The organism is Phenylobacterium sp., from assembly GCF_046291545.1.
Classification (GTDB): Bacteria; Pseudomonadota; Alphaproteobacteria; order Caulobacterales; family Caulobacteraceae; genus Phenylobacterium.
The window spans coordinates 1-112,951 of sequence record NZ_JBKBSM010000006.1 but is presented as its reverse complement, the minus strand read 5'-3'; the positions used below and the strand labels follow the sequence as shown (position 1 = coordinate 112,951).

Sequence of the window (112,951 nt, the reverse complement as noted above, 5' to 3'; positions counted from 1 at the left end):
GAGGGGGTCGGTCCGGCCCAGGGCGAAGACGACGGGGAAATAGGTCACGCAGCCGAGCGGCACGATGAAGATCAGGAAGCGGGCGAGCCAACGCCAGTAGACGTCCAGCGGATACTGCGAGGCTTCGACCCCGCCGTAGGTGACGACGTTCACCGCCTCCAGGTTGTCGATCGTCCAGAAGGTGAGGGTCGCCTGCAGGATCAGGATGGCGCTGAACAGGGCCACGCCCCCGGCGACGGCGCCCGCCAGGCTCAGGCCCTGCGCCAGGGTCCAGTCGCCGTGGGCCAGCGGCAGGGCGATGACCAGGACGATCAGGGCCTGGGCCAGGCGCCCGATCCTGGTGAGGCGCAGCTCGAAGCCCAGCACCTGGAGCGCCGCCGTGCGCGGACGCAGGAGCAGGCGGTCGAAGTCGCCGGTCTTGACGAACTGCGGCCCGAAGACGTCGAAGCCGCGGTTGATCGCGTCGGCCACGCCGAACGACAGGTTGGCGGTGGCGAAGAACACGGCGACCTCGGCGAACCGCCAGCCGCTGAGGCCGCCGAACCGGTCGAACAGGGCCCAGATCGCCGCGATCGAGATCAGGGTGTTGAGGAACTGGGTCGCGGCGAGCAGCAGGAAGGCTCCCGGATAGAGCATCTGCATCCGCACGGAGGCGCGCGCGTAGCGGAGATAGAGGCGCAATCCGTTCATCCGCCCTGCACCTCCAGGCGCTGCATCGCCCGGGCGAGCAGGCGGCGTCCGACCAGCGCCAGCACCACCGTCCAGAAGACCTGCAGGCCGACGCCGGCGGCGGCCATCAGGCCGGTCAGGTCGCCGACGTAGATGCGGAAGGGAATGTCCATCACCCCGGCCAGGGGCTGGACGAATAGGAAGGCGTGCAGGACGTCCGGCAGCAGCGGCAGGGGGATCTCGCTGCCGGACAGCAGGATGACGAACGGCGCGACCATGGTGTTCGCCCCGCGATCGGTCATGGTGGTGACGATCAGCACGTTGATCAGCATGACGACCGTCGCCGCCAAGGCCACGACCAGCACCAGAGAGACCAGGAATGCGAGGCCCGCGCCAAGGCCCGCGGGCGGCGAAAGGCCCCACGCGCCGAGCCCCGCGAGCGGCAGGGCGACGCCGGCGAAGGCGACCATCAGGGCCGCCCGCGGCAAGGCTCGCGAAACCAACGTCGACGCCGAGCGGGCGTACCACCACCAGTAGGTGTCGACCGGGCGCAGGCGTTCCAGGGCGACCTCGCCGGTGCGGACCGCCGCGGCCACGGCCGGATCGCCGTTCCAGGGCTGCAGGGCCAAGAGCCCCTGGGCGAGCCAGACGTAGCTGACGAGCTGCGCCAGGCCGATCGGGGCGTCGGCCGCGCGACCTGTCGCGAAGAAGGCCGACAGGACCGCGATCTTCAGCCCGCCCCACCAGCACTGGGTGACGAACCCGGCCACGGCCGCGGTCCGGTACTGGAGCGTCAGCTGGAACTGGGTGGCGAACAGCGACAGGTACGGCCCCACGGCTTAAGCCTCCTGCGCGTCGTGCAGGTCGTAGAAGCGGGCGATCACCTCCTCGATCAGCGGCTCTTCCACGTGGATGTCGGCGACGGCGTGGGCGGCGGAGATCCGGGCGATCAGCGCCGCGGCGGGGGTGCGCTGCGGATCGAAGGCGAGTTCGAGCCGGTCGTCCTCGCAGGCGCGGACCTCGGTCCCCTCGAAGTCGAGGCGCGGCGCCGGCCCGCCGAAGCGTACGTGGAGCCGGCGTTCCGACAGGATCTGCGCGCGCATGGCCCCGATGCTGGTGTCGGCCAGGATCCGGCCGTGGCCGATGACGACGACCCGCTCGGCCAGGGCCTGGATGTCGTGCATGTCGTGGGTGGTGAGGAGCACGGTCACGCCCTCCTCGCGGTTCAGCGTCCGGACGATGTCGCGGACGGCCAGCTTGGTGGTGGCGTCCAGCCCGATGGTCGGCTCGTCAAGGAACAGGATGCGCGGCCGGTGGAGCAGGGCGGCGGCGATCTCGCAGCGCATGCGCTGGCCAAGGGAGAGCTGGCGGACGGGCTGGTCGAGCAACCGCTCCAGCCGCATCAGCCCGACCATCCGGTCCAGGGTCCGGCGGTAGTCGGCGGGATCGAGACGGTAGATCGCGGCCAGGAGATCGAAGCCTTCGACCACGGGCAGGTCCCACCAGAGCTGGGAGCGCTGGCCGAACACCACGCCGATGTGCGCCACGTGGCGGATGCGGTCGCGCCAGGGCGTGAGCCCTTCGATCTCGCAGCGCCCGGAGGTCGGCGTCAGTATGCCGGAGAGTATCTTGATGGTGGTCGACTTGCCGGCCCCGTTGGGGCCGATGAATCCCAGCAGCTCCCCGGCCTGGAGGGCGAAGGAGACGCCCCGCAGCGCCTCGATCTCGCGATGGCGGCGGACGAAGAGGCCACGCGCGGCGCCGATGAGGCCGGGATCGCGTTCGGCCACCCGATAGGTCTTCGACAGCCCCTCGGCGATGATCTGCGCCATGTCGTCCCCCGCCAGCCCCGCCACGGCGGGATGGGCGCTATAGGCGCGTCCTGTGACCGCCTGGCGAACCGCCGGGCCGTTTGGCTGCGCCCATGGGAGGGAGTTGTCCAGTCCCGGGCGCAAGGCGCGCGGTCAGGGTTCCGCCGTCAGGTCGATGCGCCAGAGCAGACCCGCGCCGCCGCCATAGATCGCCGGCTTGTCGAAGCGCCCGACCAGGACGCCGCCGTTCTTGACGATCACGCGCTGGGAGGCGGGGTTTTCGGGATCGGTGGTCAGGTCGACGAACGTCAGGCCCAGCTTGCAGGCGTCGGCGAGAATGGCGGCGAGGGCGGCGGTGGCGTAGCCGCGGCCCTGTTTCCACGGCGGCACAGCGTAGCCGATGTGGCCCAGCACGTGAGGCGGCAGGAGGCCGCCGCCGCGCGGCCAGCGAAATCCGATGGAGCCGGCGAACTCGCCGTCCCAGACCCACCGGCGATAGCCGGGCAGGCGCTCCATCACCGCGCCGTCGGGCGCCGTGCGCGGCGGGCCCAGGGCTTCGGGGTCGTCGAGCTGCGCCAGGAAGGCGACGGGATCGGCGGCGATGGCGGCCAGTTCCTCGCGCGCGGCGGTCGCGCCGCGCACGTTGTCCGGAGACCAGCCCCGCTCCAGGGCCGCGGCGTAGCTAGCCAGATGCTCCGGGCCCGGCTTGACGATGCGTACGTCCATGCCTCACGCCGCCCGGGCCGCGCCCCACTCGCTCCAGCCGGCGAAGCGCGGCGTGCCCGGCAGGTACATGGTTTCCACCGTCTCGATGGTGAAGCCGGAGGCGGCGATGGCCGAGGCGACTGGCCGCGTCAGGTGGCAGCCGCCGGCCAGGCGCTTCCACAGGGGCTCGATGCGCCTCTGCCACCTGGCGACGCCGGCGTCCGGCGCCAGGCCGTGCTCGCAGAAGAGAAACCGCCCGCCGGGCTTCAGCACCCGCCGCGCCTCGGCCAGAGCCTGGGCCGGCGTATGCACCGAGCACAGGGTGAAGGTGCAGACGATGCAGTCGAAGCTCCTGTCCTCGAACGGCAGGGCCTCGGCCGTGCCGTCCTCGACCTTCACCGACAGGCGCGGGTCATGCGGCGCCGCCTCGGCGAGCGCGCGCAGTTCGGCGGCCGGATCGACGCCCGACACGCTCGTGACCTTGTCGGCGTCGTAGTAGGCCAGGTTCAGCCCCATGCCGATGCCGAGCTCCAGGACGCGGCCCTCGGCGCGCGGCACGACTTTGGCGCGCTGCTTCATCATCGGCGGCGAGGAGCAGGCGCAGGTCAGCAGTTTCGGCAGGATGCGGCGTTCGTAGAATGACGCCATGTGGCCCTCCCCAGGCGCGTGTTTGCGCAGGGAGGATCGCCGATGTGCGGCCCGGCGCCTAGGCCGCCGCTGCGGCGCCGCCGGACAAGGCCTCCTGCAGGGCGCGCAGCAGGGTCTCGGGCTTCATCGGCTTTTCGACCACGCCGTTCATGCCCGCGGCGATGTAGCCCGCCGCGTCCTCGGGGTCGGCGTTCGCGGTCAGGGCGATGATCGGGACGGCGCCGACGCGGCCCGGCAGGGCGCGAATGGCGCGGGAGGCGGCCACCCCGTCCATGCGGGGCATCTTGATGTCCATCAGGATCAGGTCGAACTGGCCGGTCCGCGCGGCTTCCACCGCCTCGACCCCGTCGGTCACCGACTCTGAGGTGCAGTCGAACATCTCGCAAAGGGTCTCGGCGACCATCCGGTTGGTGGCGTTGTCGTCGACGATCAGGATGTGCGCGGCGCGGGCGCCTGCGGCGGTCTCGGCCGGCTCGGCCTCGGCCTGAGGCGTGGCGCGGGGGACGACCAGCTCGAACACGACCGTCTCGCCAGCCCCGCGATTGCGCTCGATGCGCAGGTCGCCGCCGAGGGCGCCCAGGATGCGGTAGGCCAGGGCGATGCCGATCGCCGTCTCCAGGCCGTAGCGGGTCTCGATCTCGAGGATGTCGGGCGTGCCGTCGCCGGCCACGTCGCCCGGACCGCGGATGCGGCCTTCCAGGTGCAGGGTCTCGCCGCGGTCGGTGGTGCGAAGGGTGGCTTCCACCGCCCCGTTGCGCGCGCCGCCGAGGGCCTGGGCGATGAAGCCGTCGAAGATGCGGCCAAGGCGCTCGGCGTCGACCACGCCCATCGCCTCGGGGTCGCCGTCGTAGGCCACGAGCAGGGTGACGCCGCCGGCCATGCGCTGCTGCCAGCGGGCCTGGACCTCGTCCATGACGTCATGCAGCCGTTGCGGGGCGGGCGAGAGGGCCAGGCCCTCGGTGGCCGCCGACCGCAGGGTGACGCTGTCGGCCAAGAGGCGGTTGACGCTGGCGGCGGCCTCGCTGACCCCGGCCACGCAGGCGGCCGCGTCGGCGCTCAGGCGCTCACGCGAGAGCCGTTGGACGAGCGCGAGCACGCCGTCCATCTGCTGACGGATTTCGTCCGTTACGCGATCGAAAAAGAAATCGGACAGGGACATCTAGGTTCGCAAAAGCTGCGGCTCGACGTCCAGAATGCCGGCAAGCGCTTAGAGAGACGTTAAAGGCGCTCGCCTGGGGTGGATTGTCGCAGGAGATACAACGAAAACGAGCGGCAGGTCTCCCTGCCGCTCGCACGTGTATCGATCGGTCCGAACAGATCAGAACCGATACTGCAGTTCCAGACCGAAGGTCCGCGGGTAGATCAGGCCCCGCGTGACCGTCGAGCCGCTCTGCAGCAGGTAGGTCGCAGAGCCCACGGTCAGGCCGGCGTTCGGGCTGTTGAACTCGGCCGTCGGCGCGCCCGAGCCCGTGCTGGTGAAGCCTTCCTCGTCGAAGGCGTTCTTCACGTAGGCGATGACCGAGTAGCGGTCGTCCGCATCCCGCCACAGGGCGCGGAAGTCGGCCGTGGAGTAGGACGGCACGCGGAAGGCCGGGTTCTCGAAGGGCTGGTAGTAGGTCTCGTCGGTCCAGAACCAGCTCGTCGACAGGGTCAGCGAGCCGGGCGTGAAGTCGAAGGTGTAGTTGGCGTTGAACGCCACCTTGTTCTCCGGCGACTGGACCAGCTGGGCGCCTTCCAGATCCTGGAAGCGGATCAGGACGCCGCCGGACGTCACGCTGCCGCCGGCCGGCTTGGCCGAGGGAAGCACGGCGCTCGGGTCGGCCGGGTCGTAGTAGCAGCAGCCGTTGGTGATCTCGGTGTTGAGATAGCCGTAGCTCAGCAGGAACTGCAGGTTCCGCATGGGCTGCCACATGGCCTCGAGCTCGAGGCCCCAGGCGCGCGCGTCGACGTTGATGAAGTTGCTGGCTGCGGCGGTGCCCGCCTCGTTCAGCTGCGACAGGTTGAGCTGCAGACCGTCGTAGTCGTTGAGGAACAGCGAGCCGTTCAGGATGAGCTGGCGGCCGATGGTCTTCTTCATGCCGATTTCGAAGGCGTCGACCAGCTCCTCGTCGCCGCGCGGGTCAGGCGACAGGCTGCCCAGCAGGAAGCCGCCGGACTTGTAGCCGCGGCTGTACTTCGCATAGGCCAGGGTGTCGTCGTCCGGCGTCCAGTCAAGGTTGACGACGCCGGTGACGGCGTCCCAGCTGTCGGAGACGTTGCGGAAGTTCTGCACGCCCGCGGTCGCGCGATCCATGTCGGTCGACACGTCCCAGGCGAAGGCCGCGCCGAGCGCCGGGCCGAACGGGCCGGCCGGCGAGTAGAGCACCAGGCGCTGGCTCTCGAAGCCGGACTTCTCGTCGTAGGAGTAGCGCAGGCCGCCGGTCAGCGCCCAACTGTCGTTGAATTTGTAGGTCGCCTGACCGAAGACGGCCCAAGCGTCCGATTCCAGCGACGCGTACTGGTCGACGAAGTTGCGCGACGGATTGGCGGCCGCCGGCGAGCAGTAGGTCGGCGCGCCCACGAAGTAGCAGGGGGCGGCCATCTGGGCCTGCTGCGGATTACCGAGCTGGATCCGCTGGGTGTAGTTCTCGTGGTACTGGTACAGGCCCAGGATCCACTTCAGCGGACCATCGCCGTTCGAGGTCAGGTTGATCTCGTTGGAGTGGTACTTCTTGGTCTCGTAGAAGTCGGTCGTGTAGTCGACGTAGACGCCCGGGACGCCGTTCACCGTGATCGGGTCGGTGCGGCTGGTGTTGTCGTAGTCGCCGCCGGTTTGATAATCGTACTGCTGATAGCCGCCGATGTACTTCAGGTCGGCCCAGCCCAGATCCCAGGTCACCTGAGCGGTGAGGAGGTGGTTGCCCCGCAGGTGGCCGTAGCCGTTGCGGTTGGTGTTCTGGGTGTAGGGATCGGTGACGCCGGGGTTGGCCACGGTGTAGCCGAGGGTCGGGCTGGTCACCAGGCTCATGGTGCCGATCGGGGCGATGGCGCGGGTCGTCTCATAGGGCGACACGAGGTTGGCGAGGCGATCGCCCACGCCCATGCTGTCGTCCCAGTTGGAGCGGCTGTAGCGGACCCAGGCGCCGACGTTGTCGCCCAGCTCGGCTTCGGCCTGGGCCTCGAAGTAGGTGCGCTTGAAGCTGGCGCCCTCGTTGGCCGTGCCGATGTTCTCGATGAAGCCTTCGCGCTGCCATTCCTGGCTGCCGCCCAGCTTGAAGCGCAGGTTCTCGGCCACCGGGATCGACACCACGCCTTCGGCGCGGGTGTAGTCGTAGTTGCCGACCGCGCCGCGGACTTCACCCTCGAAGACGTCGGACGGACGCTTGGAGATGGTGTTGACGGCGCCGCCCATGGAGTTGCGGCCGTAGAGCGTGCCCTGCGGGCCGCGCAGGATCTCGGTGCGCTCGACGAACAGCGGCGACTTGAAGAGTTCCGACGAACTCGCCGAATAGAAGCCGTCGGTGTAGGTCGCCACGCCCGGATCGTTGCCGATCAGGTAGGTGTTGCGCCCGGCGCCGCGAAGGCTGATCCGGTCCGTGCCCGAGTAGTTCATCCCAGGCGTGAAATTCACGAAGTCCTGGATGCCGGTGACGCCCATCACGTCGCGCTGATTCGACGTGTAGGCCGAAACCGCGACCGGCACGTCCTGCAGCGCCTGTTCGCGCTTTTCGGCGGTGATGACCAGTTCCTCGATCTGGAAGGCCTCTTCGGCCTGATCCTGAGCGAAAACGGGGGTTGCGAGAGATGCGAGAGCCGCCGCCGAAGCGCTGACGACGAGCGCGCTCCGCAGGCGAAGACGATGAAACGACATGGTGCCTCCCAAGGCGGCGTGCGCGCGCAAAGGCGCGGACGGGCCCCTGTTTGACTAGCTGTGATGATCCCGCCCGCACGGGGGAGCGGCGGACGAGCGCGGCACGCTCTGTCCGGGGGTGTTGCTAGTCAACTAACAGAGCGGCTCAGCATGTTGCCGCACGTGTCGGTTTTGAAGCGCTTGTGGCTGAAATACCGCGCTTTCAAATCGGCCGCACAAAACTGATCGCCGATATTCGAGGCTTGTTAATCCAGGGATCGCGGCAGATCGCGGGTCTGTCAGCCAGCATACCGGACACAAAAAAGCGCGGGCGGCGAGTCGCCTCGCCGCCCGCGCGCCCGAGCTGGAGCCCAGGCTGTGTCCTAGAAGCGCTTGGTCAGGGAGATGCCGATCTCGCGCGGATCCAGGCTGAAGACGTTGGTGAACAGGCCCGAGGAGTCGTCGGTCACATAGATGTCGGTGATCGGCGTGTCGTCGAACAGGTTCTTCACATAGACCTGCACGTTCAGGCCGAGGCTCTCGTTGTCCAGGGTGAGGGTGGCGTTGACGTTCTCCCAGGACTCCAGGTGGTCGGCGACGGTGTTGTAGATGCGGGCGTAGGTCTCGCCCTGGCGGTAGTAGTCGCCGCGCAGGGTGATGCTCCAGTTGGGCAGGTTCCAGACGTACTGGGCGCCGAGCGACAGGGTCCATTCCGGAGAGTTCGGCAGGCGCTTGCCTTCCAGGCTCACCGGTATGCCCTGGCCGACGAGCACCGTGCGGGCGGGCAGGCCGCCGCCGGCCGCGGCCTGGACCGGGGCGGTGTTCATGCCCGGATAGGCCGAATAGTCGTAGAGCCCGGCGCCGGACACTCCCAGTCCGCCGTTGCACACGCTGCGCAGGGCGAAGGGGGTGGCGAGCATGGCCGCGGTGAAGCCGGCGGCGTTGACCACGCAGTTGCCGCCGCCGGTGTCCTTGACCACCACCAGGTTGGGGTCGCCCTGGGTGCGGTAGAGGGTGTCGATCGAGGAACCCGACTGGATCTCGGTTTGGAGGTAGCCGACGTTGGCGTTGAGCCGGAGGTTGTCGATGGGCTCCCAGAGGGATTCCAGCTCCAGGCCCCAGATCTTGGCGTCGACGTTCTCGTTGGTCGAAGCCTTGTTGAGGATCTTGGAGATCTGATAGCCCTGGTAGTCGTAGTAGAAGCCGGTGGCGTTCAGGATCATCGAACCGCCGGCCAGTGTGTTCTTCGTGCCGATCTCGAAGGCGTCGACGTACTCCGGATCGAACGACGAGGAGCCGGCGCAGGTGACGGCCGTGGCGTCGCAGGGGGTGTTGAAGCCGCCGCCCTTGTAGCCGCGCGAGTAGGACGCATAGACCAGCGTCTGGTCGGTGAACGACAGCTCCGGCGACCAGTCGATCGCCAGGCGTCCCGTGGTCGCCTGGGTGGTCTTGGTCTGGATGGTCGGGTTGGGGAAGCCGCGCCCGCCGTTCACGGTGCTCATCAGCAGGATCGGGTAGTAGTTGGCCCGAAGCTTGTCCTCGGTCACGCGCAGGCCGGCCGTCAGCTTCAGGGCGTCGCTGGCCTGCCAGTAGACCTCGCCGAACACCGCGCGTGAGCGCAGCCGGCTCTCGGAGTGGGAGATGTAGTAGTTGTGGCCGGTCCCGTCCGGGTCAGGATTGGGATCGATGTAGACCGGGCCGCCCAACACCCCGCCTCCCAGGGCCGCGTTGACCTGGGCGAACGCCGTCAGGCCGTTGCTCAGGACGAAGTAGTCGGCGCCGTTGTTGCGGTTCGAGATGTAGATGCCGCCGACGCTGAAGTTGAACGGCCCGGCGAAATTGGACTGCAGGCGCAGCTCCTCGGTGTGCTCCTCGCTGTCCGCCGCGCCGCGGTCGTAGGTGCGGAAGAGGTTGGAGCCGCCCACCTGCGGGTCCTGCACCACTCCACCCGGGAACAAGGCGCCGTAGATCGCCGCATACGTCGGGCCGAGCGCGGCGAAGGCGTTGACCGGATTGGGCGTGGCGTTGAAGGCGCGCGTGGGGATGATCCGGTTGTAGTCCTCGATCGAATAGCCCTCGCTGACGTTGCGCGTGGTCAGGGAGGTGACGGTGAAGTTCTCGCCGAGGTCGGCGGCGACGGCGAGCTGGATGAAGTCCTGCTGCCCCTGGTAGACCGGGTCCACCGAGGACTCGATGTCGTGCAGGTTCCTGTTCTGCACCTTGCCGAGGTTGATGTTGCCGGGGTCGGTCAGGCTGCCGGTCAGGCCGACAAGGCCGGCGAAGATGCCCCCCAGGGTGGCGGCGCTGTTCACCGCGCCATAGGCGGCGTCCTGGTAGAGCGAGCCGCCCAGACAGCCCTGGCTGAGATAGCCCTGGTTGACCGCCGCCACCGGCAGGCCGTTCAGGGTGGCGCGGCCGGGATCGGTGATGCAGAGCTGCTTGCCGACCCGCGAGCGGTTGTCCTTCTCGTTGAAGTGCTCCCACATCAGGTCGGCCCGAAGGGACTCGATGGGGCGCCAGGAGACGGTGGTCCGCACCGAACTGAGGTCGCGGTTGTCGATGTCGTTGCCGGTGTAGATGTTGTCGCCGAAGCCGTCGCGCTGCAGGTAGAAGCCGGCCACGCGGACCGCCAGCGTCTCGCCCAGCGGCACGTTGAGGAAGCCCTTGGCGCGGACGGTGCTGTAGGTCCCGTACTCGCCGGTGATCGAGGCCTCGAGGATGTCGGTGGGCTTGGCGGTAATGACGTTGATCACCCCGCCCGAGGCGTTGCGGCCGTAGAGCGTGCCCTGCGGCCCGCGCAGCACCTCGACCCGCTCCACGTCGTAGAATTCGGCGTCGGCCAGGCGGTTGGCGCTGATCGGGCTGTTGTTGACGTGGAAGCTGACGCCCGCGGTGCCGCCGGCGCCGACGACCTTGGAGCCGATGCCGCGGATCTGGAAGTTGTAGCCGCCGAAGTTGCCGCGGGAGAAATTGACGTTCGGCACCGAGAGCACGAGGTTGCCGCCTGCGTCGAGCCGCTGGGCCTTCAGCGATTCCGCCGAGAAGGCCGAGACCGCGACCGGCACGTCCTGAAGCGCTTCCTCGCGCCGCTGGGCCGTGACGACGAGTTCCTCGATGACGTTGGAGCCGGACTGGGCGAAGGCCGGAGCCGACAGGCCGGAAATGGCGGTGGCGGACGCGCACGCGAGCAGCGTGCTCCGCAGACGCGGAGTATGGAACATCTGAAATCCTCCCTCGGCGGCGCGGGCTCTGTTCTTGCGGCCCGGTCCGCACGTCGCCGCTGTTGTCTGCGGCAGGGCGATCGCGGCGTCTCACCTCTGCATCGGCCATGCTCACGACCGAGGGTAGAGAATGTCAACCGCTGATTCGAAATTCCGGTTTGCTCAACCGATTGTTGACGCGCGCCTGACCCCCCGCCAGCGCGCAAAAAAAGGGCGGCGGATGGCCCGCCGCCCTTGGTCTCGAAAGTTGGGTTCCCGGCTTACCAGGACTTGGTGATCGCGATCCCGTAGGTGCGCGGTTCGGTGAAGAAGGCGTTGCGGAACATGCCCGAGGAGTCGTCGGTCAGGTAGAAGTCGGTGATCGCCTCCTCGTCGGTGGCGTTCTTGACATAGGCGTCGACCGACCAGCCCAGCTCGCGGTTGCTCACCGTGAGGGTCAGGTTGACGTTCTTCCAGCTGTCGATCCGGTCCGCTTCGCTGTTGTAGATGCGGGCGAAGGTTTCGGACTGGGTGTAGTAGTCGCCCCGCAGGACGGCGTCCCAGCCGTTGCCGAACTCGAAAGTGTACTGGGCCCCGAGGGACACCGTCCACTTCGGCGCGTTCGGCAGTTCGCGGCCGGCCAGGTTCACCGGCACGCCGTCGGACACCAGGGCGCCGAAGGCGTTGGTCCCGGTGGCGATGGCGCCCGTGCCCAGGATGTTCGTGCCTGCGCCCGCCTGGGAGACGGCGGTGCAGATGCCGAGCAGGGCGAACGGGTTGTTGGTGGCGTTGGAGACCGTCAGCGCGGTCTGGGCGCCGGTGAGGGTGGTCACGCAGTTGGAGGCCGCGCTCGACTTCGCCAGCACCAGGTTGGGATTGCTCTGGGTCCGGTTGAAGGTGTCGATCGACTGGCCCGAGGAGATCTCGGTGTCCAGGAAACCGATGGCGGCGTTCAGGCGCAGAGGCTCGAGCGGGGACCAGATCGACTCGATTTCGAAGCCCTTGATCTCGGCGTCGATGTTCTCGTTCGTCGAGGCCCGGTTGACGATCTTCGAGACCTGATAGCCCTCGTAGTCGTACATGAAGCCGGTCAGGTTGAGGATCATCGCTCCGCCCAGGAGCGTGTTCTTCATCCCGATCTCGTAGGCGTTGACGAACTCCGGATCGAAGGTGGGCGGGCCGCAGATGATGCCCTCGCCCGCCGTGCAGGGGGTGTTGACGCCGCCCGCCTTGTAGCCCCGAGAAGCGAAGGCGTAGAGCAGGGTGTCGTCGGTGAAGCCCAGGTCCGGCTTCCAGTCGAAGCCGAAGCGGCCGGTCATCTCCTTGAAGCGCACCGCCTGCTTGACCACCGGCAGGAGTCCACGGCCGGGGACGGTCAGACCCACGGGATAGGTGTCGATCTTCTTGTCGTCGTCCGTGTAGCGCAGACCCAGCGTCCACTTGAAGCTGTCGGTCATGTCCCAGTACAGCTCGCCGAACACCGCCCTGGACTTCAGGTGATAGGGGGCGTGGGAGTCGTAGTAGGCGCGGCCGCTGCGGTCAGGCTCCTGGTTGGGGTCGATATAGACGCAAGGGGCCGTGCCGTCGCAGTTGGCGTTGCCGGTCTGCAGGAAGTTGTTCACCTGGTACCAGGCGGTGCCGGTGTTGAACATCACGTAGTAGTCGCCGTCGGCCTTGTAATCGAGCCAGATGGCGCCGACGTTGAAGTTCCACGGACCGTCGAAGGCCGACTGCAGGCGGAACTCCTGGGTGAACTGCTCGGAGGTGCCCGAAGAGATGTCGCTGGTGGTGAAGCGGTTGAAGTTTCCGTTCTGCGGGTCGCTGACCACGCCGCCCGGGAACAGCAGCGGGTAGATGGCGGCCGCATAGGCGGGGCCCACCGCGGCCAGGGCGTTCACCGGGTTCGGCGCGGTGTTGAACGGCACCGACGGCGTGTAGCGGTTGTAGTCCTGGCGGGTGTAGAGCTCGTAGTCGGTCCACGAGGTCAGAGACGTGAACTTCAGGCTGTCGGTGAAGTCGAGGTCGACGTTCAACATGTAGATGTCGGTCTTCGACTCGTAGATCGGATCGAAGGTCGACTCGATGTTGCGGACGTCGGGGTCCTGCATCTTTCCGGCGTAGGCGTCGCCCGTCTGGAAGCCGCCCAGGGCGCCGAACAGCCCGCCAAGGGTCGCCCGCGAGTCCACAGTGCCCAGGACATCGGAGGCGTAGAGCGAGGTCGCGCGGCAGCCCTGGGTGAAGAAGCCCTGCTGAATCGTGGCGACGGGGCCGACGGCCGAGAACGGCACGCCGCCCACGTTGGCCGGACCGGTGTCCTTGGAGCAGTACTGCTTGCCGATACGCGAGCGGTTGTCCTCTTCGTTGAACTTGTCCCACATCAGGGTGATGTTCAGCCGGTCGTTGGGCCGCACGCCCAGGGTGGCGCGCAGGCCCCACAGGTCGCGGTCGTCCGCGTCGTTGCCGGTGAAGAGGTTGGTGCCGAAGCCGCCGCGCTGGAGCATCGAGCCGGCCAGGCGGAAGGCGATGGCGTCGTTGATCGGCACGTTGACCATGCCGCGCAGCTTGCGGGTGTCGTAGTTGCCCACCTCGGCGCGGATGTTCGCCTCGAAGGCGTTCACCGGCTTGTTGGTGATCAGGTTGACCACGCCGCCGGTGGCGTTGCGGCCGTAGAGCGTGCCCTGCGGGCCGCGAAGCACTTCCACCCGCTCGACGTCGTAGAACTCGGTCTCGAACAGGTTGTTGGAGGTGAGCGGGGCGTTGTTCAGGTGGATGCCGGTGCCGGCGTCGCCCGAGCCGGCCACCAGCTTGGAGCCGATGCCGCGGATCTGGAAGTTGTACCCGGTGAAGTTCCCCTTGGAGAAGTTCACGTTCGGGATGGCCAGGACGAGGTTGGGGCCGCCGTCGATCTTGGACTTGTTCAGCGCATCTTCGCTGAAGGCCGACACCGCGATCGGCACGTCCTGGATCGCTTCTTCCTTCTTCTGGGCGGTGACGACCAGTTCCTCGATGACCGTGGCGCCTTGAGCAAAGGCTGGCGCGGCGAAGCCCGTGAGAGCCGCAGCGGAAACGCCCACAGCCAATAGGCTCCGTAGATACGGAGTTCGCGTCATTCTAGGTTCCTCCCCTGACGGCCTTGGCTCTGTAAGCGGCCCGGTCCGTCAGCAACGCCGCACAATGAATACGACCAGGAGCGCGCGGCCCTTCCCCCAGTTGACATGAGGCTCGAACCTCTACGGTAGCGATGTCAACTGGACGTCGTTATGTGAACGTTGTTCATGTAAATTCCCCGCCGGCGATGTGGCGGAAATGTCGTTCTCGTAACGTGAGCTGCGGCGCGGCCTTCGCCGGACGTCGTGGCGGCCGCGTGGCGTAGGCGGCCGGCCTTCCGGTTTGCGGCGCGAGCGCGCATATGGGGCCGATGACACCGCATGCTGACGCCGCCGGCGCGCTCGTCCTGTTCTCGGGCGGGCAGGATTCCACCGTCTGTCTCGCCTGGGCGCTCGAACGCTACGGGCGGGTGGAGACCGTGGGCTTCGACTATGGCCAGCGCCACGCCGTGGAGTTGGAAGCGCGCAAGGCCGTGCGCGCCCGCATCGCCCGCGAATTCCCGGCCTGGGCCGCCCGCCTGGGGCCCGACCACATGCTCGACCTCAAGGGGTTCGGCGCGGTGGCGGAGTCCGCGCTGACGGCCGAGCGGGCGATCGAGATGACCGAGCGGGGCCTGCCGTCCACCTTCGTGCCGGGCCGCAACCTGGTGTTCCTGGTGTACGCCGCGGCCCTGGCCGACCGCCGGGGCCTGGCCGCCCTGGTCGGGGGCATGTGCGAGACCGACTTCTCCGGCTATCCGGACTGCCGGCGCGACACCCTGAACGCCATGGAGCAGGCGCTGAACCTCGGCATGGAGCAGGACTTCCGCGTCGAGACCCCGCTCATGCGCCTGACCAAGTCGCAGACCTGGGCCCTGGCCAAGGGCCTGGGCGGCGAGGCGCTCGTGGACATCGTGCTGGCCGACACCCACACCTGCTACCTGGGCGAGCGCGGGGACATCCATCCCTGGGGCCATGGGTGCGGGACCTGCCCGGCCTGTGAGCTTCGCGCCCGCGGGTGGGACGCCTGGACCGCCGAGGGCCGGCCGGAGCTCGCTCCATGAGCTACGCGGTCAAGGAGATCTTCCTGACCCTGCAGGGAGAGGGCGGGCAGGCGGGCCGTGCGGCGGTGTTCTGCCGCTTCGCGGGCTGCAATCTGTGGTCCGGCCGCGAGGCTGACCGCGCCGGTGCGGCCTGCACCTTCTGCGACACCGATTTCGTCGGGATGGACGGCCCCGGAGGCGGCCGCTTCGCCGACGCAGAGGCCCTGGCGTCGGCGATCGAGGCCGCCTGGGGCGGCGGGGAAGGGGATCGCCTGGTGGTCTGCACCGGCGGCGAGCCGCTGCTGCAACTGGATGAGGCCCTGATTTCCGCGCTGCACGCCCGCGGCTTCAAGATCGCCGTGGAGACCAACGGCACCCTGCCGGCGCCGGCGGGTCTGGACTGGATCTGCGTCAGTCCCAAGGGCCAGGCCGAGGTGGTCCAGCGCCGGGGCCAGGAGCTGAAGCTCGTGTTTCCGCAGGCGGGGATCGACCCGGCGGCCTTCGTGGGCTGGGACTTCGAGCGCTTCTACCTGCAGCCGATGGACGGACCGGATCGCGCGGCGGCCACCGAGGCCGCCATCGCCTACTGCCTGGCCCATCCGCGCTGGCGGCTGAGCGTGCAGACCCACAAGTACCTGGGCATTCCCTGAGCCGTCGCCCCCCTCGGCGGCGTTCAGATCTCCACCTGCGAGCGCGGCGCCTTGGGCTCGGGCAGGTCGGTCGAGCGGCGGCGCGGCCCGTCGTAGTCGGGATCGTTGCGACGGCGGCGATCGGGGCCGAAGTAGTCGTTCGTGCGGATGAACGGCCGGGGGTGGTTGATCACCCGGGTGATCCGGTCGATCACCCCGCGCGCGGTGAGCGGCTTGGTCAGGATCTCGTTGACCCCGGCGTCCCGCGCCTCGGCGACCCGCTTCATGGTCGAGTGGCCGGTGACCATGATGACCGGGATCATCTGGTTGGGGCTGTCCGGCGAATTGCGCAGCAGGCGTACGAAGTCGATGCCGTCCAGCGGCTGCATCGTCAGGTCGGTCATGACGATGTCGACGGCGTGCGAGCGCATCATCTGCAGGCCCTCGGCGCCGTCTGCGGCCTCGAAGATCGCGTTCACCCCGATCGCGCGCAGAATCTCGGCCAGCAGCACCCGCATGTGGTGATTGTCATCGACGATGAGAATCTTGAGCAGGTGATAGTTCACGGCTTGGCGAAGGCGCTTTCACTTGGGTCCCGGCGGGCTCGCGCTTAGGGCGAGTTCGGACTCACCCTCTGCGCAGCCAAGCGCGCCCAATTACGGGGGCGCCGCCGCGGCGGTCAATCGCAAAAGGACAAGGATTGAAGGCGATTATCGCCGAGGTTGCGCCGCGAGCCGGGCGCAACTCATGCGATAAGCGTCCTCAGATTTCGCCCGGAACGAAGGGGCCGCGGCCGGTCTGGGCGCGATGGCGCAGGAAGGCGTCGGCCAGCACGCAGGCGGTCATGGCCTCCACGACAGGAACGGCGCGGATGCCCACGCAGGGGTCGTGGCGGCCCTTGGTGCGCAGCTCCAATTCGGCGCCGGTCTCATCGACGCTGCTGCGCGGGGTGAGGATCGAGGAGGTGGGCTTGAAGGCGACCCGCGCGGTCACCGGCGCGCCGGTGGAGATGCCGCCCAGGACGCCGCCCGCGTGGTTGGACAGGAACAGCGGTCCCTCAGCGCCCATGCGCATCTCGTCGGCGTTCTCCTCGCCGGAGAAGGCGGCCGAGGCGAAGCCGGCGCCGATCTCGACGCCCTTGGCGGCGTTGATCGACATCAGGGCGGCGGCCAGTTCGGCGTCGAGCTTGCCGTAGATCGGCGCGCCCCAGCCGGCGGGGACGCCCAGGGCCTCGACCTCGACGATCGCGCCGGTGGAGGAGCCGGCCTTGCGGGTCTTCTCCAGGTGCTCTTCCCACACCGCCACCGTCTCGGCGTCCGGGCACCAGAACGGATTGTTGCGGGTCTCCTCCCAGTCCCAGCGACCGCGGTCGACGGCGTGCGGTCCGATCTGCACCACCGCGGCGCGGACGCCGACGCCCTCGATCACCTTGCGGGCCACCGCGCCCGCCGCGACGCGTGCGGCGGTCTCCCGGGCCGAGGCTCGGCCGCCGCCGCGGTAGTCGCGCACGCCGTACTTGGCGAAATAGGCGTAGTCGGCATGGCCGGGCCGGAAGGCCCGGGCGATCTCCGAATAGTCGCGGCTGCGCTGGTCGACGTTCTCGATCATCAGCGAGATGGGCGTGCCGGTGGTCACCTGCCCGCCGAACCGGGCGCGGACCGCATCGTCCTCGAAGACGCCGGAGAGGATCCGCACCGTGTCCGGCTCCTGGCGCTGGGTTACGAACTTGCCCTGGCCGGGACGGCGCTTGTCGAGCCAGACCTGGATGTCCGCCTCGGTCAGGCGCAGGCCGGGCGGGCAGCCGTCGACGACGCAGCCCAGGGCGGGCCCGTGGCTTTCCCCCCAGGTGGTCACGCGGAACAGATGGCCGAAGCTGTTGTGCGACATGGCCGGGCTTATCACCCAACTCGGCGCATCTTCCAACACGTCGCGAAGCGCAAGGCTCAGGCGGCGCGCCCCCTGGCGAAGCGGCGCAGGATGTCGCGGGCCATGCTGCGCGTCTCGGCCGGCTCCAGGCGCAGGAACATGTGGCCCTGGCGATGGCGGCCCCGGGCCGGCAGGCCCTGGCCCTGCAGGCGCACCAGCCCCTGGGCGGCGGCCTTGGCGGTGATGATCACCATCCGCCGCCCGTGCGGGGTGTCGACCGTGACCCGGCCCCCGCGCGACAGAATCCTGGCCTCCACGGCGACGGTGATCCACAGGTCGTCGCCGCGTACGAGGGTGACGCCGTCGCCGCGCACCACGACCTCGAAGTCGGTGTCCTCGGCGCGGAAGCGGTCGCCGGCGCGCAGGCCCGGCGGGGTGACGATGCGGATCGCCCGCCCGGTGGGGAGCACATGGTCGATCTCGCCGCCGACCACGGCCTGGTGCGGGGTGATCGCCAGCAGCACGGCGGGGCCGGGGGCCCGGCGCCGGGGCGGAGCGGCGTGCGCGGCCGGCCGGCTCGCCGCCGGGCGATGGGGCGGCGGCTTGGCGGCGGTGTCGGCCCGCTGCAGCACGTGATGAGCCTCGACCACCAGACGGAAGCGCTCGGCGCTGCCGCCCGGGCGGTCGGGATGGGCCGACTTGGCGGCCTGGCGGAAGGCCTGGCGCAGTTCGCCGGCCGAGGCGCCCGGCCGAACCTTCAGGACCTCGCAGGCCATGGCCACCGTCATCAGCGATTGGGTTTCGCTCATCCGCCCAGCCTATCGGCGCCGCCCTCAATGTCACGTTAAGCCCTGCCGCTTGGAGCGCGCCCGCGCTATAGGGCGGCCATGAGCGACAAGACCGGTTCGAAGAGCATCATCCCGCCCTCGCCCAGCGAGGACGAATACGTGCGCCAGGTGACCCAGGCCGAGCCCCCGCCGCTGCTGTCGGAGGAGGATCCCTTCGCCCTGTTCACCGCCTGGCTGGCCGACGCGGGGGAGAAGGAGCTGAACGATCCCAACGCCATGGCCCTGGCCACCGTCGACGAGACCGGGGCGCCGGACGTGCGCATGGTGCTCCTGAAGGAGGCCGGGCCCGAGGGTTTCGTCTTCTTCACCAACCTGGAAAGCGCCAAGGGCCGGCAACTGGCCGCCAATCCCAAGGCCGCCCTTCTGTTCCACTGGAAGTCGCTGCGCCGCCAGGTGCGGGTGCGCGGGACCGTCTCCCCCGTCAGCGCGGCCGAGGCCGACGCTTATTTCGCCACCCGGGCCCGGCCGGCCCAGATCGGGGCCTGGGCCTCGGCCCAGTCGCGCGAACTGCCCGACCGCCTGGCCCTGGAGAAGAAGATCGCCGAGGTCGGCCTGAGGTTCGGGCTGGGCAAGGTGGCGCGGCCGCCGCACTGGTCGGGCTTCAGGCTGGAGCCGACGGCGTTCGAGTTCTGGCGCGACCGCCCGTTCCGCCTGCACGAGCGGCTGGTGTTCGAACGGGCGGCCGGCGGCTGGACCACCAAGCGGCTGTTCCCTTGACGGACCAGGAGGAGGCCGAGGTCGCCGCCTGGCTGGGGGGGCAGGCCGAGCGGTCGATCGAGACGGCCTGCGCGCGGGTGTTCCTGGCCGGCGAGCGGGCGTTCAAGGTCAAGCGGCGGGTGGAGCTCGGCTATCTGGACTATTCGACGCTCGAGCTGCGCCGCTGGGCGCTGGAGCGCGAGCTCGCGTTCAACCGCGCCGCCGCGCCGGACATCTATCGCACCGTGCGCCGGATCACCCGCGGGCCCGACGGGCGGCTGCAACTGGACGGCGCCGGCGAGGTCGTCGAGTTCGTGCTGGAGATGCGGCGCTTCGACGAGCACGCGGTGCTGGCCGCCCAGCCCTGGGCGGTGGACGGGCCCTTGGCCGACGCCCTGGGCCGCGCCGTCGCCGGCTTCCATGCCGCGGCGCCCGTCCGCCCCAAGGGCGGCGGCGGAACCGCCCTGAAGTTCACCATCGATTCCAACGCCAAGCTCCTGCGCGAGCTTGCGCCGCAACTCGGCTCCGAGCGGGTGGAGGCCCTGGTCGCGGGCACCGACGCCGAGTTCGCGCGGCGCCGGGCGCTGCTCGACGCCCGGCAGGCGCAGGGATTCGCCCGCCATTGCCACGGCGACCTCCACCTGGGGAACATCCTCCTGGAGGACGGCCGGCCCATCCTCTTCGACTGCATCGAGTTCAACGACGTGCTGTCGGAGGTCGACGTCCAGTACGACCTGGCCTTCCTCTTGATGGACCTGGACTTCCGCCGCCGGCGCGATGCGGCGGTGCGGGTGCTATCGGCCTACCTCGACGAGGCGCTGCGGGCGTTCGGCGACGCCGTTCTGGGCGGGCTGGCCGCCCTGCCGCTGATGCTGTCGGTGCGCGCCGCCGTGCGGGCCCATGTGAGCGCCCACAGCCGCGACCTGCAGGCCGCCTCGGCCTATCTGGACGCGGCCCTGGGGCATCTGTCGCCGGCGCCCCCGCGGCTGGTGGCGGTCGGCGGACTGTCGGGCTCGGGAAAGACCACCTTCGCGCGCCTGATCGCGCCGGGCTTCGGCGCCGCGCCGGGCGCGGTGGTGCTGCGCACCGACGAGATCCGCAAGCGGCTTGCGGGCGCGGGCCCCACCGAGCGCCTGGAGCGCAGCCTCTACACGCCGGAATTCTACGAGCGCGTCTACGGCGCCCTGTTCGACGAGGCCGCGCGCCTTCTGGCCGCGGGCAGGGCGGTGGTGCTGGACGCCACCTTCCTGGAGCCGGCGCTGCGGGCCCGCGCCGAGACCCTGGCGCGTGACGCCGGCGTCCCGTTCTCCGGGGTCTTGCTGGAAGCCCCGGCCGAGGTGCTCGCCGGCCGGATCGAGGCTCGCGCCGGCGACGCCTCGGACGCCACGGTGGAGGTCCTCATGGGCCAGATCGAGCGGCTGCGGACCAGCGAGGCCCCGAGCGCGGCCTGGCGGCGGGTGGACGCGTCCGGCTCCGTCGAGGACTCCGCCGAAGCCTGGGTGACCGCCCTGGAGGGCTGAGCGCGCCGGACGCGCCGGGCGGTTGGCGCCGCCGCCGGCTGAGGCTATCACCCGGCCCCGCCGCCCGTTCGAGGATCACCGCCATGGCCGACACCCCGCCCGACCGCCTGTCCACCGATCCCGACAGTCCGTTCTATGACGCCGCCGTGCTGGAGCGCGGCGTCGGCGTGCGCTTCAAGGGCGTGGAGAAGAACAACGTCGACGAATACTGCGTCAGCGAGGGCTGGGTGCGCCTGGCCGTCGGCAAGACGGTGGACCGCAAGGGCAAGTCCATGACCGTCAAGCTTCAGGGACAGGTCGAGCCCTACTTCCGCGAGCCCGAAGCCGGCTAGCCGAGAGCCTCGGCCACCTCCTTGCGGATCTCGGCGCCCGCACGGCGCGCGCGCACGGCCTCGGCCAGGCGATCGAGGACCTCCACGCTGGTCGCCCAGTCGATGCAGCCGTCGGTGATCGACTGGCCGTAGACCAGGGGCCGACCGGGCTTGAGGTCCTGGCGGCCGGCGACCAGATGGCTTTCGATCATCACGCCGAAGATCCGCTGGTCGCCCCGCGCCACCTGGGCGGCGATCTCGTCGACCACCGCGGGCTGGTTGGCCGGGTCCTTGCGGCTGTTGGCGTGGCTGGCGTCGATCATGATCCGCTGGGGCAAGCCCGCGCGCGCCAGGGCCGTGGCGGCCGCCTCGACGCTCTGGGCGTCGTGGTTCGGCGCGGCGCCGCCGCGCAGCACCACGTGGCAGTCCTCGTTGCCGGTGGTGGCGGCGATGGCCGTGCGGCCGTCCTTGGTGACCGCCATGAAGTGGTGCGGCTGGGAAGCGGCCTTGATGGCGTCGATGGCGATGGCGACGTTGCCGTCGGTGCCGTTCTTGAAGCCGACGGGACAGGACAGGCCCGAGGCCAGCTCGCGGTGCACCTGGCTTTCGGTGGTGCGCGCGCCGATCGCGCCCCAGCCGACGAGGTCGGCGATGTACTGCGGGGTGATCATGTCGAGGAACTCGCAGCCCGCGGGCAGGCCCATCTCGTTGACGTCCGCCAGCAGGCCGCGGGCCAGGCGCAGGCCGTCGTCGATGGCGAAGCTTCCGTCCAGGTGGGGATCGTTGATCAGGCCCTTCCAGCCGACCGTGGTCCGCGGCTTTTCGAAGTAGACGCGCATGATGATCTCGAGGTCGCCGGCCAGACGGTCGCGCTCGGCCTTCAGGCGGCGGGCGTAGTCGAGGGCGGCGTTGACGTCGTGCACCGAGCAGGGGCCGATGACCACCGCCAGGCGATCGTCCTCGCCGCGCAGGATCCTGTGCACCGCGGTGCGGGCGCGGGAGACCGCAGCGCTGGCGGCTTCGGTCCGGGGGCGTTCGGAGATGACCTGGGCGGGCGTCGATAGCTCGCGCAGTTCGCGGATTCTGAGGTCGTCGGTGGGGGTCGGCATGTGAGCGCTCCATCTGAGGCGCCACGCCGGAGACTAAAAAAGCCGCCAGCGTGACTGGCGGCTGTCGGGTGTCTGTCTAGGACGTCTTGATCACGTCGAACGAACCCCTTCCTCCGCCAGCGGCATCGGATAGCCAAAATACCAAAACGAATACTGGCCGGCGAGGTGGGTCATCCCCGCCTTGATAGCGTAAGCGGCCGGCGCTGTCACCCTGCGGCCTTTGCGCCGTCCGCTCCGATATTGCTCTGGGCGGGGCTCGGACTTTACGCTAGGGGCAAGCGGACAAACGACGCTCTTGGGAGGAGTAGTGGAATGCTGGGCTTGATGCAGGACTGGCCGCTGACGGTCGACAGGATCCTGGACCACGCCAAGGCCTGGCACGGCGATCGCGAAGTCGTCACCCGCTCGGTCGAGGGGCCGATCGTGCGGACCACCTACGCGGCCATCCACGAACGCGCCAAGCGCCTGTCCAACGCCCTGCTGAACCTGGGGATCAAGCCCGGCGACCGGGTGGCGACCCTGGCCTGGAACACCGGCCGCCACATCGAAGCCTGGTACGGCATCATGGGCATCGGGGCGGTGTGCCACACGCTGAACCCGCGGCTGTTCGCCGACCAGCTCTGCTACATCATCAACCACGCCGAAGATCAGATCATCTTCACGGACCTGACCTTCCTTCCCGTGCTGAAGGAAAACCGGGCCAAGATGCCCACGGTCAAGAAGTTCGTGGTCATGACCGACAAGGCCGGCATGGCCGGCGTCGACCTGCCGGACGCGCTCTGCTTCGAGACCCTGATCGAGGAAAGCAGCCCCGACTGCGCCTGGGGCGGCTTCGACGAGAACACCGCCGCCGGCCTCTGCTACACGTCCGGCACGACGGGCAATCCCAAGGGCGTGCTCTATTCGCACCGCTCCAACTTCCTGCACACCCTGGTGACGATGGGCGTGGACGTCATGGGCATCAACGCCCGCGACGTGGTGCTGCCGGTGGTGCCGATGTTCCACGCCAACGCCTGGGGGCTGTCGTTCTCGGCGCCGGCCGTGGGGGCCAAGCTCGTCATGCCGGGACCCAAGCTCGACGGCGCTTCGGTTCATGAACTGCTGGAGACCGAGGGCGTGACCTTCTCGGCGGCGGTGCCGACCGTCTGGCAGATGCTGCTGACCCACCTCCGCGAGACGAAGGGGCGGCTGTCGACCCTGAAGCGGGTGGTGATCGGCGGATCGGCGGTGCCCGAAGCCATCGTCCGCGGGTTCCGCGACGAGTACGGCGTGGCCGTGACCCACGCCTGGGGCATGACCGAGACCTCGCCGCTCGGCACCCTGGCCAATCCGACCGCCAAGATCGCGGCCATGGACGAGGAGGAGCAGCTTCGCTTCACCCTCAAGCAGGGCCGCCCGCCCGTCGGCATCGACCTGAAGCTGACCAACGACGCCGGCGAGCCCCAGCCGCACGACGGCGTCACCTTCGGCAAGCTCAAGGTCAAGGGGCCGTTCGTCGTCGGCGAATACTTCAAGGGCGAGGGCGGCCAGATCCTCGACGAAGAGGGCTACTTCGACACCGGCGACGTGGCCACCATCGACGAGCACGGCTTCATGCAGATCACCGACCGCGCCAAGGACGTGATCAAGTCCGGCGGCGAGTGGATCAGCTCGATCGAGATCGAGAACATCGCCGTGGGCCATCCCAAGGCCGAGCTCTGCGCCGTGATCGGCGCGGCCCATCCCAAGTGGGACGAGCGGCCCGTCCTGCTGGTCAAGCTGAAGGCCGGCGAAAGCGCCACCAAGGAGGAGTTCCTCGCCTTCCTGGAGGGCAAGATCGCCAAGTGGTGGACCCCGGACGACGTGGTGTTCGTCGAGGACATCCCGCTCGGCGCCACCGGCAAGATCGACAAGAAGCTGATCCGCCAGCGCATGGAGGGCTACGTGCTGCCGACCACCGCTCCGGCGCCGGCCAGGGCCATGGCCGCCGCGCGCGCGCCGCGCCTCATCGCCCCGGAACCCGGCGACTTCCCTGGCAAGGGGCCGCAGGCCGGATCGGACGCCGCGCCGGGCGCGTTTCCCGCGCGCCGGCGCTAGGCCGGCCCGTCAGCCGGCCAGGCGGTAGGCGCTGTCCGGGCCGGGCGGGCCGTCGGCGGTGACGACGCCTCGCTGGGTCAGGTCGATCAGGTGCGCCAGCACCGAGCGGGCCGCGGCCGGATGCAGCCGCGGGTCCACCTCGGCGTAGAGCACCGGGACCATGTCGCGGATGCGGGCGAGGCCCTCGCCGACCGCCTTGACCACCTGGGCTTCGCGCTGGCGGCGATGGGCGACATAGGCGTCGATGAAGGGCGCCACCTCGCGCACCGGCGGGCCGTGCGTGGGCCAAAGGGTCCCAAAGCCCCGGGCGCGGATGCGCTCCAGGCTGGCGAAATAGGCCGCCATGTCGCCGTCCGGCGGGGTGATCACCGTGGTCGACCAGCCCATGATGTGGTCGCCGGAGAAGAGCGCGTTCTCCTCCTCCAGCGCATAGCAGATGTGGTTGGAGGTGTGGCCGGGGGTCGGGATCGCCTCGATGGTCCAGCCCGGGCCTTCGATGCGCGCGCCTTCGCACACGCTGATGTCCGGCCGGAAGCCGAGGTCGTGGCCGGCCTCGGTCCTGACGGTGGACTCCGCCGCGGTCTCCACCTTGGCCACCGCGCAGCCGTAGATCGGCGCGCCGGTCCTCTCCTTCAGCGGGCCGGCCAGGGGCGAGTGGTCGGAGTGGTGGTGGGTCACGAGGATATGGCTGACGCGTTCGCCCTCGACGGCGGCGAGGATCGCCTCCAGGTGCTCGGGCTGGTCGGGACCTGGGTCGATCACCGCCACCTCGCCGCGGCCGACGATGAAGGTGGCGGTGCCCAGAAAGGTGAAGGGGCCGGGATTGTTGCAGATCACGCGGCGGATGAGCGGCGAGACCTGGTCGCAGCGGCCGTATTCGAACTGCATCTCGCGGACGTAGGGGATCATGCTTCCTGCCTTCCTCGGCGCCGTCGTTGCGGGGGACCGCTCCGGCCCTTCACCGGAGACGATCATGGCCCTCGACGCGGCGATTTTTGTGTCAAAACGGCTCCAGCGCGTGGCCGTCGCCCTGATCTGTCTCGCGGCGGTCCAACTGGCCGCGGCCCTCGTGTCCCAGCCGCCGGCCCCGGCCGCCGTCCGCGTGTCCCTGCCCTGAGGCGGCCTAGCCCGGCAGCACGCCTGACAGGTCGTAGCCCGCCGCCGCCCCCAGGGAAATGAGCTGGTCGCGCGACTGGGCGCCGGCCATGGCCTCGCCCAGCGACCAGGTGACGATGGAGCGCGTGCCCGAGCGGCAGAACGCGAGGGCCGGCTTTTCGGCGCTCGCCAGGAACTGGCGCTGCTGCTCGACCTGGTCCGGCGTAGGGCCGCCCCGCACCGGAATATGGATATAGGCCAGGCCCGCCGCGCGGGCGGCGGCCTCGATCTCGGCGCTGGACGGCTGGCTCGGGTCCTCGCCATCCGGCCGGTTGTTGACGAGGGTCCTGAAGCCCATGCTGGCGGCCTCGGCGACCTCAGCGGCGGTGATCTGGGGGCTGACGGAAAGCTGGTCCGTCACGCGTCGGAAATCGGTCATCGGATGGCACGGCGCTGCGCCCGGCTCGGGCATGGTTTGACATCATCGGGGCGCGGTGAAAGTTTCGCAACGCCCGGGCGTCGATTGTCGCCCCTCTGCGAGCCATCCATGTTGCGTTTCATAGGCCGCCGGCTGCTGGTGGCCCTGCCCACGCTGTTCCTCGTCATCACGGCGGCCTTCTTCATGATGCGGGCCGCGCCGGGCAGCCCCTTCGACAGCGATCGAAAGCTGTCGCCCGAGATCGAGCGCAACGTCATGGCCAAGTACGGCATGGATCGGCCGCTGGTCGTGCAGTACGGCGCCTATCTGAAGGACGTGGTGCGCGGCGACTTCGGCCCCTCGCTGAAGTACAAGGACAAGTCCGTCCTCGACATCCTGGGCGAGAACTATGGGGTCAGCCTCAGGCTGGGGCTGACGGCGATCCTGATCGCATCGGTGGTGGGCGTGAGCCTGGGGGTGCTGGCCGCGCTGCGGCAGAACGGGTCCACCGACTACGTGGTGATGACGGTCGCCGTCCTCGGGGTCTGCATACCGACCTTCGTCACCGCGCCCCTCCTGGTGCTGACCTTCGGCTCCTGGCTCGGCTGGCTGCCGACGGCGGGGCTGACGGCGGGCGTGCGCTCCTATGTGCTGCCGGTCGTGGTCCTGGCCCTGCCGCAGATCGCCATCATCTCGCGGCTGACGCGCGCCGGCATGATCGAGGTCCTAAGGTCCAACTATGTTCGAACCGCCCGCGCCAAAGGCCTGCCCGAGCACCGCATCGTCGGCCGCCACGCCCTGAGGGCGGCGATCCTGCCGCTGGTCTCCTATCTCGGCCCGGCCTGCGCGGGCCTGATCACCGGCTCGCTGGTGGTGGAGAAGATCTTCAACCTGCCGGGGCTCGGGAAGTTCTTCGTCATCAGCGCCCTGCAGCGGGACTACACGGTGGTGATGGGCATGGTGATCTTCTACGCCGCCCTGATCCTGGTCCTGAACCTGATCGCCGACCTGCTCTATGCGGCGCTCGATCCGCGCGTGAGGCTGGCGTGAGCGGCGCGCGCATGTGGGCGCCCGGGTCGCGCCGGGGGGCCGAGGCGATGGAGCGGGCGGCCCGGGGGCGGAGCCTTTGGGACGACGCCCTCCGCAGGCTCCTGCGCAACCGCGCGGCCGTGGCCGGAATGATCGTGCTCGCCGTGCTCGTGCTGGCCGCGCTCGTCGGGCCGCACCTGACCCCCTACGCCTACGACGAGATCAACAAGAACGACGTGTGGGTCCCGCCGCTGACCGGCGCGCACCTGCTGGGCACAGATTCCCTGGGGCGCGACCTCCTGGCGCGCCTGCTGATGGGCTTGCGCGTGTCGCTGGCGATCGGCCTGGTGGCCACGGCCGTGTCGCTGGTGATCGGCGTGGCCTGGGGCGCGGTGGCCGGCTATGTCGGCGGGCGGCTGGACGAGTTGATGATGCGCATCGTCGACGTCCTCTATTCGCTGCCGTTCATCTTCTTCGTGATCCTGCTGATGGTCACGTTCGGCTCCAACATCGTGCTGATCTTCGTGGCGATCGGCGCGGTGGAATGGCTGACCATGTCGCGGATCGTGCGCGGCCAGACCCTGTCGCTGAAGCACAAGGAGTTCATCGAGGCGGCGCGGGCGGCGGGCCTGGGGCAGGGGGCGATCATCGCCCGCCACATCGTGCCCAACCTGCTGGGCCCGGTGGTGGTCTACGTCACCCTGACGATTCCCGCGGTGATCCTGGCGGAGAGCTTCCTCAGCTTCCTGGGGCTGGGGGTGCAGCCGCCGATGGCCTCGCTGGGCACGCTGATCGCCAACGGCGCCCAGGACATGGAGCTGGCGTGGTGGCTGCTGGTGTTCCCGTCGGCGACGATGGTGGTGACGCTGCTGAGCTTCAACTTCATCGGCGACGGCCTGCGCGACGCCATCGACCCCAAGGACCGGTAGGGCCGCGCGTGTCCGGCCCCCGCCTATTCCACGCGACGCGCCCGCACCGCCCGCTGGCCGCCGAGATTCATCATGTAGCTGCCCATGGCGGCGCGGCGGATCTTCGCCTCCATGCCCGGCGCGGGGTCACGCATCAGGCGCTCGCTGTCGGTCTGGGCCCAGACGGCGCCGTCCTGCAGTTCGACCACCCACTTGCCGTCGCCGCCCATGCGCGCCGACTTCACCACGCCGGTGACACTGTCGATCTTCTCGGGGGCTTCACCGCGGTCGAACAGGGACAGGGAGGGCAGCGTGAAGCCGAAGGCCTGACGCCGCACCTGGTCGGCCTGCTGGCGGTCCACGACGACGATGTCGCCCTTGGCCTCGGCCTGGTCCACCGCGGCCGCCTGGGCGTCGTAGCAGGCCAGGCGCTGGGCGTCGTCGCCCAGCTTGCGGCAGTCGATCAGCCGCTGGAAGATCTCCGCCCGCGTGGCCGCCGGCTGGGCCGCCGCCGGACCGAAGCCGAGACCGGCCGCCACAGCCGCCGCCGCGCCAGCGCGCATCCAAGAACCCGTCATCTTTCGACCTCGTGAGCCCGATGCCCCGCATTGATAAGGCGCTTCGCGTCGCACGCAATCTGTCCGTCGTCGCCCTGGCCGGCCTCGCCCTGGCCGCCTGCGGCCCTCAGGCGGCGGTGCGCGCACCCTGTCCGCAGGGGGAGGTGTGCTTCGAATACGGCAACGGGTCGGAGCCCGTCAGCCTGGACCCGCACAAGAGCACCGGCACCTGGGAGGACCGGATCCTCAGCGAAGTGCAGATGGGGCTCACCCAGGACGACCCGGACGGGCGGCCGATCCCGGGCATGGCCGAGAGCTGGGACGTCAGCGCCGACGGGCTCGTCTGGACCTTCCACCTGCGCCAGGCCGAATGGTCCGACGGGGTCCCGGTCACCGCCGACGACTTCGTCTTCTCCCTGCGCCGCATTCTCGACCCGCAGACGGCGTCGCCCTACGCCTCGTTGCTGTATCTGATCGAGAACGCCCAGGCGGTGAACGAGGGCAAGGCGCCGAAGGAAGCGCTCGGCGTGCGGGCGCTGGGGCCGCGGGAGCTGCAGATCCGCCTCGTCCATCCGGCGCCCTACCTGCCCGAGCTCGCCAAGCACAACACCATGCTGCCCGCGCCGAAGCATGTGGTTGAGAAGTGGGGCGACGCCTGGTCCAGGCCCGAGCATTACGTCGGCAACGGACCGTACATGGTGGAGTCCTGGCGGCTGGGGGACCGGGTGACCGTGGTCAAGAACCCGCGGTTCTACGACGCCGACAAGGTGTGCATCGACCGGGTGAACTTCTATCCGACCAACGACGCCACCAGCGCCGAGCGCCGCGTGCGGCGGGGAGAGCTGGACGCAAACGCCGACATCCAGTCCAACCGGATCGCGTTCCTTCGGAAGGAGATCCCGGGATACGTGCGCACGCACACCTATCTCGGCGTCGCCTACCTGGCCTTCAACAACAGCGTGCCGGCGCTGAAGGACCTGCGGGTGCGCCAGGCGCTGACCATGGCCATCGATCGCGACTTCATCACCGAAAAGCTGCTGCGCGGCGGCCAGCAGCCGGCCTACACCTTCACGCCCCCGGGCGTGGCCAACTACGCGCCGCCCGCGCCGCCGGCCTGGGCGTCATGGCCGCTGGAGCTGCGCCAGGCCGAGGCGCGGCGGCTGCTGGCGCAGGCGGGCTACGGCCCGGACAACCCGCTGAAGATCTCGATCAAGCACCGCAACACGCCCGACCCGATGCTGTTCATGCCGGCCATCCAGGCCGACTGGAAGGCGATCGGCGTGGATGCGGCCCTGGAGCAGAACGAGACGCAGATCGCCTATGCGGCCTACCGGTCCCGCGATTTCCAGGTCGCCGACGCGGCCTGGATCGCCGACTACAACGATCCGATGAGCTTTCTTTACCTGATGCAGTCTTCGACGGGCTCGCAGAACTACGGCGACTACAACAATCCCGCCTACGACGCCCTGCTGCTGAAGGCGGACAACGAGCCGGACGCCCAGGTGCGGGCCGCGTACCTGGCGAAGGCCGAGCGCATCATGCTGGCCGACGCGTCCGTCGCGCCGGTGTTCTTTTACGTCAGCAAGAATCTGGTGCGGCCGAATGTGACCGGCTGGGTCGACAACATCATCGACCGCCACCGGATTCGTTACCTTTGCATGGGCGAGGGGTCGGCCTCGCCACGCCCTTCGGTTGCGCGCGGGGAATAATTGTCCCCGTTTGGCCTTGCGCCCAACAATCTGTGACCAGAATGCGACAGGTCGGCGTCTGCAACGTTGCAGGATGTTAATCGGCGTTGACCCCCGTTCGGTAACGCTCGTAACTCACCCGTAACCGGGTCGCCTAGGCGGCCCGGGCAACATTTGTGGGGAGCGGGTTTCGTTCGCCTTCCGAGGCCGGCGGACCGCTGGAGGATCCTGACCTTGAAAATGAGAAGCATGCGGGAGCGCCTGCTGGCCTCCTCGATGATCTGCGGAGCCGCTGCCGCGGCCGCCGCCGTCGGAGCGCCGGCTTACGCCCAGGAAAGCGAAGTTTCGGAAATCGTCGTCACCGGTTCGCGTATCGTCCGCCAGGACTACGTGGCCAACAGCCCGATCGCGACCGTCTCCGGCGACGCGGTGGTGGCCAACGCCGACGTGACCCTCGACGTCTACCTGAACACGCTGCCGCAAGTGAACCCGGCGGGCAGCTCCACGTCGAACAACCCCGGCAACAACGGCCAGTCGAACATCGACCTGCGCGGCTTCGGCGCCAACCGTAACGTCGTGCTGATCGACGGCCGTCGTCCGATGGTGTCGGCCAATACGCTCACGGTCGACCTGAACACGATCCCGCAAGCCCTGATCGACAGCGTCGAAGTGATCACCGGCGGCGCGGGCGCGGCCTACGGCGCCGACGCCATCGCCGGCGCGGTCAACGTCAAGCTGAAGAGCAACTTCGAAGGCGTCGACCTGCGGGCCAACTACTCGAACTCCACCGAGTACTGGGATTCCAAGGAATACCAGATCTCGGCCGTGATCGGCGGCAACTTCGCCGACGGCAAGGGCAACGCGGTCTTCGCCTTCGACCGCTCGTTCCGTGAATCGCTGATCAAGTCGCAGCGTCCGTTCTCGCAGAACGCCACCTCCACCACCTCGTTCCTGCCGGAAGGCAACCTGTTCTGGTCGTCGGCCAACGCCCCGACCAAGGCGGCCCTGGATTCGGTCTTCGCCGGCTACGGCGTGGCCTCGAACCAGATCGGCCTGGCCTCGGGCACCCTCGGGTTCAACCTGGACGGCTCGCTGTTCTACCGCGGCGTCTTCAACAACCCGCTGGACGTCCAGAACTTCCGCTATCCGATCGACGGCTCGGTCAACCAGAGCCTCTATCCGGACCTGTACAGCTACAACTTCGACTACGTGAACATCCTGGTCCTGCCGATGGACCGGTATTCGTTCATGTTCAAGACGAACTACGAGCTGGACAACGGCATCGAGTTCTTCGCCAACGCCGGCTGGACCGAGTACAACGCCGTCACCGCCCTGGCGCCGACGCCGTTCCCGACCGTCAACACCCGCAACAGCAGCGACGCCGGCACGAGCGACGTCATCAGCTCGCTGGTCACCCCGGGTTCGGGCATCAGCCAGACCCTGGTGGTTCCGGTCACCAACCCCTTCATTCCGGCCGACCTGCTCACCCTGCTGAACTCGCGGACCGGCGACGACCCGCGACTGGTCGGCTCGGGCGCGACCGAAGCGTTCCTGATCCGCCAGCGCACGCTCGACCTCGGCCTGCGTGAATCGCTGTTCGAGAACACCGTCGTCCAGTTCATGGCCGGCGTCCGCGGTCCGATCGGCGACACGGGCCTCACCTTCGAAGCCTCGGTCTCCGAAGGCCGCACCGAAATCGACGAAACCCAGTCGGGCAACCTCGACACCCAGCGCCTGCAGACGCTGATCGAGGCGACCGACGGCGGCGACTCGATCTGCGCCGGCGGCTTCAACATCTTCGGCCGTCAGCCGATCTCCGACGAGTGCCGTCAATACCTCGCGGCCTCGACGACGCTGTCGACCGAGATGAAGCAGCAGATCGCCCAGGCCTACATCACCGGCCCGATCTACGAGATGCCGGCCGGCGACCTGTCGTTCGTGCTGGGCGCCGAGTACCGCAGCTTCGAGTACGACTTCAATCCGGGCTCCGCCTCGGGCCCGATCTCGGGCGCCAACACGCAGAATCCGGATCGCGGCACCAACTCGTTCCGCGACGTGTTCGGCGAACTGCTGATCCCGATCGTCAAGGACCAGCCGTACATCGACGCCCTCGAACTGAACCTCGGCGTCCGCTATTCGGAATCCGAGTTCGCCGACAAGCTGACCGGCGAGTCCGTCGGTCCGCGCGGCTCCTGGGCCTACAAGGGCGAGCTGAACTGGAAGATCAACGATCTGGTCCGCGCCCGCGCGTCCTACCAGCGCTCGGTTCGTGAGCCCAACTTCTCCGAACTGTTCGCCGGCGGCGGCTCGGCGCCCCAGTACTTCGATCCCTGCTCGGCCACCAGCCAAGCCCGCCAGGGCGCCAACGCCGCCCAGGTCGCCGCGCTCTGCGTCGCTCAGGGCGTGTCGGCTTCGGCCATTGGCAACTACGTGCAGACCCCGGGCTCGCAGATCGGCGTCGACCTCGAGGGCAACCTCGGCCTCGAGCCGGAAGTCGGCAAGACCTTCACGGCCGGCGTGGTGTGGCGTTCGCCCTGGGAAAACCAGTGGCTGTCGCGCCTGCAAGGTTCGGTGGACTACTACAATATCAAGATCGAAGACGCGATCCTGACCCCCACCCCGAACCAGATCGTGGCGGCGTGCTTCAACTACTACGGCACCAACCCGACCTACGACATCAACAACGAGAACTGCCAGGGCCCGCTGCGTCTCGGCGCGGACATCCTCTGGGTCTACAATCCCAACGAACCGTCGGGCCTGTTCATCGCCTCCAACGAGGGTGAGCAGCAGTCGAGCGGCGTCGACATCCAGTTCGACTACGGCTTCGACATGGAGTGGTTCGGCCTCGACAGCCGCTGGGGTTCGGTCCGCCTGAACGCCCTGCTGACGCACGTGATCGAGTTCAAGCAAAAGGACCCGATCAACGGCGTTCCGGAGCTCGACTTCGCCGGCACCATCTCCTACTTCGGCGCCGGCCTCGGCACGAGCTTCCCGAGCTGGAAGGCCACGGTGAACGGCGAGTGGTCGCTGTTCGACGACTTCAAGGTCAACGTCCGCGGCCGCTACATCGGCGAGATGGACAACCGCCTGGACATCGAGTTCCCGGGCGAGACCGAGTTCGAAGGCGTGGACGCCGTCTGGTACTGGGACGTCGCCGGCACCTGGGCCGTCAACGACGCGGTCGAGATGCGTCTGGGCGTGAACAACGTCTTCGACAAGGAGCCGGAAACCTACTCGCCGAACGTCCAGTCGGGCACCGATCCGTCGACCTACGACGTGGTTGGCCGTCGGGTGTACGGCGGCCTGAAGCTGCGCTTCTAGTCGCGGCCTGAAGGCTAAAGGCTTGGGGCGGCGGACTTCGGTCCGCCGCCCTTTTGCTGTGTGGACAGAAATAAGCGCCGCCGGGGACCGGCGGCGCTTTTCTCGTCGAGGAACCCTGGGCGGTCAGGCGTATCCGAGCAGCTCGCGCAGGCCGGGGGCCATGTGGTCGACCAGCTTTTTCTGGGTGTCGGGCAGCTCTTCGGGGATCACCTGGCCGCTGGACAGGTGCTCGCGGGCGGTGGCGCTGTGCTGGCGGTCCGAGCCGATGCGCACCCGCTCGCGCCAATCCTGCGGCAGGCGCTCAACGCCGAAGCTGCGCAGGAGATCGGCGAAGAAGGTCTCGGCCTGTGGCGTCTCCAGGGCCTTCAGGTGGGCCACCACGTCCTCGTAACGCACCAGGCGCACGCCCGTGCCCAGCCAGGCGACGGCGTGGAACAGGAACACCTCGCGCAGGGCGGGGCCGCGCCCCGGGATGCCGAAGATCACCAGGTTCAGCATCTGCTCGACGGTGACGGCGCCGTTCTTCAGATGGTTCTGCTGGGGATGGTCGAACTGGTCGGACAGGTTGAAGCGCGCCCGCGCCAGGACGTAGTCGTAGGGGTCGCGCACCAGCACCACCATGTTCGCGTGCTTGAGCGCCATCAGCGACATGTCGGCGAACAGCATGTGGCCCACCGAGAACATCGGGCGCTGGGGCGACAGGGCGGCCCGGTGCTGTTCCAGATTGGGGATCTGCAGGAACTCGCGGTCGTAGTGCTGCTGCGTCGGCACGAACATCCGCACGATGTTGCGCACCAGATGGGTGCCGCACTTGGGCACGCTGTTCAGGAAGGCGGTGTTGCGCAGGGGCGCATGGGAGAAGCGCTGGACCTCAGCGCCCAGGGTGTCGGGTCGGCTGATCACCTTGGCCGTCAGCACATGAACCTCCGCTTGATTGGATCGTCACACTAGCCGGCGCGGCGGGCTTGCGAAACCTTGCCTCAGGCCGGCGCCTGCGGGCGCAGGGGCCGCGTGCGGAACCACTTGGAGATCACCCATTTCTCGCCGCGGGTGGGGGAGGCGCCGGTGTGCAGCGACAGCGGCTCCAACGAGCCGTCGGGCTTGACGCTGTCGAAGACCAGGGCCGAGCCCTTGGGCGGCTTGAAGGCCAGGCCCAGGTGCGGGAACTCTGTCGCTCCGCCCTCGAAGTCCTCGTTCAGGTAGATGAGCACGGTGCGCACGCGCTGCCCCCGGGCCTGAAGCTGGGCCGCGTTGGCCGGCGTCTCGGGGATGTAGTCCACGTGCGGCGCATAGCTCTCGCCGACCCGATAGTGCAGCACTCCCAGGCCCTCGGCGTGAGCGGGCGGCATCCCGGCCACGTCCGCCAGGCGGTTGTTGATCAGCTCCAGGATCACGTCGCTGTCCACCAGGCCAAAGTGCATCACGCGGTTGGCGCGGATGTCCTCTACGCTCTCGCCGCCGGCCTCGTTCACCACCATGCCGCGGCGCAGGGCCGGCTCGGCGAGGGCGCTGACATAGTCGCAGGCCCAGTGCGGCAGCACATCCGGGACCATCCAGACGCCGGGCGCGTCGTTCAGGCGCTGGTGCTCCAGGGGCGCATCCCAGGCCGCGAGGTCCACCGCCGCGCCCAAGGCGTCGAGGTCTACGGAGCCGGTGCGCGCGTCGCGCTCGCCGATCAGCCGCAGCGCCGGGGAGAAGCCGGCCACCGCCGCGCCCGCGAGCGCGGGCAGGGCCATCGGCGCGGCCGGCCCGTCCAGCCCCGCCAGCAGGGCGAGCTGGCAACCGGCCTGCGCGTCGCCTGCCTTGGCGGCCTGGACCAACCAGCGAATCGCGCGCGCCGGGTCCCGGGGCGTGCCGACGCCGCCCGCATCGATAACGCCGGCCAGGCTCAGGCCGAAGAGGTCCCCCGCCCGGGCGGCGGCGATGATGCGCTCCACGCCCTGGCCGATGTTCTGCTCGACGTGAAGTCCGACCAGCTGCCAAAGGCCGATGCGCGCGTGCGCCGCGGGATAGCCGCTCTTGGCCGCCCTGGCCCACCACTGGAGCGCTTCCTGGGGGCGGCCGCTCTGCTCCGCCGCCTGGCCGAGCAGGTCCTGCGAGGCGGGGTCGCCGGCGTTGGCCGCGGCCAACACCTCTTCATAGGTTCTCATGCACGCCTTCTACAGCCGCGCGGCCGGTTTGGAAAACCGGCTGCGCCCTTGCGCCCGGCCCGCGGGCTGGACCACTGTGCGGTCCAGGGGAGGACCGTCGTTTTGATCAGGACACGGAGGCAGGCCGTCACGATTCTCGGTGCGGCGCTGGCGTCGCCGGCCGGCGCGCTCGCCGCCCCGCGCAAGGCCGGCGTGGCGATGGATCTTCAGCCGCCGGCGCCCCAGGACGAAAGCGACACCGCCGCCCTCGCCTCGGCCGCCGACGTCGCCGAACGGATGACCGCCCCGGTGTTCATCAACGGCCAGGGGCCATTCGACTTCGTGGTCGACACCGGCGCGAACCGCACCGTGGTGGCCCGGGAACTGGCCCTCTCCCTCGGCCTGCCGCTGGCGGGCCGGGCGGAAATCCACGGCATCGCCGGGGTTGAGCCCTCGGAAACCGTCAACATCGGCCGCCTCGACATCGGCCGCGTCGCCTCCCGCCGGCTCCGCGCGCCGATGCTGGACCGCGCCAGGCTGGGGGCCGACGGCCTGCTCGGGGTCGACGTCATGCGCAATCGCCGCGTGGCGATGGACTTCGCCGGCAACCGGCTGACCATCGGCAAGCCGGACGCCGAGCCGGTGACCCGGCGCAACGTCTCCGACGGCCGGCTGCGCGACAACGCCGCCGAGGAAGCTGCGGCGGCCAATGTGGTGATCGTGCCGGCGCGCTACCGGTTCGGCCAGCTGATCATCATCGACGCCGACATGGGCGGCTCGCCGGTCACCGCCTTCCTCGATTCCGGTTCGCAGAACACGGTCGGCAACCTGGTGCTGCACCAGCGGCTGAAGGCGACGCCCTTCGCCCTGACGGCGCAGACGACCGTGGTCGAGCTGATCAGCGCCACGGGCCAGCGGGCCCAGGGCGAGCTGTCCAGCGTGCCGCCCCTGCGCATGGGCGGCCTGACCATCGGCAATCTGTCGGCGGTGTTCGCCGACCTGCACATCTTCCGCCTCTGGGAGCTGAGCGACCGCCCGGCGATCCTGATCGGCATCGACGTGATGCGCCACTTCGACGCCGTCGAGCTCGACTTCGCCAACCGCCGGGTGCTGTTCCGCACGCCCTCACGGGCGCTGCGCCGCCTGCCGCCGGGCTGAGGTCTCAGTGCAGGGGCGTGGGCGCCAGCACCTTGGCCCCGCTGGCGCGCATGCGCTCCGCGGCGACTTCGTCGATGATCGACTGAGCCCGCGGGTCGCCCAGGATCCAGGCCGCGGCGGCCAGGGTCCGGGCCGAGGTGGCGCTCACGCCCAGCACCTGTTCCAGGGCCTGGATCGGCGAGGCGTGCGGCGTCATGCGCTTGAGGCGGACGTCCCCGGTCAGGCCGGCCAGGGCCTTGGCCTTGTCCACCGCCTGGTAGAAGCCGCCCAGCTCGTCGACGAGGCCGATCTCCCGCGCCTGCAGCCCCGTCCAGACCCGGCCCTTGGCGATTTCGCGGACCCGGTCGGGCTTGAGGTTTCGCCCTTCGGCGACACGGGTGATGAAGCTATCGTAGATCCGGTCCATCCAGGCGGAGAAGGCCGCCTCCTCGGACTGGTCGAAGGTGCGGCCGATGCCGAAGGCGTCGGCGTAGTCGCCGCCGACGTCGAGCCCGTGCACGTCCACGCCCAGCTTCTCAAGCGCAGGTCCGAACACGAACTTACCGCCGAACACGCCGATGGAGCCGGTCAGGGTGCTGGGCTGGGCGACGATGGCCGAGGCTTCCGACGATATCCAGTAGCCGCCCGAGGCCGCGTAGGTCCCCATGCTGACCACCACCGGCTTCTTGGCCGCCTTGGCGGCGCGCACGGCGGCGAGGATCTGCTCGGAGGCCGTGTCCGAGCCGCCGGGCGAGTTCACCCGCAGGACGATCGCCTTCACGTCGTCGTCCTCGGCCGCGTCATAGATCGCTTCGGACAGGTCGTCCGAATAGATGGTCGGCCCGGTCGAGAAGGGATTCGCCACGCCGTCATGACCGGTGATGATCGGCCCTTCGGCTTCCACCACCGCGATCATCGGGCCTGATCCGGCCGTCGAGCGGTCACGCCGGGACCGCATGTAGTCCTCGAAGGCGAGGAACTGTTCGCCGCCGGCCTTCTTCAGGATCGCCTGCTCGGCCTCCTTCACCTGGCCCACGCGGTCGATCAGACCCTTGGCGCGCGCCTCCTCGGCGGAATAGGGGCCCGCCTCCAGTGTGCGGCGAAGGGCGTGAGGTTCGGTCTTGCGGTCGCTCGCGGCCGAGGCGACGGCGGCGCTGAACACCGAGTTCATCCACGACAGCGTCGCCTCGCGGTGCTGGGGCGTGTAGTCGGTGTAGAGGTAGGGATTGACGGCGTTCTTGTACTCGTAGCGCTGCTGGTAGTCGGCCTTGACGCCGTACTTGTCGAACAGGCGCTTGAAGAACAGGTCCTCGGTCGCCAGGCCGGTCGCCTGGAAGGAGGCCGCCGGCTGCATCCACAGCTCGTCCGCCGCCGCGCCGACCATGTAGGTCGAGGTGACGACCCCGGTTGGGTAGAGGCCCTGGCTATGGGCGTAGACAGGCTTTCCGGACGCGCGGAAGTGCTTGATCGCCAGCCGCAGTTCGTCGGCGGCGGCCGGCTCCATGCCCCCCTCCGGCAGGCGCACGAACAGGCCCTTGACGTGGCTGTCGCGCTCGGCCCGGCGCAGGGTCTCGATCACCCCCATGACCGACAGGCTGCGCCGCCCGAAGGCGCTCAGGGGGTTCTGCGGATCCTGGTCGGTCATCGGGTCGCGCAGGTCCAGGGATAGCACCGACTGCGCCGGCGTGGCGGGGGGGCGCGCGGCGCCGGCGGCCATCACCACCAGCAGGAACGGCACGCCCACCAGGAACAGCACCAGCCCGGCGAACACCCCGGCCATGGTGACGAAGAACTGTTTCATTGAGACTCCCGCCCTCAGCCATCCGGGCAGACCCTATATCGGGCGTCGCGCCCGGCAAATGAAGAGGTTGTGGCGAAGGTGGACCACGCGTCGCGGCGCCTCGGCGTCAGGCGGACCGGCCGCGCGCCTCCAGCGGCCAGATGTCGACCAGGGTGTCGCCCTGGATCACGTGGTAGGCGTCGTGCAGGTTGACCGTAGGATCGCAGTGGGGGGCGGCCAGGGTGACCACTTCGCCGAGTTCCGGCGGCCTTTCTCCGCGGGGCGGCACGATGCAGCCGTGTTCGTCGCCCATGAAGTGATAGGCCGACCCCGCCGGCGCGCCGGCCAGGATCGGGGGCGCGCCGGCCTCGGTGGCGAAGGCCTTGAAGCCGGCGTCCACGGTCACGAGCCGGTCGTGGTTGGCGCTGATCACCCGGGCGTCCAGCATCAGCGAGGTCTCGAACGGGACGCGGCCGTCGCCCGTCAGGTCGCATTCCTCATACTGGCGGTCCATGAAGACGTAGGAGCCGACCTGAAGTTCGGTGAATACGCCGAGCTCGAGGTCGATGGCGTGGGTGCCGGTGCCGCCGCCGCTGACGATCTTCGGCGCGAGGCCGGCCGCTGAGAGCCGGGCGATGACCGACTTCAGATAGTCCGTCCGCTCGATGATCGCCGCGCGCCTTTCGGCGAAGGCCTCGATGTGCTGCTGCGAGCCGCAATAGAACTGCACGCCGCCGAAGGTCAGGCCCGGCGCGGCCTCGATCCGTCGGGCGAGCGCCACCGCCGCCTCGGCGTCGGCGACGCCGGTGCGGTGCAGACCCGGATCGATATCGACGAGCACGGTCATCCGTGCGCCGCTCGCGGCGATTGCGTCCACCGCCGCGGGATGGTCGACGGACGCCATCAGCCCTTCCGAACGCGCGGCCAGGGCCGCCAGCCGGGCCACGGCCGAGGCGCCCACCACCGGAGAGGTGATCAGGAGGCCGCCGATCCCGGCGTCGGCCAGGGCCTCGGCCTCGCCCAGCTTGGCGCAGCAGACGCCCAGCGCCCCCGCCTCGATCTGCCGGCGCGCGATGGCGGCGCACTTGTGGGTCTTGGCGTGGGGGCGCAGCGCCAGTCCCGCCTGGCGCGCGCGATCGGCCATGGCGGCGATGTTGCGCTCCAGCGCGTCCAGGTCGACGAGCAGGGCCGGGGTGTTCAGGTCGCGGCGCGAGCCCTGGCGGCCGATAAGGTGCTGGTGGAGGGTCTGGGCGTAGGTCATGCGGGCCTTTCCTTGGCGCCGGGAAGGTGCGCGAAAACGCCGGCCGGGGGAAGCGGCGCCAAGTCCGCTTCTGCGTCCTCGAGGCTGGGCGCGCGCCCACGGCGAAGTCCGCCGCCGGCGGCTTACGCGTGCAGATGCGGCGCGACGGCGCTGGCCACCGAGCGCGCATGGCTGGCCACGCGCCCCAGTTCCTGGTCGGAGAAGCGCCGCGAACTGCGGAAATGGGTGGACAGCACGCCGATCGGCGCGTCCGACGTCGCCTTGAGCGGCAGCGACAGGACGGCCCGGAATCCGGCGTCCTGGGCCACGTGGCGGTGAGGCTCGAACGCGGGATCGGTTCCCACGTCGTCCACCGCGACCGCTGAGCCGTCCGCCATCGAGCGGCCGCAGACCGAGCCGTCGCCCGGCCGGACCAGGGCGAAATGATGCAGGAACTGCGGCCGGAAGTTCCGCTGGGCCAGGATCACCAGGCCGTCCAGATCCTCGTTCCAGACCTGCAGCAGGCCGAACTGGGCGTCGAGCAGCCGCATGGCCTCGTCGATCGACTGCTCGGCCAGCATCTGCAGAGCCGCGTCCCGGTGCGCCAGGTCCGGCGTGGACGCCTGCTCCAGGTCCTGCAGGTCGGATTCGGCCTCGAGCAGCAGCCGCTGCAGGTGCTCGCGTTCGGCGGTCGAGGGCTCGGCGTCGATCAGGGCGCGAAAGCGCCTGATGTTCTCCTTGAGCATGAAGCGCCACATGGCGGGTCTCCTTACCCCCGGGACCGCCCCCCATGCATACCGTCAGCACACGACCGGCGTCCAGGATCAGCGCAGGATCGGCGCGAGTTTGCGCCAGAGCGCGTCGTCGAACGCCTTGTCCGGGGCCGCCTGGCCGAGGCGCACGACGACGAGGCGCAGGCCGGGGCTGACATAGAGCTTGCGGTCCATCGCGCCGAGCGCGGCGCGCACGTCCGCCGGCGCGGAGGGAATCAGCGGCCCCTCGACCCGTTCGCCCGTGACCCGCATGGCCCAGGGCCCGCCGTTCAGCCACCAGAGCCGCCCATAGGCCGGGTTGGCCGGCGTGGGCGCGAACAGCGCCGCCAGCGCCTCCTCGGACACGACCCGCCGGCCGTTCGGGGCCAGGCCCCTGTCCAGCACCATCCGGCCGAAGACCGCCACGTCGTCCGGCGTGGTGACGAGGCCGGTGGGATTGCCCACATCGCCCAGGGCCGCTGGCCGGAGCCGCCAGTCGGTCTGCGTCATGCCCGCGGGCGCGGTCAGCCACGCGCGGGTCAGGGCCTCCAGGCCGCGCCCGGACGCAGCCTCCAGAACGCGCTTGGTCACGGCGTAGACGGGCGTGTTGTAGACGAAGGCCGCACCCGGCGGGCCAGCGCAGGCGAACCGGACGTCCAGGCCGGACGTCATGGTCAGGACATCGACGATCCGGATCGCCGCCTCCTGGTCGGGCGCCGCGCGGGACCAGCCCGCGCCCAGGTGGCGGCTGACGGGATCCTCGAAGTCGATCAGACCCTTGTCCGCGGCGATCGCCGCCAGGACGGCGACGAAGCTCTTCTGCTGGGAGGCGACGTCTTCCAGGAGGGCGCCGTCGGGGCCGGCGCCATGGACGAAGGCGGCGGCGAACGCCTCGTCCGTCGCCGGCCAGTCGGCCCGGACGAGAACCTCGCCATCCTGGATCACCCGCAGGCCGGTGGTCCCCTGGGCCCGGGCGTAGTCGAGCAGGTCCTGCATCGCTCCGGCGGGCGCCTCCTGGCGGCTGTGCGGCATGGCCGCCTCCTTCACCTCGTCCGCCGCACCCTAGCCTGTTCGGGCGGATGGGCGCGACGCGCGAGAGAAACTGTCGCGTCGGCACGGAAGAATGGTTGGAGCAGCAGGCGCTCTGGTCTGCCGGACTTCGCGGTGGGGGCCGTGATCGCCCGGACCCAAGAAGAAATCCGGACCGCCGACGACTACCTGCGCACCTGGGGGCCCGATCCCCGCATCCTAGTCGACGACGCCCGCCCGAGGGCGGACTAGCCGGCGCCGCACGGAACGGTTGTCGAGTCTGACGCCGCGGGCCCGGACGGCCGCGGCTTGAGGGACAGCTCCACAGCGCACGGGACTGGTCGCCGGAGCCACTATCTGGAAGGGGGAATATCACCCCGCCTTGGCGCGGGGAGGAATGGTCGTGTGTGCAGTCGCTGGGCAAAAGGTCTCCCGGAAAATGGGAGACAAATCAGCCTGAATCGGGCCTCCTCGATACGGTCGAGGGCGTGAGTTTCTAGGGCTGGATGGCGCGCAAGCAATTGAGAATATTATTTTATTTTCCGAGCCGGGCGCGTCCCTTTGAAGTCGCGTCGGCGCGGTTGGTCTCAATTGGCTTCCATCGCATCGTGGCTTCAGCGTGAGTTCCGCGTCGCGACCCGCTCGTTCCTCACGACTGCGAAGGGCCCATCCCGCTCCAAATCGGCTGCAGTCCATTCGTGAGGCAAGGGGACTGAGTGTCGCCGAGCTTGCGCGGCGCGTCGGTGTGACCCCTCAGGAAATTGGCTACCTGGAAACGGGTAAGCGGCAGCTTACAGTCACCTGGCTGAAGCGCCTGGCCGCGGTCCTTGATTGTGCGCCATGGTCCATCGTCACGGACGAGACATCCGACCTGTCAACCGATGAGCAACAGCTGGTCGCTGCCTATCGGCGAATGCCGAAGGAGTTGCAGTCAGAACTACTCCTACGCCTCTCCAGCGATACAGGCTCAGCTTGCTCCGAGCTTGAGCTTAAGCATTAGGTTTACGCCGCGCATTCCTACGAGCTTGCGGCGAACGTAACAATCTGTTTCCTTAAAATCATGAGATCATGATTGAGGAGAGCGGCAATGGCCGCTTCCGGTGGCACAGAAGTTGATGCCTCCAAGCCGGGCGAGACGCGCTTGCGCGCGGCTCAGTACGTGCGCATGTCGACAGACCACCAGCGCTACTCCACCGAGAACCAGGCCGACGCCATTCTGAAGTATGCCGAGACCCACGGCATGGAGATCGTTCGGACCTATTCTGACGAGGGTAAGAGCGGGCTCAATATTGGCGGTCGCGAAGGCCTTCAGCGGCTTCTCGAAGATATTCAGGGTCGGTCCGCCCACTTCGAGGTGCTGCTCGTCTACGACATCAGTCGCTGGGGGCGATTCCAGGACGCGGACGAAAGCGCCTACTACGAATACCTGTGCCGCCGAGCCGGCGTGCGCGTGGTCTATTGCGCCGAGCCGTTTGAGAATGACGGCACGCCGATGGCCACCATTTTCAAGAGCGTGAAGCGGGCGATGGCGGGCGAGTATAGCCGCGAGCTCTCTTCAAAGGTCTTCGCTGGTCAGTGCCGCCTGATCGAACTCGGCTTCCGCCAGGGCGGAGTGGCGGGCTATGGGCTTCGCCGCTTGTTGGTCGATGACAAGGGCCAAGCCAAGGGCATACTCGGCCCGGGCGAGCACAAGAGCCTGCAGACCGACCGGGTCATTCTGGTGCCGGGGCCCGCCGACGAAGTCGCCATCGTCAAACAAGTTTATCAGCGCTTCGTCGTCACGGGCATGACCGAGCGGGCGATCGCAGACCAGCTGAACGTAGAGGGTGTCGCAGCAGACCAGGGTCGCCCGTGGACGCGCGGCGCTGTGCATCAGCTGCTCACCAACGAAAAGTATGTTGGCCATAACGTCTTCAATCGCTCCTCCTTCAAGCTGAAGCAAAAGCGGGTCCGCAATCCGCCCGAGATGTGGGTTCGCGCCGAAGGCGCGTTTGAACCGGTCGTGCCCGAACATCTCTTCCAACAGGCGCGCCAGATCATCCTCGAACGTTCACGGCGGTTCACCGACGAAGAGATGCTGGCCAAGCTGCGCCGGCTCTTTGAGACGAAGGGGCCGCTGTCGGGGCTCATCATCGACGAGGAGGAGGCGATGCCGTCCAGCAGCGCCTACCGCTCTCGATTCGGGAGCCTGCTGCGTGCTTATCAGCTGATCGGCTACCGTCCCCAGCGCGATTACCGCTACCTACGCATCAATGCCCGGTTGCGAGACCTCTATCCAACCGTGGTGGCGCAGGTCGTAGCGGGCGTGCGCGAGGCGGGCGGCACGGTCGCCGGTCCCGGGCCCGATGGTCTCTTGCGGGTCAACGATGAACTCACCCTGTCGATCGTCATCGCCCGTTGCCGTCAGACCCAGGCGGGCAGTTATCGTTGGCGCCTGCACTTCGACACCAGCCTTGCCCCCGACATCACCATCGCGGTGCGGATGGACGCCGCCAATCGCGCCATACTGGATTTCTATTTCTTCCCGCGCATCGATCTCATCTCTGATCGGCTGCGGCTGGCGGAGGAAAATGGCCTGTCGCTCGACGCCTACAGGTTCGACGACCTGAGCGACCTGTTTGCGCTGACGGCCCGAATTCCATTCGCGGAGGTGGCGTGATGGACCAGCCCGACATCATCGTTGAGATGATCCCGATCGATCAGATTGGCGTCCTAAATCCGCGAGCCCGCAACCGGAAGAACCATCGCGAAATCACCGACAACATCGAGGAGATCGGGCTGAAGCGCCCGATTACGGTGGCGCGTCGCAGGCTTCCCGGCGGCCAAGTTCGCTATGACCTCGTGTGTGGTGAGGGCCGGATCGAGGCGTTCCAGGCGCTCGGCCAGAGCCAAGTCCCGGCGATTATCGTCGACATGCCGGAAGAGGACTGCCTTGTCCGAAGCCTCATTGAAAACATCGCCCGGCCCCAACATCGGGGCGTCGATAATCTGCGCGAGGTCGGCGAACTGCGGAAGCGCGGCTACACCGACGCCGAGATCGCCCAGAAGATCGGGACATCGCCCTCATGGGTGAACATGATCATCACGCTCCTGGAGAAGGGCGAGGAGCGTCTGATCGCCGCTGTTGAAAGCGGCATAATCCCGATCACTCTGGCCATGACGATCGCGCGCAGCGATGACGCTGGCATCCAGCAGGCTCTTGCCGACGCCTATGCAGATGGAAAGATCAAAGGGCGGAACGTCGAAATCGTTCGCCGCCTGCTCGACCAGCGACGGCGCAAGAGTGGATTGGCCGAGGCGCGCTTCGGCCGCGCGTCGCATGGGAGACGACCCACTCCCGAGCAACTGGTTGAGGTGTTTCGGCGCGAGGCGGACCGGCAGCGCTTGATCACCAAGAAGGCCGACTTCGTTCAGAGCCGGCTACTGTTCGTCATCCAGGCGTTGAAGGAGCTACGCGCCGACCAGGCCTTCGCCACCCTCCTACGCGCCGAGCAGTTGGACACCATGCCGCGAGCCCTGGACGCCCGTGTCGCGGGCGGCGTGCGATGAGCGACCAGACGAACCTGGCGGGTGTACGGCTCGCGTTCGAGCGGCGTGGTGTCCGTCTGCCGATCGCGTCATTGACACCAATGAAGCGCCTGCGGCCCAGCGTGAAACTCAGTTCGAAGTACCGGCAGATTCTCACTTCGGTGCAGGCCGTCGGCCTGGTCGAGCCGCCTGTGGTCATTGGAGATCCGGCTGATCCAAGCCGCCACCTCCTACTCGACGGCCACTTGCGGATCGAGGCGCTGAAGGACCTCGGCGAAACGGAGGTGACCTGTCTGGTCGCCACCGACGACGACACCTTCACCTACAACAAGCGGATCAGTCGTCTGTCGGCGCCCCAGGAGCACCGAATGGTAGTCCGCGCCATCGAACGTGGCGTAGCGCCGGAGAGATTGGCCGGGGCGCTTGGCATCAATGTGCAGTCCATCCAACGGCGCGCGCAGTTGATGGACGGGATCTGCGAGGAGACAGCCGAGCTTCTCAAGGACACGCCCTGTCCGATGGCCGTGTTCGACGTGCTGCGGAAAATGGCGCCGTTCCGCCAGCTCGAGACCGCCCAGATGATGATCAACCAGGGCAACTTCGGAAAGCCGATCGCCATGGCCATGCTGGCGGCGACGCCAGAGGGTCAGCTTGCCAAGCCGCGGCGCAAGGGCGCCGCGACGAACGCGGTGACGCGCGAGCAGGTCGCGCGGCTGGAGCGCGAACTCGCCAGCCTGCAGGTCCAGATCAAGTCGGTCGAAGAGACCTTCGGTCTCGACAATCTGCATCTCACGGTCGCCAAGGCCTACCTCACCAGATTGCTCGGCAACGCGCGCGTCGTTCGCTGGCTCGCGCAACAGCGCCCGGAATACCTCACCGAGTTCCAGGCGATCGCCGAGCTCACCAGTCTGCCAGCCGAGGTGAGCGCCGCGGCGCCAAACTAGGGGACCGGGACCCTTCAAGCGCCGGGACCGTCGGAGACGCCGTCGTGTGGGGCGGATCGAGGGCGGAGGCGGGGATGGCGGCGAACCCGCGCGGAGCCCGCCAGGCCGGTCGTTATCAGATCGGCCGAGATCAGCGCGCCGGGCGAGTCGTCGCCCGGCGCGTTCAAAGGCGGCATGGTGGGCGGTGGTGCGTGGCGGCGCGGTCGCGGGCTTCCTATGCTGCGGCGTCATGCCAGGCGGAAACGAATCATCCGGCGTTGGGGCCGCGAGCTCACGGGGCGCTTTGCCTCAGTGTGGCGTCTACGCCTTGAAGGCCTTTCTCGACGCCAATGTGGTGCTGGAGGGACGAGATCTGTCCGAACTGCCGTGGATGGAGCTGCACGCCGGCGGTCCGATCCTCGCGCTCATAACGCCGCAGGCGATGGAGGAGATCGATGCAAAGAAGCGCGATGGCCGCCTGGGCAAACACGCCCGCGCGTTCAATCGGCTCATTGCGTCGTCGATCTCATCTGGAGCGCCTGTTGTGCTGCGCGAAGCTGCGCCTCGCGTCGAGCTTTGCCTTGCCGTTTGCGATCGCATCCCTTGGGGCGACTACGATGAGCTGGACCCCGATGACGGGGATGCGCGCATCGTGGCGGAGACCCTGCATGCACGCGGAGTCCCGCACGCTGAAAAGCGGCTTGTGAGTCACGACATCAAGCCGATCGCGTTCGCGGCCGGCCGCGGGCTGATGACGCATCACATATCAGACGACTGGCTTAGGCCGCCTGAACCGGGGCCCGCTGACAAGGAGATTCAACGTCTCAAGCAACAAGTGCGGGAGCTGAGGAGCGCCGAACCGGAAATCTCGATTGAAATCGAGATCGATAGCGAGCGGCCAGTTTGCCTCCACCGCCTGGAGCCGCTTTCGCCGGAAGCGACAGCCGCAGCGATCGCACTGGTCCGCCGCGAGACCAAAGGCCCGTCGCGGCAAAGTCAGTGGGGGTTGGGCGGCGACTATTTCAACCACGACAGTTCGTTCGATGATCGTTTCGACGAGTACTTGAACACAACCATTCCGGAGTTCTTCGCCAACTACGCAGAGAGGCTCCAAGGCGCCTTCAATCAGCGATCGTTCACTGTGCGGGTGATGAACGTCGGCGCCATCAGGGCTGATCATGTGGTGGTGGAGCTTCGGGCCTCCGGCGGCAGGCTGCACGACAAGTTCGTTTTCATTCCCCCAGGCGGGCCACGGGCTCCTCAGCCCCGCAGTCCTCTTGCGGGAATGACGACTATCCGCGACCTGATTTCACCCCATGTCGGTCGCCATGAGTTCGCCTTCTCGGATCCGCCCGCGCGAGATCGACGCATTACAGCCAATTGCGCTGACTTCCGACATGGTCAGACTTGGACCTTCGACGGGGTCATGGCGCTCGAGGTGGACCACGATGGTCCTGCCGAGCTGAGCGTGCGCGTCACGGCTGCCAATCTTCACGGGGAATGTTCGAAGGTAGAGCGCCTTGAGCTTGTCGCGACTCCCGGATCGGTGACTGAGTTCGTCGATGTCAGCGCCTTAAGATTCGTCGCCTCGCCGCTCTTCGACGATGCTCGGCGTGCGCTAGATGAGAAGAAGATCCGTTGGGAAATTGAGGGCTTCGAGGACGAAGAGTGATTTTCACGAGCCTTCTCGAGCGCGCAAACAGTGCCGCGTTTGGCCCTGCCTGAAGGGCGTCCGTGCTTAGGCTGCGGGGATTGAGGTGTATAATCACCGCATAATGTGCGGCGAAAGTGCTTGCATGTGCGGGGAATAAGCGCCATTTTCACCGCAGAAAGTGCGGAGAAAATGGCGACCTACATCCACGAACAGGGCGACTGGCCCCATCTGACTTGGGACCATAAGCAGCTCGAGGCGCAGCTTGCTGCGGTCCGCCTTCGGCAGGGCAAGCTCATTGGCCGGATGGAGACGCTGGGATTTCAGCGTCGAGCCGAGGCGGTCCTGGAAACACTCACCGCAGATGTCCTCAAATCGAGCGAGATTGAGGGGGAGCAACTCGACAAGGGCCAAGTCCGCTCCTCTATCGCGCGGCGCCTGGGGATGGATATCGGCGCGCTCACGCCGGCCGACCGACATGTCGAGGGCGTCGTCGAGATGATGTTGGACGCCACCCAAAATCACGGTGCGCCGCTCACCGACGAGCGCTTATTCGCGTGGCACGCCGCGCTCTTTCCGACGGGCCGGAGCGGGATGAGCCGCATCCTGGTCGGCGCATGGCGCGATGCAGCCTCTGGCCCCATGCAGGTCCTCTCCGGCCCAATCGGGCGTGAGCACGTTCATTTCGAAGCGCCGCCTGCCGAGCGGATGGAGGCCGAGATGTCGGCCTTCCTCGCCTGGTTCAACGGCGATGACACTTTAGATCCGATCCTGAAGGCGGCCCTCGCTCACCTTTGGTTCGTCACCATCCATCCCTTCGCCGATGGGAACGGCCGGATCGCGCGCGCCATCGCCGATCTTGCGCTGGCCCGTTCCGAAGGCAGCGCGCAACGCTTCTACAGCATGTCCGCGCAAATTCGCCTCGAGCGGAACGCCTACTACGCCATCCTGGAGCGCACCCAGAAGGACGGGCTCGACATTACCGCCTGGCTGCAATGGTTCCTGGGGTGTCTCGATCGTGCATTTGACGGCGCCGAGACCACTTTGGCGAATGTCCTTCGTAAGGCGCGCTTCTGGGAGGCCTTGGCGGGGCAGGCGTTCAACGAGCGTCAAAAGCGCATGCTCGACCTGCTCCTTGAAGGATTTGAGGGGAAGCTGACCAGCTCGAAGTGGGCGATCATAACTAAGACCTCACCAGACACGGCGCTTCGGGACATCGACGATCTTTTGCGCCGCAGGATCCTGGTCAAGGATCCGGCCGGTGGGCGCAGCACGAGCTACTCCTTGATCGAGACGCCTGCGGAAGCTCTGCGGGCCGTCGCCGCCTATACTCGCGCGCATGCGGCCATCTCCGCCTGGGATGGGCCGCGTATGCCGACACCGGCGGAGACGGCGGCGCGCCAGCGCCAGATTGAAGACCTCGCTGGTGAGATTGAGGCGTTGGCACAGCGCAGCGAGCAGGCTGCCGTGACCTACCGCGAATTCGAGGCTTGTCTCACGGCGCTCCATCAACAGGGGTTTCATCCCAACCCGCCATTAGTCTCGGCTGTCGCCCACGCTCTAAGCCGGGCGGCCTGAGGGGGCGCGAGTGGCGTTCGCTTCAGCTTGCATAGGCTGGGGCGCTCTCGCCTTCAGACGTAAGGGGCGAGCCGAATCCTAAGGTATGGGAAGGAGCTTCCTATTGCCCCTCGGAGTGGCCGGCGGCTTACCGTGCCGAGCTGTTCTCTGGATTTCCCATCCGCCCTTGTCGTGCAGGTCGAGCTGATCTTCGCAGGGGTGCCGGTACTTATTCGGCAACCCGTAGGAGGCGACCGCCACAGAGTGTTTGGCGCAGGGGCCCGGCGGTGGCGTTGCGCCCTTGCCGCCGTGATGCGGGATCATGACGGCCGTCAGGTTGGACTGAAGATCGGTGGGAATTGCGTGATATCCGGCGTCGCCCGTGAGCAGCACGGCTTGTCCATCATATGCCACGCGCATCGCGTACCCGGAGTTGTTCCGGTCGCTCGCAGGTCCATTGCAGCGCTTCAACTTGAAGCTGCCCAGGTCGAGCGAGCCCGAGATAAAATTCAGGTTGGAGCCGAGTGACTTCTGAAACTTCGCCGTGCGTGGGCCGACCGACTGGTCAGGAGCGTACCATTTCAGCGTCCGGAGGATCGGATGGTCGTAGGCTAGCGCATAGTGATCAAAGTCCCAGTGCGAGAGGATGATGACGCCCTCGCTGCTGGGAGTGTGGGCAAGGTGTCGCGGGAAGGAGCCTCTATTGAAGAAGATCGGGGCGCCGACGTCGAAATAGCCGACGCACAGATCTCGATCCAAGAAGGCAACGCACGCGGCCTGCCCGACATCAATCGCTTCAATCCGGGAAGTCTCGTTGGGGACTAGGGCGATGAATGCGCGAAGGTCAGATGCCTCGGTCCGGGTCGTATTGGGAGAGGTGCATGCCGCGCGAAGGCGCGCGACCGCGTCGGGATCCAACGCATCTCCAGTTGCCACTTCGACAGCGTTAGTGGGGATGGGATCACCAAAGACATCACCTTCAGAGGGGATTAGCCATGCGCGCGGGCTGCCGGGCGACTTCTCGGTGGTGAGGCTCACCCACGAGCCTTCCTCGGGGATGGCCTGATGGACGCCAATAAACTCTCGGAGTCGGTCGGGCGTAGTAAGCAATCTGACCAGGAAGAGGGCGTCGTCCCGCTCGATAGCAAGAGGATCGGCATCAAAGAGGTCGGCGTCGACGGCGTCGAGGTGAAGCGCTAGCCGCGAGCGTGGATTGTCGTCCTCCGCCGGGATCACAGAGTCCACGAACCCATAGAGGCGGCGCGGCAGCCGCCTTTCGGTAGGCCGAGGTGTTTGACGGCGCGCCATGGTCAATCTCGCTCATTCTCAGAGCGCATTTTCCGGGCGCAATCGTAAGTAGTTATTGACGGCGCGTCGGCAGAGTCGCCCACGCAAGACGCCTTTGGGCTATCCGCCGAGGAGGCCCATCTCGATCGCGCGCCGCGTGCGGTCGCGCCTCCTAATAGAACGAGGGATAGACGGTGATCCGCAGCGGCGTTGTCCTTGCCATGGCCCTTTCGGTTCCGCACTTGGCGCATGCTGATCCATGCACGGCGCCGTTGCCGTCCGCCGGGACCGTTTTTTCCGGAGCGGTTCGCTACGTTGGTGATGGAGACAGCCTCTGCGTCGGGCCTTCGGCCGACCCCGGTACATGGATCGAAGTGCGCCTGTCGGACTTCTATGCGCCAGAACTTGCCGCGCCAGGCGGCCGTGAAGCCAAGAAGGCGCTGAGCGATCTCGCGGAGGGCAGGAAGGTTAGCTGCCGGGCGGGTAAACGTTCCTACGATCGGGTTGTGGCGCAGTGTTCGCTATACGGCGCCGACTTGGGCGACCTGCTGCGTCGACGTGGTGTGATCGAGGGTGGGAACGGCTGGCGCTGACGACGATGCGGCCAAAACCTTGACGCTGATTGTCTCGTTCGCAACCGTGGGGTGGGAGCTGGGCCATGGAACACCTCACCAAATCTCGGATCGCCGAGTACGAGCAATGCGAGAAGCGCTTCTGGCTCTCCGTGCATCGGCCCGAATTGGCCGCAGTCGCCAGCGGGGCCTTGTTCGCCGGCGGCAATCAGGTCGGAGGACTGGCGCGCTCGCTTCTCCCGAACGGTGTGGCCGTAACTGAGATCGATGCCGTCGCCGCTGTCGAGCAAACGGCCGAGCTAGTTCAGGCTCACCCGGACCGCCCGATTTTCGAAGCCGCGTTTCGACATGAACGCGTCCTTGTGCGGGCCGATGTGCTGCTGCCTGAGGAGGGCGGCTGGCGCATGATCGAGGTCAAGAGCAGCGGGTCGGTGAAAGCCTACCAACTCGCCGACCTCGCCACTCAGGTCTGGGTGACTCAAGGCGCAGGTTTGCCCCTCGCTGGCGCCGTCATTCGGCACGTGGACACCAGCTTCACCTACCCTGGTGGCGGCGATTACGCGGGCCTGTTCAAGGATGCTGATGTCCACGGCGAGCTTGGCCCCCTGGTCTCAGGACGCGCGGACCTGGTCCGCGAGGCCTGGGGACTCGCGCTGGCTGGCGAGCCGGCGAAGGAGCCGGGTCCGCACTGCTCAGACCCTTTTGAGTGTCCATTCACTGCCTATTGCCTACAGAATGCGCCGACGCAGCCTGACTATCCCGTCACACTCCTGCCCGGCGTCGCCGGCAAGAAGATCGCGGCTCAGCTCTCAGCGGCGGGGTACAACGATCTCCGTGACGTGCCGGTCGGCGCTATCGAGCCGCCCGCCCAAGTCCGCATTCACGAAGCGACGCGCTCTGGCGTGCCCTACCACGACCGCGCCGCGTTCGCCGCTGCGGTCGGCGCATGGTCATTCCCGCGCCACTACCTCGATTTCGAGACGATCGCCCATGTGGTTCCTCCCTGGGCCGGCACCCGGCCTTACCAAGCCGTCCCGTTCCAATTTTCGTGTCACGTAGAAGAGGCCGACGGCGCGCTCACGCATGCCGGCTTCCTCGACTTGTCAGGCGATGATCCGAGCCGCGCCTGCGCCGAGGCTCTGATCGACTGCATCGGCGATGAGGGAGCAATCATCACCTACAATGTCGCCTTTGAACGCGGTTGCATCACCGGTCTAGCTGCCAGGTTTCCGGACCTCAGCGACGCGCTGATGGCCCGTGCTGAGCGTCTCGTCGACGCGCTCCCGCTTGTTCGAGCGCACTACTATCACCGCGACATGAGGGGATCGTACTCCATCAAGGCGGTGCTCCCGGTGGTGGCGCCGCATCTCTCCTACTCGGACCTGGAGGGTGTGCGGGATGGGCAGGGCGCGCAGATCGCATATCTTGAAGCCACCGCGCCGGAAACGACGCTGCAACGCCGAGTCCAGCTGCATGGGCAGCTCAGCAGCTATTGTGGGCTCGATACCCTGGCCATGGTCGAGCTGGTGCGGGCGCTTTCGGCATGAAACGCTTGGATGAGGTGGTGGTCCACCTCCTTCGGCCTCATCCGAGCAGAATATTGAAGAGGATTGGCCTGGCCGTCCAATCACCCTCAGCGAGGCGCGCGGCAGGGTTCTGGATTGCCTGCACCTGCGCGCGATCGGTCAAACAATTTGCCACAAGATAGAGCCAGAATTTATCGCCATGAGTTTGGGCCGCACGAAGTTCGCCGGCGGTGAAGTCGATGCTGGTGAAGGCTGCGGACACGGTTCCTTTCACCTCGACGCGCTGCAGTTCACCGGATGAGTCGACATAGTCGATGTCCCAGCCCGGCCTTTCGCCCTCGGCGGCTCGGTGCACCAAAGTTGCTGGGCCCAGAGTATGACGAATGAAGGCGAGGGCGGCGCGTTCAGCCCAATCGCCAACTTCCTTAGCGCGCTTGGATTTCCGGTAGCCACCATTGGCTCCGCCGCCCACAGTTTTGCCTCTGGGTACGATCAGGTTATCGGCGGCTTGCGGCGTGGCTGGCTGTGGAACGATGGTCGGGGCGCTTGTGCCCGTCGGGCGTCCGGCGGCCGCGACAATCCGTTCAAACACGTCCTGATCGAGGGTGCGGACGCCGTTGCGCCACATGTTTGGGGCGATCTGCTCGTAGAAGACGCCATCCGGCTTGGCGGGGACGGGCGGTGTAAACGGCACATAGTCTTCAATGGTGCAGAACCAGGACGGCCGCGAACTCCCCGTTGTTGCAGGATCTTGCCGGATTTCCCCGATCCGGCCGCGACCAAAGTATTCGGCCTGGCCGCGAGGACCATCCTTCCGGTGAACGCCGCGGTAGTAGACGAATGGTTCGCCCGTCCGGATCTTGTTCTTGTACTGATTGGGGTAGTGATACTGGACGCCCGTGATGTCGTTCCAGGCGTGGTCGGGATTGAGAACAACGTCGTTGGTGGTCAGGACAAGCGGCATCAGGCGTTTCTGTATGAGAATGGCGGACGCCAAATGGGCAACCGTATTCATTACAGTGGCACGTCGATGCGAAGCGGCGCCAGCCTTTGACCTGGCCAGCACGGGTGGCTGACGGTTGCAGGCGTAGACGTCACACGCGCTGTTCGCTTGCCCGCCTGCCCACCGGCTGCCCGATGGGTTCGTTCATGCTATGTCCCGGAAGCGCAACTCGCGCCCTGCTTGATTCGGAATTGAGCGTCGGTGACGGATTTCAGCTTCTACGAGTTTTTCGCCGGCGGCGGCATGGCGAGAGCTGGCCTAGGGCCGGGCTGGACTTGCCTTTTCGCCAACGACTTCGATCCGATGAAGGTTCGCGCCTATGCTGACAATTGGGGCGAGGAGCATCTTGTCTGTGAGGATGTGGCCAAGATCTCCGTGGCCAACCTCCCGGGTCTAGCCGACCTGGTCTGGGCCTCGTTTCCTTGCCAGGACCTCTCGCTCGCCGGGGATTACAAGGGACTTGGTCGTCACGATGCCAACGAAGTCACCCGTTCGGGAACCTTCTGGCCGTTCTGGCGACTGATGCAGGACCTCAAGAGAGAGGGGCGTGCGCCGCCCGTCATCGTGCTTGAGAACGTACTAGGCGTGCTGACCTCAAAAGGGGGCGCCGATTTCGCTGCGATCGCAGAGACCTTAGCGGCCAGTGGATATTGCTTTGGTGCGCTCGTGCTCGACGCCCGGTGGTTTGTCCCCCAGTCGCGGCCGCGGGTGTTCGTGGTTGCGGTGCGCGAGGATATTGAGGTTCCCGCTGAACTCACGCTGCATGAGGCTGGCGACGCCTGGTCACCGGCAATGTTGCGCAACGCGCATTCGAAGCTGACGCCGTCGCTCGCTGCTCGCTGGATCTGGTGGAAACTTGCTGAGCCGACCAACCCGCAGCCGAGGTTCGCTAACCTGCTTGAAGAGGAGCCGCAGGGCGTAGAATGGCACGACCCCAGCCAGACAAAGAAGCTCCTGGAAAGCATGTCTGCGTTGAACCGACGGAAGGTCGAGCTAGCCAAGACGGCGGGGCGCCGGATGGTGGGCACGCTCTACCGCCGGACGCGTCCTGATCAGGATGGCGGTCGCTCCGTAAAGGCTGAGGTCCGCTTCGACGACATTGCCGGATGTCTACGGACGCCCGCTGGCGGCTCCTCCCGCCAGAGCCTTTTGATTGTGGATGGTGAGCAGATCCGCTCGCGACTGCTGTCGCCGCGCGAGGCGGCACGCCTAATGGGGCTGCCTGACAGCTACAGTCTGCCGACGCGCTACAACGACGCATATCATCTGGTTGGTGACGGCGTTGTCGTTCCGGTCGTCCGGCACCTTGCCAATCAATTGCTCGAACCCCTCGTGCTTGCTGTGCGCGGTTCGGACCGGATGGCGGCCGAGTGAGCGCCCCCTCTGCGATCGAAGACGCCAAAGCACTCGATCTGGAGGCAGCACTCGCGCATTTCGCGGAGACCCACGGCATACGCTCCAAGGGCGCGCTCTGCCTTCCGCTGGTTGTCACTGACCACGCCCGCGTCATGGGCCTGCCGCTCGACCCGAACCGCTTGCGCACAGACAAGGAAGGTCAGGTGCTCGGCCTCGGCAAAGGTAAGGTTCAACAGATCCTTGCCCGGCACGGCATCGACCGTGTGCTAGCGGAGGAGGGCGGGCGGACGAGCCGCGGATCGCTTGGCAAGATGAGTGCGTATGTCGCCTTCTTGAACGCCCGATCGGCCGAAGGCGCGTTCGATTTGGATGCGGTGGAGAAGTTCTGGATTGCGCGGGTGCGCGAGTTCTTCGCGGCAAAGCCCTTTGTGCTGCGCATCGATCCTACCCTGAGCCTGCGATCCGCCTTCCGCCATCTCTTCGCCCAGGCGGAGGCGCGACAGAAGGAGATGCAGGGAACAATGGTCGTGGGTACGATCATGCAGCATCTAGTCGGGGCTAAGCTCGAAGGTGTCTTTGGCGCGACCATTGGCCACCACTCTGCCTCGACCAAGGACGAGGGACAGGCCCGGCCTGGCGACTTCAACATCGGTGACCTCGCCATTCACGTCTCAACGGCGCCGGGCGAGGCGTTGATCCGAAAGTGCCAGGCAAACCTTGCTTCTGGGCAGCGGCCAGTAATTGTTACTACGGCCCGGGGGGTGACAGTCGCTGCTGGCCTCGCGGAGAATGCAGGCATCGCCGAGCGACTGGACGTCTTCGACGTAGAGCAGTGGCTGGCTGCCGAGATTCTCGATCGCGCTGGCGACAGCATCGTTGGCCGAAATCAGGCGGTGGTTCAGCTGCTTGATCGCTACAACGCCATCATTGGGAAGGTGGAAACCGACCCTTCGCTAAGAATCGAAGTTGCTGCAGCTGGGCGCGGCGGTTGAGCCCATGGGCTTCTTGAAACGTCTCTTCGGCTTGGATCGTCCGCAATCCCGCGACGCCTCCGAATCCCTCCAACGCTCAATGATCGTCCAAAGCTCCAGCGAACCGAGCGGCGACGTGATGGATCGCTACTATGACAGTATGGGGCGCATCCAAGCGGCTATGTCTCGGCGCGACTATGTTGCTGCTGCGGCCGAAACTCGAATTAGTCTGAAACTGATCCCTGGATGGGTGAAAGCGACGCGCGAGAGCTACGGCTCCTTCGACATCGCCTCGATCCCGGCCATTGAGCAGGGCGCGATCGCCCTCGCTCTTACTGGAGACGATCAGGGGCTCCGTGAAATGGCAGACACAGTTGCCGCGTCGCCTGATCTTGCGGCGTGGGCTGATCGGGTGAAGCTCGCGTTCGGCGACCTGAACCTTTTCGCGCGTATCCAGATGGTGGTCGCGGAGCATCCGGGCTGTCTTCAGGCATCGCTTAAGACGCAACTTGGCCAAGAGGACGGTTCGCGGATCGCGACGTTGACCAGCTATCTTGAGAAAGCGGGCCTTGTTGCGCGCGTGAAGTCCGGACGGACCTATAAGCTCTTCCCGCCAGGTTCCGCGGATGTGCCGGTTCCGCCACCCCAGCGCGAGGTTGGTTCGCACAGAATCGATAAGGTCCCGCCTCGCCTCCGTGAGGTCGACGTCACAAACCTTGAATACGTCCCGCTTCCCCGTTCGCCTCTGAAGTGGGAGGAAGCCCAAGCCGGTCGGGAGCGAGCGAAGTCTTCAGATGCCGACGGTCCATTCGAGGTCCGCGATGCGGATTGGACCATAACGTCCGTCGAAAAGATCCCAGCAAGCGGGCGTCCAGATTCCGCCTACCGGATCTCGCATCCGTGCCAGACCGGTGTCATTCTGATTGACGACCTCGGAAAGGCCGAAGGGCTTGGCGCCATTCCGGCATCGGCGATGCGGTACGATCGCTCGGGGAAGGTGGCGGCAAAAGCAGCGCTTCTCCACGACACCTACCGCCTCGGCGTCCATCCGTTGGGGGATGGACTGATCGCGCTCTCGCGCGATGCGCATCTCCATGCCTACGACCATGAGCTGAAGCCCATCCTCGAGACGGCGGTTTCGAGCGCGCCCGAGATCTCGGAAATCCGAAAGCGATTTGAGATTTCCGAAGGCGAGCTGAAGAACCATCTTCGCTGTGTCGCTCTCTCGCGGGACAGCTCACGATACCTCTTCACGGTCGTTGATGAAGCGTGGTGTGTGAGCCTGGACGGAAAAGGCCTCTGGGGCGCCCGGCTGCCAATCCAGGACGGGTGGACAGCTGTCGCCGCGCCCGCTGGCCAGTTCGGCACCAGTGACGAAATTCAGCGTGCTCTTAGGTTGATGGAGTTGGCGCTGCCAGTCACACCGGAGGAGATTAAGACCCGCTACCGGGCGCTGGCCAAGAAGTGGCACCCGGATTTCAATCCCGACGACGTTGGCGCGACTGAGAAAATGCAGGCGCTCAGTGCTGCCGCTGCGGTGTTGACAGGGATCGAAGCGTCGTTGCTCCCGAAATTCACAGGAACGGTTTTCAAGCGCGAACTTGATCGACACGCCTTCGAGGCTGACGGGTTGACGTTCACAGTGACGATGGGACTTCAGGCTGGGGAAAAGTTCGCTGCCGATTGGATCTACGCAGCGAGCTTTGCAGCGTCGTCGCACGGCGCCTACCTCGCTGGCTACTCAGGCCGTGTGGTGGAGGTGGATGAGCGTGGCGAAGGCGTGCGCGTCTACGATATCGGAGCGGTCCCGAGGCAGATCATCGACACTGGACGTCACCTCTACCTGCTGACGGACACGCGCCTCTACGTGCTGCGCGGCAATGCACTTTGCGCGCTCGTCGATACATTCGATGGCGGAGACTTGCTGGTGGCAGAGAACGGCTTTGGCCTGCTTGAAAAGAAGCGCATGCGTTGGTTCTCTCCTGCCGGTGACTACCTTGGAAGTGTCGCGACTAGGGATCCGATCAGGCGTGTTTATTTCTCACATGGCCGCTTGATCGTGGAGACACGCCAAGGCCGCGCCGAAATTAGCGGGGCGCCCAACTGGTGGAGTAGCTAGGAAGTCTCGGCAGGCGTCGCCTGATCCGACTGGACTTCTATCGCGTCGCAAGCGTCCGTGCGGCGATGAACGAGGATACGCCCGACAACTGGACGGCCGCCGAAACTCTACTCATGGCGCTGGCGGAGGAACTTGAGGCCGCAGTGGAAATGTCAACCAGTCGGGAAGCGGAGGCGCTGTTCGCCAAGATCGCCGAACGGTGCCGTAAGGCTATGATCCTGGCGGAGGCGGGCCACCTCGTCGCGGCCGGGCGAAGCTAATCCACCAGGGTCGCCAATTTGGCGCCCAAGGCCCCGGCGATCTTCTCCAGTACGGTGATTGTCGGATTGCGAACGCCCCGCTCGACACCGGAGACGGCACGCCTGCGCGATCGGCGAGGTCCTCCTGCGAGATGCCCTGAGCCTCCCGAAGTCGCTTCACGTTGAGCCCCACTCGCCGACGCACGTCCATGGCCCGAAGGGGCCGGGACGCAGCCTTTTGATCTACAGCCTATGAGTCTCAATTGAGTTGACTGCTCGCCGCTACGTATGGCTGCTCAACCTCCAGTGAGACTCATAGGATGCGGAGAGAGCAATGGGTGCGGACGGCCAGAGCCAAGACGAACAGGCGAAGGGGATACTGGCGCCGGCCAGCCCGAAGGTGTGGGCGATCACCATCGGAGTCGCCTGCCTGATCGCGGGCGTCATCATCACCAACGCTCGGAATGGCGGAGACGAGCATAAGAGCGTCGTCGAGAACTCAGACACCGCGGTGGCCTCCGCCACCCTGACAGAGGAGGCGACCGCCATCTGGACGCAGTTCGAGACGGCGGCTCAGGCCTGCGATCAGGCCAGCGACCGGGTGAAGGCCGAACTGCAGTCGCCGGATGGGACGCCCTATTCGACCTATCCCCTGGCGCAGGACGCCGTCTACGCCTGCGACGCCGCCACGAGCGCCGTCTTCGCGCTCGAGCCGCCGAAGGGCGCGCCGGACGCCCTGAAGGAGGAGTTTCAGACTGCGCTCAGCGCCTGCTACCGGGCCTACAGAGGCAAGCAGAACGTCTTCCAGCGTCTCACCAAAGTCCTGGACGGCGACGCGCGGCCATCGACCATGCAGGCGGTTCAGAACGAGATGCAGACGGCCGAAGGCCACATGGTCACCTGCGTGCCCGGCCTGATGGCTGCCGTCGAACAGGCGACGGGCAAGTTCCCCGAACCCGCACAGCGGTGATCACCGCCGCACCACCTCTCGGCGCTCGACCACCTGTCTTCGCTCAGGCGTTCGGCGCACTAGCGGCCCGCTACGGGCGTTGCGGCCCGTAAGGTAGTCGAGCGCCTGGCTGGTGGCATCGACCTGGTCGTCGTGTTTGCCAGCGGGGAAGGCGAGCAACTCCCTCACATACTCCCCCAGCCAGGGCGCTTCCTGCGGCAGGTGCACCTGGCCCGCCTCGAAGCGGGCCGACTGCGCCTCCAGCCGCACGCGCTTTTCATGATAGGGCCGGATCAGGATTGGGCGCAGGAGACCGGCCCGTCGCAGATCCTGCCCCAGCGCCCGCCCAAGCTCGGTGTCTTCGATGATCGTTGTGTCCGCCTCCCAGCGCATGGCGACATCGACGATGGTTCGGCGCAGATCCGGCGCCTCCAGCCGGTCGCGCACCACATCGAGGAGATAGTAGTCGAGCCCCTTGGCGCCCCACACCTGACCGACCGACCAGTCCGAGGTCTCGTTCAAGGTCGAAGCCGTATCCCAGGAGACGATGATCCGGTCGAAGGTCACGGGCGGGGCGTCGCAGTACCTCAGCCACTCTCGCCGGATGACATTGCCGCCAGCCGGCGCCGGCTGCTGCTGGTATTGGGCCTGGAAGAGCAGACTGCCCTGGGCTCGGCGAAGCTCGTTCAGCACCTCGATGGGTTCGCGTTCGGGCATGAGGAGATCGCCAGCGCGCCGACGATGCATGTCGCCGCGACGACCACTTAACGGGTGGACCGTGTCCTCGGTGGCGATGGCGGGGAAGGAGACCACCTCCCAGTCACCGCGCTCCAGCACGTGGCCGACGAGATCGTCTTCGTGCAGCCTCTGCATGATGATCACTACCGCCCCGCGGGTCTTGTCATTGAGACGGGTGATCAGGGTGTTGTCGAAGAAGTCATTGACCCGCCGGCGCGACGCCTCCGAGAGGGCGTCCAAGCCCTTCAGAGGGTCATCGACGATGATGACGTCCGCTCCGCGGCCGAGGATTGCGCCGCCCACGCCCGAGGCGAAGCAGGAGCCGAAGCGCGAGGTGCGAAGCTCCAGATCCCGGAGCCGGGCCATCTGGGTGTCGGGGAACAGCGACTGATACCAGTCGCTCTCGGCGATCGCCCGACGCTTGATGCTGAAATCCCGCGCCAGGTCCTCGGTGTGCGAGACGCAGATCATCTTCAGGGTCGGATCATGCCCCCAGAGGAACATCGGCCAGGCGATGGTCGCCAGGACCGATTTTCCCGACCTAGGCGGGACATTAATGATCAGCCGGCGGCATTCGCCGCGCATGACGCGGGCGAGCTGCCAGGCGATCGCCTCGTAATGCCAGCCCATGATGAAACGTGTGCCGGGATCGATGTCCCGGAACACGCGCTGTACGAAGGCCAGCAGATCCTGACGTAGAACGGCTTCGAGAAGCCTTGTCCGATCAGACACCGGCGCCTCCGCGGCCGAGCCGTCGCAGTGCGTCAGCGAGGAGGGCGGCGTCCTCGTCCGTCATGCCCTCGCCGACGGCCTCAGCCTTCGGCTCGAGGGCCGAGAGCATGTCGACGATCATCGGAAAGGTCCTGATCGCGATCTTTGGATCGTTGACGGCGGCCCCCATCATGCGGCGAAGGACCGCTTCCATGACCGTGAGTTCCCGGTCGCCCGCTGAGATTGAGCTTTTCAGGACCTCGACGAGGATCTGGTGGAGCTCGTCCTTCAGCGACGGTGGCTTCTTCGCCCGCCGTCCCGCGGGGTTAGGGGATGGGCCGCCCTTCTTCCACTGGTGCTCCTTGCCGATGTTCTTGTAGCCGGACTTGCCGTCACCGGGCTGACGGCCGGCGGGCTGATTGCGGTGTTTTCCCATGACGGCGGCCTCACGCGGCGGCCGCGGGCGAGGCCGCACGCTGGTCGAGGAGAGCCTCGAGGGTGAGGCCGGTCTCCTCATGGATCATGGGGCGATCCACGACCGCCTGCAGCCGGCGAACAGCCACCTCGAAGTAGATCGGGTCGATCTCGACGCCGACGCCCACCCGGTTCACCCGGTTGGCGGCTACGACCGTGGAGCCAGTGCCCATACAGGGATCGAGGATCACGTCGCCAACGTTCGTCACGTCCAGGATCGCCTCGGAGAGGAGCTGGACCGGCTTGACGGTGGGGTGGGCATCCAGCGTGGCCTTCCGGTCGGCGCCGAACTGAGCCATGCCGCTGCTGGACCACATGGTCGTCCGATTGCGGCCGTGCTTGCCGAGCTGGACGTTGTTGACGGCGATGCGCTCGCCCTTGGCCAGCACCAATACGAACTCCACCTGGTGCCGATAGATTCCACCCATGCCGCCGGCGGTCTTGTCCCACGCCACCGTGCAGACGTGGCTCAAGCCCAGCGACCGCGTGGCCTGGGTGAGGCCGTACATGCCCCGGTGGTCGATGAAGAGAAAGACCGCCCCGTTCTGGACCACATGCGGGACCGAGGCCCCCAACAGCTCGGTGAAGAAGCTGATCGCCTCCGGCTCGCTCATGGAGGCGCCTTCGACGAAATCCTTGTGCTTGGCGCTGACGACGCCCTCGATCGGCACCAGGCCGTAAGGGACGTCGGAGAACAGCATCCGGACCGGCCTTCCACTAAGCGCCTGGCCGATGATGGCCGGCTCCTTCGCGTCGCCGCAGACCAGCCGATGCGTCGGTGCGCCATCGGCGGCGGGGTCGAAGATGAAGGCGTCGCCGTGCTGGAGGAGGGAGGTCTTCTCCGCCGTGGGGATGTCTTCGTCGGCTGGCTTGTCGAAGCCGGAAAGGAGCAGGCCGTCGATCTTGCCCATCGGGAGCAGGGTGTGGGCGACCAGATCCGGGTCGATCTGAATCAGGCCCTCGACGCTGATCTTGAGCTGCTCGACGTCCCACTGCCCCATCTCCAGCAGGGCATGATGGGCGATGCGGAACGTCTCAATTTCCGCTTCGCTCAGGTGGTCGGCGCGCTGGACATGGACAGTGGTATGGCCGAGCGTCTTCAGCGCCTCCCAGAGGAGGTGGCCGTCGATGATGCGGCTGTCCTTGTCGACCAGGATCGGGGCGACCACGCCGAATCGGCGGATGGTCGCGACGAGTTTGTCGAGCTTGCCGCGCGGGTGCTTCCGCACTCGGCGCTCGGCGGGTTTCAGCTGATCGATTGGGATCTGTGTGAAGGTGGAAGAACGATCAGACTGCAGAGCTGTCGAGGTTTGGGGGCGCTGGCGAACGCGCACGGCGTTCGAGTTTGGCTGGGGCATTTGGGCCTCCGAGAAGACGTGAACCCGGCCATCGACGTCGTTCACCTCCTTTCAGAGGCGCCAGTTCGTTGATTGGCCAGCTTCGCCGCTGCTCAGAACCACTCGGTCCCAAAATGCCGCTCGCTGTCCGTTGGGTGAGCGGACATCGGCATGCTGGCGCGATTCGGCGAGTTGTGAAGATCGGGGCAGTTTCTGTGTCAAAGCGGATCCCCCAGTCTATAGGGGGCGATGTCTCAGTTGGGCTCATTGCCGCCCTTGAGGAGGTCCGCTTCCGACTTCGCAGATTTCAAGTCTGGCGCCCCCACGCGCGAATGGTCCGCTTAGAAGGCGGGAACGACTACGCGTCCGAGAACGTCGAGATCACAGCGTCGACCACCACCTTGATGGACCGAACTGCCGCGCCTTCAACTAACATTCCGCACTCCAGGTTCACGCCCTTGGAGCGACGAAGCAGATTGGCAGAGCCGACATAGGCGGCGACGCCATCAGCAAGCACGATCTTGGCGTGGAAGGTTTCGTCGGAGTCGCCTTCGGGTCGACCCTCAGGCGCGTAGTCGTGGATGGTAACCAGTTCCGTGAGGCGCCGGCCTGGGAAGCCGCATTGCGCAAGCTGGCTGGCATCCCTGAGTACCAGCACGCGCTCCGGGGCTCCGGTCAGCTCGAAGAGTTCGAGCGCCCATTCAGCGCCGATGGTGTCGATATACGGGACCATGATGACGAGGCGTGCCTTCGCGGTGTGCGCGAGGTGCCGGAACGCGTCTGTGGTGTCCGTAAGGGACGAGAACTTGGAAGCGATGTCTTTCCTGAGAGCTTCGGCGAGTTTGCTCGGCTCAGGCGGCAGCGTCACCACGAAGCGTGCGGTTGCTGACGGCGAGACGAGCGAGTCCTGGCTCATGCGTCGAGGTCGGGATCGAAGTAGCCGACGAGATCGGGAGCGTCGCCTGCTTCCCATTCCGGCTTTGAACCGCCCTTCAGGCTGGAGCGGGAAAGAAGGAGATTCGAGGAAACGCAGCTGACCTCGCTGACCATGATGCAGGCTGGGCATGCACCACCACGAGCGTCGCAGAGGCTCCCCGAACCACAGCGAAGCATGCGTTGATCAACGTTACGACGAAGGAACTCCATCGCGTGATTGCGCCACATCGCCGAGACATTCCCCAGGTCCGGGGTCATGCCCTTGCGGTAAACCACGAAGGCGAGATCGGCTGGGAAGATGTGCTCTCCGATACCGTCCCGGTCGAGGCCCGACACTTCGGCCAGCGAGTGGATGAGCTGGTGCGAGAGGCTGTGCAGCAGGAGGTAGATGTAGGGTGCTAGGTGCCGCTGGAATCCGGCCCTCTCCCTGTCCTTGAATTGCTCCAGGAAAGGACCGAAGTCCTCGTACGTCTCCAGATAGGCGCGGCCGAGGCCAATTTCTGCAGCAGGCAGGTCGACAATCGCGTTTCTCTCCAGCCAGCGGCGCACCCGTCCTTCGTCGAGTTTGACGTACAGCGCCTCGTTCTGCTGCTCAGTGACGTAGATGGGATGCTTGCTCTGGGTGTTCGGGATCGTGTCGAACGCCTTCAGGCGCACGGGCACGGCGATGGACTGTCCGTTGTGTTCGCGCTGGTAGACGGGGGTCGAGGAAACCCGCGAGTACCCGAAGCTAAACTCGCAGATCGGCAGGCCGCGAATGAGCACCATTCGGGCAATGCCAGTGTGCTTCAGGAGATTGTCGACCTCATCCACGTAACGCTTGAGCTCGGTCGGATCGTGGACCACGTCACTGAGTGTGATGTCCGGTTCAAGAACATCCACGGCTGCATGCCGGCTCTTCGCTTCGTCGATATGCTCCCGTTCGAACACGTGATGCTGGATGGTCAGGCGGATCGGGTCATAGCGTCGGGCCCAGGTCTGGCGCGACAGCGCAGCCTGCATGAGTGATGGACTGGCTAGGCGCCCGCGGCTGACTAAGCCGTCGGAGAACCACTTTTCCCTGATTGCATCGGCATCGGCACGGTAGCGTCGCGCAGCATCTTCGCGATTGCCGGCGGTCGCGCGTGCGGCCATGCGTTCGAAATCCTCAAATTCCTCCCACTCGCCCGAGCGGTTGGCCGCGTTCACAGCGGCTTCGATCTCGTCGCGTGAGGGTTCCTCGAAAGGCACGTCGTGGATGCGTGCGAGGGTGCGCAATAGCTCATTCGTGCGGTCGCCGGTCATTAGGTCGACGACCGATGGATCGCTAAATTTAATGAAGGAGCTGCGCTGCGGATAGAAGGCGGAGTTAGCCCGGTAGGACACGGGCATCATGTTCACTTCGAGGTACTGGAACTGGCGGCCCCCGGCCTGCTGCTCGGAGTACAGCTGCTGGAGAACCTCGGGATCCGCTTTCTTGAGTGGGCGCGACTCCTTGCAGCCCTCGCAGACGAAGCGCCATTCCTTGAAGACGGGGGCCTCGTTGCGCAGGACGAACCGTTCGCTGCCACACGTGCACGACCTTATTTGACGAACCTGGCCCGTAGCTTGGTCGGGATTGTAGTTGAAGGGGCTCAGCGGCTCGACGTTGCCGCTCCAGTGGACATAGACGACATCGACTTGGGTCCATCGGGCCTGATGACCGTTACAGGTCTTTGGCAGCGGGAACTGCGCCTGCTCCCCTACGGATTGGAATTCCCGGACGCGCCCGCAGGTGCCGCATCGGTAGACCAGCGGATACGGGACGTAGCCAACTACGTCGGGGCTCGTCATGCGGAATTTCGCCGGGTCAATCTGCACCCGGCCGCTGTGGATGTCGTAGAAGGCCCGATCTATCGAAAGCACGTCGAGCGCTTCGGGAATGGCAGCCGCGATGCGTGACCGCCAGTTGGCGATGAATTCACGCATGCTCTCGAAGATTAGGTCGTTCGTCGTTCGATCGAGCTTCAGTTCGCGATCGACCGGGACCGAACGGCAGATTCCTTTACCGCCTTCCCACGTGAACAGGACGCCGGGCGCGTACGAGGTCGCAAGCTGGGTTCGCGAGCGCGCCATGACCGGAGGCTTGGGCTGATCGCTCTCTTGGCGACGTCCCCCAAAACCGCCGGGGCGGCGATAACGCTCGTTGGGTGAATCGCGTCGTTCACTCATCGCGCCTCGCCTTCGTCAGCGTCTGTCTCGGCGGCCTCGCCCTTCTGCGTCCGGATGGCCCTCATGACTGCGGTAAGGTCGCGAATGTCGACGGCGTTCGTTCGCCCCTTCGCGAAGGGGTCGTACCCCGAAGCGACGATGTAGCCGGCCTCGTCGACGTCGCGCAGGGACGTCATCGGCTTCTGGAAGACGGTATCCAACCCTGCCCAGTAGTCGGCGAGCCGCGCCGATGTCATCTGCCTCGTCATCGAAGCAGCGAAGCGGGCGATCTCGTGGTCGACCATGCCCTGGTAGTGGTCGCCATAGGGTGGGCTTCCAAAACGCGAAGGGCCCCGACCCGCGAAGCCGGCCGAACGCAGCGCGAAGGTGCCAATCTCTTTCTCCAGACCGACCCTGGTGTCGTTGGCCAGTGTCCTCAGGCGGCCCAGTGCATCGGCCGCCTGCACATTCGCCTTTCGGTCGTCAGGGAGGTGGACGAATTCATCCGCTTCGCGAAGCATCGCCCAGGCTTGAATGTAGGAGGCAAGGACACGTCGAACGGCGTTCTCGGCCCACCGTTCAATCGCGGGCGGAGCGATCATCCGCTCAAGGAATCGGTGAAAAATGTCGTGCGTCTCGACGACATATCGGTCGCGCCGGTTCTGCGGTGTCGGAATGAGCATGACAAAGCCGACGTGGGTCCGTCCGACGCGGCTGGATGCCTGAATGTACTCGGCGATATCCGAGGGAAGACCGGCAAAGAACATGCTGTTGAAGCGGTCGACATCGACTCCGTGGCTGATGGCCGCCGTAGCGACGATGCTGCGGACCGTCTTGTCTATCAACGGATAGTCCGCGCCAGCGAACGAAACCCCGGCGTCGTTCATCACCTGCTGAATCGCCTTCATATCCACGCCGCCCGAGATGAGGCGGCTGTCGAAGGTCTCGAACGGTAGTCCGGCTTGGAGATGGTGCTGATAGACGGACGAGCTGAGCGCGTCCATGATCTGGTCGCCACCCTTCTTGTTGGTAACGTAGGCGAGCGCGATTCGGTGAAGGTCGACGAGCGCCATGACCTCGGCGACGCGCCCGTCGGCAAGTGCGCGGTCAAGCGCACGTTGCCGCCAGCTGCCGGACTGCGACGGCGCGATGGCGTTCTTCAATGCGTTGATCGTCTCAGCCTGCCTGGACGCATCCTGCAGGTCACGCCACAGCCCTGATATGATGGTGTGGAACGCGCTCAGGACATGGACCGCCGTCACCGTGTGCGTGGCGTCGTTGGTCATCAGGGAAACGTACAGGCGCATCCACGGCGCGGTCGCCTCAGGTCCCAGGTGTGGCGGGAGGGCTTCGGCAAGAGCCTTCCGCTCGGCGTTGTCAGCGGGCGGCGCTGCCGGTTCTGCGAAGAACGAACGGTAGATGTCAGGGCCCGGATAGGGGAAGCGCAGCGGCGTGCGCTGGTACAGGGTCTGCAGCTGCCGCTCCGGATTGGAAATGGTCGCTGTCGCCGCGACGATCTTGGGCGTCCGGAAGCCGCGCCAGCCATCGCCGGTCCACACCTTGGCGACGTGCAAGTCATCGCCCGCAATCTCATCGATGCGCGCAAACACGTTCTCGAGGAGCGTGTCGAAAAGCCCGCTGAACGTACCGAGGCTCTCTTCGAGGAGGTGCGCCTCGTCCTGGATAATGAGTGAGGGGAACGGATCAAAGAAGATGCGCTCGCCCCTGCGATAGGCCGGAAAGACAGGCAGGCAGCCTGCCGCCTCAGGACCTTCATTCAGCTGCTCCGTCCGGCGCTCGACGAACAGATGTCCGCTCGGATCGACCCACCGGGCTAAACCGAACATGCCAAGCACGCGCGAGACGGTGTTGGTGTGCTGGCCGAGCATCGCCAGCTTGTCGACCGTTCCGAGGACGATAGAGGGCGCGCGCTCGTAGATCGTGTCGTCGGTCAGGAGGAAAGGAAGCGGGTGGATGCCGCCGTGGTGCCTGTTCCAATCACAGTCCGGATCGAAACAGACGATGGCGGCTCTCTTCGCCCTCGGTCCCTCGGACTCATTGCGGCGAAGGCCAGTCGCCCCCTTGCAAACGGGGCATTCAGGCACCTTGTTGTAGGCTTCCCGAATGTCGCGATAGCGCCGCGCGCGCGCCGCCTCGTCTTCTTCGCGCTGTGCTCCTTCCTCAAGCAATGCATCGGAGGGATGCGCCGTATCACTGAGGAGCGGAACGTCCGTTCTTATCCCGCTGTAGCTGTTCGGCGTGTTTGCGGATCCGACCCAGAAGCCCATTTCGAAAGGCCATGTGCCGACGCCATCCTCGCGGCGTACGAGTTCCGCCCAGGTGAGGAGCTTGAGAAGGCGTTGCGCCTGCTGGAGCGTTAGGAGCCGAAGGGGGTAGCGGATGAGGGCCGTGACGCCGCGCTGCTTGCCCCGCAGACGGTCGATGAAGAGCGCGAACAGCAATGCTCCGTAGAATGCTTCTGACTTGCCTCCGCCAGTCGGGAAATAGAGGAGGCTAGCAGCCTCGTCGTCGAGCTTCGCGTTCGAGAATTCGCGGAACTCTTCAAGACGCGACGCGAAGGTAGGGATGTGAGCGAGGATGAACGCGAGTTGGAAGAGGCGCCAACCGCGGTTCGGGTCCTCCTTATCGCGCAGGAAGAAGGTGCGGTTCATCGAGCGCCAGGCGCGCCACGGGATCGCGACCCGTTCGAGCCGCTTCCGCTCTTCGACGGTGGTGGCCTTTGTCACAGCCCTCGCGGCTCCAGCCGCCTTGATGAGGACGTCAACGCCTTTCCGGATGTAGGCGGCTTCATCGGTCTGACCTGATGTGTCGAGCCGCAGCCGATCCGACTCACGGTCGGCGTCGACGGGGTCGAGATTCCACCTCACCGCATCGCGCAGTGACCGTTCGTTCTTCTCAATCCAAGCGACGTAGGCATCCGGAAGAGCCTGGAGGTCTTCGACGGAGAAATCTTCGCGCGCTAGCGCGCCGAAGTGGGTCTCGATGGCGATGTTGGTCGGGTTGATGCGCGGTTGAACGAAGCGTGGCGCCCAAGTTGTCGCGAGCACGACCGCGCCACCATCTTTGTCGGCTTCGACGCCGCAGTTCAGGCCAATCGCTGGATAGTCGAGATATTCGCGGAAACGGTAGGAGGGCTCGACCCGATCCAACTGGAGCGGCCGGTGCGCGGCTTCCGGGATCGTCACTCTGAGCTGTGTGCCGAAGAGCGTGTTGCAGCGTGACTGCGCGTCAGCCGGCCGAAGCTGCTGGCACTGATTGTCCAAGGTGACGCGGAGAGAGACACGGGAACGGTCGAGGAAGTCGTGCTGACGTTCGATCTTGAGCGTCAGGGCGCTGAAGTCGGGAAGCACCTTGGACTCGTCGGGTGCGATGTCGCGGGCTGCAGCGATGAAAGCCTCCCAGCGCTCGCGGCTTTCCGCGCTTTCGGGCCGGACCCGGAGGTTCCGCCAGGCTTCCTGTTTGCCATCGCCGTTGAGCCACGCGAGCAGCTGAGCTCGGATTTGTCCTGTCAGCTCGCCGTTGTAGCTCGCGACCAACGACGCAAGGTCCGTCCCAGCTGCGTTGGCAGGCCATTGGAATTCAGGGAGCAACAGGTCGAGCCTTCGCCACTTCGGCGGGATCGGCGAGGGTTCGATCAAAGCATGGGGAATCTCGCGGCCTTCCCTGAGCATCTTGGCCACGGGCGCAGGAGCCGTCTCGGTCTCATCCGGACCGTCCTGGTCTGGACCGTCAGGCTCCATGGACTCAGGCGGAACCGGCGTGTCGCCGATGCCCTGGACCTCATCGACGTTCAATCGGATGCCGCGTTTGCCGTAAGCGGCGGTGAGAACCTCGTCCTGGATTTTATTCCTCTGCTGGCGGATCTCCGCGCGCTGAGGTTCCGTCAGCGTCCTCCATGCTGGCTTGTCGACTCCGGCCGCCTTGAATGCAGCGGTGCGGTTCGACCTGATCTCGTCTTCGATCTCCCGCTTCACGTCTGCATTGAGCTGGAAGTCGAAATCGAGCGGCCCGTCCTTCGGATCGACATCATCCCAGGTCGGAAGGATGCGCACGTAGACCGAGAACTGCGGCTGAGCCCGAAGCGCCTCGGCCGCGTCTCCTGCCAGAAAGAAATCAAGGCCTAGGGCCGCGATGGCGATGTCGGACGTCTCGTCCTGGCCCCGGACATCAAAGCGCGGGAGCAGCTGACCGGAGACGATCGCGCGTCGCGGCGAGCGGCCCAAGATGAACCGCCCTTCGTCATCTGTACCGCTGACTCTGCCAACGATCGTGTTGACGATAGCGTCGCAGACGGCCTCCTTTAGCTCAACGTCCACGGCCCCGAGTTGTTTGTCGCTGAGACCTTTCATACCGAGCCTCCCGGCCGGACGTCTCTGACGGTCGTTACGAACTCCTCGGCGGCGGCGCGCAGCGCGCGGATGTCGCCGGAGCGTTCGGGATTCTCGGCTGTCACCGCATGAACATCTGTGAGGATGCCGCGGTAGGCGTCGTGGAAGGCCGCACCGGCACGGAGGCGGCTCGAACGCTGCGCGATGACGGCCCACTTCCAGAACCGGGCCGTGATATTCGGCCCTATGCCCAAAGCCTCGGTGAATCGGCGGAAGGTCGCCTCGTCCTGGGGGGCATGGGGAATGACCTCGTAGAGAGGCTTGTCCGCCTCGCCATCAAGGTCGATCCAGTAGTGGGCGCGCGCGGTCGTAATGTCTGACCCCATGCGAACGCAGAGTTCGCGAAGTCGGCCGGCCTCGCTGCCACCTGGCAGCGCTGCAAATTTCTCAATGACCAGATCGTGGTAGTCGCGGATTTGTTCGGCTGCGACGGCGGTCAGGTTGAGGAGTCCGCGGGCCTTCTCGATGAAGGCTGGGCCGATCACGCAAAGCTCATCGCCCCGCTGGACATCATTGGCGGTCACTTCGACGAACCGGGAGACGGAGCGCCCGCTGTCCTTTCGCACAAGGACCGTGCCGCGACGCGCGATGATCCTCTGGCCGTTCTCCATTACAAGTTCGAGGGTGTTCCCATCGCCGCGTCGGTTCAGGCCGGCAAGATCGATGATCCCGCCGGGCGGAAACTCTACGTCCTCGGACGGAGGAACGGTGCGGTCGAGTTGAACCTGATGGTTGCCAAGCTCGCCGAGGCGGCTGGCTGCCCGAGCTACGAAGGTTTTGAGCCGGCGAATGAGCTCGTCGTCAGTCAGTTGTTCCGCCAGCCGCGTTGCATCTCGCGCCGCAAACTGCAGCGTGTCGCCGTCAGCTAGGAACATGAGTTGGTCGGGCAGCCACGGCTGGGCAAACAGTTCGAGCACGGTCTGTCGTGTCGGAGCGACGATGACGGCGCGCTTGTAGTGGTTCTTGACGGAGGGTTCGAGGGCGGCAAGGTCAAGGAAACCCTGCTTCGTCGTGAACCTGACAAAGCCGCTTTCCAGCCGTTCCTGCAGCTTGGGATGATCGCGACCAAGCAGATAGGCGCAGAAGTCTGCCATTGCCTCGGTGCGGAAGAGGACGACGGTTCGGGAACTGGCCCGCTCTGCCGGAATGATCGCCTCCTCGACCAACGTAGACATCGATGTGGCGGATTCAGCCTTCGCAAGAAGAGCTCTCGCGTCAGCGACCGCGGCCGTCAGTTCGTCGGCCGCGACAATCGATGCTCCGTTTCTGACGTCGAGAAGCGCTGTTAGCTCCGCGTCGATGCGATAGGCGGCAAGGTTGTCGGCGGCGATTGCCTCGGAGCTCTCACGTTCGAGGAAGGTAGAGAAGTCGGCCAGGCTGCCTGGCAGACACGCGGCCCGCCGCAGCTTGGCGATGATGTCCCTGGCGGCCTCAGCCCCAATTCTATTGCCCCGGTCGCGAAGCTGGGCAGCAAGCATCCGGAACCGCGCGATGACGTCGCTGGTCGTTCCGACGAAGCCATCAACGTCGATGGCGGAGGCCCCACGCCATGCACTGTCAGCTTGCGCGTTGGCCGTGTGAAGGATTCCCTCGGCGCGCGTGAGGATGGTGCGGCCGGCTGCAGGCGTGATGTGGTTGCGCTTGGGATGGGGCCTGATGCCGAGAAGGTCGAACCGCGTCGCATCGTACGCCCACGGGTCATCGGTGAGGGCGAGAATTCCCGCGCTGGGGAACGTCGCCCTCATCTTGTCGATGGCCATCTTTGCGGCCGGGAGCCAGTCAAAGCCGAGCCGGGAGCGGCCGGTCTTTGTGAGGTCCAGAATGATGATGTCGGGCGGACGATTGATCGCCCTCAGCTCGCGCTCAAGAGGGTCGCCCGCACGAATCCCGAACAGGAAGAACTTGGCGGTATCAGGATGGTCCGCAGCTCCTGAGCGCGTCTGCTTGCTGAGGTCCGTCTTCGTCTTCGTGTGCCAAAGAAGCTCGCCCGTCTTCGGGCAGCCGTCACGGGCGGAACCGTGCGGAACGATCTCGTCGAGGATCGGATGCGTAAGCTCGATGTAGTCGGCACCGTCGCGCCCCCGCCCGGTAATCTTCTGCGCCCGCGTCAGGACCTGGTGGTAATCTTTTAGGCCCGGGTCATCGTCACCTTCGATTGAGCGTGACAGGTGCTGCAGGTGCATCTTGCCGAGGACATCACGGTCGACGTGCACCTCACGTGCGAGTGCATGCGCGGTTCGGGCATAAGGAAATAGGACGGCCCGAAGACCGGCCGGCGCAGAGGCGATGAGGCTTTTCGCGCCCTGGATGACGGTCTCACGTCTTGGCGCTGCCGCGGTCTCGCTGATCGAGAGCAGAGCGATCAAGGCCGAGAGACATGGCTGGTGCGACGGCCAGCACAACACGACCTCGGTCTGACCGGTATTTATCACGCCGAGCGCCGCTCGCATCAAGGCCTGGTAGACCGGAGAGATCTCCCGCGCTTGGGAATCCCCGACCGCGTAGAGCGGAACTTTTCGAGCCGCTTCGAGGTACTGCTCGACCTCGCGTTGATGCCGTATTGACGCCGCGACCCGCGCGGTAGCGCGCTCCTGGGCCTGCGCCGCAATCGTGGCTGCAAGCTGCTTGCGGCGTTGCTCGTTGTCATCACGCTGCTGGAGGCGGTCTGCAAAGCCCGCTCCAGGGGCGCGAGAGTCGCGGTGCCTAGCCATTTCCCGGCACCGCCGTGTTAACGCCGTAAGCCTCGATGGCGGCTGCCTCGGCGTCGCCGCCGTGCCTGCTCAGCGCGCCGCGGAAGGCATCAGGCTTCGGCAGATCGAGGTCGCGGAGCAGTTTGACGGATACGGCTGCGGTGCCGGAAACCAGCCTGTAGCGGTCGTCGACCGCAGCTGTGTTTAGTAGCGCAACGACAAGCTCAATTTGCTCGGCGTCTTCGCTGGTGAGAACGATAGTGTGGTTCTCGGTGACGAAGCCGCCCCAGGTTTCGACGACATCTGGCGCGACTACGGCGGCCAGCAACCGACGTGGCTGCTTGTCGTTGGTCGTTCGCTGCATCACCGCGGCTGATGTTCGGATGATCGAGGCGCTGGGTCCGTCGAAGTGGACGAAGTCCGTCTTCAGACCTTCCTTGCCGGCTGGGCGACAGGGCTGCCCCACCCTCACGTTCTTCGCCCAGATCAGCGGAAAGGCGGAAACCCGATGTTCCGGCAACAGTCTGTCGCACTCGCGGTTCCACACGAAGTATCCGGCGCGGGCTTCCACCCCGTAATCCGACAGCTTCGCCCCGCCAGCTTGACCTCCATTCGTCAAGGGCAGCGGCCACGGATCGCCGCTCGCCACGGAGAGCTGAAGCCGCGCGACGTTTCCACTGCCTTCCGGAGTGAGCACGGGAAAGTCGACTAGCGCCTCGCGTGGATGCGCCGTCCCCTTTCTGAGTAGGAGGACGCTCACGTCCTGCTGCACGTCCGCGAAGACGCGCTTCCGCTCCGGCACGAACCCGATCGCGAGGACCTGAGCCTGGGTCCGGATGTAGGTCCGCATACGGTCGTAGAACGGTCCTGCCCTGAAGCTCGAAGGTAGGACAAGAGCGACCAGGCCGCCGGGCTTGGCGTAGCGCAGGCACAGCTCAGTGAAGACCGCGTACTTGTTGATATGTCCGCTGTAGGCGATGTCCTTCCAGCGCTCGTCCGTGAGGTCCGCCACAGTGACACGGCCGTAGGGCGGGTTCGCGACCACGAGGTCGAACGATGCGTGCGCTGGAAGTGAGAGCGCATTGCTGACGGTGATGAGTTTCGACGCGCTCGCTATGCCCAGGCGATCAGCGACCAGAGCTTCCGAGACCTGGGCCAGGCCGGCATCGATCTCGATGCCGCACAGGCGTTTCAGCGCGGCCTTGGCATCGATACCTGCGGCGCGCGCCCGCGCTGCGACGTTCGACAAAAAGGCTGCGCCGCCAGCCGCTGGATCAAGGACGCGATGTTGGCATACATCGAAGCCGGCACTTACGGCGAGGTCCAGGATCGCCTCGGCAAGATAGGGCGGCGTGAAGTAGGTGGCCTGCTGCCGGCGGACCTTCTCCGAGAGCAGCAAGGTATAGAAAGTGCCGATCCAGTAGTGCCGCTCATCGGTCGGCAACGCGGAGATGCCGTCGGCAAAATCGGCAAGCGGCGGGGGAGGCGCCGGGCACCCGAGGAGTGATATCGCGAGCTCGGCTCGGCGCTCCGGCGTGAGGTTCTTTGGTGCACTTCCTGCAGCAGATCGAGCAAGCGCCAGCAGCGAGATTTTCTTGTTCGACGCGGCCTTTTTCACGGAATTCAGATTGAGGGGACGCGCGACGACACCGCCAAAGGAGTGAATATCACTCTCGAATTCCTTAGCGTCCATGATCGGCTTAGATTCAAACACCATTGCGAGCGACATAACCTTCGCGAAGGCAGGCCGTGGCTGCGACGGCCCGCCAATCCGAAAGGTTCCCCCATAACTTCTGGACACTCTCGGTTGGGATACGCTTGGCCGTCAACCCAAACGCGATAGGTGGGGATGATTAGTCCCGCAAAGTCTTCGCACGCAGCCGATATCCAATCCAATCATGCGTCCGACATGGCCCACGACGGCGTGTACGTGACCGAATTCTGCCTCCCAAACAGGGACCGGGTAGGCGGGCTCGATCCACCCAGAAGCCAGCTCGTGGTGGTGAAGCATGCGGATGAGGTTCTCCGGAGGAGCGGCAACCTGGTCGCCGCCTTGGCGGCTTGGGAGGCCGTGACCCTGGACTCAACGAAAACCGCGAGGCGCGCCATCCAGAAGGTGCGATCCAACCCGCATCCGTATTCTTGGCTTTAGCGCGCGCGAGTGTCTGGCAAGGGTCGGGCTCAGCCGTACCTGTCAGGTTGGCAACCGAACATTCGCCCACGCTGAGGAAAGGTCCGCAATCTGGTTAGGAGCCAATGTCTGCAAGTGGCGCGACCCGGCCATCGGTCACCAAGATTCCCGCTCGACGTTCCAGGCAGCGTGGTCCTGAACACCGCTGGACTTCGGCCCGGAAGGGAGCGGTAGTGCACACACGCCCGGGGAGCCGGGCTCGTCTCAGTACGGGGACCGCGATGGGCGGCCTCGATGAACGGAGGCGAGTATGACCAAGCCAAAGACCAAGACCCAGTCCGCCGAGACCGCGCGCGCAGCCGGTGACGTCGCAGGCCCGAAGGGCAAGCTCGGCGCCCTGGTGGCGCTGCTGCTGCGCCCAGAGGGCGCGACGCTCGAAGCCATGCAGGCGGCGACCGGCTGGCAGGCGCATTCTGTGCGTGGCGCCATCGCGGGCTCGATCAAGAAAAAGCTCGGCTTCGACGTCACGTCGGAGAAGGCCGACGGCGGTCGAGTCTACCGTATCGCGAAGGGAGCCGGCGCGTGAGCGCCGGCGACCACCTGGCCGGGCTGGATGCTATGTCGCTTGCCGACTTGCGTGCGGCCTGGACCGAACGACTCGGCGGCGAACTGCCGAAGCTGCGCACACGGGAGCTGATGGCGCTGGCTCTGGCGCATCGACTGCAGATCCGGGCCGACGGCGATTTGTCCGGATCGTCAAAGCGCCGAATGGCCGAGCTGGCGCGAAGGTTCCGCGAAGACCGTGGCTACATGCCCACGCCCGGCCCGAACCTGAGACCTGGCACGACCCTGATCAAGGAATGGCGCGGCGTGCGTCATGAGGTCTGGGTGCTGGAGGAGGGGTTTAGCTACATGGGGCAGCGGTTCGGCTCCTTGAGCGAAGTCGCCCAGCACATCACAGGCACGAAGTGGAACGGCAGGGTGTTCTTCGGCCTGAAGGAGCGGCGGCGATGAGCGCCGTGCGCCTGCGTTGCGCCATCTACACCCGCAAGTCCTCGGAGGAGGGGCTGGAGCAGAACTTCAACAGTCTGCATGCCCAGCGGGAGGCCTGCGAAGCCTATGTGCTATCCCAGGCCGGTGAGGGCTGGAACGCCATCAAAACGGCTTACGACGATGGCGGCTACTCGGGCGGCTCTATGGATCGGCCTGGTCTGCAGCAGCTCATGGCCGACATCCAGCGCGGCCTGGTCGACGTGGTGGTGGTGTATAAGGTCGACCGCCTGACACGCTCGTTGGCCGACTTCGCCAAGATCGTCGAGCTCTTCGATGCCAAGGGTGTCTCCTTCGTTTCGGTCACCCAGGCCTTCAACACGACCTCCAGCATGGGGCGCCTCACGCTCAATGTGCTGCTCTCCTTCGCCCAGTTCGAGCGGGAGGTGACCGGCGAGCGCATCCGCGACAAGGTCGCCGCGTCTAAGGCCAAGGGCCTGCGCATGGGGGGGCAGCCGCCGCTCGGCTACGACATCGTGGATGGGCGGCTGGCGGTGAACAAGGTCGAAGCCGCGCGGGTGCAGCGAATCTTCCAGCGGTACCTGGAGCTGGGCACGCTGCTGGACCTGGTACGCGAGGGCGTCGAAGCGAAGCGCTGGGTCAACAAATCCGGCCGAATGGTCGGCGGCGGCATGATGGGACGTGGCGCGCTCCACTACCTGCTGACCAATCCTGCCTACCGCGGAATCACTCGCCACCACGAAAAGCGGTACGAAGACACCCATCCGGCCATCATCGACGCTGGACTATGGGATGCTGTGCAGACCCGATTGGCGGCCACCAACGCCAGCCAACCGAAGACCGAAAAGCGCGGGGAAGCATCCAGGCTCGAGGGGTTGATCGTCGATGACCGCGATAACCTCATGGTCCCGGTTCATACGAAGCGCGGCGCCCGGCGCTATCGCTACTACGTCAGTCGTTCGGTGCTGACCGGCCAGGGAAGGGCTGGGAGCCTGCATCGGATCCCGGCGGGCGTCCTGGAGCAGTTCCTCGCCGAGCGCATCGGCCCGATGTTGGCGCCGGCCTGGCGGCCGGCCGAGGACATGCTCGACCGCATTGTCGCCGCCCTGAGGAGCGCGACCCTTAGCGAGGATCAGATCGCGGTGCGTCTCGTTGCCGACGCCTTGTCGCCCGCGGCGACCAACACGTCGGGAGCGGCGCTGGACGGCGAGGGCTACTGCACCCTGCGCATCGCCTTCTTCATGCGGCGTCGTGGAGCGATCGTGCTGCAGGCTCCGGGCGCAGCGGCGGCGCCCGCCAACAGAATCGACCGGGCGCTGGTCAGGGCGGTCGCGCTCGCTCGCGTCTGGGCGGTCGAACTCGAGACCGGGCAGGTGGATTCAATCAAGTCCCTCGCCAGGCGTGAAGGGCTCTGCAACCACTACGCCACGAGGCTTCTGCCGCTTGCCTATCTGGCCCCAGACCTGATCGATGAGATCCTCGATGGGCGCCAGCCCCGCAATCTTACCCTGAGCGCACTCACGGCCGAGCCGCTGCCGCTGGATTGGGGCCGGCAGCGCGAACGGTTCCGGGAGCTTGCAGCGAGCTGAGGAGTTCGCTGTTGCGCTCATAGCTGCGCCTGAAGATCGCTGTTCTCAGCCTCGTCCTCGCGCCCAACGCGGGGGCGAAGTCATTGATGGGCGACCGCTTCTCGCGACGCGCGACACGGATTCGATCGGGCGAATTTCCGAATATCGCTGTTGAATTCGCTGCTAGCAGCGAATTCTCGCCCGCGCGGCGAAAGGTACACTTCTGCAATGGGTCCAGAGAGAGGCGGCGCAATAGGCCCTGCATCGCGCGGTGAGCGGCTCTCAGAGAGCCAGGCGCATGGGCCTGCGCCCGCCTAACCGGCAGACTTCTCGGGGGTATTCTCGGGGCGGGAAATCACCCCGAGTTGGCGGGGGAATGAATGGTCGGAGTGGCAGGATTTGAACCTGCGACCCCCGCGTCCCGAACGCGGTGCTCTACCAGACTGAGCCACACTCCGACTTGGGAGGGCGCCTTATAGAGGAGGCTTTTCGCGCCCGCAAGCGAGCGCAGGGCGTTGCATCGCAAATCGGCTTGGGCTATTTCCACCGCCTCGCGCGGGGGACAGCCCCCGACGCCGTTCCTGCTGGGGAATGGTGTAATGGTAACACTGCGGTTTTTGGTACCGTCATTCTAGGTTCGAGTCCTAGTTCCCCAGCCACTTCCTCCTTCTGAATCGAAGACTTGCCCGCCGCCCTGGCCAGGGCTTCACTGGCCTGCGCCGAACCGTGCCCCGCTGGGGCGCGTTTGATCTCGATCAGGGAGCCGGACGATCCGGCGTCGCATGGTCCGGCCGCTCAAGGAGGCGTCGATGAACGTGGACGGACGGACTTTGGTGGTGGTGGCTGACGGCCGCAAGGCGCGCGTGTTCGAGGAGGCCCGCCTCGGCGGTCCGCTGCATGAACGCGCCGAATGGCTGGCCGAACTGCCTGAATTCGAACAGGGGGGCGGGACCTCGCCCGGCCGGGTGTTCGACCGCATGGGCCACGCCTCGCACGGGGTGACCTCCGAATCGCCCAACGACAAGGGCGAGCGCGAGTTCCTGGTGGGCCTGGTCGGCCAGCTGGATCGCATCGTGCAGAAGCACGGCTTCGACGACCTGGCGCTGATCGCGCCGCCGCGGGCCCTGGGCGTGCTGCGCGAGGCCCTGCCCAAGGGGCTGGAGCGCAAGCTCAAGACCAGCGATCCGCATGACCGGGTGGCCGCGAGGGCCGAAGAGATCGCCGAGGCTCTCCACGCCGCCCGGCGCAAGAGCGCCTGATGGCCGACGACGCCCGCCAGGGCGCCGAGCTCATCGCCGCGGCCGGGACCCTGAAGGCCCGGCCGCTGGGCCTGGACACCTTTCGCGAAAACATCGTCGTCCTGGCCCGCTGCAGCCGGGTGATGCGGCCCGAGCGCCTGCGCGGCGCGCGCAAGGTGGAGGTGCGGGCAGGGGGGCGCACCCTGCTGGCGTCCACCATGATCGGCGACGATCACCTGGTCGGCCCCGACGAGATCGGCCTGCCCCAGCCCCTGTTCCGGCGCCTGGGCGTCGCGCCGGGCGATCCGGTGCAGATCGCCCCGGCCCGGCCGCCGCGCAGCCTTTCGGCCATCCGCGACAAGGTGGCCGGCGTCGCCCTGGACGAGGAAGCCTTCGCCGCCGTGGCCCGCGACCTCGCCGAGCACCGCTGGAGCGACATGGAGGTGGCCGCCTTCCTGATCGCCTGCGCCAGCTTCATGTCGCCCGAGGAGACCCTTGCGCTCACGCGGGGGATGGTCGCCGCCGGATCGCGCCTGGAATGGAACGGCCGGCTGGTCGTCGATAAGCACTGCATCGGCGGCATTCCGGGCAACCGCACCTCGCTGATCGTGGCGCCGATCGTGGCCGCCCACGGCATGACCATGCCCAAGACCTCCTCGCGGGCGATCACCTCGCCGGCGGGCACCGCCGACACCATGGAGGTGCTGGCCCGGGTGGACCTGTCCGAGCACGAGATGCGCGAGGTGGTCGAGCGCTGCGGCGCCTGCGTGGTGTGGGGCGGACGGGTGAACCTGTCGCCGGCGGACGACGTGCTGGTGTCGGTCGAGCGGCCGCTGTCCATCGACACGCCCGAACAGATGGTCGCCTCGATCCTCTCCAAGAAGGTCGCGGCCGGGGTCGGGCGGCTGGTGCTGGATCTGCCGGTGGGCCCCTCGGCCAAGCTGCGAGACCGGCGTGCGGCGCTGCGGCTGAAGAAGCTTTTCGAGTACGTCGCCGGCCATCTGGGGCTCGAGATCGAGGTCCTGTTCACCGACGGCTCGCAGCCGATCGGCCGCGGAGTGGGCCCTGCGCTGGAGGCGCGGGACGTGCTGGCGGTGCTGGCGGGCCGGCCGGACGCGCCCGCCGACCTGCGCGACAAGGCCATCCGCCTGGCAGGGCGGGTGCTGGAGGCCGACCCGGAGCTTCCCGGAGGCCGCGGCGAGGCCCGCGCCCGCGACCTGCTGGAGAGCGGGGCGGCGCGCGCCAAGATGGCCGAGATCATGGCCGCGCAGGGCGCCTCGCCGCTGAGTTCCGGCCTGGGCGGGCTGGTCCACGAAGTCCCGGCCACCGCCAGCGGCCTGGTGGCGCAGATCGACTGCCTGCGGATCGCCAACGTCGCGCGTCTGGCCGGCGCGCCGACGGACGCTGGCGCTGGGGTGGACCTCCTGAAGCGGGTCGGCGATCCGGTCCGGGCGGGCGAGCCGCTCTATCGCATCCACGGGTCCGATCCCTCGGACTTCGCCTTCGCCGTCGAGGCGGCGGAGATGAACGGCGGCTTCACTGTGGCGGAGGCGTCCCTTTGACTCCGAGCATCACCTTCCACGGGGCCGCCGGCTGCGTGACCGGCTCCTGCGCCGAGCTGCGCAGCGGGGCCGCGCGGATCCTCGTCGACTGCGGCATGTTCCAGGGCTCCAAGACGCTCAAGGCCCTGAACTACGAGCCCTTTCCGTTCGACGCCTCGAAGATCGACGCCGTCCTCCTGACGCACGCCCACATCGACCATTCGGGGCTGCTGCCGAAGCTGATGCTGGCGGGCTTCGAGGGGCCGATCTACGCCACCGCCGCCACCCGCGACCTGTGCGCGGTGATGCTGGCCGATGCGGGCGGAATCCAGGAAAGCGAGGTCCGCGACCTGAACCGGCGCAACGAGCGGCGGGGACGGCCGGCGGTGGAGCCCATCTACACCGAGCGCGACGCGCACCGGCTGATGAGCCAGTTCCGGCGTGTGAAGCTGGGCGAGACGGTGGACGTCGCGTCCGGGGTGAGCGCCGTGTTCTGGGAGGCGGGGCACATTCTGGGCTCATCCTCCATCGAGGTGCAGCTCAATGGCGATTCGCCCCTGCGGCTGCTGTTCTCGGGCGACCTGGGTCCAGGGGGCAGCGAGTTCGTCGCCGACCCGCAGGGCCCGTCCGGAATCGACCACCTGATCCTGGAGTCCACCTATGGCGACCGGGATCGGATCAACCTGGACGCCCCGGCGCGCCGCCGGGCCCTGGCCGAGGAGATGCGCCAGGCCCACGCGGCGGGCGGACCGCTGCTGATCCCGGCCTTCGCCGTCGAACGCACGCAGGAGCTGCTGGCCGATCTCCTGACCCTGATGGACCAGGGCGAGGCGCCGGCGGGGGACATCTTCCTGGACTCCCCGCTCGCGATCGAGGTGAGCGACGTCTTCCTCGAGCGCGGCTGGAACCCCGACCTCGGCCGCAATCCGTTCCTGCGCGTGCGTCCGCACGGGCGGCTGCGATTCCTGAGCAAGCCCTGGGACAGCGACGGCCTGGAGCGCCTGAAGGGCTGGCACGTGATCCTGGCGGCCAGCGGCATGTGCGAGGCCGGACGGATCCGAAAGCACCTCAAGCGCCTTCTGTGGCGGTCAGAGGCGACGGTCCTGCTGTCCGGATTCCAGGCGGCCGGCACCCTCGGACGGCTGCTCGCCGACGGGGCGCGACGGGTGTCGATCCAGGGTGAAGAGGTGCGGGTCCGCGCGCGGGTGCGCATGCTGGACGTCTACTCCGGGCACGCCGACGCCTCGCATCTCACCGCCTGGGCCGTGGCGCGCGGCCCGGTGAAGGGCGCCGTGTTCCTGAACCACGGCGAGCCCGAGGCGATCCGGGGGCTGAAGTCCCGGCTCCAGGCCGCGGGCTTCGCCGCCGAGCGGCTGGTCGCCCCCGAGGTCGACGACACCTTCGCCCTGGCCCACGATCATGCCGAACCCAGCGGCGGTCCGCCGGCGCGGATCGCGCCCCATGTGGCGGCGGCTCTGGACTGGCACAACGCCCGCGCCCGCTTCGTCATGACGCTGAACGAGGCGCTGGAGGCCGCCCCCGACGACGCGGCGCGCGAGGCGATCATCACCCGTCTGTCCCGCAGCCTGGCCGTTGACCAGGATCAAGGCGCGGCCGCCGCGCCGGCCGCTCTATAGCTCGCGACAGCAAGGGAGTCCGTCATGAGCAAATCGAGCGTGAAGCGCCTCAGCGAAGATGCGGGCGATGTGATCGACGACGTGGTCCACAACCTCAAGGAACTGACCACGCACCTGAAGGACGACGCCGGCGACAAGCTCAGCCAGACGGCCGTCTCCCTCGCTCATGCCGCGGTGGAGCTGGCCGAGGAGGCGAAGGTGCGCTCGAAGGACCTGGCGCAGAAGGCCGGCCAGCAGGTGCGCGAGCATCCGGCCGCCACCGCCGCCATCGCAGCCGCGGCCGTCGCCCTGATCGGCCTGGCCGTGGCCAGCCGCCGCAAGGGCGAGGCCTAGCTCCGGCCATGCCGGCCCGGCGACTCCTGGCGGCGGCGGGCCTCGCCGTCCTGCTCGGCGCCTGCGCCACGACGGGCGAGGGCGGGAACGCCGCGCCTGCGGCCGGGGCGGCCGAACGGGGCGGGGCGATCGCGGCCCGCGAATGTTCGCGCTGCCATGCGGTGGGCCCGGTGGGCGACAGCCCCAGGGCCGGGGCGCCGCCGCTTCGCGACGTGCGCATCCGCTACAACGCCCTCAGCTTCGAGCGGCGGATGGCGGAAATCGCCGAAGGGGGCCACTTCGAGATGCCGCCCCTGCGCCTGGACAGGGCCGAGGTGGACGCGGTGGCCGCCTATATCGAAAGCCTGGAGCCGCGCTGACCGGTCGCGCTGACTCTTGCGGGCGGATGTCGGTCGCCGGCCGGAGGGCTCCGTCTGACCCGGCGAGGGTCTAGGCCGCCATGGCATGGAAAGCGGCCGCGTCGGCCGTCGCGCCGGCCACTGCGGCCAAGGCGGTGTCGGCCTGAGCAGCGTTGGACAGGCTCATGATCACGCTGGCCACCGCCGGATGCTTTAGGGGAAAGCCGATTGCGCGCTCGGCGTCCGCGGCGAGCGCGCCCGCGTTCAGCGGACGTATAGCGACGAAGCCGCGACCTTCCGATGCGAGGCGGTCAAGATAAGGGACGGTCTCCGTCTCCTGTAGGTTCAGGTAGCTCACCACCCCATCCGTCCAGGCGTAGTCCAGCGCCGCCCGCAGGAAGGCGTCGGAATAGGGAAACACCCCCAGGGCCCCCACTCGACCCGAGGCTTTCAGCCCGGCGAAGGTCTCGCCGATCTTCCCGGCGTCCCGCTTCAGGATCGCCAGGCGTGGAGCGTCCTCGTTCGGCGTATGGCGTGTCATCCACTGCACGAGGTCAATGCGATCCGCCGATAGGTCGCGGCGGAGCGCCTCGATCCGGGCCACTACGCGCTCGGCGTGGAACGCGCTCTCGTCGAAGTGCGGCGAGGCGAGCTTTGCGACGATCTCGAGCTGGGCGCCCGGTCTGATGCGACGCAGCCCCCGCACGGCCGCGCACGCCAGCGCGTGGCTCTCATATTCGTGCGAGACGTGGATGCTGGTGACGCCGCGGTCATACAGCCGGGCGAGGAAGTCGGTCGCCTGGGCCTCGTCGAAGCCGCGCTGCGCCAGCCGCATGACGCCAAAGCAGAGCGCGCTCAACTCGACGCCCGAGCACCCGAACCCGCGCCCTGGCGAAGCTCCAGCGTCAGGCGACATGCGCGTGGGCGAGGGAGGCGGAACTGATGAAATAGGTCTTCCAGAGCAGCCGATCGCCACTGTGCTGGGCGGCGTAGGCCTTGCGGCCGTGCAGCACTTCGTCGTCACGGAAGAACAGCGCATCGCCAGGCTGCAGTCGGAAGGCCGCCGTCGCGCCGTCCTCGATCATCTTCTCAAGGAACTCTCTGAAGTCCTCTCTCAGCCTGGCCACCGCCTCGCCCTGGTCGGGCAGCACCCGAAACCAGTTCCAGTTGATCTTCGAGCGGCCCGCCTTGCGATAGAGGATCGGCGAGACGCGCCCCATCTCCTCGCCCTTGCCGAAGCGATCGTAGTGGTCAGCCGCTCCAGAAGATCGGGTCCACCTTCGCCAGGCGTTTTGCAATCGTATCGGCGTCAACGAACAGGCTTTCGCCCCCGCTATCGGCCTGGCGCTCGAGAAAGAAGAGGCCAATGTCCTGCTTATCGTCGAAGTAGGCGCCGTCGGTGTGCAGCGGCTGGCCGACGTTGGCATGGCGGTAGGTGTCGAGCCGGTCCGGCTCGAAGCGCACGTCCATCCATCCGGCGCCGGCCGGGACCACCTTGCCGTCGCTGCTCTCCAGCACCTGGGCGTGAGCGCCCATGACCTCGCCGGCGGTCCACCAGAACCTCAGCGGATCGCCCGGCGGCCGCAGCCCCACGATTCGCAGCACCTTGGCTTGGGCCATCCCTTCGGCGATCGCCGTGCTCACGTCGCCTGGCGACAGCGCCAAGCCGTCGAGCACCTTGAGCCATGTCGCGGTCATGCAACGCCTCCCTCCGCCGGGGAGCGAGGCTCTCCGATCACAAGGAGATTCTGGAAATATGGTCAACGAACCCTGAGCCGAGACTCGTCCGCGCCGCCGCGTTCAGCCCAGGGACAGCCCCGGCGCGTCTGGTTCGGTTCCCGTGCCGCCGTTCAGCGGCTTCTGCATCCAGACGGTGTCGACCCAGCGGCCGTGCTTGTAGCCCAGGCCCTTTCCCACGCCGGCGTGCTGGAAGCCCAGCGAGCGGTGCAGGCCGATCGACGCGGCGTTGCCGGAATCGCCGATCACCGCCACCACCTGGCGCAGGCCCAGCGCCTCACAGGAGATGAGCACGGCCTGCAGCATGGCCTTGCCGACGCCGCGGCCTGCGGCGTCCGGCGCGACATAGACGCTGTCCTCGACCGTGTAGCGGTAGGCCGCGCGGGGACGGAAGGGACCGGCGTAGGCGAAGCCCAGCACCTGGCCCTCCGCCTCGGCCACCAGATAGGGCAGGCCGCGGCCGACGATCGCGGCCCGGCGCGCGGCCATCTCGGCGGCGCTGGGCGGGACTTCCTCGAAGGTGCCAAAGCCGTGCAGCACGTGGTGGCCGTAGATCGCCGCCAGCGCCTCGGCGTCGCGCTCCAGCGCATCGCGCACGATCATCGCGTCTCCCATCCCTTCTCCAGCGCCCAGATAGCGAAGGCGTAGTCCAGGGCGATCTCCTTCAGGAAGTCGAACCGCCCGGAGGCGCCGGCGTGGCCGGCTTCCATGTTGATCTTCAGCAGGATCGGCGCCTCCCCGGTGGTGTTGGCGCGCAGGCGGGCGACCCACTTGGCCGGTTCCCAGTAGGTCACCCGCGGGTCGGACAGCCCGCCGGTGGCCAGGATCGGCGGATAGGGCTTGGCGGACACCTGGTCGTAGGGGCTGTAGCCGGCGATCCGGTCGTGGGCCGCTTCGTCCTCCAGCGGATTGCCCCATTCGGGCCACTCTGGCGGGGTGAGCGGCAGGGTTGTGTCGCTCATGGTGTTGAGCACGTCGACGAACGGCACCGCGGCGATGATCGCGCCCCACAGGTCCGGCGCCATGTTGGCCACCGCCCCCATCAGCATGCCCCCGGCCGAACCGCCGTAGGCCGCCACCCGCCCGCGGGTCCCGTAGCCCTGGGCCACAAGGTGTTCGGCGCAGGCGATGAAGTCGGTGAAGGTGTTGACCTTCTTCTCCTTGCGCCCGTCGAGGAACCAGCCCCAGCCCTTATCGGAGCCGCCGCGGATGTGCGCCACGGCCCAGATCCATCCACGGTCCACCAGGCTGAGGTTGCGGATGGAGAAGCTGGGATCCATCGCATGGCCATAGGAGCCGTAGCCGTAGACCAGCAGGGGGGCCGAGCCGTCGAGCGGCGTGTCCTTGAGCATCAGGACGGTGATCGGAACCTCGGCCCCGTCCTCAGCCTTGGCGTAGAGCCGCCTGGCCACATAGCGGGACGGGTCGTGGCCGGAGGGGATCTCCTGGGTCTTGCGCAGCACCCGCTCCCGGCTGCGCATGTCGTAGTCGAACCACTGCCGCGGCGTGGTCGGCGACTGGTAGACGAAGCGCATCGTCGTGGTGTCGTACTCGAACCCGCCCTCCAGGTGCAGGGCGTAGGCCTCCTCGTCGAAGGCGATGGCGTGCGCCTCGCCATCGCGGGCGGTCACCACGATGCGGTCGCAGGCGTTGACCCGCTCCGCCCGCACCAGATGCCCCGCATAGGTGAGGAACCCGGTGATGTAGCGGCCGGGCTCGTGGGCGATCCAGTCGCTCCAGGTGGCGCGCGCGGGAACCTCGGCGGTGGAGACGCAGAGCTTGAAGTCCACGGCGCCGTCCGCGTTCGTGCGGATCACCCACCGGTCGCTCCAGTGGTCGATGTCGTACTTCACGCCTTCCTGGCGCGACTCGACGCAGACGGGGGCGGCGGTGGGATCGCTCGCCGGGATCAGCCAGGTCTCGGTGGTCTCCTGGTTGCCGACGTGGATCGCCAGGTGGCTGTCGTCGGCGGTGACGCCCACGCCCAGGAACATGCCCTCGTCCGGCTCCTCGTAGACCAGCACGTCCTCGCCGCCGCGCGCGGGGCGCCGGAAGACCTTGGCCGGCCGCGCGTTCTCGTCGCGCCAGATCCAGAAGATCCACTTCGAGCAGGGCGAGAACGCAAAGTCGCCGTAGGCGCTCTCGACGACGTGGGCCAGGTCCTCGCCGGTGGCGAGGTCGCGGAAGCGCAGGGTGTAGTATTCCGAGCCCTGCTCATCCACGGCCCAGCCGTAGAGGCCGTGGTCCGGGCTGTGGTGCGCCGCGCCCACATGGTAGTAGGCCTTGCCCCTGGCGGCGGCCTCCTCGTCGAGCAGCACCTGTTCGCCGCCGGCGCCGCCCCGCGGCCGGCGGGCGTGCACCGGGTGTTCGGCGCCCGCGTCATAGCGGACGTAGTAGTCGAACGGGCCGTCGGGGGCGGGGACGGAGCTGTCGTCCTCCTTGATGCGGCCCTTCATCTCGGCGAACAGGGCCGCCTGAAGGGACTCGGTGCCGGCGAGCATGGCCCTGGTGTAGGCGTTCTCGGCCTCCAGATGCTCGCGGATGTCGGCGCGCAGGGCCTTGGGATCGCGCAGCACCTGCTGCCAGTTGTCGTCCTTCATCCAGGCGTAGTCGTCGACGCGGGTGCGGCCGAGCTGGGTCAGCGTCTTCGGCTCGCGCTTGGCGACCGGCGGGCGGGGCGGGGACGGGGGCGCGTTCATGCCCGCTAAATGCGCCGCACGCCGCGCCGGCTCAAGCCTTCGTGATCACGACGTGGTTAACCAGTCTTAAGGACTGTCCTGTTACGACGCGTCAATTGGGCGCGGCAGTTCACAGGCTCGTTGGTTGTTGCTCCGGCGAGCTTCTGGTTGATCGAACCTAGTATTCGCACAGTTACGGACGGGGGCGTCCATGGTCATGGATTTGTCGGTGGAGCTGATCCACGCGACGGTTCAACTCGAACAGCCGCTCGGCGACGGCACGCGCACGGTCGGCACCGGTTTCCTGATCGAGGCGCCGACCCCGGACGGCAGGCCCCGCACGGTGCTGGTGACCGCCAACCACGTGTTCGAGCGGATGCCGGGGCGGGAGGCGCGCATCGGCTACCGCATCTCCAATCCGGACGGGAGCTGGAGCTACTCGCCCCAGCCGCTGAAGATTCGCGACGCCCAGGGCGGCGAGCTCTGGACCCACCATCCCTCGCGCGACGTGGCCGCGATCACCATCACCGCGCCGGAAGCCTTCGCGAAGGCGGCGATCCCGGTGAACTGGCTCGCCAGCGACGACACCTTCGTCAAGAACGGGGTGACCGCGGGCGACGAACTGATGGCCCTGGGCTTTCCCCGCGGCCTGGCGGCCAACCAGGCGGGCTTTCCAATCCTGCGCTCGGGACGGATCGCATCCTATCCGGTGGCGCCGGCGAACATCTTCCCCACCTTCCTGCTCGACTTCTCGGTGTTCCCCGGCAACTCCGGCGGCCCGGTGTTCATGAGCGCCAGCCCTCGGGCCGGGCAGGCGCGGGCCGTGCTCGACGTCGCCGCCGACGCCGCGGCGGGTCCGGGCGCGGCGGGTCCGGGCGCGGCTGCGCCCCAGCAGGCGCCGTCCGGTCAGTTCATCGCCGGCCTCCTCACCCAGCAGGTGGAGCTCAACAAGGAGCGCCTGGAGATCGGCATCGTCACCCACGCCAAGTTCATCCGCGAGACCATTGCGCGGCTGGACGATCCCTTCGCGCCGGTGACGACGGTGCGCGCCGACTCCGGAGTGTCCGGCGTCGCCAAGGCGGCCTCGGCCGAAGAGGCCATCGCGCCGGAGTAGGCCGTCAGGTCTCGCCGAACAGGTCGCGCTGCGACTTCTCCAGTTCGCGGGCGTAGCGGCGGGCGGCGTAGGCCTCGGCCAGCAGGCCCAGCACCTGACCGTCCGGGTCGATCACCACCAGTTCGTCGGTCTCGGTGGCGTCGAAGGTGCGCATGACCTCCTCGATGTCCATGTCGGCGGTGAGGTGCGCGTCGGCGCTGGAGGCCAGCCGGCTCACCGGCGTCTTTTCGTCGCCGCCATCGGCGTAAGCGGCGGCGGTCTGCACGATTCCGGCGTAGCGGTCCTGTTCGTCCACCAGGATGACCCGGCTGGTCGAGCCCAGCGGGAACCGGCGGCGGAACTCGGCCAGAGTCGTGGAGGCCGGAATCGAGGCGGTGTCCTTGCGCATCATCCGGCCCGCCGTCAGCGCCCGGGCCCAGCCGACGTCTCGGGCGCTGCGGATCATCTCCCCACGCAGGTGCAGCCGCCAGGTGGAGAAGGAGTAGCCGAACCGCTCGCGCACCACCGTGCTGGCCACCAGCGAGGCGGCGAGGGCCGCGGCGGTGACGCCGAAGTCGCCGGTGGTCTCCAGCACCAGGAAGCACATGGTCAAGGGCCCGCCGACGATGGAAGCGGCCAGGGCCGCCATGCCGACGAGGGCGGCGTTTTCCGGATGCAGCGACAGGCCCGTGGGCGAGAGCTCGAGCAGCCGCGCATAGATCTGCCCAAGCAGCGAGCCCAGGAACAGCGAGGCGAAGAACAGGCCGCCGCGAAAGCCGAACCCGAGCGAGACCACCGAAGCGCTGGCCTTGAGCAGGAAGACGAGGGCGATGAGCCCAAGGGTGGCGCCGGCCGTCAGGTCCATGTGCAGGGCGCCGTGGCCCGACGAGAGCGCCTGGGGCGAGATCATCGCCAGGGGAATGAGCAGGACGCCGCCGACCGCGGGCTTCAGCCAGGCCGGCGCCGACCAGGCCCGCACCGCCTGTTCGGTCCGCGTCACCGCCAGCATGACGGCGATGCCGACCAGGGCGGCGACGGCGCCCAGCAGGCCGTAGAGCATGTAGGCCCCGGCGTCCGGGATCGCCGTCGCGGCGACCTCGATGGAGTAGGGGGCCGAGCCCAGCAGGCGCGCCGTCAGCACGCTGGCCAGGCAGGCGGCGGCCACCGGCGCCAGGGTCGAGGGCGCATAGCTGCCGATGACGATCTCGAAGGCGTAGAACGCCCCGGTGAGGGGCGCGCCGAAGGCTGCGGCGATCGCGGCTCCCGCGCCGGCGCCGACCAGGGTGCGCAGGTCGTGCCGACGCAGGTTGAAACGGCGTCCGAGGGCCGAGCCGAACCAGCCGCCGGCCTGGGCGTAGGCCGCCTCCAGCCCGACGGAGGCGCCGGCGCCGTTGGAGATCAGGGTCTGGGCGCAGATCGTGGCGCTGTCGCGGGCGGACAGGCGCCCGCCATACAGGGCGTTGGCCTCCACCACGTCGACCAGGGCGTGGGCGCGGCGCCGGCTGAGGATCCAGCCGAACAGGCCAAGGACAAGTCCGCCGATCGGCAGCCAGACCATGGCTCCGAGCGGCAGGGCGCCGGTCGCGCTCAGCCGCTGATGGGAATCGAGGCCGAACAGCGAGGACTGCAGGGCGCGGGCGATCTCGGCCTGGAAGACGGCGGCCGCGCCGGCCGCGCAGCCGACCCCGACGGCCAGGGCGATGAACCAGGCTTCGCTGGCGCGCAGGCGAAGCCGCAGCCAAGCGAGGGGGCGGGTTCGCAAGGTGGCCGCAGAGCGCAGGTTGAACGGGCGCGTCATGGGATCACCACGCTCCGCCGCGGCCAGGGCGGCGACTGGGCGGACCTGGAGGCCCGCCATCTGTTCGGCTACGGCCTGAACACATACTCGAGCTTCAGCCCGTCGGGATCGGCGAAGAAGACCGCGTAGTAGCCTTCGCCGTACTGGGGATAGTCCGCCGGCGGGTCGAGCACCCGGGCGCCGATCTCCAGGAGCAGCGCATGCAGGGCGTCGACGTCCGCGCGGCTGGCCGCCGTCCAGGCCAGATGGTGCAACCCCGGCGCATATCGGTCGTGCGCCCGGGCCGCGCCGGTCCCTTCGGCACGTACGACCCCGATGGAGCAGAAGCCGCCCTCAGGACCGTCCAGGTCCCAGTCGAACCCGCGCGCATGCGCATCCGCCAGCCGATAGCCCATGAACCCCAGGACCGCGTCGTAGAAGCCGCGGCTGACCTCGGGGTCGCGGACCGTCAGGTCGATGTGGTGGACGGCGCCGCGCATGCGCGCGTTCCGATTTCTAGGCGTAGAGCAGGGACAGGGTCTCGGCCACGCAGGCCGGCTTGGATTCGCCCTCGATCTCGATCGTGCATTCGTTGCGGATCTGCACGCCGCCGGCCTTGGGCTCGACGCCCAGCAGCTTCTGGCGCAGGCGCACGCGCTTGCCCACCCGCACCATGTTGACGAACCGCACCTTGTCCGAGCCGTAGTTGATGCCGCGGGTCACGCCCTTCACCGGCATCAGTCCGGCGGACAGGAACGGGATCAGCGACAGGGTCAGGTAGCCGTGGGCGATCGGGCCGCCCATCTCGCGGGTGGCGCGCTCGACGTCCACGTGGATCCACTGGTGGTCGCCGGTGGCTTCGGCGAACTGGTTCACGCGCTCCTGGGTGATCTCGTGCCAGTCCGACACGCCCACTTCCTTGCCGACCAGGCTGGCCAGATCCTTGAACTCGACCGGGTCCATCGTTTGCTCCCTCGATGACTGAAACAGGTGTTCGACGGTCTAGCATCTGAGGGCGGCCCCGCAAGGCGCCTTTGCCCGAAGCGCGCGGGGCGCTTAAAGAGGGCCCCTCTCTGGAGGACCCATGCAGCGCGCTCTCAGCGTCAGCCGGACGACCGGCAACCGCTCGACTTTCCCCGACTGGTACCAGGCGATCGTCCGCGAGGCGGACATGGCCGAGGTCAGCCCCGTCCGCGGCTCGATGATCATCAAGCCATGGGGCTACGGCGTATGGGAGCGGATCCAGCAGACGATGGATCGACGCATCAAGGAGATGGGCGTCGACAACTGCTATTTCCCCCTTTTCATCCCCCTGGGCTTCTTCGCCAAGGAGGCCGAGCACGTCGAGGGTTTCGCCAAGGAGATGGCGGTGGTCACCCACCACCGGCTGAAGGCGATCGACGGCAAGCTGCAGCCCGACCCCGAGGCGCGGCTGGAAGAGCCGCTGATCGTGCGGCCCACCTCCGAGACCATCATCGGCGACGCCTTCTCCCGCTGGATCAAGAGCCACCGCGACCTGCCGCTCAAGATCAACCAGTGGGCCAACGTCGTGCGCTGGGAAATGCGCACGCGCCTGTTCCTGCGCACCTCCGAGTTCCTCTGGCAGGAGGGTCACACCGCGCACGCCGACCGCGCCGACGCCCTGGCGTCGACCCTGCAGGCGCTGGAGATGTACCGGGAATTCTCCGAGACCGTGCTGGCCATGCCGGTGATCGCCGGTGAGAAGCCGGAGAACGAGCGCTTCCCCGGCGCCGACAACACCTTCTCCATCGAAGCCATGATGCAGGACGGCAAGGCGCTGCAGGCCGGCACCTCGCACTATCTCGGCACCAGCTTCGCGCGCGCCCAGAACATCCGCTTCCAGGGCGACAACGGAGAGCTGGAGTTCGCCCACACCTCGAGCTGGGGCACCTCCACCCGCCTGATCGGCGGGGTGATCATGACCCACGGCGACGATGACGGGCTGCGCCTGCCGCCGGCCATCGCCCCGCGCCAGGTCGTGGTGGTGCCGATGCTGCGCGACAAGCCCGAGGACGCCGAGGTCCTGGCCTTCGGCGAGGCCCTGGTGAGGGACCTCAACGCCAAGGTCGCCCTGGGCGAGCCGGTCCGCGCCCTGCTGGACGTCAAGGCCCAGAAGTCGTCCGACAAGCGCTGGAACTGGGTGCGCCGGGGCGCGCCGATCATCGTCGAGCTGGGCCCCCGCGACGTGGCCGCCGGCCAGGTGTCCTTCATGCGCCGGGACGTGCTGCGCGACGGCGACAAGGTGCAGTCGCGCCAGATGCCGCGCGAGGCCTTCATCGAAGCCGTGCCCGGCCTGCTGGCCGAGATCCAGCAGGCGCTCTACGACGAGGCCAAGGCCCGGCTGACGGCGAACATCCGCACGGACATCACGAGCTTCGAGGCCCTGGCCGAGTACTTCGGCCCGGCTGAGGAGGACGACGAGGCCGGCGCACCGTTCCGCGGGTGGGTGCGCGCGCCCTGGTCGCGGCCCGGCGGCGAGGCCCTGGACGCTGTCGAGGCGCGGCTGAAGACCCTGAAGCTCACCTTGCGCAACGTGCCCGCCGACCAGCCCTCCAGCTTCGGCGCCTGCATCTTCACCGGCGCGCCGGGGGTGGAGGAGATCCTCATCGGCCGGGCTTACTAGGCAAGGAGCCGGGACGGCCGCCCGACCTGTGCTAGAGCCCACAGCATGCTCCGCATCTCCGACCTGAAGCTTCCGCTCGGACACCCGCCGCAAGCGCTGCGCGCGGCGGTGCTGGAGCGGCTGAAGATCAGGGACGCGGACCTCCTGGGCCTGACGCTTGCGCGCCGCGCCCACGATGCGCGCCGCAAGAGCGCGATCCTGATGGTCTATTCCGTGGACGTCGAACTGGCGGACGAGCCGGCCGTGCTCGCGCGTTTCGCCGGCGACGCCCATGTGCGGCCGACCCCGGACACGGCCTACCGCCCGGTGGCCCGGGCGCCGGAGGGCGCGCCGCGGCCGGTGGTGATCGGCCTGGGGCCCTGCGGCCTCTTCGCCGCCCTGGTCCTGGCGGAGATGGGCTTCAATCCGATCATCCTGGAGCGGGGCAAGGTGGTGCGCGAGCGCACCAAGGACACCTGGGGCCTGTGGCGCCGCAGCGAGCTCAATCCGGAGTCCAACGTCCAGTTCGGCGAGGGCGGGGCGGGGACCTTCTCGGACGGCAAGCTCTATTCCCAGATCAAGGACCCGCGCTTCCTGGGCCGCAAGGTGCTCACCGAGTTCGTCGGGGCCGGGGCGCCGTCCGAGATCCTGACCGAGGCCCACCCGCACATCGGCACCTTCCGCCTGGTCTCCATGGTGGAGTCCATGCGCCGCAAGATCATCGCCCTGGGCGGCGAGTACCGTTTCCAGAGCAAGGTGGTGGATTTCGAGATCGGCGAAGGGCTCGACGGCGTGCGCCGGCTCGCCGGCGTGGTGCTGGAAGGCGGCGAGCGGATCGCCGCCAGCCACGTTGTGGCCGCGATCGGCCACTCCTCGCGCGACACCTTCGCCCGCCTGCTGGAGCGCGGGGTCTTCATCGAGCCTAAGCCGTTCTCGATCGGGGTGCGCATCGAGCATCCGCAGTCCTGGATCGATCGTGCCCGCTTCGGCCCCAGCGCGGGCCATCCGGACCTGGGCGCGGCGGCCTACGCCATCGCCCATCACGCCGCCAACGGGCGCGGCGTCTATTCCTTCTGCATGTGTCCGGGGGGCACGGTGGTCGCCGCGGCCAGCGAGCCGGGCCGCGTGGTGACCAACGGCATGAGCCAGTATTCACGCAACGAGCGCAACGCCAACGCCGGCATCGTCGTGGCCGTGGAGCCCAAGGACTTTCCGTCGGCGCATCCCCTCGCCGGCGTCGAACTGCAGCGGCGCTGGGAGAGCGCCGCCTTCGAGGCCGGCGGCCGGGACTACCGCGCGCCCGGCCAGCGCGTGGGCGATTTCCTCGCCGGTCGCCCTTCGGCGAGCCTTGGCGAAGTGATCCCCTCCTACCGGCCGGGGGTGACGCCGACGGACCTGTCGACCTGCCTTCCAGACTATGCGGTGAACGCCATCCGCGAGGCGCTGCCCGCCTTCGGCCGCCAGATTCCCGGCTTCGACCATCCCGACGCCGTGCTGACCGGGGTGGAGACGCGCACGTCCTCGCCGGTGCGGATCACCCGCGACGCGACGTTCCAGAGCCTCAACACCCGCGGCCTGTTCCCGGCTGGGGAGGGCGCGGGCTACGCCGGCGGGATCCTCTCGGCCGCGGTCGACGGCATCAAGGTGGCCGAGGCCGTGGCGCGCGACATCGTGGGGAGCTGACCGGCGTGCGCTCTGCGCAGGAGATGATCGAGGCCCTCGGCCTGCAGCCGCATCCGGAGGGGGGCTGGTACCGCGAGACCTGGCGTTCGCCGCCCCTCGCGCCCGGCGGCCGGGCCCAGGCGACCTCCATCCTGTTCCTGCTGGAGGACGGCCGCCGGTCATACTGGCATCGGGTCGACGCGGGCGAACTCTGGCTGTTCCAGGCGGGCGCGCCCCTTCGCCTGTTCACGGCCGAGGACGGAGCAGGCGGCGCGGTCGAGACCGTGATCGGTCCGGACCCCCTCGCCGGCCAGGCGCCGCAGCATCTGGTGCGCCCCGGCGAATGGCAGGCCGCCGAGGGCGGGCGGGGCTGGAGCCTGGCGGCCTGCATCGTCTCGCCTGGCTTCGACTTCTCTGGCTTCGAGTTGGCCCCGCCCGGCTGGGCGCCCTAGAGGCTGAACCGGTGTCCGCTTCGGCGGATTGCGCTTCATCCGGCCGGCTTGCCGTCCCGCAGGGTCTTCAGCGCCCCGGCCCAGGCGTGGACCTCGTCCAGCATCGCCTTGGTCCCGTCGATCGTAGGCTGGGGCGGGGTGAAGCCGCCTTCACCGTCCAGGTGCTGGAACACCATCGGCAGGGGCACGGCCTGGGGCACCAGGTGCACGTTCACCGTGGACACCAGCGGGCGCAGCATGTGGGCGGCGCGCAGGCCACCCGAGACGCCGCCGTAGCTGACCACGCCGGCGGCCTTGCGGCCCCACTCCTTCAGCACCACCTGGACCGCGTTGACCAGGGAGGCGGGCGGATAGCCGTCGTACTCTGGGGTGACGAAGACGTAGGCGTCGGCCGAGGCCACGCTCTGGGCCCAGGCCTTGGTGTGGTCCTTGGTGTACTGCTGCATCATCGGGTGCGCGGCCTCGTCGAGCAGGGGCAGGTTGAAGTCGTCCAGGTCCACCAGTTCGGTGTCGAAACGCCCATGCTCGGCGGCGAAGCCGGCCAGCCAGTTTCCGATCGCCGGACCAATGCGGCCGGGACGGGTGCTGGCGACGATGATGTTCAGCTTGAGCGACACGATGACTACTCCACGATCGGCCTTGAGGCCCGCCATAAAGTCACAAATAGTGACCAGGCAACGATATGAGACCGCATCGAAGCTTCGCAAGGAGGCAGAATGGCCGGACCAGGTCCTATGCAGGTGACCATCGAAGGCGTGGTCCACGTGCTCGGAGAATGCCGCCGGTTCGCGCCGGTTCTCTCGCGCCTGGGCGACAAGTGGACCCTGCTGGTCATCATGACCCTGCGCGGCGGTCCCCGCCGCTTCAACCAGCTCCGGCGCGGGATCGAAGGCGTCTCGCAGCAGATGCTGACGCGCACGCTCAAGTCGCTGGAGCGCGACGGCCTGGTGCTGCGGACGGTGCTGCCGGCCAACCCGCCGCAGGTGCAGTACGAGCTCACCGAGCTCGGCCGCTCGCTGAGCGTGCCCATCCTGGCGCTCGGAGACTGGGCGCGCGACCACCTCGATGAGATCGAGGCCGCCCGGGCCGCCTTCGATCGGCGCGCCGATGGGATGAGGCCCGGCGACTAGCGAGCCGAACGCCGGGCTCAGCGCAGCTGTCTTGCGCGCAATGGGAACACCCGACGGGCGTGCGCGTTCACCGACCAGTCCAGCTTACCCGACCGGCCACGCACGGCCGACGGGCGCTCGTGCCCGGCGGTCGAGACCCAAGGATTGCATGCGATTTGAAGCTGCGTGGTCAAACTTCCAAGTCAAACAGAGGATGAGGGAAATGTTCAGCACGCAAAGCCGTATCGGGACCGCGAAAGTGGCCGCCGCGCTTGTCGTCGCCGGCCTGGGGCTCAGCGCCTGCGCAACGCGGGGCTATGTGGATGAGCAGGTCGCGACGCTGAACAGTCGCATCAACGCCGTCGACGCAAAGGCCACGGACGCCATCCAGCGCGCGGACGCGGCCAACAGCGCCGCCCAGGGGGCGGCCGGCAGCGCCAGTTCGACGAATGCGAGGATCGACCAGCTCAACTCGCGGATCGACGGCATCGAGCAACGCATGACCGCCCGTCAGCCGCGCAACTGACGCCTGCGGGGCGGAGGTTCGGTCGCCGTTGCGGCGGATCTCCGCCCGCCATGTGATATGAGCGTAACCACGATGCCCGCTGAGGAGTGATGGTGATGCGCGGTCGCTGGCGCATGGCGCTTGGCGCATTGGCTGCGTGGGTTGGCGTGAATCTCGGCGCGCCGGCCGCCGCGGCGCAGGGCTTCGATCCTGCCGGCGACCCGGTGGTCGAGGTGGCCTCCTGGGTGATGCGCACCGACGACAACCACGGCCTGCCGTTCGTCATCGTCGACAAGGTCGCCGCCCAGGTCTTCGTGTTCGGCGGCCACGGGCGGCTGCGCGGCGTCGGCGCAGCGCTCCTGGGCATGACCCGGGGAGACGACTCGGTTCCGGGCGTCGGCGAGCGCCCGCTGTCGGAGATCGGCCCCGACGATCGCACCACCCCGGCCGGCCGCTTCGTCGCCGGCTACGGCGTCGGCCTGAAGGGCGAGCCGGTGCTTTGGGTGGACTACGACACGGCCATCTCCTTGCACGCGGTCGTCACCAGCAACCCCGAGGAGCATCGCCTCGAGCGGCTGGAATCGCCCACCGCCGAGGACAACCGCATCAGCTACGGCTGCATCAACGTCTCGGCGGCCTTCTACGAGGACGTCGTGCGCAAGAGCTTCACCGGGACCACCGGCGTGGTCTACGTGCTGCCGGAGGTCCGTTCCCTGGCCGAGGTGTTTCCGACCCTCGTCGCCGACGTCGATCCGGGCTGGCGCGAGCGGCCCGGCGTGCCGGAGCCGGACGACGTGGCCGCGGTGCGCGCCGACGCCGCCTGGGGGCGGTGAGGCCGGGGCGGACCTAGACGATCCGGCTTTCCGACTTGCCCCAGTAGGCGTCGCGGATCAGCCGCTTGTAGAGCTTGCCCGTCGGATGGCGCGGCAGCTCCTCCATGAAGTCGATCACCTTGGGCGTCTTCACATGGCTGATGTTGGCCCGGCAGAAGGCCGCCAGCTCGGCGCGCAGGGCTTCGTCAGCCTCGATCCCCTCCATCGGCTGGACCACCGCCACGACCTTTTCGCCCATCTCCTCGTCGGGGGCGCCGACCACGGCCGCGTCGGCGACCTTGGGATGGGTGATCAGCAGGTTCTCCAACTCCTGCGGATAGATGTTCACCCCGCCGGAAATGATCATGAAGCTCTTGCGGTCGGTCAGGTAGAGGAAGCCCTCCTCGTCCACCCAGCCCACGTCGCCCAGGGTGGTCCAGCCGTGCTGGTTCGTGCTCTCGGCAACCTTCTCGGGGGCGTTGTGATAGGCCAGCGGCGCTTCGCTGGCGAAGTAGACGACGCCTTCGGCGCGGGGCGGCAGTTCCTCGCCGTCCTCGCCGCAGATATGCAGGGGAGAGGTCACCGCGCGTCCGACCGAGCCCTTGTGCGTCAGCCAGTCGGTCGAGTTGATGAAACAGAAGCCGTTGCCCTCGCTGCCGGCGTAATACTCGTTCAGCACCGGCCCCCACCAGGCGATCATCTGCTCCTTCACCGGGATGGGGCAGGGCGCGGCGGCGTGAACCGCCGAGCGCATCGAGGAGACGTCGTACTTGGCGCGGACCTCTTCGGGCAGCTTCAGCATGCGCACGAAGTGGGTCGGCACGAACTGGCCGGTGTCGACCTTGTAGTCCTGGATGAGCTGGAGCGTGCGCTCGGGGTCGAACTTCTCCATGACGATCACCGTGCCGCCCAGCCGATGGACGGCCATGGTCCAGCGCAGCGGCGCGGCGTGGTAGAGCGGCGCGGGCGAGATGTAGACGCTGTCCGGCCGGAAGCCGAACAGGCCCTGGGCCATCATCGCCAGGGGATTCGGCTGGTCGATCGGCCCGCCCGTGAGCGGCGGCTTGATGCCCTTGGGCCGTCCGGTGGTGCCCGACGAATAGAGCATGTCCGTGCCGGCGGTCTCGTCGGCGATCGGCGTCGTCGGAAAGGCCGCCCGGGCCGCCTCGAAGCTCTCGTAAGGCGCCCGCGCCTCGCCCACCATGTAGAGCTTCTTCAGGCCGCCGAGCAGCGGCGGCAGCTCATCGATCACCGGGCCGACGCCGGCCGAGGTGATCAGCACCTGGGCCTCGCAGTCCTTGACGATGTAGTCGATCTCGCCGGCCGAGAGCTTGGAGGAGATGCAGGTGTAGTAGAGGCCGCAGCGCTGCGCCGCCCAGGCGACCTCGAAGTAGCGCGGATGGTTGTCGAGGAGGATGGCGATCACGTCGCCGGGCTTCAGCCCCAGCGAGCGGAACAGGTGAGCGCCCTGGTTCGAGCGCTCGTCCAGTTGCCTGTAGGTCACGGTCTCGCCGCCGCCGGCCATGATGTAGGCGGCGCGGTCGGGATGGGTCTTGGCGTGCGTGGCCGGATGCATGAACCTTCCTTCTGGCCGCCGGCGCGCAGGGCGCTGCGGTCCTCCCCGGGTTATCGTTGTTCAGCCCCCAATAGCGGGACTTGACCTCACGTGCGTCAAGCGGGGGGAATGGCGCAAAGCCACGAGGAGACGCCCATGACCCCCCCGACATTCGAGACGATCAAGCTGGAGGTGGAAGACGCCATCGCCACCCTGACGCTGAACCGTCCCGAGCGCCTGAACGCCTTCAACACCACCATGATGAAGGAGATGATCGCCGCCTTCGACCACACCGACGCGGACGACTCGGTGAAGGTGGTGATCGTCACGGGCGCCGGCCGCGGGTTCTGCGCGGGCGCCGACCTCGCCGCCGGCGGCTCGACCTTCGACTACGACAAGCGCGACGAAGAAGACCGGATGGCCCGCCAGCAGGACGGCGTGCACCGAGACGGCGGCGGCCTGGTCACTCTTCGCATCTTCGACAGCCTCAAGCCGGTGATCTGCGCGGTCAACGGCCCCGCGGTGGGGATCGGCGTGACCATGCAACTCGCCATGGACATCCGCATGGCCTCGACCGAAGCGCGGTTCGGCTTCGTCTTCGCCCGCCGGGGTATCAATCCCGAAGCCGCCTCCTCCTGGTTCCTGCCGCGGCTGGTCGGCGTGCAGACGGCGCTGGAGTGGTGCTACACGGGCCGCGTGTTCCCGGCGCAGGAGGCGCTGGACAAGGGGCTGGTGCGCTCGCTGCACGCCCCTGACGAGCTTCTGCCCGCCGCCCGCGCGCTCGCCCGCGAAATGGCCGACAACTGCGCCCCCGTCTCCCTGGCCGTGACGCGCCAGCTCATCTGGCGCAACCTGGGCGCCGAGCACCCCATGCGGGCGCACCAGGCCGACAGCCGCGGCATCCAGTCGCGGGGCGCCTCGGCCGACGCGCGCGAGGGGGTGACTTCGTTCCTCGAAAAACGCCCGCCGGCCTTCCCCAACAAGGTGTCCAGCGACCTGCCGGACCTGTGGCCGCACTGGAAGGCGCCGAGCTTCAGCTGACCGATGGCGCAGCCGGGCGGGCCGGCCCGCCCCGCCCGGCTGCGACCGACAACAAACGGTTAACGACGCGGTGGTCCCCTGGGACCCAAGTCGATGAACCAGACCCTTTCAGCACCACCGGCCGCGCCCCGCGAGGCGCCCCAGCGCCGGGCGCGCTCGGCGCTTCTCAAGCGGCTGGCCGATGTGGTCTGCCTGCCGTCCAGCCGAGTCAACGCCTTCGAGCGGGCGATGACCGCCGACGTGCTGGTCGACATGCTGCGCGAGGCGGCGGTCGAGGACCGGCTCAAGGTGGCCCGGCGCCTGGCCAACCTCACCGAGGCGCCGCCCACCCTGGTGCGGATCCTACTGCGCGACGACGTGGAGATCGCCGGCGCCCTTCTGGAGCATTGTCAGTCGCTCAGCGACGCGGACCTGCTCGACTGCATCCGCGAGACGGGGCTTGAGCACCGCCGCCTTATCGCCATCCGCCGCACGGTCAGCGAGGTCGTCTCCGACGCCCTGATCGGCTACGGCGAGACCCCGGTCATCGAGTGCCTGCTGCGCAACGAGGGCGCGCGCCTGTCCCACGACGGCCTGGAGGCGGTGGTCGCCAGCACCCGCGGCGATCCGCGCCTGGTGGGCGTGCTGCTGAAGCGGCCGGAGCTGCGGCCCTCCCACGCCTATGTGCTGTTCTGGTGGGCCGACGCCGAGGCGCGGCGCACGATCCTCTCCCGCTTCGCGGTCTCCCGCGAGGTGCTGCAGGAAGCCGCCGGCGACATCTTCCAGCTGGCCTCGGCGGAGGGCTGGCAAGATCCGCTGTCGCGCAAGGCCCTGCAGTTCATCGAGCGGCGCCAGCGCAACCGCGCCGCCCTCGAGCGCAGCCCGTTCGACAGCCTGGAGGCCGCTGTCGCCGCGGCCCAGGATGGGATGACCCGCGAGGTGGCCGAGGAGATCTCCTACCTGTCCGGCCTCAAGCCGATGACCGGCGCGAAGATCTTCACCGATCCCGGCGGCGAGCCCCTGGCCATCCTGTGCAAGGCGACCGGCCTGCCGCGCTCGGCGCTCCGGGCCCTGTGGCGGGGGCTGCGCCGTCCCGAGACCGACGCCAGCGGCGCGATCTCCGCGCCTCTGGAGCGGGTGCTGATCACCTATGACATGATCGCGGTCGACCGGGCCCAGACCGTGCTGCGCTACTGGAACTGGTCTTTGTCCTCGGCCCTGACGCCCGCGCTATTGAAAGCCATTCGCGAAGGTGACGAAGAGGCGATCGACGAATACTCCGTGCCGCAACGCGCCGCCATGTTGGCCCTGGCGCGGGAGTTTGGCCGCTAGCTCAATTCTTGAGACTCCGGTTCCTGCGTCGCGGCAGGTAGAACGCGATCCTTACTGGGGTGCGGCGCTTCGCTAACCACATGAAGCATGACGCCTTGTCTTGACGACGGTTAGTTAGATGCTGGGGCAAAATGCTCAAACGCGCTTGTGCTTGCTTCGAGTCACATATAATGACGCGGAAACTGATCAAGTGAATCAGTTCTGCCATTCCGCGCGAATGCGCCCTCGGATTGTGAGAAATGGACGAAAAGACAGAAGTCATCGAGATGACGGCGGACATCGTGTCCGCCTATGTCGGCAACAATACGGTCTCCGCCGCTGATCTGCCGAGCCTGATCCAGAGCGTCCATCGCGCCCTCTCCGGGATCACCTCCGGCGCCGAGGTGACCGAAGTCGCGCCGAAGGAACCCGCCGTTCCCGTCCGCCGCTCGATCACCCCCGACTACCTCGTCTGCCTCGAGGACGGCCGCAAGTTCAAGTCGCTGAAGCGCCACCTGCGGACCAAGTACAACATGAGCCCCGAGGAGTACCGGGCCAAGTGGGGCCTGCCGAAGGACTACCCGATGGTGGCGCCGAACTACGCCAAAGCCCGCTCCGACCTGGCCAAGCAGATGGGCCTGGGGCAGGGCGGCCGCCAGGCCCCCCGCAAGAAGCGCTGATCCGGCGCTCGCCGAATTCGGAACGCCCGCCGCCCGGCGGGCGTTTTGCTTTTTTGGTCGCCCGTTAACGGTTTTCTTGGTCCCAGCGACGGTTTGGCACTTGCCGCAGATTCGCGGATCAGGCGATAAGTGATTCGGGCTGGTTGTCAGGGGTTGTTAAGGATTCAATACATGGCGGCGCAGATCGGAGCCTCGGCGGCGGCCGCCCGCGCGCATGAGGAACTGTACAGCTACTGGTCTTCCCTCAAGCACGGTTCGCGCTTGCCTGGGCGTGGGGACATCGACCCGGGCGACTTCAAGCGGCTCCTGCCGACGGTCAGCCTCATCGACGTGACGCGGGAGCCCCTGGATTTCCGCATCCGCCTCGCCGGCACCGGCCTCTACGGGGTCTACGGCCGGGAGATCACCGGGCGCACCCTGGACGAGGTCTACAACACCGCGGCCGCCGAATACTGGCGGGGGGAACTGACCAAGGTGATCGAAAGCCGCAAGCCGGCCGTGGGCGTGCACAACCTCGCCTGGCGCGGGGCCGGCCATCTGTCGGTGCTGTGGATGCGCCTGCCGCTGGCCTCCAACGGCAGCGACGTGGACATGATCCTCGGCTACGACGCGGTCATCGGCCTGCACGGCGGGGTCAGCGGCATTCGCGCCGCCTGAGCCGGGCCTTCCTGAAAGCCTAGGCGGCCAGGGCGTCCGCGTCGCGGCGGATGCGCTGGGCCATGGCGGCCAATCCGTTGGACCGCTGCGAGGACAGCGCTCCGGACAGTCCCAGGGCGTCGAAGGCGGCTTTCACGTCGAACGCCTGGATCTCCGCCGGCCTGCGCCCCGAGAACAGCCGCAGCAGAATGGCGATCAGGCCGCGCACGATGTGGGCGTCGGAATCGCCGCGGAACCGCACCGTGCCGTCCACCTGCGGTTCGGTGACCAGCCAGACCTGACTGGCGCAGCCGCGCACCTTGTTGGCGTCCGAGCGCTCGGCGTCGGACAGCGGCTCCAGGTCGCGACCGAGTTCGATCACGTAGCGATAGCGTTCCTCCCAGTCGCCAAGCAGGTCGAACTCGGCGGAGAGGTCTTCGAGAGCGTCGTCGATCGTGGACATTGAGGCCCGCACTTAAGGGGGCGGGGGGGCGGACGCAACCGCCGCCTAGGCCGCGGGCAGCCGCGCCACGGCCTTGAGGCCGCCGTGCTCGCCGTTTTCCAGGCGCAGCCGCCCGCCCATGGCCTGGCACAGCAGGTCCACGATAGGCAGGCCCAGGCCCGCGCCTTCGGCCCGGCGCACCAGGGCGTTCTCCCCCTGCTCGAAGGGGCGCAGCAGGCGCGGCGCATCATCCGGATCGATGCCCTCGCCCTGGTCGATCACGGCGACATCGACGAAGCCGTCCTCAACCTGCGCCTCGATCCGCACCTCTCCGCCGTCCGGGCCGAAGATCACGGCGTTGTGGATCAGGTTGGAAAGCACCGTGCGAAGGCCTCGCGCGTCGGCCATCACCGAGGGCAGGGCGCCGCGGTCGCTGACGACGATGCGCACCGCGTTGGCGGCGATGTCTTCGCGCAGGCCGTCCAGGGCGTCGTCCAGGGCGTGGTCCAGGGGCTCGGGACTGAGGTCCAGGTCGGCGGCGCGGCCCTCCAGCCGGGCGATCTCCAGGACCTGGTTCACCAGTTTGAGCAGGCGCTGACCGCTCGATCGGATGATTCCGGCGTACTCTTTGTATTGCGGCGCCCCCAGCGGGCCGCAGAGTTCGGACGCGATGATCTCTGAGAAACCGAGGATCGAGTTGAGCGGAGTGCGCAGTTCATGGCTGACCATGCGCAGGAACGAGCGCATGCGCTCGTCGAGCACGGCGGCCCGGCGCTCGCCGGCGCGGCGCCGGCGGTCCGTATCGTCGGACTCGACCGGGGGAGCGACATGGACCGCCTGAGGCATTGGGCGGGAGCCTTTCTCTTCCAGGATCGCGAGGGTGAGGGATCGCGCTTACAATTTCGTTTCGGGAGCGAGTCGGACCGCAATGCGCCGGGTCGCGCAGCGGGCGAGCAGAATCGCGTCGGCCCCGGGCGGCCGATAAGCTCCGCAGTCCCATTGCATGAACCGAACACGGATCGTTTGACCCAGACCGCCGACCAGGGCCGACCGCGCAAGACCTCGCCGTTCGCCGTTCGCGGCCGCCCGGAGCTGTTCTGGTGGCACGTGGGCTGGCTGGCGGCGGTGGGCGTCGGCGCGCGCCTGCTGCTGTTCCCCGACGCAGGGGCGACGCGGCTGGACGTCGCCGCCCTGGTGGTGGGAGCCATTCCCGCGATCTACGGCCTGGTGGCCATGCAGGCGCGTCATGACTTCGACCGCGCCCTGGCCATCGGGGTGTGGAGCGTCGGCGGAGCCGCCGCAGCGCTGCTGACCGGCGGCGTGGCCGGCCCGCTGGCGGCGTGGTGCCTGGCGCCCATTGCGGCCGCCGCGGCGATCGGCGGGGCGAACCTGCTCGCCTTCGGCGCCGCCGCCTCGGTCGTGGCGGTGGGCGTCTGCGCCCTGGCCGCGCCGCTCCTGGGGCTGGAGCCGACCAAGGCGGTGGCCGCCTACTGGCTGGGTCTGCTGTCGCTGTCGACCACGGCCGCGGGCCTCGGCGTCGGGCTGGTCGCCCTGCAGCGGAACATGGTCGACAGCGACCGCCGCCGCGACGCGTCCGAAGCCCGCCTGCGCAGCCTGCTCGCCGACCAGCCGCACCTGCTGGTGTGGATGGAGGCGGGCCGCCAGGTGACCGGCGTCTACGGTCACGCCCCGGTCGGCGTCACGCCCTCGTCCCTGGTCGACCGCGCGCTCGCCCAGGTGGCGGCGCCGGCGGCCCGGCCGGCGGTGGAGGGCGCCCTGCGCCGCGCCCTGGCCGAGGGGGCGGCCGAGGTCGGGTTCGCCCCGGCGGGGGCGCCGGAGGCCTGGCTCGTGGCCTCGATCCGCCGCACCGGGCCGCAGCAGCTGGTGGCCGCGATCCGCGACGCCGGGGCCGAGCGCGCCCGCGAGGCCGAGCTGCTCGCCGCCCGCGAGGAGGCCGACGCCCAGAACGCCGGCAAGTCCCGGTTCCTTGCCAACATGAGCCATGAACTGCGCACGCCGCTGAACGCGATCATGGGCTTCTCGGACATCATGCGAACCCAGCTCTTCGGGCCCTTGCCCGAGAAGTACGGGGAGTACGCCGAGCTGATCCACGAATCCGGCTCCCATCTCCTGGAGCTGATCAACGACGTGCTCGACATGTCCAAGATCGAGGCCGAACGCTTCGAGCTGGCGCTGGAGCCGTTCGACGCCCGCGACGCCGTCAGCGCCGTGCTGCGCCTGATGCGGGGGCAGGCCGACCGCGCCGGCGTGCATCTGCGCGGGGTCCTGCCGCGAGAGCCGATCGAGGTCACGGCCGACCGCCGGGCCCTCAAGCAGATCGCCCTGAACCTGATCTCCAACGCCCTGAAGTTCACGCCCAAGGACGGATCGGTGACCGTCGCCCTGCAGCCGCGCGGGGAGGTCCTGGAGCTGACCGTGACCGACACCGGCGTGGGCATCAGCCCCGAGGACCTCCAGCGCATCGGCCGGCCCTACGAGCAGGCGGGCGACTTCGGCCAGAGGGCCGCGGGCACCGGGCTCGGGCTGTCGCTCGTGCGCGCCTTCTCCGAGCTGCACGGCGGGGAAATGAACATCGAGAGCACCCTGGGGGAGGGGACCTCGGTGGCCGTGCGCCTGCCCGTGATCGCCCCGGAGGCTGTGGAGGACCGCACGGGCGGCGGCGGCCCGGTCGGCGGCGTCGGCTAGCGCGCGATCCTCAGGAAAGCCCGGCCCGCGGCGAAGTCGCCGACCTCCACATAGGCGCGCCGCACCTCGTCCCGGTCGCCGGCGAACACGAACTCCACCGCCACCGCTTCGCGCGGGTCCAGGGCGGCCATGGCGGCGGCGGCTTCGGCCGGGAAGCGGAACGCCCAGCCGTGGCTCGCGCCCTTGGGCAGCAGGTCGGCGCCCGCCGCGCTGCGCGCCTCGGCCGGATAGGTCCGCAGACCTTCGGGCGGCAGGCGCCGGGCCAGAGCGGGGCGGCGGCGCGGATCGGTCTCGCGGGTGTCCAGGTAGGGGCCGCTGGTGCGCCGCGTGTCGCGGATCACGAGCCGCGCGGCGTAAGGCGTCTGGCCGTCGGCGAACTGGCCCACCGCCATCAAGGCGTCGGCGCCCTCGAAGCCGGCCAGGCCGAAGGTCATCTTGTCCCAGCCGAACGCCACGGTCTGGGCCAGCCGCCAGCGTGCGAACCGGCCGCTGCCGCGATCGGCCCGCCAGTCGGCGATCTCGCCCGGGTAGTCCATCCGCGTGACCTTGGCGAAGCCTTCAAAGGCCGACTTCACGCGGTCGGCCGCCAGGGTCAGATCGGGCGAGTCGCAGGCGTCGCCGGCGGCCTTGGCGCGGGCGCGGCGTTCCACGTCGACCAGCGTCTGCTCGGCCAGGCCGCCGCGCAGGGCCGCGCCTCGCGCCTGAGCCTGCCCAGCGGCCAGCGCCGCGCCGACGCCAGGCTCGAACAGGCCGCATCGGGCGTCGGCCGCCATCATCACCGTACGCTCATAGAAGAGGTCGACGGCCCCCGCCGCCGCCGCCGCGGGCGCGACCACCGCGGCCGCGCCTATCAGCCACCCCATCCATCGAGCCGCCGGCGCCGTCTTTCGGGCGCTCGTCATGCTTCGGACTTTTCTCGTATGGTCGAACCGACCCGATCCAATGCTAGAAGGTCGGCCTTGCCGTTCGGTTATCGGAATCTCGCCCGCGCATGATGCTCTCCACCGACATCTGGGTCGCCGCCCTGATCCGGCGCGTGGAGCTGGGCGGCGGTTTCGCCGTGGTGGCGCGCAAGGGCGATGCGCGCGCCGGCGCGGTGCTGGTCAAGGTGCTCGACCGGCGCAACGGCGTCGCCCGGCTCTATGCCGAAGCCACCCGCGGCGACGGCGAGCAGGTGTGGATGCAGCCCAAGGGCTCGATCGACGAGCCGGACCTCGACCGCTACATCGAGCGCGCCGCTCGGATCGACCCGGACCTCTGGGTCGTGGAGATCGAGGACCGGGACGGCCGACATTTCCTCACCGAGCCCGTGGAACAGGGTTAGCCTGGGATTCACCGCCTTCGTGAACCGCGTCGCAAGGCTGGCGCGTCATTGTTGCGGCCACCTTCTGAACAACGTGAGCGTGCGGCCGGCCGATGCTTTTCCTGTTGAACGACGTCGTGCTGGACCTGGACGAGCTGCGCCTGGCGCCGCGCAAGGGCGCCCAGCGGTTCCGCGCCCTCAGCGTCGGCGACGTCACCCGGATGGGACAGGAACTCTACGCCGAACGTCCGCTTCTGCACGCCAGCCACCGCGACCGCGCCCTGCGGCTGGCCGCGCTGATCTCGGCCAAGGCCGAGGGGATCAACGCCGCCCTGTTCGTGGCCCCCGCCGTCGGCTGTTCCCCCGAGGAGGTGACGGTGCGCTACATGACGCTCGGGCCGCACGTCATGGCCCAGCTCCTCCGCCGCCAGCGTGAGGGGGACCTGGATCTGAAGGCCGCCGACCGCGAGGTTTGGCGCCGGCTCGCCGCCTAGGACGGTCGCGAGCCGCCTGGCCGTTTGCCACGCGGGGCGGCGCGCGCTATCGCCCGCCCCATGAGCACCTCTCCCGCCGCCGAGGCCGCCCGCCGGCGCACCTTCGCCATCATCTCCCACCCCGACGCGGGCAAGACGACCCTGACGGAGAACCTGCTGCTGGCCGGCGGGGCGATCCGCGCGGCCGGCGCGGTGCGGGCCCGGGGCGAGAACCGCCGCACCCGGTCGGACTGGATGAAGATCGAGCGCGAGCGCGGGATCTCGGTCTCGGCCAGCGTGATGACCTTCGATCACGACGGGCTGATGTTCAACCTGCTGGACACGCCGGGGCACGAAGACTTCTCGGAAGACACCTACCGCACGCTCACGGCCGCCGACGCGGCGGTGATGGTGCTGGACGCGGCCAAGGGCATCGAGCCCCAGACCCTGAAGCTGTTCGAGGTCTGCCGCCTGCGCGACATCCCCATCGTCACCTTCATCAACAAGATGGACCGCGAGGCGCAGGACCCCTTCGCCCTGCTCGACGAGATCGCCGCCAAGCTGGCCCTGGACCCGGCGCCGCTCTACTGGCCCGCCGGTTCGGGAGGCCGCTTCAAGGGCATGCTGGACCTGCGCAAGGACCTCTTCACCCCCTTCGCCAAGAAGAGCTCGGACGCCGAGGAGGGCCATCCGCCCCCGGTCGCCTTCCATGGCAACGCCGTCGTCAGCTACCTCGACCCCGACGAGCAGGCCGAGCTCGAGGAAGGCGCCATGCTGGTGCAGGAGGCTTCCAAGCCCTTCGACCCGCAGTCGTTCCTGGAAGGCCACATGACGCCGGTGTTCTTCGGCTCGGCGCTGCGCCACTTCGGCGTGGAGGAGCTGCTGGCGGGGCTGGGCGCCTACGCCCCTCCGCCCAAGGCGGTGGCGGCGGTCAAGGGCGGCGAGCCGACCCACGTCGCCCCGGGCGATCCGGAGGTCTCCGGCTTCGTCTTCAAGGTCCAGGCGAACATGGACCCCAACCACCGCGACCGCATCGCCTTCCTCAAGCTGTGCTCGGGCCGCTTCACCCGCGGCATGAAGCTGAAGGTGCAGAACACGGCCCGCCAGCTCAGCGTCAACGCCCCGATCATGTTCTTCGCCTCCGACCGCGAACTGGCGGAGGAAGCCTATGCCGGAGACGTCATCGGCATCCCCAACCACGGCGTGCTGCGGGTGGGCGACAGCCTGTCCGAGAGCGGAACCCTTCGCTTCGCGGGCCTGCCCAACTTCGCCCCGGAGATCCTGCAGCGCGTCCGGGTCAAGGACCCGCTCAAGGCCAAGCACCTGAAGAAGGCGCTCGAAGGCCTGGCCGAGGAGGGGGTGACCCAGCTGTTCCGCCCCGACATCGGCTCGGACTTCATCGTCGGCGCGGTGGGCCAACTGCAGTTCGAGGTCATGGCCGACCGGCTCGCCAACGAATACCAGCTCGAGGTGATCTTCGAGCCGAGCCCCTACGCCGAAGCCCGCTGGATCGTCGGCGAGAAGGCCGACCTCGAGGACTTCGCGTCCAAGCACAAGACCGCCATGGCCACCGACATCGACGAACAGCCCGTGTTCCTCGCCAAGTCGGCCTGGGAGATCGGCTACGTCGGCGAGCGCTATCCCAAGGTGCGCTTCGAGCGGACCAAGGAGCGGGCTTAGGCCGGTGGCGGCAAGCGGCCTCTATGGCGCGCCGCCGCGGGAGCTGGCGGAGCCGGCGGTCGACGCCGTCCAGTGCTCGCCGCTGATCCCGGGGGCCGCGGCGATCGAGGACCTGGCCGACGGCGGCCTCGACGCCTTCGTCGTCTATGCGCCGCCGGGCGCGGTGGAGCGCCGCTATGTGCTCGCCCAGGCGCTGCGGGCCCTGCGTCCCGGCGGGCGCATTGAGGCCCTGGCGCCCAAGGACCGGGGCGGCTCGCGGCTCAAGCGCGAGCTGGAGGCGTTCGGCTGCGCCCCGGCGGAGACCGCCCGCCGCCACCATCGCATCTGCTTGGCCGTGCGGCCGGAGGCCCCTGAAGGCCTGGCCGCGGCCATCGCCGAGGGCGGGCCCCGGCTGCATCCCGGCCTTGGCCTCTGGACCCAGCCGGGCGTGTTCAGTTGGGACAGGATCGACGCCGGCTCGGCGCTGCTCCTGCAGCGCCTGCCGCGCCTGGCCGGGCGGGGCGCCGACTTGGGCGCCGGCCTGGGGGTGCTGGCCCATGCGATCCTCGCCTCCGAGCAGGTGACGAGCCTGACGCTGGTCGAACTGGACCGCCGGGCGGTGGAGGCGGCGAGGCGCAACGTCGATGATCCTCGCGCCGCCGTGCTCTGGGCCGATGTCCGCAACCTCCGGCTCCAGGACCTGGACTTCGTGGTGATGAACCCGCCGTTCCATGACGGCGGGCGCGAGGACCGCGCCCTGGGCCAGGCCTTCATCGCCGCCGCCGCGGCCGCCCTGCGCAAGGGCGGGGTCTGCTGGCTGGTGGCCAACCGCCACCTTCCCTATGAGGCCGCCCTGGCCGAGGCCTTCGCCGCTGTCCGCCTGGTGGCGGAGACGGGGGGATTCAAGGTCTATGAGGCGCGGCGATGAGCAAGCCGATCACGGCCCGGCTCGACCGCCTGCTGGCCAATCTCGGCTACGGGTCGCGGCGCGAGGTCGCCGCCCTGGTGCGCGACGGCGCGGTGGTGCTGGACGGCGTTGCGCTCAAGGACGCGGGGGCGCGCATCCCGGTGAGCCCCGACCTGCCGGCCCACATGACCGTGGCCGGACGGCCGCTGGATCCGCCCGCGCCGCTGACGTTGATGATGCACAAGCCGCTCGGCGTAGTCTGCTCCCACCGCGAGGCGGGCCGAAGCGTCTACGAACTCCTGCCTCGTCGCTGGCGCGCCCGCGAACCGGGCCTTTCCACCGTCGGCCGCCTGGACAAGGAGACCTCGGGCCTGCTCCTCGTCACCGACGACGGGCCGTTCCTGCACCGGGTGATCTCGCCGCGCAGCCATGTGCCCAAGCGGTATGTGGCGACGCTTGACCGGCCCCTGCGCGGCGACGAGGCCGCGGTCTTCGCCTCGGGCGGACTGATGCTGGAGGGGGAGTCCGATCCCCTTGAGCCGGCGGTGCTCGAGACGCTGGGCCCGAACCTGGCGCGCCTGACCATCACCGAGGGACGCTACCACCAGGTGCGACGCATGTTCGCCGCGGTCGGCAACCATGTGAACGCCCTGCGCCGCGATCGGATCGGCGCGCTCGCCCTGCCGGACGATCTGGAGCCCGGCGCCTGGCGGATCCTGACCGGCGCCGAGCAGGATTCCATCTTCGCCGCCGTCGGTTGATCGGGCGGCCCGAAACCTTTGCGCGCCAAGGGTTCTATTAAGGTTATGCAAGTCTCGGACCAGTTCTTAATCAAATTTAAGTAAAGGTTAATGACTTGTTAAAGCGCGCGGCTCCGGCTTTGCTACGCCCCTGGGGAGCCTGCGCGGGACGTCCCGCTGTGGGACGATCCGTCAAAGACCTTGGGGGCGGTCATAGATGTTCGAGTTTCGTAGAGAGCTTGCCAGGCTGTTCGGCGCAGAGGGCGCGTTCCGCCCCGCCCAGGACGGCCTGACCGGCGGCGACGCCGGTCTCCTGGAGCTTCTCGACCTTCGGCTGCTTCAGCACGAGGGCAAGGCCGCCGACGTGGCCGCCGGGCGCATCAGCGCCAAGGACAAGGCCCAGCGCCTCCTGGAGGCGGCCATCGTCTGGCGAGAGATCGCCCGGCGCAGCGGCGATTCCGCGCCGTTGCGAAAGGCCGCCGCCATCGCCGAAGCCGCCGCGGCCGCCTTCGACCGCAACCGCCGGCCCGACGGATGGGCGCGTGCAAGGTGCGAGCAGGCGTTCTGCGCCATGCTGGGCGCCGAGCACTTCGGCGACGACGGCCTGAACGCCGCGGCCGAGATCGCCTTCCGCGAAGCCCGCGCGGCGGCTCGCGGCGGCCTGGCCGCGCCCCTGGCCGACGTCGGCCTCGCCGCCGTGGAGGGCCGCCGCCGGCTCGCGAGCGGCGACGCCCAGGCCGCCCGGGTGTGCGCCGCCCGCTTCGCAGCCCCAATCGCCGCGCTTCAAGCCCTTGTCCGCCGCTGCTCGGCCGCGCGTCTGCTGGTGGCCGAGGCGCGGGTGATCCGCGCCGACCTGCTGGCCGGATGGGGCGCGCGCCTCAAGGACCGCGACCTCCTGCGGCTGGCCCTCGACGAGGCCGACGCGGCCCTCGGCGGGCTGGACGAAACCTATGAACCACTGACCTGCGCCCGCGTGGCGGCCCTGCGGGGCCAGATCCTGTCGCTGCTCGGTGAGACGACCGGCGAGGTCGAGGCGATCACCGACGGCGTGCAGGAGATCGCCGGCGTCATCGACGATCTGTCGCGCGACCACAGCCCCCTGGACTGGGCCAAGACCCAGGTCGCCCTGGCCCAGGCCCTCCAGGCCCTGGGCGACGCCACCGCCAGCGCGCGCGCCTACGAACAGGCCGTGACCTGCTACGACCGCGCCAACCACGTCTTCAAGACCACCCCCGCGCTTTCCCTGCGCGCTGTGGCGGCCAGCAACCGGGCCCTGTGCCTGGCCCGTTCGGCCGAGCTGACCGGCGACCTCGCCGTCCTGGACGCGGCCGAGGCGGCGTTCAAGATCGAGCTGTCCACCCGCCAGGCCCGGCAGGACCCGGTCGGCTGGGCGCTGGCCCAGGTCAACCTCGCGCGGGTGTACGAGGCGCGCATGGAGATCACCGGCAAGGATCGCGGCGAACGAGCCGCCGCCGCCGTGGCGCTCACCGCCGCCTTCGACGTTTTCGCCGAGGAAGGCCTGCGCTCCTTCAGCCTGATCGCCATCGAGGGCCTGGAGCGCCTGCGGGGTCAGCTCCCGACCCCGCGCACGGCGGTCTAGCCGCCCGACTTCGGGGTCGCTCCGGCCTAGGCCGCGGCCACCTTGCCGGTCTGGCGGCGCAGCCGCCAGAAGCGGATGGTGCGCTGGGCCGCCTCGCGCGGCAGGTTCTCGTAGAGCTCGCCGTATTCGCGCGCCCGGGCCATGGCGTTGGCGTCGCGGTCCAGGATCAGCACGGCGAAGGTCAGGTAAAGGGAACGGTCGAAGCCGGCCGCCTTGCAGACGATCGACAGGGCGTCGAGCTCGCGCCGCTCCAGGATCCGGCGGGCCGTGTGGAAGTCGATCTCGGCCAGTTCGGCCAGGGCCACCAGGAACTTGGTCGTCTCGCGGTTGCGCAGGAAGGCGGCCAGCACCGCCGGGGTGATTCCGCGTTTGGCGCGCAGCAGCTGGATCTGGCGCTCGGCCTCGGCGAAGTCCGGCGGAAGGGCGCCGTCGCGGGCGGCCATCTTCTTGCGGCCGGCGGCGAGGGCGGCGTCCAGCGCGGCCGGGTCCATTTCGGCGTTGCGCTTGAGGATCTGGTCGCGGAGCTGGGCCTCGACCACGAAGTACATCTCGTTCAGGAGGTCGATCGGCAGGCTCTCACGCGCGACCACCGCCTCGTGCAGCAGGGGGTTCTCGGCGGCGCGGTCGACCACGATCTCCTGGGTCTGGCGCGACATCGCCGCGCCCTGGTTGCGCAGCAGCACGTTGAGGGTGTCGTCGTCGCCCCGCTCCACGATGGCTTCGGACAGGGCCTCCGAGACGCTGGGCCGCTGCGAAATGGCCCGCAGGTGGTCCTGGCCGCGGGTGCGCGCCACGATCAGCAGGTCGTCCTCGGTCAGCGCCTTGGAACCGGTCAGCACCGGCTCGGCGACGGCGATGGAAGGATCACGGGCCAGGTCGCGCAGCACGCCCTGGGGCGCGACGCCCGCCGTGGAGAGGCGCTGGGCGAGTTCGGCGCGGACCGCCTCCTCCATCTCGCCGGCGAGCTGGCTCATGACGTCGTCATAGAGCTGCATCTCGATGCCGCTGGGACCTTCGTCATGGGCGAAGAACAGGTCCGTGACGCTGCGCAGCAGCTCGCGCCGCCGCTCGCTTGAGGGCTCCTGGGCAAGTTCGATCAGGTCGTGAAGCTTGCTGCGTTCCATGTCCCTGCGTCTCAGAACGGACGATCTTGTTCGGCGTCGTCGGCGGAAGAATCGGTCGCCGCGGGCGCCGTCGCCCCGTCCGGCGGGCCGACCAGCACATAGCGGGTCCCCTCGGGCACGGCGGGCGCCGGATCGGGCGCGAGGCCGTACTCGCGATGAAGCGAGTAGAGGCGGGTCGGCGCGCCGCCGTGGGGCGCGGCCAGCGGGCTGGCGGCCAGGCGCACCGGCTGGGCCGGCGCCGGCTGCGCGGCCATGGGGCGGGCGGCGGGTTGCGGC

97 protein-coding genes, 2 tRNA genes and 2 pseudogenes (1 of these 101 cut by a window edge) are annotated in these 112,951 nt (G+C 68.0%); 52 read left to right on the top strand and 49 right to left on the bottom strand.

Translation table 11 applies throughout. The features are described from left to right. The 9 genes from ACK4YQ_RS14275 to ACK4YQ_RS14235 all read right to left on the bottom strand — a co-directional run. Positions 1-690, bottom strand: the 5' portion of a protein-coding gene (locus ACK4YQ_RS14275) for an ABC transporter permease (RefSeq protein WP_409612088.1). 114 nt of this gene lie to the left of the window's left edge; the window shows 690 of its 804 coding nt (coding positions 1-690); its start codon is at positions 688-690; its stop codon lies beyond the left edge, outside the window. Then, positions 687-1,505 (bottom strand): ABC transporter permease, encoded by an 819-nt coding sequence (locus ACK4YQ_RS14270; protein ID WP_409612087.1) that lies wholly within the window; start codon positions 1,503-1,505, stop codon positions 687-689. The genes ACK4YQ_RS14275 and ACK4YQ_RS14270 overlap by 4 nt, the downstream gene beginning before the upstream one ends. 3 nt (positions 1,506-1,508) lie before the next feature. Next, positions 1,509-2,501: an ATP-binding cassette domain-containing protein gene (locus tag ACK4YQ_RS14265; RefSeq protein WP_409612086.1), complete on the bottom strand. Its 993-nt coding sequence runs from the start codon at positions 2,499-2,501 to the stop codon at positions 1,509-1,511. A 132-nt stretch (positions 2,502-2,633) separates the two neighbouring features. Then, positions 2,634-3,206, bottom strand: a complete 573-nt coding sequence (locus tag ACK4YQ_RS14260; protein WP_409612085.1) for a GNAT family N-acetyltransferase — start codon at positions 3,204-3,206, stop codon at positions 2,634-2,636. Between the two features lie 3 nt (positions 3,207-3,209). After that, positions 3,210-3,833: a class I SAM-dependent methyltransferase gene (locus ACK4YQ_RS14255; protein WP_409612084.1), complete on the bottom strand. Its 624-nt coding sequence runs from the start codon at positions 3,831-3,833 to the stop codon at positions 3,210-3,212. A 58-nt stretch (positions 3,834-3,891) separates the two neighbouring features. Further along, a complete protein-coding gene (locus ACK4YQ_RS14250; protein WP_409612083.1) occupies positions 3,892-4,992 on the bottom strand; it encodes a hybrid sensor histidine kinase/response regulator in 1,101 nt (366 codons plus the stop codon). A 159-nt stretch (positions 4,993-5,151) separates the two neighbouring features. After that, positions 5,152-7,683, bottom strand: coding sequence for a TonB-dependent receptor (locus ACK4YQ_RS14245; protein ID WP_409612082.1), 2,532 nt, complete (start codon positions 7,681-7,683; stop codon positions 5,152-5,154). A gap of 362 nt (positions 7,684-8,045) precedes the next feature. Then, on the bottom strand, positions 8,046-10,883 hold the full coding sequence (locus ACK4YQ_RS14240; protein ID WP_409612081.1) for a TonB-dependent receptor: 2,838 nt from the start codon (positions 10,881-10,883) through the stop codon (positions 8,046-8,048). A gap of 260 nt (positions 10,884-11,143) precedes the next feature. Next, positions 11,144-13,936 carry a TonB-dependent receptor gene (locus ACK4YQ_RS14235; protein WP_409612080.1) on the bottom strand — a complete coding sequence of 931 codons (2,793 nt, stop codon included), beginning with the start codon at positions 13,934-13,936 and terminating at the stop codon, positions 11,144-11,146. A gap of 344 nt (positions 13,937-14,280) precedes the next feature. Here ACK4YQ_RS14235 and queC point away from each other — a divergent pair, with 344 nt between their 5' ends. Then, the gene (gene queC / locus ACK4YQ_RS14230) at positions 14,281-15,012 is read left to right on the top strand and encodes a 7-cyano-7-deazaguanine synthase QueC (protein ID WP_409612079.1); all 732 of its coding nucleotides are present in this window, start codon (positions 14,281-14,283) and stop codon (positions 15,010-15,012) included. Then, positions 15,009-15,641: a 7-carboxy-7-deazaguanine synthase gene (gene queE / locus ACK4YQ_RS14225; RefSeq protein WP_409612078.1), complete on the top strand. Its 633-nt coding sequence runs from the start codon at positions 15,009-15,011 to the stop codon at positions 15,639-15,641. The genes queC and queE overlap by 4 nt, the downstream gene beginning before the upstream one ends. A 23-nt stretch (positions 15,642-15,664) precedes the next feature. Here queE and ACK4YQ_RS14220 read toward each other — a convergent pair whose 3' ends face one another. The 3 genes from ACK4YQ_RS14220 to ACK4YQ_RS14210 form a co-directional block, all read right to left on the bottom strand. Next, the gene (locus ACK4YQ_RS14220; protein WP_409612077.1) at positions 15,665-16,186 is read right to left on the bottom strand and encodes a response regulator; all 522 of its coding nucleotides are present in this window, start codon (positions 16,184-16,186) and stop codon (positions 15,665-15,667) included. A 196-nt stretch (positions 16,187-16,382) separates the two neighbouring features. Next, positions 16,383-17,507 (bottom strand): chorismate synthase, encoded by a 1,125-nt coding sequence (aroC, locus tag ACK4YQ_RS14215; protein ID WP_409612076.1) that lies wholly within the window; start codon positions 17,505-17,507, stop codon positions 16,383-16,385. A gap of 56 nt (positions 17,508-17,563) precedes the next feature. Further along, positions 17,564-18,295: a DnaJ domain-containing protein gene (locus ACK4YQ_RS14210; protein WP_409612075.1), complete on the bottom strand. Its 732-nt coding sequence runs from the start codon at positions 18,293-18,295 to the stop codon at positions 17,564-17,566. 78 nt (positions 18,296-18,373) lie between these two features. On the opposite strand from ACK4YQ_RS14210, the gene pdxH reads away from it, so the two are divergent. The 3 genes from pdxH to ACK4YQ_RS14195 all read left to right on the top strand — a co-directional run bounded on the left by pdxH (position 18,374) and on the right by ACK4YQ_RS14195 (position 20,882). Beyond that, a complete protein-coding gene (gene pdxH, locus ACK4YQ_RS14205; RefSeq protein ID WP_409612074.1) occupies positions 18,374-19,051 on the top strand; it encodes a pyridoxamine 5'-phosphate oxidase in 678 nt (225 codons plus the stop codon). After that, positions 19,048-20,550, top strand: coding sequence for an AAA family ATPase (locus ACK4YQ_RS14200; protein WP_409612073.1), 1,503 nt, complete (start codon positions 19,048-19,050; stop codon positions 20,548-20,550). Before pdxH ends, ACK4YQ_RS14200 begins: the two co-directional genes overlap by 4 nt. A gap of 83 nt (positions 20,551-20,633) precedes the next feature. Continuing rightward, positions 20,634-20,882, top strand: coding sequence for a DUF3297 family protein (locus ACK4YQ_RS14195; RefSeq protein WP_409612072.1), 249 nt, complete (start codon positions 20,634-20,636; stop codon positions 20,880-20,882). Here ACK4YQ_RS14195 and ACK4YQ_RS14190 read toward each other — a convergent pair. After that, positions 20,879-21,970 carry a 3-deoxy-7-phosphoheptulonate synthase gene (locus ACK4YQ_RS14190; RefSeq protein ID WP_409612071.1) on the bottom strand — a complete coding sequence of 364 codons (1,092 nt, stop codon included), beginning with the start codon at positions 21,968-21,970 and terminating at the stop codon, positions 20,879-20,881. The genes ACK4YQ_RS14195 and ACK4YQ_RS14190 overlap by 4 nt on opposite strands. 312 nt (positions 21,971-22,282) lie before the next feature. Between ACK4YQ_RS14190 and ACK4YQ_RS14185 the strand changes: the two genes are divergently transcribed. Continuing rightward, on the top strand, positions 22,283-24,046 hold the full coding sequence (locus tag ACK4YQ_RS14185) for a long-chain-fatty-acid--CoA ligase (RefSeq protein ID WP_409612070.1): 1,764 nt from the start codon (positions 22,283-22,285) through the stop codon (positions 24,044-24,046). Between the two features lie 9 nt (positions 24,047-24,055). Here ACK4YQ_RS14185 and ACK4YQ_RS14180 read toward each other — a convergent pair whose 3' ends face one another. Next, on the bottom strand, positions 24,056-24,955 hold the full coding sequence (locus ACK4YQ_RS14180) for an MBL fold metallo-hydrolase (protein WP_409612069.1): 900 nt from the start codon (positions 24,953-24,955) through the stop codon (positions 24,056-24,058). Between the two features lie 64 nt (positions 24,956-25,019). Here ACK4YQ_RS14180 and ACK4YQ_RS14175 point away from each other — a divergent pair, with 64 nt between their 5' ends. Beyond that, positions 25,020-25,163, top strand: a complete 144-nt coding sequence (locus ACK4YQ_RS14175) for a hypothetical protein (protein ID WP_409612068.1) — start codon at positions 25,020-25,022, stop codon at positions 25,161-25,163. A 6-nt stretch (positions 25,164-25,169) separates the two neighbouring features. On the opposite strand, the gene ACK4YQ_RS14170 is transcribed toward ACK4YQ_RS14175, so the two are convergent. Next, entirely contained in the window at positions 25,170-25,580 is a 411-nt protein-coding gene (locus tag ACK4YQ_RS14170) for a TIGR01244 family sulfur transferase (protein ID WP_409612133.1), read from the bottom strand. Between the two features lie 108 nt (positions 25,581-25,688). Between ACK4YQ_RS14170 and ACK4YQ_RS14165 the strand changes: the two genes are divergently transcribed. Next, positions 25,689-26,609 (top strand): ABC transporter permease, encoded by a 921-nt coding sequence (locus ACK4YQ_RS14165; RefSeq protein WP_409612067.1) that lies wholly within the window; start codon positions 25,689-25,691, stop codon positions 26,607-26,609. Further along, complete coding sequence (locus ACK4YQ_RS14160) at positions 26,606-27,517, top strand: ABC transporter permease (protein ID WP_409612066.1); 912 nt, start codon at positions 26,606-26,608, stop codon at positions 27,515-27,517. The genes ACK4YQ_RS14165 and ACK4YQ_RS14160 overlap by 4 nt, the downstream gene beginning before the upstream one ends. 23 nt (positions 27,518-27,540) lie before the next feature. On the opposite strand, the gene ACK4YQ_RS14155 is transcribed toward ACK4YQ_RS14160, so the two are convergent. Continuing rightward, on the bottom strand, positions 27,541-28,074 hold the full coding sequence (locus ACK4YQ_RS14155) for a hypothetical protein (protein WP_409612065.1): 534 nt from the start codon (positions 28,072-28,074) through the stop codon (positions 27,541-27,543). A 20-nt stretch (positions 28,075-28,094) separates the two neighbouring features. On the opposite strand from ACK4YQ_RS14155, the gene ACK4YQ_RS14150 reads away from it, so the two are divergent. Together ACK4YQ_RS14150 and ACK4YQ_RS14145 are read left to right on the top strand one after the other, a co-directional pair. Beyond that, positions 28,095-29,762 carry a peptide ABC transporter substrate-binding protein gene (locus tag ACK4YQ_RS14150; protein ID WP_409612064.1) on the top strand — a complete coding sequence of 556 codons (1,668 nt, stop codon included), beginning with the start codon at positions 28,095-28,097 and terminating at the stop codon, positions 29,760-29,762. A gap of 219 nt (positions 29,763-29,981) precedes the next feature. Continuing rightward, positions 29,982-33,062: a TonB-dependent receptor domain-containing protein gene (locus ACK4YQ_RS14145; RefSeq protein ID WP_409612063.1), complete on the top strand. Its 3,081-nt coding sequence runs from the start codon at positions 29,982-29,984 to the stop codon at positions 33,060-33,062. Positions 33,063-33,185: 123 nt separating this feature from the next. On the opposite strand, the gene ACK4YQ_RS14140 is transcribed toward ACK4YQ_RS14145, so the two are convergent. Together ACK4YQ_RS14140 and ACK4YQ_RS14135 are read right to left on the bottom strand one after the other, a co-directional pair. After that, on the bottom strand, positions 33,186-33,980 hold the full coding sequence (locus tag ACK4YQ_RS14140; RefSeq protein WP_409612062.1) for a hypothetical protein: 795 nt from the start codon (positions 33,978-33,980) through the stop codon (positions 33,186-33,188). 62 nt (positions 33,981-34,042) lie between these two features. Further along, complete coding sequence (locus ACK4YQ_RS14135) at positions 34,043-35,212, bottom strand: 2OG-Fe(II) oxygenase (protein WP_409612061.1); 1,170 nt, start codon at positions 35,210-35,212, stop codon at positions 34,043-34,045. Between the two features lie 102 nt (positions 35,213-35,314). Here ACK4YQ_RS14135 and ACK4YQ_RS14130 point away from each other — a divergent pair, with 102 nt between their 5' ends. Continuing rightward, positions 35,315-36,349, top strand: coding sequence for a retroviral-like aspartic protease family protein (locus ACK4YQ_RS14130; protein WP_409612060.1), 1,035 nt, complete (start codon positions 35,315-35,317; stop codon positions 36,347-36,349). Between the two features lie 4 nt (positions 36,350-36,353). Here the strand turns inward: ACK4YQ_RS14130 and sppA are convergent, their stop codons facing one another. From sppA to ACK4YQ_RS14110, 4 genes are all read right to left on the bottom strand, one after another. Beyond that, positions 36,354-38,129 carry a signal peptide peptidase SppA gene (gene sppA / locus ACK4YQ_RS14125; RefSeq protein WP_409612059.1) on the bottom strand — a complete coding sequence of 592 codons (1,776 nt, stop codon included), beginning with the start codon at positions 38,127-38,129 and terminating at the stop codon, positions 36,354-36,356. 106 nt (positions 38,130-38,235) lie between these two features. Next, entirely contained in the window at positions 38,236-39,369 is a 1,134-nt protein-coding gene (locus ACK4YQ_RS14120; RefSeq protein ID WP_409612058.1) for a DSD1 family PLP-dependent enzyme, read from the bottom strand. Between the two features lie 122 nt (positions 39,370-39,491). After that, complete coding sequence (locus tag ACK4YQ_RS14115; RefSeq protein ID WP_409612057.1) at positions 39,492-40,106, bottom strand: GAF domain-containing protein; 615 nt, start codon at positions 40,104-40,106, stop codon at positions 39,492-39,494. 66 nt (positions 40,107-40,172) lie between these two features. Next, positions 40,173-41,132 carry a serine hydrolase domain-containing protein gene (locus ACK4YQ_RS14110; protein ID WP_409612056.1) on the bottom strand — a complete coding sequence of 320 codons (960 nt, stop codon included), beginning with the start codon at positions 41,130-41,132 and terminating at the stop codon, positions 40,173-40,175. A gap of 616 nt (positions 41,133-41,748) precedes the next feature. Between ACK4YQ_RS14110 and ACK4YQ_RS14105 the strand changes: the two genes are divergently transcribed. The 6 genes from ACK4YQ_RS14105 (at position 41,749) to ACK4YQ_RS14080 (ending at position 48,809) form a co-directional block, all read left to right on the top strand. After that, complete coding sequence (locus ACK4YQ_RS14105) at positions 41,749-42,129, top strand: helix-turn-helix transcriptional regulator (RefSeq protein WP_409612055.1); 381 nt, start codon at positions 41,749-41,751, stop codon at positions 42,127-42,129. Between the two features lie 87 nt (positions 42,130-42,216). Then, positions 42,217-43,788 (top strand): recombinase family protein, encoded by a 1,572-nt coding sequence (locus ACK4YQ_RS14100; protein ID WP_409612054.1) that lies wholly within the window; start codon positions 42,217-42,219, stop codon positions 43,786-43,788. Continuing rightward, positions 43,788-44,678, top strand: coding sequence for a plasmid partitioning protein RepB C-terminal domain-containing protein (locus ACK4YQ_RS14095; RefSeq protein ID WP_409612053.1), 891 nt, complete (start codon positions 43,788-43,790; stop codon positions 44,676-44,678). The genes ACK4YQ_RS14100 and ACK4YQ_RS14095 overlap by 1 nt, the downstream gene beginning before the upstream one ends. Beyond that, positions 44,675-45,601 (top strand): plasmid partitioning protein RepB C-terminal domain-containing protein, encoded by a 927-nt coding sequence (locus ACK4YQ_RS14090; protein ID WP_409612052.1) that lies wholly within the window; start codon positions 44,675-44,677, stop codon positions 45,599-45,601. The genes ACK4YQ_RS14095 and ACK4YQ_RS14090 overlap by 4 nt, the downstream gene beginning before the upstream one ends. A gap of 307 nt (positions 45,602-45,908) precedes the next feature. Next, positions 45,909-47,252: a hypothetical protein gene (locus tag ACK4YQ_RS14085; RefSeq protein WP_409612051.1), complete on the top strand. Its 1,344-nt coding sequence runs from the start codon at positions 45,909-45,911 to the stop codon at positions 47,250-47,252. 171 nt (positions 47,253-47,423) lie between these two features. Then, positions 47,424-48,809 carry a Fic family protein gene (locus ACK4YQ_RS14080; RefSeq protein WP_409612050.1) on the top strand — a complete coding sequence of 462 codons (1,386 nt, stop codon included), beginning with the start codon at positions 47,424-47,426 and terminating at the stop codon, positions 48,807-48,809. Positions 48,810-48,887: 78 nt separating this feature from the next. On the opposite strand, the gene ACK4YQ_RS14075 is transcribed toward ACK4YQ_RS14080, so the two are convergent. After that, a complete protein-coding gene (locus ACK4YQ_RS14075; protein ID WP_409612049.1) occupies positions 48,888-50,102 on the bottom strand; it encodes a hypothetical protein in 1,215 nt (404 codons plus the stop codon). 167 nt (positions 50,103-50,269) lie between these two features. Here ACK4YQ_RS14075 and ACK4YQ_RS14070 point away from each other — a divergent pair, with 167 nt between their 5' ends. Further along, on the top strand, positions 50,270-50,668 hold the full coding sequence (locus ACK4YQ_RS14070) for a thermonuclease family protein (RefSeq protein ID WP_409612048.1): 399 nt from the start codon (positions 50,270-50,272) through the stop codon (positions 50,666-50,668). A 65-nt stretch (positions 50,669-50,733) separates the two neighbouring features. Continuing rightward, complete coding sequence (locus tag ACK4YQ_RS14065; protein WP_409612047.1) at positions 50,734-52,194, top strand: DUF2779 domain-containing protein; 1,461 nt, start codon at positions 50,734-50,736, stop codon at positions 52,192-52,194. A 37-nt stretch (positions 52,195-52,231) separates the two neighbouring features. Here ACK4YQ_RS14065 and ACK4YQ_RS14060 read toward each other — a convergent pair whose 3' ends face one another. Continuing rightward, entirely contained in the window at positions 52,232-53,137 is a 906-nt protein-coding gene (locus tag ACK4YQ_RS14060; RefSeq protein ID WP_409612046.1) for a DUF3883 domain-containing protein, read from the bottom strand. A 240-nt stretch (positions 53,138-53,377) separates the two neighbouring features. On the opposite strand from ACK4YQ_RS14060, the gene ACK4YQ_RS14055 reads away from it, so the two are divergent. From ACK4YQ_RS14055 to ACK4YQ_RS14040, 4 genes are all read left to right on the top strand, one after another. Next, the gene (locus ACK4YQ_RS14055) at positions 53,378-54,550 is read left to right on the top strand and encodes a DNA cytosine methyltransferase (protein ID WP_409612045.1); all 1,173 of its coding nucleotides are present in this window, start codon (positions 53,378-53,380) and stop codon (positions 54,548-54,550) included. Continuing rightward, a complete protein-coding gene (locus tag ACK4YQ_RS14050; RefSeq protein ID WP_409612044.1) occupies positions 54,547-55,524 on the top strand; it encodes a DUF4928 family protein in 978 nt (325 codons plus the stop codon). The genes ACK4YQ_RS14055 and ACK4YQ_RS14050 overlap by 4 nt, the downstream gene beginning before the upstream one ends. Continuing rightward, positions 55,499-57,622: a J domain-containing protein gene (locus ACK4YQ_RS14045; RefSeq protein WP_409612043.1), complete on the top strand. Its 2,124-nt coding sequence runs from the start codon at positions 55,499-55,501 to the stop codon at positions 57,620-57,622. Before ACK4YQ_RS14050 ends, ACK4YQ_RS14045 begins: the two co-directional genes overlap by 26 nt. A gap of 65 nt (positions 57,623-57,687) precedes the next feature. Beyond that, the gene (locus ACK4YQ_RS14040; RefSeq protein ID WP_409612042.1) at positions 57,688-57,882 is read left to right on the top strand and encodes a hypothetical protein; all 195 of its coding nucleotides are present in this window, start codon (positions 57,688-57,690) and stop codon (positions 57,880-57,882) included. Here ACK4YQ_RS14040 and ACK4YQ_RS14035 read toward each other — a convergent pair. Next, positions 57,879-58,072: pseudogene (locus tag ACK4YQ_RS14035) on the bottom strand (helix-turn-helix domain-containing protein). The gene ACK4YQ_RS14040 and the pseudogene ACK4YQ_RS14035 sit on opposite strands and share 4 nt — an antisense overlap. Positions 58,073-58,195: 123 nt before the next feature. Between ACK4YQ_RS14035 and ACK4YQ_RS14030 the strand changes: the two are divergent. Further along, positions 58,196-58,831, top strand: coding sequence for a hypothetical protein (locus tag ACK4YQ_RS14030; protein WP_409612041.1), 636 nt, complete (start codon positions 58,196-58,198; stop codon positions 58,829-58,831). On the opposite strand, the gene terL is transcribed toward ACK4YQ_RS14030, so the two are convergent. The 8 genes from terL to ACK4YQ_RS13990 all read right to left on the bottom strand — a co-directional run bounded on the left by terL (position 58,832) and on the right by ACK4YQ_RS13990 (position 74,003). After that, complete coding sequence (gene terL, locus ACK4YQ_RS14025) at positions 58,832-60,280, bottom strand: phage terminase large subunit (RefSeq protein ID WP_409612040.1); 1,449 nt, start codon at positions 60,278-60,280, stop codon at positions 58,832-58,834. After that, the gene (locus ACK4YQ_RS14020) at positions 60,273-60,695 is read right to left on the bottom strand and encodes a DUF5681 domain-containing protein (protein ID WP_409612039.1); all 423 of its coding nucleotides are present in this window, start codon (positions 60,693-60,695) and stop codon (positions 60,273-60,275) included. Before ACK4YQ_RS14020 ends, terL begins: the two co-directional genes overlap by 8 nt. Positions 60,696-60,705: 10 nt before the next feature. Next, on the bottom strand, positions 60,706-62,136 hold the full coding sequence (locus ACK4YQ_RS14015) for a site-specific DNA-methyltransferase (RefSeq protein WP_409612038.1): 1,431 nt from the start codon (positions 62,134-62,136) through the stop codon (positions 60,706-60,708). 292 nt (positions 62,137-62,428) lie between these two features. Then, entirely contained in the window at positions 62,429-62,986 is a 558-nt protein-coding gene (locus ACK4YQ_RS14010) for a phospholipase D-like domain-containing protein (protein WP_409612037.1), read from the bottom strand. Then, positions 62,983-65,196: a hypothetical protein gene (locus ACK4YQ_RS14005; protein ID WP_409612036.1), complete on the bottom strand. Its 2,214-nt coding sequence runs from the start codon at positions 65,194-65,196 to the stop codon at positions 62,983-62,985. Before ACK4YQ_RS14005 ends, ACK4YQ_RS14010 begins: the two co-directional genes overlap by 4 nt. Further along, entirely contained in the window at positions 65,193-69,545 is a 4,353-nt protein-coding gene (locus tag ACK4YQ_RS14000; RefSeq protein WP_409612035.1) for a DEAD/DEAH box helicase family protein, read from the bottom strand. The genes ACK4YQ_RS14005 and ACK4YQ_RS14000 overlap by 4 nt, the downstream gene beginning before the upstream one ends. Then, the gene (locus ACK4YQ_RS13995) at positions 69,542-72,295 is read right to left on the bottom strand and encodes a hypothetical protein (RefSeq protein WP_409612034.1); all 2,754 of its coding nucleotides are present in this window, start codon (positions 72,293-72,295) and stop codon (positions 69,542-69,544) included. Before ACK4YQ_RS13995 ends, ACK4YQ_RS14000 begins: the two co-directional genes overlap by 4 nt. Next, the gene (locus ACK4YQ_RS13990; RefSeq protein ID WP_409612033.1) at positions 72,288-74,003 is read right to left on the bottom strand and encodes a class I SAM-dependent DNA methyltransferase; all 1,716 of its coding nucleotides are present in this window, start codon (positions 74,001-74,003) and stop codon (positions 72,288-72,290) included. Before ACK4YQ_RS13990 ends, ACK4YQ_RS13995 begins: the two co-directional genes overlap by 8 nt. Positions 74,004-74,715: 712 nt before the next feature. Here ACK4YQ_RS13990 and ACK4YQ_RS13985 point away from each other — a divergent pair. Genes ACK4YQ_RS13985 through ACK4YQ_RS13975 form a run of 3 tightly spaced genes read left to right on the top strand, consistent with a single transcriptional unit; the run spans position 74,716 to position 77,005 of the window. Then, positions 74,716-74,991: a DUF3489 domain-containing protein gene (locus tag ACK4YQ_RS13985; protein WP_293379470.1), complete on the top strand. Its 276-nt coding sequence runs from the start codon at positions 74,716-74,718 to the stop codon at positions 74,989-74,991. Then, positions 74,988-75,419: a DUF2924 domain-containing protein gene (locus ACK4YQ_RS13980; protein WP_409612032.1), complete on the top strand. Its 432-nt coding sequence runs from the start codon at positions 74,988-74,990 to the stop codon at positions 75,417-75,419. The genes ACK4YQ_RS13985 and ACK4YQ_RS13980 overlap by 4 nt, the downstream gene beginning before the upstream one ends. Next, positions 75,416-77,005 carry a recombinase family protein gene (locus tag ACK4YQ_RS13975; RefSeq protein ID WP_409612031.1) on the top strand — a complete coding sequence of 530 codons (1,590 nt, stop codon included), beginning with the start codon at positions 75,416-75,418 and terminating at the stop codon, positions 77,003-77,005. The genes ACK4YQ_RS13980 and ACK4YQ_RS13975 overlap by 4 nt, the downstream gene beginning before the upstream one ends. Before the next feature lie 360 nt (positions 77,006-77,365). Here ACK4YQ_RS13975 and ACK4YQ_RS13970 read toward each other — a convergent pair. Next, a tRNA-Pro gene (locus tag ACK4YQ_RS13970) sits at positions 77,366-77,442 on the bottom strand. 127 nt (positions 77,443-77,569) lie between these two features. Between ACK4YQ_RS13970 and ACK4YQ_RS13965 the strand changes: the two genes are divergently transcribed. From ACK4YQ_RS13965 to ACK4YQ_RS13940, 6 genes are all read left to right on the top strand, one after another. Further along, a tRNA-Gln gene (locus ACK4YQ_RS13965) sits at positions 77,570-77,643 on the top strand. 123 nt (positions 77,644-77,766) lie between these two features. Next, positions 77,767-78,243 (top strand): host attachment protein, encoded by a 477-nt coding sequence (locus ACK4YQ_RS13960; RefSeq protein WP_409612030.1) that lies wholly within the window; start codon positions 77,767-77,769, stop codon positions 78,241-78,243. Further along, positions 78,243-79,784, top strand: coding sequence for a thymidine phosphorylase family protein (locus tag ACK4YQ_RS13955; RefSeq protein WP_409612029.1), 1,542 nt, complete (start codon positions 78,243-78,245; stop codon positions 79,782-79,784). Before ACK4YQ_RS13960 ends, ACK4YQ_RS13955 begins: the two co-directional genes overlap by 1 nt. After that, the gene (locus ACK4YQ_RS13950) at positions 79,781-81,400 is read left to right on the top strand and encodes an MBL fold metallo-hydrolase (RefSeq protein WP_409612028.1); all 1,620 of its coding nucleotides are present in this window, start codon (positions 79,781-79,783) and stop codon (positions 81,398-81,400) included. Before ACK4YQ_RS13955 ends, ACK4YQ_RS13950 begins: the two co-directional genes overlap by 4 nt. A 24-nt stretch (positions 81,401-81,424) precedes the next feature. Continuing rightward, a complete protein-coding gene (locus ACK4YQ_RS13945) occupies positions 81,425-81,733 on the top strand; it encodes a hypothetical protein (protein WP_409612027.1) in 309 nt (102 codons plus the stop codon). Between the two features lie 8 nt (positions 81,734-81,741). Further along, positions 81,742-82,092: a c-type cytochrome gene (locus ACK4YQ_RS13940; protein WP_409612026.1), complete on the top strand. Its 351-nt coding sequence runs from the start codon at positions 81,742-81,744 to the stop codon at positions 82,090-82,092. Between the two features lie 70 nt (positions 82,093-82,162). Here ACK4YQ_RS13940 and ACK4YQ_RS13935 read toward each other — a convergent pair whose 3' ends face one another. The 5 genes from ACK4YQ_RS13935 to ACK4YQ_RS13915 form a co-directional block, all read right to left on the bottom strand. Beyond that, entirely contained in the window at positions 82,163-82,987 is an 825-nt protein-coding gene (locus tag ACK4YQ_RS13935; RefSeq protein ID WP_409612025.1) for an aldo/keto reductase, read from the bottom strand. After that, a complete protein-coding gene (locus tag ACK4YQ_RS13930) occupies positions 82,977-83,291 on the bottom strand; it encodes a TauD/TfdA family dioxygenase (protein WP_409612024.1) in 315 nt (104 codons plus the stop codon). The genes ACK4YQ_RS13935 and ACK4YQ_RS13930 overlap by 11 nt, the downstream gene beginning before the upstream one ends. 31 nt (positions 83,292-83,322) lie before the next feature. Next, positions 83,323-83,769: a TauD/TfdA family dioxygenase gene (locus ACK4YQ_RS13925; RefSeq protein ID WP_409612023.1), complete on the bottom strand. Its 447-nt coding sequence runs from the start codon at positions 83,767-83,769 to the stop codon at positions 83,323-83,325. A 102-nt stretch (positions 83,770-83,871) separates the two neighbouring features. Then, complete coding sequence (locus ACK4YQ_RS13920) at positions 83,872-84,423, bottom strand: N-acetyltransferase family protein (RefSeq protein WP_409612022.1); 552 nt, start codon at positions 84,421-84,423, stop codon at positions 83,872-83,874. Continuing rightward, positions 84,408-86,507, bottom strand: coding sequence for a S9 family peptidase (locus tag ACK4YQ_RS13915; protein WP_409612021.1), 2,100 nt, complete (start codon positions 86,505-86,507; stop codon positions 84,408-84,410). Before ACK4YQ_RS13915 ends, ACK4YQ_RS13920 begins: the two co-directional genes overlap by 16 nt. A gap of 190 nt (positions 86,508-86,697) precedes the next feature. Between ACK4YQ_RS13915 and ACK4YQ_RS13910 the strand changes: the two genes are divergently transcribed. Then, positions 86,698-87,600: a trypsin-like serine peptidase gene (locus tag ACK4YQ_RS13910; protein ID WP_409612020.1), complete on the top strand. Its 903-nt coding sequence runs from the start codon at positions 86,698-86,700 to the stop codon at positions 87,598-87,600. A 4-nt stretch (positions 87,601-87,604) separates the two neighbouring features. On the opposite strand, the gene ACK4YQ_RS13905 is transcribed toward ACK4YQ_RS13910, so the two are convergent. The 3 genes from ACK4YQ_RS13905 to ACK4YQ_RS13895 all read right to left on the bottom strand — a co-directional run bounded on the left by ACK4YQ_RS13905 (position 87,605) and on the right by ACK4YQ_RS13895 (position 90,319). Then, the gene (locus ACK4YQ_RS13905; RefSeq protein ID WP_409612019.1) at positions 87,605-89,377 is read right to left on the bottom strand and encodes a chloride channel protein; all 1,773 of its coding nucleotides are present in this window, start codon (positions 89,375-89,377) and stop codon (positions 87,605-87,607) included. 68 nt (positions 89,378-89,445) lie between these two features. Next, on the bottom strand, positions 89,446-89,856 hold the full coding sequence (locus tag ACK4YQ_RS13900) for a VOC family protein (protein WP_409612018.1): 411 nt from the start codon (positions 89,854-89,856) through the stop codon (positions 89,446-89,448). A gap of 16 nt (positions 89,857-89,872) precedes the next feature. Then, positions 89,873-90,319, bottom strand: a complete 447-nt coding sequence (locus ACK4YQ_RS13895; protein WP_409612017.1) for a MaoC family dehydratase — start codon at positions 90,317-90,319, stop codon at positions 89,873-89,875. Positions 90,320-90,440: 121 nt separating this feature from the next. On the opposite strand from ACK4YQ_RS13895, the gene ACK4YQ_RS13890 reads away from it, so the two are divergent. From ACK4YQ_RS13890 to ACK4YQ_RS13880, 3 genes are read left to right on the top strand one after another with little or no spacing between them, the layout of a single operon-like run. Continuing rightward, positions 90,441-92,000 (top strand): aminoacyl--tRNA ligase-related protein, encoded by a 1,560-nt coding sequence (locus ACK4YQ_RS13890; protein WP_409612016.1) that lies wholly within the window; start codon positions 90,441-90,443, stop codon positions 91,998-92,000. A gap of 45 nt (positions 92,001-92,045) precedes the next feature. Then, positions 92,046-93,662 (top strand): NAD(P)/FAD-dependent oxidoreductase, encoded by a 1,617-nt coding sequence (locus ACK4YQ_RS13885; RefSeq protein ID WP_409612015.1) that lies wholly within the window; start codon positions 92,046-92,048, stop codon positions 93,660-93,662. A gap of 5 nt (positions 93,663-93,667) precedes the next feature. After that, entirely contained in the window at positions 93,668-94,093 is a 426-nt protein-coding gene (locus ACK4YQ_RS13880; protein WP_409612014.1) for a cupin domain-containing protein, read from the top strand. Between the two features lie 35 nt (positions 94,094-94,128). Here the strand turns inward: ACK4YQ_RS13880 and ACK4YQ_RS13875 are convergent, their stop codons facing one another. Beyond that, positions 94,129-94,710 (bottom strand): NADPH-dependent FMN reductase, encoded by a 582-nt coding sequence (locus ACK4YQ_RS13875; RefSeq protein WP_409612013.1) that lies wholly within the window; start codon positions 94,708-94,710, stop codon positions 94,129-94,131. 99 nt (positions 94,711-94,809) lie between these two features. Between ACK4YQ_RS13875 and ACK4YQ_RS13870 the strand changes: the two genes are divergently transcribed. The 3 genes from ACK4YQ_RS13870 to ACK4YQ_RS13860 all read left to right on the top strand — a co-directional run bounded on the left by ACK4YQ_RS13870 (position 94,810) and on the right by ACK4YQ_RS13860 (position 96,540). Further along, on the top strand, positions 94,810-95,223 hold the full coding sequence (locus ACK4YQ_RS13870) for a winged helix-turn-helix transcriptional regulator (protein WP_409612012.1): 414 nt from the start codon (positions 94,810-94,812) through the stop codon (positions 95,221-95,223). 202 nt (positions 95,224-95,425) lie between these two features. Beyond that, on the top strand, positions 95,426-95,728 hold the full coding sequence (locus ACK4YQ_RS13865; protein ID WP_409612011.1) for a hypothetical protein: 303 nt from the start codon (positions 95,426-95,428) through the stop codon (positions 95,726-95,728). 128 nt (positions 95,729-95,856) lie between these two features. Continuing rightward, positions 95,857-96,540 (top strand): L,D-transpeptidase, encoded by a 684-nt coding sequence (locus tag ACK4YQ_RS13860; protein WP_409612010.1) that lies wholly within the window; start codon positions 95,857-95,859, stop codon positions 96,538-96,540. A gap of 13 nt (positions 96,541-96,553) precedes the next feature. On the opposite strand, the gene ACK4YQ_RS13855 is transcribed toward ACK4YQ_RS13860, so the two are convergent. Continuing rightward, positions 96,554-98,095: an acyl-CoA synthetase gene (locus tag ACK4YQ_RS13855; RefSeq protein ID WP_409612009.1), complete on the bottom strand. Its 1,542-nt coding sequence runs from the start codon at positions 98,093-98,095 to the stop codon at positions 96,554-96,556. 135 nt (positions 98,096-98,230) lie between these two features. On the opposite strand from ACK4YQ_RS13855, the gene ACK4YQ_RS13850 reads away from it, so the two are divergent. The 4 genes from ACK4YQ_RS13850 (at position 98,231) to ACK4YQ_RS13835 (ending at position 101,742) form a co-directional block, all read left to right on the top strand. Further along, positions 98,231-99,115, top strand: coding sequence for a crotonase/enoyl-CoA hydratase family protein (locus ACK4YQ_RS13850; protein WP_409612008.1), 885 nt, complete (start codon positions 98,231-98,233; stop codon positions 99,113-99,115). A 93-nt stretch (positions 99,116-99,208) separates the two neighbouring features. Next, positions 99,209-100,426, top strand: a complete 1,218-nt coding sequence (locus ACK4YQ_RS13845) for a DUF2336 domain-containing protein (protein ID WP_409612007.1) — start codon at positions 99,209-99,211, stop codon at positions 100,424-100,426. Positions 100,427-100,665: 239 nt separating this feature from the next. Continuing rightward, the gene (locus ACK4YQ_RS13840; RefSeq protein ID WP_409612006.1) at positions 100,666-101,085 is read left to right on the top strand and encodes a MucR family transcriptional regulator; all 420 of its coding nucleotides are present in this window, start codon (positions 100,666-100,668) and stop codon (positions 101,083-101,085) included. Positions 101,086-101,256: 171 nt separating this feature from the next. After that, positions 101,257-101,742, top strand: coding sequence for a PAS domain-containing protein (locus ACK4YQ_RS13835; RefSeq protein WP_409612005.1), 486 nt, complete (start codon positions 101,257-101,259; stop codon positions 101,740-101,742). A 19-nt stretch (positions 101,743-101,761) separates the two neighbouring features. Here ACK4YQ_RS13835 and ACK4YQ_RS13830 read toward each other — a convergent pair whose 3' ends face one another. Both ACK4YQ_RS13830 and ACK4YQ_RS13825 read right to left on the bottom strand, forming a co-directional pair. Further along, entirely contained in the window at positions 101,762-102,184 is a 423-nt protein-coding gene (locus ACK4YQ_RS13830; RefSeq protein ID WP_409612004.1) for a SufE family protein, read from the bottom strand. Positions 102,185-102,229: 45 nt separating this feature from the next. Next, complete coding sequence (locus ACK4YQ_RS13825) at positions 102,230-103,009, bottom strand: sensor histidine kinase (protein WP_409612003.1); 780 nt, start codon at positions 103,007-103,009, stop codon at positions 102,230-102,232. Positions 103,010-103,186: 177 nt separating this feature from the next. On the opposite strand from ACK4YQ_RS13825, the gene ACK4YQ_RS13820 reads away from it, so the two are divergent. After that, a complete protein-coding gene (locus tag ACK4YQ_RS13820) occupies positions 103,187-104,869 on the top strand; it encodes a sensor histidine kinase (RefSeq protein ID WP_409612002.1) in 1,683 nt (560 codons plus the stop codon). Here the strand turns inward: ACK4YQ_RS13820 and ACK4YQ_RS13815 are convergent. Beyond that, positions 104,866-105,732, bottom strand: coding sequence for a hypothetical protein (locus ACK4YQ_RS13815; protein ID WP_409612001.1), 867 nt, complete (start codon positions 105,730-105,732; stop codon positions 104,866-104,868). The genes ACK4YQ_RS13820 and ACK4YQ_RS13815 overlap by 4 nt on opposite strands. Positions 105,733-105,860: 128 nt before the next feature. Between ACK4YQ_RS13815 and ACK4YQ_RS13810 the strand changes: the two genes are divergently transcribed. The 6 genes from ACK4YQ_RS13810 (at position 105,861) to ACK4YQ_RS13785 (ending at position 111,551) form a co-directional block, all read left to right on the top strand. Next, positions 105,861-106,193: a DUF1491 family protein gene (locus tag ACK4YQ_RS13810; RefSeq protein WP_409612000.1), complete on the top strand. Its 333-nt coding sequence runs from the start codon at positions 105,861-105,863 to the stop codon at positions 106,191-106,193. Between the two features lie 92 nt (positions 106,194-106,285). Further along, positions 106,286-106,666: a hypothetical protein gene (locus ACK4YQ_RS13805; RefSeq protein WP_409611999.1), complete on the top strand. Its 381-nt coding sequence runs from the start codon at positions 106,286-106,288 to the stop codon at positions 106,664-106,666. 60 nt (positions 106,667-106,726) lie between these two features. Beyond that, on the top strand, positions 106,727-108,325 hold the full coding sequence (locus ACK4YQ_RS13800; protein WP_409611998.1) for a peptide chain release factor 3: 1,599 nt from the start codon (positions 106,727-106,729) through the stop codon (positions 108,323-108,325). Positions 108,326-108,329: 4 nt separating this feature from the next. Further along, complete coding sequence (locus tag ACK4YQ_RS13795) at positions 108,330-109,232, top strand: class I SAM-dependent methyltransferase (protein WP_409611997.1); 903 nt, start codon at positions 108,330-108,332, stop codon at positions 109,230-109,232. After that, the gene (locus ACK4YQ_RS13790) at positions 109,229-109,972 is read left to right on the top strand and encodes a pseudouridine synthase (RefSeq protein ID WP_409611996.1); all 744 of its coding nucleotides are present in this window, start codon (positions 109,229-109,231) and stop codon (positions 109,970-109,972) included. The genes ACK4YQ_RS13795 and ACK4YQ_RS13790 overlap by 4 nt, the downstream gene beginning before the upstream one ends. A 196-nt stretch (positions 109,973-110,168) precedes the next feature. Beyond that, positions 110,169-111,551, top strand: a complete 1,383-nt coding sequence (locus tag ACK4YQ_RS13785; RefSeq protein WP_409611995.1) for a hypothetical protein — start codon at positions 110,169-110,171, stop codon at positions 111,549-111,551. A 26-nt stretch (positions 111,552-111,577) separates the two neighbouring features. Here ACK4YQ_RS13785 and ACK4YQ_RS13780 read toward each other — a convergent pair whose 3' ends face one another. Both ACK4YQ_RS13780 and ACK4YQ_RS13775 read right to left on the bottom strand, forming a co-directional pair. Next, on the bottom strand, positions 111,578-112,675 hold the full coding sequence (locus ACK4YQ_RS13780) for a DUF2336 domain-containing protein (RefSeq protein WP_409611994.1): 1,098 nt from the start codon (positions 112,673-112,675) through the stop codon (positions 111,578-111,580). An 11-nt stretch (positions 112,676-112,686) separates the two neighbouring features. Next, a pseudogene (locus ACK4YQ_RS13775) lies at positions 112,687-112,951 on the bottom strand (hypothetical protein); the annotation flags it as partial.

Bases quoted from the DNA above. Each gene is read 5' to 3' on its own strand.
- aroC (WP_409612076.1), bottom strand. From the start codon at position 17,507: ATGTCGCACAACAGCTTCGGCCATCTGTTCCGCGTGACCACCTGGGGG.
- ACK4YQ_RS14180 (WP_409612069.1), bottom strand. From the start codon at position 24,955: ATGATCCCCTACGTCCGCGAGATGCAGTTCGAATACGGCCGCTGCGAC.
- ACK4YQ_RS14020 (WP_409612039.1), bottom strand. From the start codon at position 60,695: ATGGGAAAACACCGCAATCAGCCCGCCGGCCGTCAGCCCGGTGACGGC.
- ACK4YQ_RS14030 (WP_409612041.1), top strand. From the start codon at position 58,196: ATGGGTGCGGACGGCCAGAGCCAAGACGAACAGGCGAAGGGGATACTG.
- ACK4YQ_RS13930 (WP_409612024.1), bottom strand. From the start codon at position 83,291: ATGGGGCGCGTCTCGCCGATCCTCTATCGCAAGGCGGGCCGCTCGAAG.
- ACK4YQ_RS13920 (WP_409612022.1), bottom strand. From the start codon at position 84,423: ATGGGAGACGCGATGATCGTGCGCGATGCGCTGGAGCGCGACGCCGAG.
- ACK4YQ_RS13955 (WP_409612029.1), top strand. From the start codon at position 78,243: ATGGCCGACGACGCCCGCCAGGGCGCCGAGCTCATCGCCGCGGCCGGG.
- ACK4YQ_RS13890 (WP_409612016.1), top strand. From the start codon at position 90,441: ATGCAGCGCGCTCTCAGCGTCAGCCGGACGACCGGCAACCGCTCGACT.
- ACK4YQ_RS14005 (WP_409612036.1), bottom strand. From the start codon at position 65,196: ATGAGTGAACGACGCGATTCACCCAACGAGCGTTATCGCCGCCCCGGC.
- ACK4YQ_RS13830 (WP_409612004.1), bottom strand. From the start codon at position 102,184: ATGTCCACGATCGACGACGCTCTCGAAGACCTCTCCGCCGAGTTCGAC.
- ACK4YQ_RS13870 (WP_409612012.1), top strand. From the start codon at position 94,810: ATGGCCGGACCAGGTCCTATGCAGGTGACCATCGAAGGCGTGGTCCAC.
- ACK4YQ_RS13935 (WP_409612025.1), bottom strand. From the start codon at position 82,987: ATGTCGCCTGACGCTGGAGCTTCGCCAGGGCGCGGGTTCGGGTGCTCG.
- ACK4YQ_RS13835 (WP_409612005.1), top strand. From the start codon at position 101,257: ATGGCGGCGCAGATCGGAGCCTCGGCGGCGGCCGCCCGCGCGCATGAG.
- ACK4YQ_RS13985 (WP_293379470.1), top strand. From the start codon at position 74,716: ATGACCAAGCCAAAGACCAAGACCCAGTCCGCCGAGACCGCGCGCGCA.
- ACK4YQ_RS13865 (WP_409612011.1), top strand. From the start codon at position 95,426: ATGTTCAGCACGCAAAGCCGTATCGGGACCGCGAAAGTGGCCGCCGCG.
- ACK4YQ_RS14170 (WP_409612133.1), bottom strand. From the start codon at position 25,580: ATGACCGATTTCCGACGCGTGACGGACCAGCTTTCCGTCAGCCCCCAG.
- ACK4YQ_RS14135 (WP_409612061.1), bottom strand. From the start codon at position 35,212: ATGAGAACCTATGAAGAGGTGTTGGCCGCGGCCAACGCCGGCGACCCC.
- ACK4YQ_RS14145 (WP_409612063.1), top strand. From the start codon at position 29,982: ATGAGAAGCATGCGGGAGCGCCTGCTGGCCTCCTCGATGATCTGCGGA.
- ACK4YQ_RS14000 (WP_409612035.1), bottom strand. From the start codon at position 69,545: ATGAAAGGTCTCAGCGACAAACAACTCGGGGCCGTGGACGTTGAGCTA.
- ACK4YQ_RS14195 (WP_409612072.1), top strand. From the start codon at position 20,634: ATGGCCGACACCCCGCCCGACCGCCTGTCCACCGATCCCGACAGTCCG.
- ACK4YQ_RS14240 (WP_409612081.1), bottom strand. From the start codon at position 10,883: ATGTTCCATACTCCGCGTCTGCGGAGCACGCTGCTCGCGTGCGCGTCC.
- ACK4YQ_RS14150 (WP_409612064.1), top strand. From the start codon at position 28,095: ATGCCCCGCATTGATAAGGCGCTTCGCGTCGCACGCAATCTGTCCGTC.
- ACK4YQ_RS13850 (WP_409612008.1), top strand. From the start codon at position 98,231: ATGACCCCCCCGACATTCGAGACGATCAAGCTGGAGGTGGAAGACGCC.
- ACK4YQ_RS13945 (WP_409612027.1), top strand. From the start codon at position 81,425: ATGAGCAAATCGAGCGTGAAGCGCCTCAGCGAAGATGCGGGCGATGTG.
- ACK4YQ_RS13855 (WP_409612009.1), bottom strand. From the start codon at position 98,095: ATGCATCCGGCCACGCACGCCAAGACCCATCCCGACCGCGCCGCCTAC.
- ACK4YQ_RS14190 (WP_409612071.1), bottom strand. From the start codon at position 21,970: ATGCCGACCCCCACCGACGACCTCAGAATCCGCGAACTGCGCGAGCTA.
- ACK4YQ_RS14155 (WP_409612065.1), bottom strand. From the start codon at position 28,074: ATGACGGGTTCTTGGATGCGCGCTGGCGCGGCGGCGGCTGTGGCGGCC.
- ACK4YQ_RS14090 (WP_409612052.1), top strand. From the start codon at position 44,675: ATGAGCGACCAGACGAACCTGGCGGGTGTACGGCTCGCGTTCGAGCGG.
- ACK4YQ_RS14095 (WP_409612053.1), top strand. From the start codon at position 43,788: ATGGACCAGCCCGACATCATCGTTGAGATGATCCCGATCGATCAGATT.
- ACK4YQ_RS14040 (WP_409612042.1), top strand. From the start codon at position 57,688: ATGAACGAGGATACGCCCGACAACTGGACGGCCGCCGAAACTCTACTC.
- ACK4YQ_RS14185 (WP_409612070.1), top strand. From the start codon at position 22,283: ATGCTGGGCTTGATGCAGGACTGGCCGCTGACGGTCGACAGGATCCTG.
- ACK4YQ_RS13805 (WP_409611999.1), top strand. From the start codon at position 106,286: ATGCTTTTCCTGTTGAACGACGTCGTGCTGGACCTGGACGAGCTGCGC.
- ACK4YQ_RS14010 (WP_409612037.1), bottom strand. From the start codon at position 62,986: ATGAGCCAGGACTCGCTCGTCTCGCCGTCAGCAACCGCACGCTTCGTG.
- ACK4YQ_RS13995 (WP_409612034.1), bottom strand. From the start codon at position 72,295: ATGGCTAGGCACCGCGACTCTCGCGCCCCTGGAGCGGGCTTTGCAGAC.
- ACK4YQ_RS14210 (WP_409612075.1), bottom strand. From the start codon at position 18,295: ATGAGCGAAACCCAATCGCTGATGACGGTGGCCATGGCCTGCGAGGTC.
- pdxH (WP_409612074.1), top strand. From the start codon at position 18,374: ATGAGCGACAAGACCGGTTCGAAGAGCATCATCCCGCCCTCGCCCAGC.
- ACK4YQ_RS13800 (WP_409611998.1), top strand. From the start codon at position 106,727: ATGAGCACCTCTCCCGCCGCCGAGGCCGCCCGCCGGCGCACCTTCGCC.
- ACK4YQ_RS13925 (WP_409612023.1), bottom strand. From the start codon at position 83,769: ATGACCGCGACATGGCTCAAGGTGCTCGACGGCTTGGCGCTGTCGCCA.
- queE (WP_409612078.1), top strand. From the start codon at position 15,009: ATGAGCTACGCGGTCAAGGAGATCTTCCTGACCCTGCAGGGAGAGGGC.
- ACK4YQ_RS14060 (WP_409612046.1), bottom strand. From the start codon at position 53,137: ATGCCGCTTGTCCTGACCACCAACGACGTTGTTCTCAATCCCGACCAC.
- ACK4YQ_RS13840 (WP_409612006.1), top strand. From the start codon at position 100,666: ATGGACGAAAAGACAGAAGTCATCGAGATGACGGCGGACATCGTGTCC.
- ACK4YQ_RS13940 (WP_409612026.1), top strand. From the start codon at position 81,742: ATGCCGGCCCGGCGACTCCTGGCGGCGGCGGGCCTCGCCGTCCTGCTC.
- ACK4YQ_RS14115 (WP_409612057.1), bottom strand. From the start codon at position 40,106: ATGTGGCGCTTCATGCTCAAGGAGAACATCAGGCGCTTTCGCGCCCTG.
- ACK4YQ_RS14165 (WP_409612067.1), top strand. From the start codon at position 25,689: ATGTTGCGTTTCATAGGCCGCCGGCTGCTGGTGGCCCTGCCCACGCTG.
- sppA (WP_409612059.1), bottom strand. From the start codon at position 38,129: ATGAAACAGTTCTTCGTCACCATGGCCGGGGTGTTCGCCGGGCTGGTG.
- ACK4YQ_RS13790 (WP_409611996.1), top strand. From the start codon at position 109,229: ATGAGCAAGCCGATCACGGCCCGGCTCGACCGCCTGCTGGCCAATCTC.
- ACK4YQ_RS13905 (WP_409612019.1), bottom strand. From the start codon at position 89,377: ATGACGCGCCCGTTCAACCTGCGCTCTGCGGCCACCTTGCGAACCCGC.
- ACK4YQ_RS13885 (WP_409612015.1), top strand. From the start codon at position 92,046: ATGCTCCGCATCTCCGACCTGAAGCTTCCGCTCGGACACCCGCCGCAA.
- ACK4YQ_RS13900 (WP_409612018.1), bottom strand. From the start codon at position 89,856: ATGCGCGGCGCCGTCCACCACATCGACCTGACGGTCCGCGACCCCGAG.
- ACK4YQ_RS14120 (WP_409612058.1), bottom strand. From the start codon at position 39,369: ATGACCTACGCCCAGACCCTCCACCAGCACCTTATCGGCCGCCAGGGC.
- ACK4YQ_RS13825 (WP_409612003.1), bottom strand. From the start codon at position 103,009: ATGCCTCAGGCGGTCCATGTCGCTCCCCCGGTCGAGTCCGACGATACG.
- ACK4YQ_RS13990 (WP_409612033.1), bottom strand. From the start codon at position 74,003: ATGTCGCTCGCAATGGTGTTTGAATCTAAGCCGATCATGGACGCTAAG.
- ACK4YQ_RS14260 (WP_409612085.1), bottom strand. From the start codon at position 3,206: ATGGACGTACGCATCGTCAAGCCGGGCCCGGAGCATCTGGCTAGCTAC.
- ACK4YQ_RS13975 (WP_409612031.1), top strand. From the start codon at position 75,416: ATGAGCGCCGTGCGCCTGCGTTGCGCCATCTACACCCGCAAGTCCTCG.
- ACK4YQ_RS13785 (WP_409611995.1), top strand. From the start codon at position 110,169: ATGTTCGAGTTTCGTAGAGAGCTTGCCAGGCTGTTCGGCGCAGAGGGC.
- ACK4YQ_RS14255 (WP_409612084.1), bottom strand. From the start codon at position 3,833: ATGGCGTCATTCTACGAACGCCGCATCCTGCCGAAACTGCTGACCTGC.
- queC (WP_409612079.1), top strand. From the start codon at position 14,281: ATGACACCGCATGCTGACGCCGCCGGCGCGCTCGTCCTGTTCTCGGGC.
- ACK4YQ_RS13780 (WP_409611994.1), bottom strand. From the start codon at position 112,675: ATGGAACGCAGCAAGCTTCACGACCTGATCGAACTTGCCCAGGAGCCC.
- ACK4YQ_RS13915 (WP_409612021.1), bottom strand. From the start codon at position 86,507: ATGAACGCGCCCCCGTCCCCGCCCCGCCCGCCGGTCGCCAAGCGCGAG.
- ACK4YQ_RS14250 (WP_409612083.1), bottom strand. From the start codon at position 4,992: ATGTCCCTGTCCGATTTCTTTTTCGATCGCGTAACGGACGAAATCCGT.
- ACK4YQ_RS14100 (WP_409612054.1), top strand. From the start codon at position 42,217: ATGGCCGCTTCCGGTGGCACAGAAGTTGATGCCTCCAAGCCGGGCGAG.
- ACK4YQ_RS14080 (WP_409612050.1), top strand. From the start codon at position 47,424: ATGGCGACCTACATCCACGAACAGGGCGACTGGCCCCATCTGACTTGG.
- ACK4YQ_RS13810 (WP_409612000.1), top strand. From the start codon at position 105,861: ATGATGCTCTCCACCGACATCTGGGTCGCCGCCCTGATCCGGCGCGTG.
- ACK4YQ_RS13845 (WP_409612007.1), top strand. From the start codon at position 99,209: ATGAACCAGACCCTTTCAGCACCACCGGCCGCGCCCCGCGAGGCGCCC.
- ACK4YQ_RS13960 (WP_409612030.1), top strand. From the start codon at position 77,767: ATGGTCCGGCCGCTCAAGGAGGCGTCGATGAACGTGGACGGACGGACT.
- ACK4YQ_RS14245 (WP_409612082.1), bottom strand. From the start codon at position 7,683: ATGTCGTTTCATCGTCTTCGCCTGCGGAGCGCGCTCGTCGTCAGCGCT.
- ACK4YQ_RS14065 (WP_409612047.1), top strand. From the start codon at position 50,734: ATGGAACACCTCACCAAATCTCGGATCGCCGAGTACGAGCAATGCGAG.
- ACK4YQ_RS13895 (WP_409612017.1), bottom strand. From the start codon at position 90,319: ATGGACCCGGTCGAGTTCAAGGATCTGGCCAGCCTGGTCGGCAAGGAA.
- ACK4YQ_RS13815 (WP_409612001.1), bottom strand. From the start codon at position 105,732: ATGGGGTGGCTGATAGGCGCGGCCGCGGTGGTCGCGCCCGCGGCGGCG.
- ACK4YQ_RS13910 (WP_409612020.1), top strand. From the start codon at position 86,698: ATGGTCATGGATTTGTCGGTGGAGCTGATCCACGCGACGGTTCAACTC.
- ACK4YQ_RS14175 (WP_409612068.1), top strand. From the start codon at position 25,020: ATGGCCCTCGACGCGGCGATTTTTGTGTCAAAACGGCTCCAGCGCGTG.
- ACK4YQ_RS14265 (WP_409612086.1), bottom strand. From the start codon at position 2,501: ATGGCGCAGATCATCGCCGAGGGGCTGTCGAAGACCTATCGGGTGGCC.
- ACK4YQ_RS14110 (WP_409612056.1), bottom strand. From the start codon at position 41,132: ATGCCGCACAGCCGCCAGGAGGCGCCCGCCGGAGCGATGCAGGACCTG.